This is a genomic window from Enterococcus sp. DIV0691 (assembly GCF_051711145.1).
In the GTDB taxonomy this organism is placed as follows: domain Bacteria; phylum Bacillota; class Bacilli; order Lactobacillales; family Enterococcaceae; genus Enterococcus_B; species Enterococcus_B hirae.
Window position 1 is genome coordinate 173015 of record NZ_JBIOLY010000001.1, and the last position, 115343, is coordinate 288357.

Sequence of the window (115343 nt, forward strand, 5' to 3'; positions counted from 1 at the left end):
GTACTATCGATTAAGTTATTAAAAAATAAGAAGTATGCTATTGAGGAAACTATTGGAAAAATCAACGAATTAAAAAAACAACCACAACAGACATTAAAAAGCATGGAAGAGGTACAACAGGTAAAAAATACAAGACAAAATCCTTTATCTAAAAGGGCAAACTCTTCACCACAAAAAGCAGAACCAGATCCAAAGAAGTCCAAGATAATGCAACAAGTAGGCCAACCGGATCAAAGTCGGTCATGATATCTGAAATGGTTAAGGTAAGATCGTTACACTAAGAGAATAATATTGTAGTACAAGAGTTTACGTACTTGAAACTAATGAAACAAAGAACGGCTTAGCGAGGAAAAGAGTTGCCTGGGCTGAATATATAAGAACATTAAATAATAAATAACTGGTATGATTTATCCATTTACGAATCGTACCAGTTATTTTATTTTTGGGAAAAAGAAGGAAGAAACTAGTTTCATTTTCTAAGTAAAATGGGACAATAGGAAGTTTTGTAGCTGAATTTGTTTTTTGATACTACTTCTTACAGAAGCATTCGTGACATAAATAAAATATAGGAGTTGAAGCGCATGATAGGATGGATCTATCAGTTTGGAAACGTGATTCGCTTTTTGGATGATGAAATTAGCGTAAATTTAAAGCAAGCTAACTTACGAATAGCAACATTCAATGCATGTTCAAATAAAAATCAGACTGAAATAAGCCTCCTAAATAAATCGGAGGATCCTCAATCTAAGCTAATAAAAGAACAATCTCAACGCTTGTCTATGAAAAATTATGTACAGAAAGATATTAGTTATCTATCGAAAGAAAAGCTTGCTGAATATGCAAATATAGCAGAACAGCGAATCATCGAATGAAAGACAAAGAATTCTGGAGATAAAGTACTGGAACAACAAACTAGTTTTTGGAAGGAGTACAATAAAGTTGCTATCTGAATTAAAGAGTATTGAAATGTTGGAAAAGCGGAAAAGAAATATAATAGAATTCCCCTTTTTATACGAACAAAGAACCGTTGAACAAACGATCAGTTGGATCGATGACCACTGGGGATCGTTTTTCGATAGAAGTGAGCGTACAAAGAATCTCTTAAAAAAAAATCTTACCATTTGTCAAGAGGATCTAGAATTTAGAGCACAAGCAGATAAGCTACAATTTGAGATAAATCAACGACCTGTTTCAGAAATAAATGCGTTTTTAAGAGCAGTGGCAGAACGAATAGTTAAAATACAAACAAAACTACAAGAAATCGAATTAAACTCTTCTGAATATGACTGGCGGGACCCATATTCTGCAAAAGAAGAATTAGAGAAGTGGAAAAGTTTCGTGGTGGAAATATACAAGTCGCAGGCTGTTCTGATACAACCTGATCTATATGATAAAAATACAGTTGAGGATAAAATAAAACAATTGCCGAGTAATAATGCCACGCTCTTTAATTTGATGGCTAGAAAAAGATGCGAGAAAGATCTTGCGTTACGATCTGAAGCAGAAACAATAATTGAAAATATAAAATGCAAAAATACTCCAGAAATAGTACATATATTAAAAAAAATAGAAGGTCAAATTGAAAAAATTAAAGTTGGGATCAATAAATTAAAAGTATCAAATTCTGAATTAGAGACAGAAATTACTAAAAATCAATTAATGCAAGAAGATGAGCCAATAGGAGAACGCAAAGATCAATTAAAAATCTTGACTCAGCAACTTCGTGCTCGGCGAGAGAATCAATGCTATACGCAACAGAACGGAGAACAACAGTTAGACAAATGGATGGAAATGATTGGTGAAATAAAACGTTGGGCAAAAACAAACAAGATAGACCTATCGGAGGTAGAAAAGAATCTGACGTTAAGCCCATCTCCAGAGAACCTAGGGCAGAAAAAGATAGTAGAATGCATAACTAGAGAGGGGAGTAAACTTAAACGACAAGAAGAAAAAGTGGGAGAAAATGGACATAGTAAAAACAGAAACCAGTTTAATGAACAACGAACACATCGCTGATTCTTAGTAATATAAAAAAGGAGTGGGGCTCCCCACGTCAAAAAGCAACATCTTCGAAAAAATGAGTAGCGATTTCCGAAGATGTTGCTTTTTAGTTCAATTTCTTACGAGTCATTTAGATTGAAATACAACTTTCAATCATTTTTATTCAATCACCAATACGCCTTCTTTAAGGGCAAATGGATTCTTTTCGTTGATATGGTCGTAGAACATCACGCCGTTGATATGATCAATTTCGTGTTGGACAACGATTGCTTCATAATTTTTCAAGCGGATTTTATGTTTCTCGCCATTCATATCTGTATAAGAAACCGTGATCTTAGCGTGGCGGACTACATAGCCAGGTACTTCTCGGTCAACAGATAAACAGCCTTCTCCTTCGCCAAGGCAAGCATCTTGAACTGAGTGACTAAGGATTTTTGGATTATACATTACCGTACTTAGCGTGGGTTCTGTTACTTCTGGATCAGGGCTTGGCACGTGTACAGCAATGATGCGTTTAGAAATATCTAGTTGAGGAGCAGCTAAACCAACCCCTCCACGTAAGTTTAATTCTTCCGCTTTGATTGGATCTTGGCTATTTTTCAGGAATTCGAGCATTTCTTTTCCTAGGTCGATATTTTCTTTGCTTAATGGGAGAGCAACTTCTTCAGCTACTTCCCGCAAAGTAGGATTTCCTTCACGGATGATATTATCCATTGTGATCATGGAATATGTACCCCTTTCTTTTTAGACAGTTATACGTCTATTTTCGCATTATAGTTTAACATAAAATTTAAAAAGTAGGAGAAAGTTTGTTTAAAAACTAAATTTTCTTAATGATTCTTCACTTGATTTCTCCCGTAGATTCAGGTAAAGTATAGCTGTATGCGTAAGGCATATCGCCTGTTACTTGGTTAAGCGAATCACCAACGTTTTACTCAGTCACAGGGGAATAATCGAAAGAGGTGAAAGAAATGGCAATTTCAAAAGAACGTAAAAATGAAATCATCAAAGACTATGCACGCCATGAAGGGGATACTGGTTCTCCAGAAGTACAAATCGCTGTATTAACGGAAGAAATCAACCACTTGAATGAACATGCACGTATGCATAAAAAAGATCATCATTCATACCGTGGCCTAATGAAAAAAGTTGGTCACCGTCGTAACTTGTTAGCTTACCTACGTAAGACTGATGTACAACGTTACCGCGAATTGATCAAACGCTTAGGTCTACGCCGTTAATTTTGACAAAAAGAGTGGGGTTCAAATGAATCTCACTTTTTTTACTGTAATACCTAATACAACCATTCTCGAAAAAAGCATGATAGACTCCTACTAACCAAATGAAAGCTGGATAAGCGACGTTTGGCGGTTTTCATTTGTTTAGTAGCGTCTTGCTTTCACGAGAAAGAAAAGGAGTAATTATGTCAGAAAAACAAATATTCAAAACGACATGGGGAGGCCGTCCCTTACAAATCGAAGTCGGTCAATTAGCAAAACAAGCGAACGGAGCAGTTTTAGTTCGCTATGGAGATACTGTAGTTTTAAGTGCGGCAGTTGCTTCAAAAGAAGCAAAAGATACTGACTTCTTCCCGTTGACGATCAACTATGAAGAAAAGATGTATGCTGCCGGTAAAATTCCTGGAGGATTTATCAAGCGTGAAGGTCGTCCAAGTACAGAAGCAACTTTAACGGCTCGCTTGATCGACCGTCCGATCCGCCCAATGTTTGCGGATGGCTTCCGTAACGAAGTTCAAGTAACCAACATCGTGATGAGTGTTGAAACAGATTGTTCACCTGCGATGGCTGCAATGCTAGGTTCTTCTTTAGCATTATCAATTTCAGATATTCCATTTGATGGACCAATTGCTGGTGTCGAAGTCGGCCGTGTGAATGGCGAATATGTCTTGAATCCAACAGTTGAACAAGCGGAACAAACAGATATTGAACTAAGTGTTGCAGGTACAAAACAAGCAATCAACATGGTTGAAAGTGGTGCGAAAGAAGTTTCTGAAGAAGATATGCTTGGAGCATTACTATTTGGTTTTGATGCAATCAAAGAATTAGTTGCTTTCCAAGAAGAAATCGTCCAAGCTGTCGGCAAAGAGAAAATGGAAGTTTCTTTGTTACAAGTAGATGCAGATTTGAAAAAAGAAATCTTTGATGCTTCTTATGCTACGATGAAAACGGCTGTTATGACAGAAGAAAAACTAGCTCGTGAAGACAATATCGAACAAGTAAAAATCGATATTCGTGAAGCTTATGCCGAAAAATTTATCGGGCATGAAGAGGAAGATCAATTACTAAAAGAAGTAAAACAAATTACTGAGGACTTAGAAAAAGATGTAGTTCGTGAATTGATCACGATCGACAAGATTCGTCCTGATGGGCGTAAATTGGACGAAATCCGTCCACTAGCTTCAGAAGTAAGCTTGTTGCCACGGGTGCATGGTTCAGGTTTGTTTACTCGAGGACAAACTCAAGCATTATCTGCTTGTACCCTTGCGCCACTAGGTGAACACCAAATTATTGATGGACTGGGAGTAGAAGTTAGCAAACGATTCATCCACCATTACAACTTCCCACAATTTTCTGTTGGTTCAACAGGGCGTGCGGGATCACCTGGTCGTCGTGAAATCGGACATGGTGCTTTAGGTGAACGTGCGCTAGCACAAGTGATTCCTTCAGAAGAAGATTTCCCTTATACAATCCGTTTAGTGGCAGAAGTTTTAGAATCGAATGGTTCTTCTTCACAAGCAAGTATCTGTGCTGGGACATTAGCATTGATGGATGCCGGTGTACCAATCAAAGCACCAGTTGCAGGGATTGCAATGGGACTTGTTTCAGATGGCGAAAACTATACGATTTTAACAGATATCCAAGGATTAGAAGATCATCTGGGAGATATGGACTTTAAAGTGGCTGGAACTAAAGATGGGATAACTGCTCTACAAATGGATATTAAGATCCAAGGAATTACGGAACAAATCCTAAAAGAAGCGCTAGCCCAAGCAAAACAAGCACGTATGGAAATCTTAGAAGAATTGACTTCAACGATTGCAGCACCTCGTGAAGAATTAAGCCCATATGCACCGAAAATCGAAATGATCCAAATCGACCCTGCGAAGATCAAAGATGTGATCGGTAAAGGTGGCGACACAATCAATGGTATCATTGAAGAAACTGGTGTGAAAATCGATATCGATCAAGATGGTAAAGTAAGTATTGCTTCATCTGATAAAGAAATGATCCAAAAAGCAATCAAGATCATTGAAGACTTAACTAAAGAAGTAAAAGTCGGTGAGGTTTATCTAGGAAAAGTAGTTCGTATTGAAAAATTTGGTGCTTTCGTTAACTTGATCAAAGGAAAAGACGGATTGGTTCACATCTCTCAACTTTCAAATGACCGTGTCAATAAAGTAGAAGATGTAGTCAAATTGGGTGATGAAGTCCTTGTCAAAGTAACTGAGATTGACAAACAAGGTCGCGTAAATCTTTCTAGAAAAGCGATGTTAACAGAAGATGGTTCTGAAAAAGAAACAAAATAATCGTTTAAGCGATAAAATAGCAAAAAGAGTAATCTGAGGGTTGAAATGCCTACGTCAGTGAAAAATACTTGTTTTTGCTACATTGAAAAAGAAGGAGTGAGACAATGTCTTACTCCTTCTTTTTATAGCTAAAATCCCTCTGGAAAGTTTACTTGGATAAAATCTATTCATAATCTTTGGTCTAATTTTCAAAATAACGTAAAATAAAGGTGTATTTTTTAAGGAGGGAACGAGATGCTTTATTTTTTTCTGACTTTGATCGTTGGTGGCGTTTTAGGTCTGTTCGCTGGATTAATCTTAAATGAGGATGTACCTGGCGGTGTCACTGGAAATGTAGTGATCGGTTTTTTAGGAAGCTGGTTAGGAGAATTTGTTCTTGGTGAATTAGGTCCCTCGATCAAAGGATTCTACCTCATCCCTTCATTGCTAGGAGCTCTTTTTTGTCTCGGTGTGTATTCATTTTTAGCAGACTATATCCGTCGACATTACTAAATGAAATCTTGTATAATGATTTGACACTTCGTAGGGGTCTCTAGTTAAGTAAATCACATGAAATAAAAGATCAATGATTTGTGAAGAAAATACGATAGTGAACGAAAGTAGAAAAGAGGGGGACAATTGACAACAAAACACAACACTAAAAAAATTTCAATGGCTGGTCTATTAGTTGCGATGGGCGTAGTTTACGGAGATATTGGAACGAGTCCACTATATGTAATGAAGGCCATCGTAGAAGATAACGGAGGACTACGAGGCATCAATCCTGAATTTGTCCTTGGTTCGGTGTCATTGATTTTTTGGACACTAACATTACTTACCACAATCAAGTATGTGGTGATTGCGTTAAATGCCGATAACCACGGTGAGGGTGGGATTTTTTCTTTATATACACTAGTCAGGAAAGGGAGTAAATACTTGATCGTACCAGCAATGATCGGTGGAGCTGCTCTACTTGCTGATGGAGTATTGACCCCAGCGGTGACTGTCACGACAGCAATCGAGGGGTTAAGAGGTATCCCACAATTTTTTGATCGATTCGGTAACAATCAAAATATTATTGTCATTATTACATTAGTCATCATTTTCGTATTATTTATGGTTCAACGATTCGGTACCGAGATAGTAGGAAAAGCGTTTGGTCCGATCATGTTTTTATGGTTTACTTTTTTAGGTGTGATGGGTTTAATAAATTTCAGCCAAGACTGGACGGTGATCCGAGCGTTGAACCCCTACTACGCGATTCGCCTACTTTTTAGTCCAGACAATCGATTAGGTCTCTTTATTTTAGGAAACATCTTTCTGGCTACGACAGGGGCGGAAGCATTGTATTCTGACTTGGGGCATGTGGGGAAATTAAATATCCGTTTAAGTTGGCCTTACGTTAAACTTTGCTTAGTATTGAATTACTTCGGACAAGCGGCTTGGTTACTGAATATTTATCAAAATCAAGAGGTGCAACAAATCAATAATCTCAATCCATTTTTCCAAATGTTACCTAAAGGTTGGTTGATTATTGGCGTTGGGTTTGCTACGATCGCTGCGGTCATTGCTTCACAGGCTTTGATTACTGGATCATTTACATTGGTATCAGAGGCGATTAAGTTAAAACTCTTACCACGCTTGAAAATCATGTATCCAGGAAACAGTATCGGTCAGATGTATATTCCCGCGGTTAATTTGATTTTATGGTTGGCTTGTTCGTTGATCGTGGTTACTTTCCGAACATCACATCATATGGAAGCAGCCTATGGACTTTCAATTACTGTCACGATGTTGATGACGACGGTACTTCTTTATTTCTATTTAATCCAAAGCAACTATTCCAAATGGTTCGCCTGGATTGTGTCTTTCTTTTTTGGTGCGATCGAGATCATCTTTTTCATCTCAAGTATCGTGAAGTTTTTCCACGGAGGGTTTGTTGCGGTGTTGATGGCGATCATTATTTTAGCTGTCATGTTCATTTGGGAACAAGGAAATATCATCCGTGAGTCTGCTGCGGAAGATGTGGCATTAAAAGATTACATTCCACAATTAGCGGAATTAAGAGATGATCACTCATTGCCACTTTATCAAACTAATGTGGTGTTCTTAGTACCAGATATGGCCGAAGGAAAAGTTGGTAGACAATTTGTCTACTCGATTCTGGACAAACGACCAAAAAGAGCACGTGTATATTGGTTCGTACATGTGGAAGTGACGGATGAACCTTATACGAAAGAATACCAAATCGATATGATGGATACTGATTTTGTCGTACAAGTGAATCTCTTCTTAGGATTCAGAGTACAACAAGAAATCAATGTCTATGTTCGTCAAATCATTCATGATTTGATGAAACAAGGAAGATTACCAAAACAACCGCAGACTTACTCGTTAACTCCGGGAAGAGAAGTCGGTGATTTCCAATTTATCTTGATTGATGAAGTGATCTCAAATGTGACGACTCTCAGCAAATGGGAACGACAAATCATGCAAGCAAAACTTGCAATTAAAAAAATTGCGACCACGCCAGAAACTTGGTTTGGCTTGGAGTATAGTGAAGTAAAGCATGAAACAGTACCTTTACTAATTGGTGTAACAAGAAAAACGTGGTTAAAAGAAAGGAAAAATTAAACTTTAGCGAATAAAGTATTTACGTGAGGTTGTGACAGAAGTGTCTAGCTTTGAGAAATAAGCCGAAGAATCCGAAAATAGTTTCTCATATTTTTGGAATTCTTCGGCTTATTTCCGATAGAGCTACTTCTAGAACACCGTTTATTCATTTTTAGAGCGAAGAGTAAACTTTATGTCCCAGTCCCACTATTTTTAGTGATTAACGTTGTGGAGAGGTTTTATCTTTTTCCGTATTACTTGAAGGCTCGTTAGGAATACTATTTATGGCTTTTTCTGTCAAGTTTTTTATGCAAGATTTATTATGTAAGTCATTTTCCACTGTATTTGGTTTTATGTAAGTATTATAGATATAATCTTTCATATTGTTTCGTGTTTGTGGATCATTTTGGGTACTTGATAGTTTGTCTCTATTTTTGTTGGAATTCGCTATAATATTTGTTTGATTTGCTTCAATTATCTTTTTTGTTATAGTTTCTCGATCCTTTATTTCTGGCGAGTCAAGGTTAGCCATGATAAGTTTGATACTTATGGGCGTATAGCTTAATTCAGCTAAACATTCTAAGGTTTTGCTTAATTCACCTGTGTTAAGCATTTCTTTGAAATTGTCAATAGTTTTCAGTAACTCCTTGTTGGATGAAAAATCGGTTGACTTCTTTGATTTAGAAGCGTTAATTATTTTTTCTGTTTCAGCTATTCGATTGATTGATTTTGGTAACTGAAGGTTAGTCGTGATCATTTTGGTGACCGCTTTTCCATAGCCGAATGTAGCTAGAGCAGCTAAAGTTTCTGTTGGTCCATGAACTTTAAGCATCGCATTCCATATGTTGATAGTATCTAGTAACCTATCTTTGGATATGAACACCTCGGCGGTAGTGTTTTTGTTTGAAGGAAGAACTAGCTTTTTCATAGATGTTCGATTGCTTGGTTTTGGTAACCGAAGCTTATCCGCAATCAATTTGATGTCCGAATTTTTATAGTTGAATGCAGTTAAAGTCTCTAAAGTTTCGTTTTTTCCGTAAACTTTAAGCATTGCCTTCCATGCGTTAATTGTGTTTAGTAATTCCTGGTTGGATGAAAAATCGGTCGTTTCATTTGATTTATCCACATTATTTGGCATAAAATGATCTCCCTTAAATTATTTTTTATTAAATTCATTGTAAAGTAATGATTCGGATATAGGAGATTTTTTTTTTCTTTAATAAGAATTTTTTGGTTTTTTAACAAGAGTTTGCAAGATGTTCACTAAAGTCTAGTAAAAGTTGCCTCTTCTTATTTAAGAATGACAAATATTGCGAAAGTAAAAGAAAAAAATGACATTTAATCACTGATTTATCAATCGTATTTATCAGATAGTTATCGCAAAAATGAAAAGAAAAATCAAAAGTAGGAGACCTTATGTGAAGAAAATCGTTCGTTTAAAAAGACGAAGGAGTTGTTTTTTAACCTATTTTCCCAAAAAAAATTCAAAAAGAGGTACAATGGACATGAAAAGAGAGGTGGGAAGTTATGGTTCTTAATTTTGCCATATTATTTTTGATGATTGCGGTGACTTCTTTTTTTGTAGCTAGTGAATTTGCATTAGTTAAAATCAGACGTTCACGTTTAGAACAATTAGAAAGAGAAAATGTAAAGAATGCCAAATTAGCATTACATGTCACGCATCATTTAGATAACTACTTGTCGGCTAGTCAATTAGGAATTACCTTGACTGGGTTGATCATTGGTTGGGTTGGCGAAGGCTCAGTGGCGGCGTTACTAGAGCCTTGGATCGGTCGATTGCCGTTTAGCTCAGCATTGAGCGGAACGATTTCTGTCGCGTTAGGGTTTATCTTAGTGACATATATCGATGTGGTGATCGGAGAACTTTTACCTAAAAGTTATAGTATCGTGAATACAGAGCAAGTGGTCTTATTTGTTGTACGTCCGTTGCATTATTTTTATAAAGCAATGTTTCCTTTTATTTGGGTGTTGAATCATTCTGCTACGGCTTTAGGAAAAGTATTAGGCGTGAAATTAGTTTCAGAAGGAGAAGAGACATTATCTCAAGAAGAATTGACGTTAGTAGCTATGAATTCTTATGAAAAAGGAGAGTTGACGAAAGAAGAGTACTATTATTTAGAAAATGTCTTTGAATTTGATGATACGTTGGCAAAAGATATCCAAGTGGATCGAACCTCTATGCAGGTTTTTGAAGCTGGTGAGACAGTGAAAGATGCAATTCAAGCTTCTATTCAAAGAGGTCATACCCGCTATCCAGTTATTTCTGGGTCAAAGGATCACATCCTTGGCTATGTTACTTTACCAGATTTGATTAAGCAGTCGTTTAAAGACGATCAATTAACAGTGGATGCGTTGGTGGAAGAACCAATCGTTACTTCAGAAACGATCCCCATCAAAAAATTATTGACGATCATGCGTAAAAAAGGAAAGCATATTGCTATTTTAAAAGATGAGTACGGAGGAACGAGTGGTTTAGTGACGATTGAAGATATTTTAGAAGAAATCGTGGGGGAAATTCGGGATGAAACGGATTTGGATGAAGCATTGATAGCGAAACAAGCAGATGGGAGCTATATTGTTTCAGGAAAATTGACGTTAGATGATTTTGGTCGTTATTTCCACGTTACGATCCCTGAATTTGAAGAGTCTACTTTTATCACACTATCTGGATTTATGTCGAACCATGAAAAAAACATCAAGACAGGTACAGTGATCCAAATTGATTCTTTTCAATTTACGGTGTTAGAATATAACCATACGCATGTGGACTATTTTAAAATCAAAAAACAAGAAATAGCAGAAAACAGTATCGATTCGAATAAAACAGAATGAAGAATCTGGGATAAACAAAATCCTACATTTCACGATCAAAAAAAATGAGAGAAGTAAGACAAAACATTCTAACCACTACCAAAAACGAATAAACCGATGTTTATACTTTCTTTTTGTCCCTTAGTCGGAAGCTTCCTACTCATTTTGGTGGACGGATCTCTTGATCATAAGATTTTAAACGATAGAACTGATGCCAATCCATTCGACTTAGCTGAATGGATTGGCATCTTTTTTACTTTGTAAACCATATATTTGTTCTAAAAAAAAATATCCGATAGAATAGACCTGTAAGCGGAATCACTAAATACAGACATACTATTAACAGGAGGGATTCACATGAATGAAAGAAATCTAACAGTTATTGGTAGTTACAGTACGAGGGAAGAAGCTTTATCAGTGATCGAACAATTGCGTGATGAAGGATACGATCGAGACGATATCATTATCTATACGACAAAAGATGCTGCTCAAAATTTTGGTTTTTCTGGTTTATCAGGAATTGATGTAGAAACGAATGTGGATGAGGTTGAAGGCACGCATGAAGAACGCTCGCTATGGGAACGGATCAAAGATACGTTCACTTCTAACACCTATGAGGAAGATTCGTATACAGAAAAAGCGGATGATTCTGTTAACGATGATCCATTGTATTCATACAAAGAGGATATTGCCGCTGGGAAAATAGTGATTACGGTTAAAGATTACAAAGCGCCAAATGAAGCAGTTGTTGAAAACGATCGGACTCAAAATATGCCCGATCCAACGGATACACTAAATACAAATAATGAAAATATTCAACTCAAAGAAGAACAGTTAGATGTCAATACCCATGACGTGACAACTGGGGAAGTTGATATCCATAAACACGTTGTTAATGATACTAAAACAGTGGAAGTCCCTGTGAAGCGTGAAGAAATCGTTATCGAAAGAAAACCAGTAAATGCTGAAGCAAGCGATAATATTTCAGATGATTCTTTGGAAGACGAAACGATTACAATTCCTCTTAAAGAAGAACAAATTGATGTCAATAAACATACTGTAGTACGTGAAGAGGTAGGTATTCACAAAAAAGAGCATGAAGATATGAAACAAGTGACGGAAGAAGTAAGTCGTGAAGAGTTGGATATTGATACAAAAGGAGACGTTCGAGTAGAAGATACGGATGAAAATACTCGTAAAAATGATCATATATAATAATTGATCGCTAAAATCATCTAACCAGACTCCTTCGTTTTTTGAACGGAACATCATGTAAATTGCTAATAAAAAAGACATTTCTGCTTATCTGATCGATGAGAGAAATGTCTTTTTTTCTTTTATTGGATACTATTGTACTGGATTTCAGGATCATCCATAGCGTATTGTTGTTCATTCTCGAAAGATTTAAGTTGTTTCATTGAACGCAAGTAAGAGTATAGTAGAACAGCGACAGATCCTGCCCAAGCAAGTGGTGAAGCAGCTGCAGCACCCGTATAACCAAGTAAACCAGTTAAAATGATTGCTGCAAATGAACGCATGACTAATTCCATCATTCCTGCGAGTGTTGGAATCTTACTTTGACCAAGTCCTTGTAGTGTGTAACGTAAGATAAATAAAATCGCTAAGATCCAATATAAGGAACCATTGATATTGAAGTAAGTTTGAGCTAATTCAAAGACACGAGTCTCTGTCGGTGAAACAAACAACTGCATAAGTGAATGACCGAAGAAAATCACGATCGCACCTGCAACAACACTAAAGCCAATACTCATCATAAGTGTTTGCTTAACACCTTTTAAAATTCGACCATATTCTTTTGCACCATAATTTTGAGCAGTAAATGTTGCAATAGCAATCCCAAAGGACATCATTGGTTGGTTAGCAAATTGGTCAATTCTGCTGGCTGCTGCTTGAGCGGCTACGACATCTGTTCCTAAACTGTTCAACGCAGCTTGAAGGACGATGGCGCCAATGGCGATGATGGATGATTGAAAAGCCATTGGAAGAGCAGCGTTTAAATGAACACGAATCTCTTCTTTATCAAAGTGAAAATCTTTTTTACGTAATTGCAACAAAGGAATTTTTTTCTTGATATAAACTAAACATAGTAGGCTTGAGCAAACTTGGGCAATAACCGTTGCAATTGCTGCGCCTTCGACACCCATTCCAAAAGAAATGATGAAAATCAAATCAAGCACAACGTTGACAACCACTGCAATAATCAAAAAGAAAAGTGGTGTCCGGCTATCTCCAAGCGCGCGAATAACATTTGAAAGCAAGTTAAAACTCATAGATGCGAAAATCCCTAGTAAGATGATTGAAATGAACGTTTGTGCTTGGTCAATAATCTCAACGGGCGTTTGCATCAATTGCAGCATCGGGCGAATAAATACTAAACTAAGGACGGTTAATGCAATAGTGACAACCAAACTGATAACAACACTTGCAGCAAAACTTTTCTTAAGACCACGATAATCTTTTGCACCATAACGCTGAGCTGTAATGATCGCTAATCCAGCAGTAAGACCTTGAGCGAAGCCAAGGATTAAAAAGGTCAAACTTCCGGTTGCACCAACAGCAGCCAGCGCATTTTTCCCTAATGTTTGACCAACGATGATCATGTCGACCATGTTGTAAAATTGCTGAAAGACATTACCAATAAGTAAAGGAACGGTGAACATTAAGATTAGTTTAGCTGGACTTCCTTTTGTTAAATCGCGCATTTTTTAAACTCCTTATTGTCTATAAAATTTAGTTAGTAGTATATAGTGTTTATCCTGAGATTACTAGGTAAAAATGAAATAATTTTGATAACTTTCAATGTATTGCAGATTCATTTTCAAAGATATTTTCAATGATGTGCATTATAAAACAAGCCAAGAATTGAATCGCTGAATAAATTCAAAGAATGAAACTCAAAGAATAAATTCAAAGGATCAACTACTTGGCCTGGGCGTACAAATCAAAAGGGACAACGAATGGTTGTGAACCTTAATACTGTCTTATCTCGCTGGGTAAAAGAATGGTTTCTCTAGTACCATCATCATAAGCATATACTTGGCTTGGAAAACTTGATGAATAGTGAAACGGTAAATCGATTCCCATCTCAACATCACTACCAGCTTGCGAAAAATGCATAGTTACTTTTCCATTATTGTCGATTAAATCAAAGGCTAACATATTATCTAAGGGGATGACTCCCTTAAGGTCTAGGTCAATAATAAACCAGATACTATCAATCAGTTCATCTGGTAAACTTGATACAACACCTACAGAGGCATACCGGTTACGACTACTGTCAAAACTTTCAAACATCTGTTTAACCTCCTTCGTTTTATCGAATAGACATGTTTTATTTCTTCATTTAGGATAAACGATTTACTGTAACGATGGTTCATTCTAATAGACTTTTTTTAAAAATGCAACAAAAATCGTGTACTTTTTTTCAAAGTATAAGTTTTTTTTAAGGAGAGAAAAAAACGTGCCAAAAGCGAAGGTTACCAACGCTTTTGACACGAACAAGTCACTTGTTATTCTTCCGTTGAACCAATAACTTCTGGTTCGCTTTCTTCATCAGTAGTTTCAGCTTCCTCAGTTGGAGCTGCTACTGCAGCAATTTGTTCTTCACCATCAGAAACGACTTTATAATCGTTGTTTTCAGGTAGATCGGCTACTGTGATTGCATCGCCTAGATTTAGGTTTGTTACATCAACTTCGATACGTTCTGGTAAGTTGCTTGGTGTAGCAGAGACGATCACAGTGTAAAGGTTTTGTGCTAAGACACCACCAGCTTTTACACCTGCAGCTTCGCCAACAAGAACGATTTCAGTTTCGACTTCAGTTTCTTCTGACATGTTCACAGATAGAAATTCCACATGTTCAAAATGGTTGGTAAAGGTATTCGTTTGGACTTTATGAACCAACGTGTTGACTTTTTTTCCATCAATCGTCATTGTGATTACTGTATTTGCGCCATTTTCACGTAATAATTTACTGAATATTTGTCCATCAATAGCAATCGGAGTACTTTCAACATTGTACCCATAAACAATAGCTGGAACTTTACCTTCATGACGCAATTTATTTCTCAATGAACGGGGACGTACTTCTCTCTTACTTACTTCTAATGATACTGACATAACCAAAATTCCTCCTTAAAATGTGACTGTCGGCAACGTAGACCAACAGATTTTATTTAAGTGAACTTTCGACGGCTATTCTCGTGCACATTATTGGCTAGGGCGCTTAAAAAACGCAAAAAGGTAGATGCGCGCATCTACCTTTAGAAAGTCAGGATTCAACTTTTCTCCACCAGGTCATTACGCTGTGTATGAGAAATCCAATTCACTTTACTCTTTAACCGTAGCGCGAATCTGAATTTAAGTCAAGGAATAACAATGGCTTTCTTATTTGCATCTACTCTCTTTCGGGTTATAATGCTTGTTAGGCTAAGAAAGGAAAGCACCATGCGTTTAGATAAATTAATTGAAGAAACTTTACAAACGACTCGAAAAGAGATGAAGCGTTTATTTGCATCAAAACAAGTTAAAATTGATGGTTGTGTCGAATTTTGCCAAAACCGAAATGTGGATAGTTTGATCCATGAGATCGAAATCTCAGGTAAGCGTTTAACGACAAACGAAGTCTATTACTTATTGAATAAACCGAGTGGTGCTGTGACTGCAGTTAAAGACCGAACAAAAATGACCGTGTTAGACTTGATTGCTTCAGCGGATCGAACGAAGCCGCTCTATCCCGTCGGACGCTTGGATCGTGATACCACAGGACTACTATTACTGACATCGAATGGTCAGTTAGGATATGAAATGTTGCTGCCTGATAAAAAAGTCTTCAAAACTTATGAGGCGCAGATCAATGAACAAGTGACAGCTTCAGATATCGAAGCTTTTCAAGCAGGAATTGTTTTTGAGGGTGGCTATCGTTGTTTACCTGCACAATTAACAATCATGGAAACATCCAAAAACAGCAGTCGAGTACGAGTAACGATACAAGAAGGAAAATTTCATCAGGTAAAAAAGATGTTCCTTGCACGTGGTAAAAAAGTGACAAAGCTAAAGCGACTAATGATGGGACCTTTGCAGTTAGATGAGCAACTTGCTGAAGGTGCCTATCGTTCACTGACATTAACCGAATTAAAGCAATTGAAAATATATTTTAAATAGGAGAGAAAAAAATGAATTATCATACTTTATTATTCGATGTAGACGATACGTTACTTGATTTTCAGATGACAGAAGCAAAAGCATTAAATGAATTATTTGCAGAGCAAGGAATTGAATTGACACCAGAAGTGAGAACAAGTTATAAGGCATTAAATCATCACTTATGGCGTGAATTTGAAAAAGGGAATATGACGAGAGAAGAGGTTACCGGGAGTCGTTTTGGACTACTATTTCAACAATTTGGTAAAACAGTTGATAGTTTAGCTATGGAGAAAAGATACAGACATTACTTGAATCAGGGGCATGATTTGATTGAGGGAAGTCATGAACTGCTTCAGACGTTATCTTCACAAGCGGATCTTTATATTGTGACAAACGGGGTATCGAAAACGCAATATCAACGTTTGACTGATGCGAAAATGTTGGGCTATTTCAAAAAAATTTTTGTTTCAGAAGATGTGGGCGCCCAAAAACCAATGAAAGAATTTTTTGATCATGTCTTTTCACAGATTCCTCAATTTGAAAAAGAAAAAACAGTTATTATTGGCGATTCATTGACCTCAGATATTAAAGGAGGGAACTTGGCAGGAATTGATACGATTTGGTTTAACAAAAATCGGTTGCCGGAAATTCCAGAAATCGTACCGACTTATCGTATTGATTCGTTAGCAGAACTTTATCCTCTTTTGGAAATCGAGAAGCATTAATTTTCAGAAAAATATAGCATTTTCGTGTATTTTCGCTATAATAGATAAGAATGTAAAAACGGATATGAAAGAGGTTTTAGTCAATGACAAAAAGCAAGCCAATTATCATTGGTGTGACGGGTGGATCAGGAAGCGGTAAAACAAGCGTAAGTCGTGCCATTTTCAATAATTTCCCAGACCATTCCATCATGATGCTTGAACAAGATTCTTATTATAAAGATCAAAGCCATTTGAGCTTTGAAGAACGATTGAATACGAATTATGATCATCCCTTTGCCTTTGATAATGATCTGCTGATTCAGCACGTGAAAGAACTACTGAACTATAACGCCATTGAAAAACCAGTTTATGATTATGTTGCACATACAAGAAGTCAAGCAACAATCATCCAAGAGCCTAAAGAAGTAATTATATTAGAAGGCATTTTGATTCTAGAAGATGAAAATCTACGTGACTTGATGGATATCAAAGTATACGTAGATACAGACGATGATATCCGTATCATCCGCAGAATCAAACGAGATATGGAAGAACGTGGCAGAACGTTGGATTCCGTGATCGAACAATATTTGACTGTGGTTAAACCGATGTATCATCAATTCATCGAACCAACTAAGCGTTACGCCGATATCATCGTGCCAGAAGGTGGCGAAAATCACGTAGCGATCGATTTGATTACGACGAAAGTTGCTAGTTTTTTGGATCATAAATAAAACAAAGAAACCAATAGGATAAGTCGAAGAATCATGAAAATAGGAGAAGCTATTTTCGATTCTTCGACTTATTTATCAAGTGAAACGTTTACTTTTGCAACGATTCTTAATGAAAAGTAGCGCTAAAAGGTGGAGAGACTGAAAATGAACAATCACAATCATTTACATAAATATATCCGAATAATCCCGATTATTGGCTTATTGTTCTTTTTGGTGTTAATCATTTATGCTTATCAACATGGGATCTTTCGATCAACCACTTCTTTGCAACGCTTTATCCAACAATTTGGGGAGTATGCAGTAGTGATTTTTATTCTCCTGCAGATCATTCAAGTGATTATCCCAATACTACCTGGAGGAATTTCTTCAGTGGCAGGCTTGTTGATGTTTGGGAATGGCTGGGGATTACTTTATAGCTGTATTGGATTGATTATCGGTGAAGCCATTGGTTTTTTATTGGTTCGTTATTATGGCGTTAGTTTTGTACAACTTATTTTATCGCCCAAAAAGTACCAAAAATTCGACCAATTACTGACACAGAAAACGAAGGATATCAAAAAAGTACTGTGTTTGACCATGTTGATTCCTTTTGCGCCTGATGACTTGGTTTGTCTGGTCGCAGGGTTAACTAAAATATCTTTTAAGGAATATATCCAAATTGTCCTATTATTGAAACCTTGGTCTGTCGGTGCGTATAGTTTGATTATGTTGTATCTGTTCCAGAAAGCACAAGGAAATTTTTAGCAGTAAGAGAGGAAAGAAAAAGAATGTTAGAAAAAGTCAAGGTAACCTCAACTGAAATTGACGAGTTGGTATCAGTGATCAAGGAAGTTTGGCCAGAAGCATTTGTTCCGATCATTGGGCAAGCACAAGTGGACTATATGTTGGCTACCTATCAATCAAAACAACAGATTGAAAAAGAAGTGGCGGAAGGTGTGCAGTATTTTCTCTTAAAAGAGCAAGGGCAAACGGTCGGATATACCGCCTATGAGGTAATAGCATCCAAAATATATTTGAGTAAGTTATACTTAATGAATCAATTCAGAGGGAAGGGATTGACGTCGGCTCTTTTTCAGTGGTACGAAACTATCGCTAGAGAACAAGGAATCAAAGAGATTTTTCTACGTGTCAATCAAGGCAATGCTCAAGCCATCGCCGTTTACCTTCATCAAGGTTTTGAAATGGCTGGTGAACTGATCTCGGATATTGGTCAAGGATTTCAAATGGTCGATTATCAAATGAAAAAAAGACTCGCATAACTTTGGGATATGTGTTAAAGTAACGACATGCGACGGGTCGAGAAGGCCTCTGGTTTACAGATGCGCCTAATTGATTTTGGAGACACAAGATCATGATGTGATCACTTGCCGGAATGCAAGGGTGTCGGGCAAGACTTTTGTGGAGAAGGGCTTGTCTGCTTGAGTTCACAAAAACTCAAGTACCAGTAAGATAGGACATTAGTCAGAAGAGATTCTGGGTAATGTCCTATTTTTTATGGGCAATCTTTCGTGGTTTGTTTTGGCTTGAGTGTTACTATTACTGACAAGAAGACGTGTCGCAATAGGTTATCGCTCGTTATAAGTCGAAATTCTTAGTTGAGAGTATCGGCTAAAATTGGTTTCTACTTATGATTAATGCTAGAATGAATGAAAAATAAGTTTTGTAATTACTCGCTAAGGAGTTTTTTTATGTTCGAGAAAATCAAACAATTTGGTCGTAATTTTACGCAATCAACACCTTTTATTTTAGCTAATACGGTTATATTTATTCCTTATCTTTTATTTCTGAATTTGAGCGATGGGGCTAACTGGGCTTCGATTTTACCGTTTACCTTATTTTATACTTTCCGTATGACGGGATTGTTTTTGATCCGCAGTATTCGTTTAGGTCTAGATAGTTATACATTACTGATGATTGCTCTTTTGATGGGAGGGGCGGGTTCGTTATTAGGGATCTTTGGTGTGCTCTATTTCCCCTTGTTTTATTTGTCTAGTATTTTATTGGGATTTAGTGCAGCTTGGCTACTTCCAGCAAATGTGACTGTTAATTACCATGAAAAGCGACAGGGTTTTACGAATATGACAGGCAAAAAATATATCTTTGCGCTACTATTATTGGTTTTGCTTTTTCGCTCGATCGAGTTGTCAGGTACGACCCAAATCGTTGTGACGTTAGGGCTGTATACATTGTTTTATATCATGGCTTATCACACCATCAGCCATTATCCTAGGTATGAATTGGATTTTAAAGAGATGAAAACAACGATTTTTGTCACGAAAGAATTTGTGCTGTTTCTTGTGTTTTTTGTCTTATTGTTTTTGCTTCGAAATGCACGCTTGCTCGTTGAGCCAGAACTGTTTGATCTTACAATTTATGTTTTTCTCTTTTTATTTGTTTTAGCCGCTTTTTATTTAGGGCGAGGCAAAAAAAATTGGCAGTTTCCAAGTTGGCTCAATCTCATGAATTTTTTGAGTGGAATGGTGGGGAACTTTCTCTTTTTGTTTAGTACATTTTATGTAGGAGTTTTGTATGGATTTGATCATTTAGCCACTTATATGTATCTACCTTATATTGCTGGAATGGTCGTCGCTAAGCTGATTGGTAATCGTATCTTACGTAGTTTCCCCTATCCTCCGGTGATCGTCCAGTTGATCGGACTATCTCTCTCTTTATTGATTTTATTGATCCCGACTGCGTTTGTGATTGGATTGTTTTTCTTAAGTTTTTGTCATGCTGTGATCAGCGGTTGGTTAAATCGTGTGTGTTATGACACTGATACGGATATTCCCATGGATCAACGAGTCATCATTAAATTTACGACACAAAACAAAGGGAGTGTGGTCCATCAGTTTCTCTTGATGGGGCTATTATTAGTTCTTACCCGTTGGCTAGAACTACCTGTTGCAGTGCTGTTACAGTTGACTGACAAGTTAAGAGTTCCTACGATCAGTGTGCAATTAATGGAATACGCTAAGTGGGGGAACATCAGCTGGTTACTCCTTGGTGTGCTGGGTGTTTATCTATTATGGAAACGAGAGGTGCGGCATCATGCGAATACTGATTGATGGAGATGGTTCGCCGGTTAAGGAAGATGTAATTGAAATTGCTGGTTTGTATCAAGTGGAAGTCATGATCGTGACGAGCGTGGCTCATTACACCCATAAAGAATATCCAGCGTATGTTCATTTTGTGTACGTTGATCAAGGCGCAGATAGCGCAGATTACCGCATTGTGGGCTTGATTCGCAAAGGAGATATTCTAATCACACAAGATTATGGGTTAGCTTCTTTAGTTTTACCAAAGAGGGTACGAGTGTTTCATCAAACGGGTAAAGAATTTAGTGCAACAACGATTGACTCCTTGTTAGAACAACGTTACCAAAGTGGAAGGTTGCGCAAAGCAGGTCTGCGGACTAGAGGACCTAAACCTTTTACCCCTCAAGATCATCAAAACTTTAGACAGGCATTAATTCAAGCACTTGAACAAGTCAAGTTATCTTCAAATAATGAGTAGCGACAATAGTTTTGTATTCCCCTCAATTAGTACGATATCTTTGCTTGTATTGTCTTTAAAATGATAAAATAATTAAAGATATTTTATTATCTAATTTTTTTCTAATCTGAGAGGAGAGAGTGGAAAATGAAACATGTAAAAGCATTAATTGTAAAAGCAATCATGATTTGGGCGATTTTATGGATCGTATTAACAGGATTATACGGAGTTAGCTTCATGGATTCGACAATTGTTGGGGTCATTATCGTTGTGATGATTTATGTATTAGGTGATTTACTCATTTTGCGAAAGGTGGGGAATATTGCGGCGACGATCGCAGATGCCGGTTCTTCCGCAGTCATTTTGTGGGTATATCTTTATTTTATGAATGATATGACGAACATCTGGATGAAAGTTTTGATTCCTGCTTTATTAATTGGCATAGGAGAATGGTTCTTCCATAAATGGTTGTTAAATCAAGGGATTGTCCCTGATGAACGAAAGATGGAATAGATGAAAAACAACAATCGAAAAAGAGGCGCAGGCAGCGATGCCGTGCCTTTTTTCTTGATTTAACAAATAAGTTTATCGACTTTTTGAAAAATAAGCTGTTTGATTCTTTTGATTTTGTGCTAAAATATGAAGTAAAAGTGAAAGATATTGGATACGGGAGGACAATCTTTTGAAGATTACTTTACTATATGGTGGACGCAGTGCAGAACATGATGTTTCAGTTCTTTCAGCGTTTTCAGTCTTAAATGCTATTTATTATACGTACTATCAAGTTCAACTGATATTTATCAGCAAAGAAGGTCAATGGGTGAAAGGCCCTTTGTTAACAGAGAAACCAGCGAGCAAAGAAGACTTACATTTGACATGGGACCCAAGCGGAAAAGTGACAGATGGCTTTACGGGAAGAGTGATCAATCCTGGAGAAATCAAAGAAGAAGGAACGATTGTTTTCCCTGTCTTACACGGACCTAATGGTGAAGATGGAACGATTCAAGGATTTTTGGAAACATTGAACTTGCCATATGTCGGCGCTGGCGTTTTAACAAGTGCTTGTGCAATGGATAAGATCATGACCAAATACATTTTGCAAGCGGCAGGGGTGCCACAAGTTCCTTATGTCCCTGTTTTGAAAAATCAATGGAAAGAAAATCCTAAAAAAATCTTTGATCAATGTGAAGGGTCTTTGCTTTACCCAATGTTTGTCAAACCAGCAAATATGGGTTCAAGTGTAGGGATCTCTAAAGCGGAGAACCGTGAAGAGCTGCAAAATGCGCTTGCATTAGCTTATCAATATGATTCTCGTGCGATCGTTGAGCAAGGGATCGAAGCACGTGAAATTGAAGTAGCTGTTTTAGGGAATGAAGACGTGCGTACCACATTACCTGGTGAAGTAGTCAAAGATGTTGCATTCTATGATTATGATGCGAAATACATCAACAATAAGATTGAAATGCAAATCCCAGCTGAAGTACCGGAAGAGGTCTATCAAAAAGCGCAGGAATATGCAAAAATTGCGTATACAATGCTAGGTGGGAGTGGCTTGAGCCGTTGTGATTTCTTCTTGACGAATAAAAATGAACTATTCCTAAATGAGTTAAATACAATGCCTGGATTCACGCAATTTAGCATGTATCCATTATTGTGGGAAAACATGGGCTTGAAGTATGGCGATTTGATCGAAGAATTGATTCAATTAGGAATCAATCGTTTTAATCAACGACAAGGTTTTTTTGAAGCAAACGAATAGACAATTAAAAATAGAAGCTGGAGCGAATGTCATTCACATTTGTTCCGGCTTCTAAATGCGAAAAGGCGGGTTTTTTATGAAACTAACAGTACAAGAAATCGCTCAAGCTGTAGGAAGCGTAATGAATGATTTAACGGAAATCACAGGTGTGGAGTTCGATAGTCGCAAGATTGAAAAAGGTGGGTTGTTCGTGCCGCTAAAAGGAGCAAGAGATGGACACGAATTTATCCAACAAGCCATGGATAATGGAGCGGTTGCTACTTTTTGGAGTCTGGAACCTACCAAAGCACCTAGTGGGATTCGAGTGATTCTTGTGGATGATCCACTAAAAGCAATGCAAGATCTGGCGAAGTACTACCTAGCGAAAGTTGGGGCTGAAGTGGTGGCAATTACGGGAAGTAATGGGAAAACAACGACAAAAGATTTGACTGCTTCAGTTTTAGCTCAAAAGTACAAAACCTATAAAACACAAGGAAATTACAACAATAATATTGGATTGCCTTATACGATTTTGCACATGCCGATGGATACCGAAAAAATCGTTTTAGAAATGGGGATGGATCATGCCAGAGAGATCACTGAGCTTTCTTTGATTGCCCGACCTAAAGTAGCGGCTATTACGATGATTGGTGAAGCACATATTGAAAACCTTGGCTCACGAGCAGGAATCGCGCAAGCAAAAATGGAGATTGTTGATGGTTTGAGAGAAGATGGGCTGTTGATTATCCCAGAAGAAGAACCATTATTGAAACCTTTGACTGAAAGTTTGACCCAAAAAATTGAAACGTTTGGATTAAATACAGGGGAGCTACAGGCGGAGGTAACGAGTGAAGAGAAAACAGCCACACATTTTATCATCAATGATGAATCGTTCATGATTCCTCTTCCTGGAAGTTATAATGTCACCAATGCGTTGATTGCTTATGCTGTCGGGCAATTTTTTGGTCTGCCAAAGGAAGCCATCCGTCTAGGTTTAGCAAGTGTCACAGTGACGCAAAATCGTACGGAGTGGCTAAGTGCTGGAAATGGTGCGGGGATTCTAAGTGATGTCTATAATGCGAATCCTACAGCAATGGGATTGGTCTTAGATACTTTTGCCAACTTACCAACAAAAGGGAGAAGACTTGCTGTACTTGCGGACATGCTGGAATTAGGACCAGATGCTTTGAAGATGCACGCAAGTATGGCTGAACATCTTGATCCAGCTGATTTTGCGGGAGTCTATTTATATGGGTCCCAAATGAAAGCATTATATGAAAAGTTGAACGAAAAGTATCCAGATTTATACGTACAATATTTTGAAACAGATAAAGAACAACTCATTGCAACGGTGAAAGAAGAAATACGTCCGGAAGATAGCATCGTTTTAAAAGGAAGCAATGGAATGGGATTGATTGATGTCGTTAAACAATTGCAAGGAATGAAATAATAAACTGCAAACTTGCAGAAAATAAGAAATTATGCTAGAATAACCTATTGCCGAAAGATGAAGAGAAATTGGACTGGTTCTTTCGTTTATGTAAATTGCTAGAGCCAGATGTCATAACAATGATAAAGCTGAACGCGACCCGTTTGGCTTTTCTAATGCCTAAACTTCGCAAAGTGATTTTTCGGTGGTGCCACAGGGGCTAAGAATGAGTAAAAACGTACGTGGCCACTGTCAAAAAGAACCAAACACTTTGACCGAACAATCGACGGGGTAGCAAAAATTAAGCTACATCCTCAGTTAACAACCATATAGGAGGATTCATTTGAAATTTAAAGAATTAGAATTATCACCAGAATTATTGAAATCAGTAGAGCGTGCTGGTTTTGAAGAAGCAACACCGATCCAGTCAGAAACAATCCCTTTAGCATTGTCTGGAAAAGATGTGATTGGACAAGCACAAACAGGGACTGGTAAGACGGCTGCTTTTGGTTTGCCGATGTTAGAAAAAATCGACACTAATCGCCACGAATTGCAAGGGTTAGTCATTGCACCGACACGTGAATTAGCGATCCAAACACAAGAAGAGCTTTATCGTCTTGGTCGTGATAAAAGAGTACGTGTACAAGCTGTTTACGGAGGCGCTGATATCGGTCGCCAAATCCGTGGATTGAAAGATCGTCCACATATTGTCGTAGGAACACCTGGACGTATGCTGGATCACATCAACCGCCACACATTGAAATTAGGAACAGTGGAAACATTAGTTCTAGATGAAGCAGATGAAATGTTGAACATGGGCTTTTTGGAAGATATTGAAAGTATTATTTCAAAAGTACCTGAAGAACGCCAAACATTATTATTCTCAGCAACAATGCCACCTGCAATCAAAAATATCGGCGTGAAATTCATGAAATCACCAACACACGTGAAGATCAAAGCGAAAGAAATGACAGCTGACTTAATCGATCAATATTATGTTCGAGCAAAAGAATACGAAAAATTCGATATCATGACACGTTTGTTCGATGTCCAAACACCAGAACTTACGATTGTTTTTGGTCGTACAAAACGACGTGTTGATGAATTGGCACGTGGATTAGAAGCTCGCGGTTATCGTGCAGAAGGAATCCATGGGGACCTTTCACAACAAAAACGAATGAGTGTTTTACGTTCATTTAAAAATGGTCATTTAGATATTTTAGTTGCTACGGATGTAGCTGCACGTGGTTTGGATATTTCAGGCGTGACTCACGTCTACAACTATGACATTCCACAAGATCCAGAAAGTTATGTTCACCGTATCGGACGTACAGGTCGTGCGGGTAAAGGCGGGATGTCAGTGACATTCGTTACGCCAAACGAAATGAGTTACCTACATGTTATTGAGAACTTAACGAAAAAACGGATGGCTACTCTACGTCCGCCAACTGAAAAAGAAGCATTCAAGGGACAACTAGGTGCTGCAGTGGAACAAATCGAAGCTAAGCTTGAAGAAAACGGCTTAGACAAGTATTTGCAAACAGCAGATAAATTGCTTGAAGAGTATTCTGCACAAGATTTAGTAGCTTTGTTACTAAAAACGACTGCGAAGGATCCTTCTGATGCAATACCAGTTAAAATCACTCCAGAACGTCCATTGCCAATGCAGAAAAAAGGCTATAATAAAAATGGCAAACGTGGCGGCGGAAATAACCGTAATCGACGCGATAATAACAACTACCGTGGCAACAAATCAAAAGGTGGCTACAGTAAAAATAATAACCATCAAAAAGATGGCGGTAAGCGTCAAAACGATAAAAAACGTGGATTTGTGATCCGTACAAATAACGATTAATAATAAATGATAAGCTTCTCTTTTTTAAGAGGAGCTTTCTTTTTAGTTATTTATGGACATATTGGTGGTAAAATACCGAGAATTTGGTAGAATGAGAGTGTTCTAAAATTTTTGAAAAGAGTAGAGTCTATGATTAAAGGAATTGGGATTGATGCAGTTGAGTTACCAAGGATTGCAAAGATCATCAAAGAAAAACAAAATTTTATCGACCGAGTGTTGACGCCAAATGAAATCGAGCAATTTCAAATCCTGCCTTTTCACCGACAAGTAGAATTTCTCGGAGGGCGTTACGCTTGCAAAGAAGCTTTTTCAAAAGCGTGGGGAACTGGTATTGGTAAGGTGACGTTTCAAGAAATTGAAATTTTAAAAAATGATGCAGGACAACCTGTAGTCACAAAATCACCTCATTCAGGTACTTGTTTTGTTAGTATCACGCATACGGATGAATTAGCGTTTGCACAAATTATTTTAGAAGATTAGAAAGAAGGAAAAATCATGGTTGTCGCTTGGCACCGACCTACAAGAGTCATTATACATACAAAAGCTATTACTGAAAATGTCAAAAAAGAATTAGCTAGATTACCAAAAGGAAAAGAGCTATTTGCTGTAGTCAAAGCAAATGGTTACGGGCACGGAGCAGTCCAGACAGCAGAAGCTGCACTGGCTGGAGGTGCTACTGGATTTTGTGTGTCTAATCTAGACGAAGGGATTGAATTGCGGGAAGCGGGATTCACACAACCTATTTTAGTGTTGAATATGATTCCCATTGACGCATTGACTTTAGCGGTTGTCCATGATTTATCGATCACTGTAGGAAACAAAGAATGGTTAGAACAGGCTGTTGAATATCTGCAAGAAAGAAAGCTGAAACATGCGTTAGCACTTCATTTGAAAGTTGATACCGGCATGGGACGGATTGGTTTTTTGACACCTGAAGAAGTCGTAGAGGCAGTTTCATTTATTCAAGAAAGTGCTGTATTGGAATGGGAAGGGATTTTCACCCATTTCTCAACGGCTGATCAAGCGGATGAAACGTATTGGCAACAGCAACATCAACGTTTTATAGAGACAATCGATGCATTGCCTGCTTTACCTAAGTATGTTCATGTAAGTAATAGTGCTACTGCTTTATGGCATGATGAAAAAATTGGTAACATGATTCGTTTTGGTGTAGCAATGTATGGGTTAAATCCTTCAGGGCATGCACTGCCAGAACCGTATCCATTGGAACCCGCACTAGAGTTAGTTTCCGAGTTGATCCAAGTGAAACGTTTGGCTAAAGGTGAAGGCATCGGCTACGGGGAAACCTATATTACCGATCAACCAGAGTGGATCGGGACGATCCCGATTGGCTATGCGGATGGCTGGTTACGAAACATGCAAGGCTTTTCCGTCCTAGTGGATGGAAATTTATGTGAAATTGTCGGACGTGTGTGTATGGATCAAATTATGATCCGTTTACCTCAGGAAGTTCCACTGGGAACAAAGGTTACTTTGATTGGTAAAAATCAGGAAAAAGAGATATCGATGCAAGCAGTAGCGGATCAATTAGGTACGATCCACTATGAGGTAGCCTGTGTACTAGGAACGCGCATTCCTAGAGAATATGAAGAGTAAGGAGAATCCTATGGTAAAAAGAGGAGACATTTATTTTGCTGACCTTTCTCCAGTCGTGGGTTCAGAACAAGGCGGGACACGACCTGTCTTAGTTATTCAAAATAATTTAGGAAATCATTTTAGTCCAACGATTATTGTGGCGGCCATTACTGCCAAAATGGCCAAACCTAAATTGCCTACGCATATTGGAATAAAAGCAACTGGTACTGGAATCGAACGTGACTCTGTCATTTTACTTGAACAGATCAGAACAATTGATAAATCAAGATTAAAAGAAAAAGTTTGTCATTTAGATCGAGGAATTATGTCAGAAGTCGATCATGCACTTAAAATCAGTGTAGGTATCGAAGCATTGACCCCTGTCGCTAAATAAGCACATTATGCCTTTACATATAAAAGGAACAAGCTAATTATCTTGAATGTCAATCAACAAAGGTTATAAGAGAAATCGTTGGATCTGAGCGTTAATGATGTCAATCGCTATACGGTCGTTTCTGACTCTTAATAAAAAATGCTGGATAATGATAAGAAAAAAGTTGAGTCAGCATTGTTCAACTTATAAAAAAGCCGTAAGGACCAAAAATAGTTTTCCTATCTTTAGTCCTTACGGCTTTTTTTATATGTGTTTGATTAGTTTATCTTATTCAGAGAGTGACTGCTATTTTGCCAGAATATCTTTCGTCTGTCTAATACTAATTACCAACTAGCTTTTTTGACACCAGGGATCAGTCCTTGATGAGCTAGTTCGCGAAATTTCACACGAGACATGCCGAATTTTCGCATATATCCGCGAGGACGTCCATCGATCAAGTCACGGTTTTTCAAACGCTCAGGGCGTGCATCTAAAGGTAATTGACGTAAGGCTTCATAATCTTTATTCGCTTTTAACTCTTGTCGTAAATCAGCATAGCGGGCAATCATTTCTTGTTGTTTTCTAGCTTTTGCAATTTTTGATTTTTTTGCCATATTTTCCTCCAATAATCTCTTTAATTTTTCAAATCGTAAAAATTACGGTTTAGTGTAGATACCTTAACATAGTGTGAGAAATAAAACAATTATTTTGTTTCTAAAAATGTTTAGTCCTTCTCTTGTTCTCTATGAAAGAGAAAGGCCACCGATGCGATTAAAACAGTTTTTTTGTCAAATAGTGGTGTTACACGTAAACTAGAAGAAAAGGAGGGGGTAGAGATGCTTAGGTTTGCTATTAGTGGTTATGGGCCAGCTGAAAAGGTGTTTCAAGAAATAGTAGACACACCAAGGGAGGTCACGCCCAATCATCTTCGTGTGGAATTGAAAGCGTTTAGTATCAATCCTTATGATGTCGCTTTGCGTTCAGGAAAGATGAAGGAAGTCCGAACCTTAACATTCCCTTACGTATTAGGGAATGATGGTGCTGGAATCGTGACGGAAGTAGCAAGTGACGTCGATTCATTTGCTGTGGGGGACCGTGTAGTCGTTCATCCTGTGTCAGGTGCTTACGGTGAAGAAATCGTCTTACCAGCAAGTAAAGTGGCTAAAATACCAGATGAAATGAGTTGGGGAGAAGCAGCTGCAATGGTAACGACGGGGATCACTGCTTACAATGTGATTAATCATCTGTTAACGATCCAACCAACTGACACGGTAATGGTGACCGGAGCTTCAGGAGGCGTAGGAACTAGTTTGATCCAATTACTTCATCAAAAAGGGATTCGGACGTTAGCTAGTGCATCAAAGACAAATGAAGAATTAGTCCGAAGTTTAGGCGTTACTCATTTTTCTTCTTATGATCAAGAAAATCCTGGAGAAGTATTCAGTAATCAAGCAGATATTGTGATCGATGCGACGAAAGGAAGCATCGCGGGAGACATGGCTATCAAAATTATGAAAGAAGAAGGTCATTATGTTGCGTTGAACGAATTGCCTTCCCTTGCATCTCGTCAGAAAAAAAATGGGTTTTATGAGACTTTTGTTCCTAGAAAAGAATACTCAGATCAAGAAGCTTTGACTCATTTAATTGCCGCATATAAAACAGGAAATTACCAAATTTTTGTAGCAGAAGAATTAGCTGCAACTCTTGATCGTTTAATCTGGGCGCACCATCAACTTGAAGGACACCCCTCTGCAGGTAAAATCGTATTAACTTATGATTAGAGCTGGGTTGGTAAAAGGAGCAAACTTTTTCTGGATGCGTTTTCTTCTTCTGATTTTTAGCATGAAAATTTCTTTCTGCTTTATTTAATGGTAAAGTGGTACATGTAAAATTTAACTATTTCTTCAATTCTATGGTCAGACAATCGGACAGTTTGACTATTATGTCTAAATTATCGAGCTTTTTGAAAAAAGGGAATTGAAAATTACATGATTTACATGGTAAAGTAATGCAGCTGAAAAAAGAAGAAGGGGATATTTATGCGGTCAATCAAAAACACATTAAAATTATATCTACTTGACTGGAAAAGAATTTTTAAAAATCCAATTGCTACACTTTTGATCATTGCAATTATGATTATCCCTTCATTATATGCGTGGTTCAACATCAAAGCGTTATGGGATCCTTACGGAAATACCGGTGAATTGCCTATTGCGGTTTACAGTGCAGATCAACCGGCAGAATTTCGAGGGAAAGAAGTCGCAATTGGGAAAGAAGTGATCAAATCACTTCATGACAATAAACAACTCGGATGGCAATTCGTTGACTCAAAAGCAGAACTGGAACAAGGGGTTCGTTCTGGGAAATATTATGCAGGAATCTACTTACCGAAGGATTTCTCAGAAGACTTGTTAAGTTTTACGAGTGGAGAGATCAGAAAGCCAAAAATCGAATACACGGTGAATGAGAAAATCAATGCGATTGCTCCTAAGATCACCGATAAAGGAGCTTCTGCGATCCAAACACAGATTACAGATGAATTTATCAAGACAGCTAGTTCAACGTTATTGAAGGTCTTTAACGAGATCGGTTATGACATTGATTCGAATCTAGTAAGTATCAATAAGGTCAAATCAATGATACTTTCAACGGATGAGAACCTTGATACGATCGATGGCTATACGCAACAAGTACTCGATTTACAAAAACAACTACCTTCTATTAAAGAAAAGTTAAACAAAGCCAATGAATTTGTGGACTATCTCCCACAAGTCGATGAAATGGGACAAAAAGTGGTTGCACTGAATGATAAAATGCCACAGCTCCAAGAGCAAGCAAAAATCATTTTAGATTTACAACAAAAAATACCGGAAATCCAAAATGCAGGTCGACAAATTGCTGAGATCGATCAGGATTTTTCATCGATCCAAGAAACGATGGATCAAGGAATCACTGAAGCGAAACAAGGGTTGTCGATCATTCAACAAGTCCAAGAAATCTTACCTGACGTGAAGAAATTAGAAACACAAGCAAAAGATCTAGCTACTCAAACAAAATCAGGTGCAGAGCAATTAAAAGACGCATTACCAGGTATCACAACAAGTGTGAATACAACGATACAATCGATTAGTCAGGTAGCAACGTCTATTGATTCATTCACAGCGAGTGTCGATCAGGCAATTGCAGATAATCAATTGACGGAAGAAGAGAAGGGAAACTTACTCAAATTATTGGATAATCTCTACAATAGTTTACCAGCACAGCAACAAGCGATTGATCAGTTGATTACCTTTTTGACACAGTTACAGAATCAAACGGGTAATACCAAACTTCAAAAAATAATTGATACATTAAATAGTATCAAACCAGTTTTAAGCGGCTTACAAAATCGCCTACCAGCGTTGAAACAAGCCATTCAAGAAGGAAATATCGATAACGTAAGAAATATCTTAGGGCAAATTCAAACTGCTGCTAAAAATGTCAATAACTTGATTTCTGGAATCGATGTGAACCAAGTCAGTTCAACCGTTGATTCACTATTAAATCAAGTCATCAGTACGATTGAAACAGCTCAAGGTGCGTTAAGCAAGGCTGACCAAATCGATTTTGATTCGCTGTTAAATTCAACGAAAGCAACAGTGACCAATGCAGTGGCGATATTAGAGAAGTACCAAAAAGAAATGCCAGCGATCGGACAAGAGATCCATGATGCAAACACCATGTTGAATGGTAATATGGAAACGATCGTCAATGGGATCAATAAAGGGGCCGATCTGTATAATAATGATTTGCCAGTGTTAGCCAACAAATTGAGTACAGCTGCTAACTTTATCCAAAATGACTGGCCAACGATCAAAAATGAAATCACAAGTACGATGACAACAGCGAATGAAAAAATGCCACAAGTCGAAACGGCAGTAAATGCAGCAGCTGATTTGATCAATAACGATTGGCCAAACATCAAGACAGGTATCCAAAAAGCAGCAGATGCTATTCGTAAAGGAGAAAAAGAAGTTGATCTAGGAGAAGTGATCAAATTATTGAAGCTGGATGCAACGAAAGAGAGTGACTTCTTTACGCAACCAGTAGAATTAAAAACCAATACGATGTATCCAATTGCAAACAACGGATCGGCAAGTACGCCGTTTTATACAGCACTTTGCTTGTGGGTGGGAGCTGTCTTACTCTCAAGTGTAGCGACAACCGATTATTATCTCGGTAAAAAAGAAAGAAACAATTTTACAAAACGAGAACAATTTGTTGCTCGAATGCTCACGTTCTTAACAATGGCTATCGCACAAAGTTTGATCGTTACTTTAGGAAATATCTTTTTATTAGGTGTAGATGTCCATAATCCAGTTTACAGCGTATCCTTTGCCGTTTTGATCTCGCTAGCCTTTATGATGATCGTGTATGTTTTAGCGGCGCTATTTGATAATGTTGGGAAGGGACTTGCGATCATTATCCTCGTGCTATCGATTTCTGGTGGAGGTGGGAACTATCCTATCCAAGTATCAGGGAAGTTCTTCCAAATGATCAATCCATTCTTGCCATTCACCCATGCGGTTAATCTATTACGAGAATCAGCAGGAGGAATCTATTGGCCAAATGCTGCAAATGCGATTTGGATCATGATTGGTCTATTCGTTAGCTTTGGTGTTATTGGAACGGCTGTTGCGCCTTATGTCCAAGAAAAAATGGTCAAATTCAAAGAAGCAGCACATCAGAGTCATATTTTCCACTAGTAGTTAAAGCAATAACCAGTTTGAAAAAAGAAGACCTTGTTAGACAGAAATAGTCATGTATTTTCGTCTGACAAGGCCTTTATTTTATTAACAGAGCTTAGGTGATCAGAGGAGCTATTTTTTCTTTTTGTAGAAACAACGAGTTTAATTGAAAAAATTGAAAATAGAAAAGTAAAGTTTGTTATGGCTGATTCCACAATGATTGATGATTGCTAGAAAAAATCACAGTCCGTTTACTTATTTTTTGGAAAGTGCTGGTTGTTCAAGTTCTACGAAAAGTAAAAGTTTTTATTGAATAGGAAAGAAAAATCTCGATGAGTGAGATGTTACATTTTTTGACAGAAAAGGAAAAAAGTCGTTGAAATGTAAGGCATTTGCTAATTTAACGTACGATTGAAAAAAATACTGTTTTTTTTCTAATTTTTTTCAATTAATTTTATGAAAGTTTATTGACTTTTATATTATGGGAGCGTACTATAACATCTTGTTTAAGATAAATTTTTTTTAATTTTGACAATAATAATTTTGAAGTAAATATGTGTGTAAAGGAGTAAAAAAATTGGACTACTTAAAAAGGTTGTTAGTAGGTAAGCCGTTGAAATCTGCTGAAAACGACGAGCATAAATTAACTCGTTTTGCCGCGTTAGCATTGCTGTCATCGGATGCCCTATCATCCATTGCTTACGGTACAGAGCAGATTGTGGTTGTTTTAGTTGCCTTGTCAACTGCAGCCATTTGGTATTCACTGCCAATTGCAGCGTTTGTTATTATTCTATTGATTTCATTAACTCTCTCTTACCGTCAAATCATTCACGCGTATCCTCAAGGCGGAGGAGCTTACGTCGTCAGCAGTGAAAACCTTGGGAAAAATGCCGGGTTGATCGCTGGAGGTTCCTTGTTGATCGACTATATGTTGACGGTAGCTGTTTCCGTGTCAGCTGGTGCCGAAGCGATTACCTCGGCAATCCCCGCATTGTATGGTCACCAAGTAGCAATCTCAGTTGCAATCGTATTGCTCTTGATGATGCTGAATTTACGCGGGTTAAGGGAATCGGCTTCTTTCTTGCTATTCCCTGTTTACACGTTCATCATTGTGATTACGTTGCTAATTGCGGTCGGACTGTTTAATATCATTACTGGTGCCGTACCATTACATGCAACAGCCTTACCTGGAGCTGCAATCCCAGGGGTGTCGATCGCATTGATTTTGCGAGCATTCTCTTCTGGTTCTTCTTCTTTAACAGGGGTTGAAGCAATTAGTAATGCCGTACCATTTTTCAAGAAACCTCGAGCAAAAAATGCAGCAGCAACTTTAACAATGATGGCTTTGATCTTAGGCTTCTTCTTTGTCGGTATCACGTTCATCAACTATTGGTATGGGATCGTACCTGAAAAAGAAGTTACTGTATTGTCTCAAATTGGGAAAGCTGTCTTTGGCCATGGCGTATTGTATTATGTATTACAATTTGCTACCGCTTTGATCTTGGCGGTTGCTGCCAATACTGGATTCTCTGCATTCCCAGTATTAGCATACAATTTGGCAAAAGATAAGTTCATGCCACATATGTATCAAGATCGTGGCGATCGTTTAGGGTACTCAAATGGGATCATGACATTAGCTTTTGGTTCGATCATTCTCTTATTTATTTTCCATGGTTCAACGGAACGTTTGATTCCGTTATACTCGATCGGTGTATTTATTCCTTTTGCGCTATCGCAAACAGGAATGGTCGTTAAATGGAAAAAAGAAGGAAAGAACTGGTTAGGAAAATCTATTGCAAATATCACAGGTGCGTTTATCTCTTATGCGATCATTGCGATTTTGTTCGTTTACCGCTTAGGTGATATTTGGCCATTCTTTATCATCATGCCAATTGTGATGTATATTTTCTATCGCATTCATGATCACTACAAAAAGGTAGCAGAACAGCTGAGACTGGAAACGGACGCCAAGTTACATGACTATGATGGAAATACCGTGCTGGTTTTAGTAGGAAATGTCACACGTGTTAATATCGGTGCGATCAATTATGCTCGTTCGATCGGGGATTATGTGGTGGCCATGCACGTGTCATTGGATGAAGATATAGCAAAAGAAAAAGAAATTGAAGCAGACTTTAAGAAACATTTTCCTGATGTCCGTTTTTCAGTTGTCCATTCTTCTTATCGTTCCATTGAAAATCCAATTATCCGCTACGTTGATCTGGTAAGTAAAAATGCCGCAAAACAAAACTATACGACGACAGTATTGATTCCACAGTTTGTACCAAACCGTCGTTGGCAAAATATCTTACACAATCAAACAAGTTTACGATTAAGACTTCGTTTATCTTGGCGAGAAAATATCGTGATAAGTACGTATAGTTATCATTTGAAGAAATAAATGTTAAAGAACAAAAAATGCTTGAGTGAGAAACTCAGGCATTTTTTTATTTATTTATTTTCTAATTACAAAAAAAATAAATAAAAAAGTGTCACTTAATTGATGTATTTTTTTAGTAGAACATGTTTATCCAATTTATTTGAAGGAGCTGAAAAGACAATGGCACAATATTATAGAAATACTGAAAATGGAAAAGTCTTGACGGAAGATCAATATAAAGAAATCAAGGATCAAATGGGCAACTTTCAAAAAGTATCTGACGATCAACTCAATAAGTCAGAAATGTTGATGGCTAAAATTGCTTCAGGTGATTTAAATGATTATTCTTCTTTTTATGAAATGGAAGATCTAGCTCTAGATCCAAACATCGAAGTAGAGCCGGAAAATACACTAATAGTGATCAACATGGCGGAAGATGTTCACTGCTTAGAAGTGTTCAATAAACTTAAAAGAAATGATTTGAAACCAGATGTTGAGGTTCAACAAGTAATGTTAGCTCAACGCGCGTTTGACGAAAGAGGATTCACAGTGATGGATTTTGAGAATCTTTCAGGCGAAAAGAATGAGTGGCGTGATAGTATTTTAGGTATTATCATTGGCTTTATCGGTGGTCCATTAGGGGCGATCTTTGGCTGGGCAATTGGCGATGTCATTGGTTTTGGGCAAGCGCATCATGCAGAGAAAAAATCTAAAAATGTTTTTCATTATATTGCTAACTGTATCCCAGAAGGACAAGAAGGGGTCTTAGCAATTGTCAAAGAAATAGATGCAAAGAAATTGAATGACTTAATCACTACGGAATTTGGAGGCACAATTGAACGTTTTGAACTCAATCATATCAATGATGCAATCAAATCTATAAAAAAATAAAACGATCATTTGCAAGAAATCGGTTTGTTCGTTCGTTTCTCTTTCTTCTTTTTTCGAGTGCGGGTTTTGCCAAGGCAACAGTAAAAATGTTAGAATGACAAGGCAGAAGATAGAAAGTGAGTGACGATATGTTAACAACAGAAGATTTTGACTTTGATTTACCAGAAGAGTTGATCGCTCAAACACCACTAAAAGACCGTGACCATTCTCGGTTACTAGTTTTAGATCGTACAACTGGGGAAATGTCGGATAAACATTTCCATGACATCCTAGAAGAATTGCATCCAGGAGATGCGCTAGTGATGAATAATACACGTGTGTTGCCAGCTCGTTTATATGGTGAAAAAACTGAAACAGGTGCACACCTCGAAGTATTACTTTTGACAAATACAGAAGGAGATACTTGGGAAACGTTGATCAAACCGGCAAAACGTGCGAAGGTAGGTACACGAATTACATTTGGTGATGGTCGCTTACAAGCAGTTGTCAAAGAAGAATTAGAACATGGCGGAAGAATCATTGAATTTGAATACGAAGGTATTTTTCTTGAAACGTTGGAATCATTGGGCGAAATGCCTTTACCTCCTTATATCAAAGAACGTTTAGAGGATCCAGATCGTTACCAAACTGTTTATGCAAAAGAAAACGGGTCAGCAGCAGCTCCTACAGCTGGATTACATTTTACCAAAGAATTGTTAGCAGAAATCGAAGCAAAAGGGGTAGAACTCGTTTATTTGACACTTCACGTAGGGTTAGGAACATTCCGGCCGGTCAGTGTGGACAAGATTGAAGAACACCATATGCACAGTGAATTTTATCGTCTAACAGAAGAAGCAGCAAGTCGCTTAAATCAAGTCCGTCAAAATGGTGGCAAGATCATCGCCGTAGGAACGACTTCGATCCGTACACTTGAAACGATTGGAACTAAATTTGATGGTGAAATCAAAGCAGATAGTGGTTGGACAGATATTTTCATCACACCAGGTTATCAATTTAAAGTAGTAGAGGCCTTTTCAACAAACTTCCATTTACCAAAATCAACGTTAGTCATGTTAGTGAGTGCCTTTGCTGGACGAGAATTAACATTAGCAGCTTACCAACATGCTATTGATGAACGTTATCGCTTCTTTAGTTTCGGCGATGCAATGTTTGTCAAATAAAGATAAAAAAGCTGTTTCAATACGATTAAACAAAATGGCAGCAATTGCCCATTATAAATTATCAGTCAAAGAATCCTCAACTAGAAAAATGGGTTCTTTGACTGATTTTTTTCTATTCTTTGTTTTAGTTGGAATTAAAAAGTGTAGGAGACATGGATTCGTTTCTTGCAGAAGATAAATAAACTCAGGCGACAAAAAAGCTAGGCTCTCGATAAGCCCAGCTCTTCGTATGCGGAAGGAATCAAATAAACAAAATAAGTGTAACTTTCCATGACCCATGCAAAGTACCGTGTTGAATTTCTTCTTGATAAACAAAAAATCTTGTTTTTGTTACATCTTCAACAGTTGAAACATCTCTTGATTCTATTCAGTTTTCAGATATTCATGTTCTTCTTTTTTACGTATCATGTTACTTCTGGTTTAGATACTGCATGATCTAACGCCTCATACGCATTCACTATTTGTAAAAGATTATACTTCACATGACCTCATTGGTGAAACCTGTACCTTTTAACAACTTTGTTTGCTTATACTAATCTATCGAGAAATTCTTTTGTTTATTTGATGGTATCCTCCTTCCTTACACTTATAATATAGCACACTTTGTTAGCGGTTGCAAAAAAGAAGCTCACGAGATATGCTTATTTTAGAGAAGCAACAAGCGGTATAGTTGAATAAGGCAATTTAACAATGGTATAGTAAAATAAGTACCTTTTTTGTGTGCTTAAAATAAAGGAGGAATAGGATGGATGATTTTAAGAAAACAGTGAAAGAAGTGGAGAGTGAAACAAAAACAACAATTGAACAGGGGTTAACGACCCAAGAAGCAGAAAAAAGAAGTCAAGAACAAGGGAAAAACAAATTTGAGGAAGCGCCTAAAGAGTCATTGGCAAAAAAGTTTTTACGAAGTTTATCTGATTTTACTACGATTATTTTACTTGTAGCAGCAGTCATTTCTTTTTATACTGCCTTTGCCACCGAACATGGGGATTTATTTGAAGGACTGTTGATCATTGCGATCGTAATCATTAATTCAGTATTAGCTATCGTACAAGAAGGAAATGCCGAAAAAGCGTTGGAATCTCTTCAGGATATGAACAAGCAAACTGCCACAGTCATCCGAGATGGCAAAGTTGAAAAAGTGGATGCTGAACACCTAGTTGTGGGAGATGTTCTGGTCTTGGAATCTGGCTCAGCCATTGCGGCGGATGCTCGATTAGTTGAAACCTCGCAATTAAGAGTAGAGGAATCGGCACTGACTGGTGAAAGTGAAGCGGTCGAAAAAGATGCAGATTATGTGAGTCAAGAAGATGATGCCTTAGGTGATCAAATCAATATGGTGTTTAAAGGGTGTACAGTCGCAGCTGGTCGTGGGAAAGCGATTGTGACCGCTATCGGGATGAAAACCGAGATGGGTAAGATCGCTGGACTATTAAATGACAACACTGCTCAAAAAACACCATTACAAATTCGATTGAATCAACTAGGTAAACGCATCAGTTTTATCGCATTAGCTGCTGCAGCGTTAGTGTTTATTATTGGTGAACTCCAAGGAGAACCCTTACTGGAAATGTTTATGACATCCATTTCTTTAGCCGTCGCTGCGGTGCCAGAAACATTGACAGTTATCGTTACATTGACTTTAGCATATGGTGTCCAAAAAATGGCGAAGAAACATGCCATTATTCGTCAGCTCCCCGCAGTTGAGACTTTAGGAACAGCCAATGTGATTTGTTCAGATAAAACGGGAACGCTGACACAAAATAAAATGCGTGTCCGCCGAGTTTGGAGCAAAGAAGATGAAGTGACTGATGTAGAGGACTCAATGACCAACAGTGCGATGGAAATCTTGAAGATGGCTGCTCTTTGTACCGATGTGACGGTCGAAAAAGAAAATGATGAATTGATTGTCAAAGGAAACCCTACAGAAGCCGCGATCGTACGAGCGGTTGAAGAAAATTATCACACAAAAGAGGAATTAGAAGAAAAGTACCCGAGAGTGGCAGAACTACCCTTTGATTCAGACCGTAAGATGATGACAACGGTTCATCAAATGGGTGAAAAATATATTTCAATTACAAAAGGCGCTTTTGACGTCCTAGCTTCGCGTTTTACTTCAGGAGACATTGAACAGGCCACGATCGTCAATGACAGTTTTGGGAAAAAAGCTTTAAGGGTCATTGCGGTAGGTTATGCTACCTATGAAGAAGAACCGCAAGAAATCACGTCAGAAGCATTAGAAAAAGATTTACGTTTGATTGGTTTGATCGGCATGATTGATCCGCCTCGTCCTGAAAGTAAAGGAGCAATCAAACGAGCGAAAAAAGCAGGAATCAAAACAGTGATGATCACAGGAGATCATGTTGTTACGGCTAGTGCCATAGCCAAAGAATTAGGGATTTTATCGAATCCAGCCGAAGCACTGTCGGGCTCAGAACTACAAGCACTATCTGATGATGAATTAGACGAACGTGTCAAAGACCTTTCTGTCTATGCTCGTGTTACGCCGGAAGACAAGATCCGGATCGTTAAATCATGGCAACGAACTGGTGCCGTAGTTGCTATGACTGGAGATGGCGTCAACGATGCACCCGCCTTGAAGGCAAGTGACGTAGGGTGTGCAATGGGAATCACTGGAACTGACGTGGCACAGAGTGCATCAGATATGATCTTGACCGATGACAACTTTGCAACGATCGTCGATGCGGTTAGTCAAGGACGTTCCGTCTATCAAAACATTCGTAAAGCAATCAACTTTTTGTTGAGTTGTAATGTCTCAGAAATTTTTATTGTGTTGATTGCGATGCTAGTGGGCTGGGGAGCACCGTTTACAGCAGTTCAATTGTTGTTTGTCAACGTGGTTGCTGATGGGTTGCCTGGATTTGCTTTGGGGCGTGAACCAGCAGAAAAAGGGATCATGGACGAAGCACCGATTCCTAAGAATGAAGGGATTTTTGCTCGAGGATTACTACAAAAAATTGCGATCAATGCGACTATATTTACGATCGTGACTTTGTTTGGTTATTATTTGGGAAGCTATGTCGATACTATTAGCCCTTGGGTCGATGCAGGACAAGAAGTTGGACAGACAGTTGCCTTTTTAGTGTTAGCATACTCGTCAATCCTCCATGTATTCAATGTGCGTAGCAGTCAGTCAATTTTCAAAGTGAACTTAGCAACGAATAAATCATTATTGGAAATGGCAGTACTTTCATTAGTCATCACTACGGTCATTGCCCTATTACCGTTTACCCAAGAACTATTTGGCTTAGTGCATATTAGCTTAAACCATTGGTTGTTAGTAGGCTTTTTATCAGTCGTACCTGTGGCTGTGAATGAGTTGATCAAATTTCATCAATTGCCTGAAGCAGAAGAAGAATAAATCAAAAGAGCTTGGGACAAAAACGAACAGCCCAAGCTCTTTCGCATGTAAAAAATGGCTAAAAGACGTTTAAACAGCTGACTTTCAGTAGGGAAAGTTGATGCGAGAGATTTCTCTTTCCTGCTTCTGCGGTTACTCGTCACATTCTACTTGGCGTGTTTTGTTCTTAATTTGTTTTACTTTCTTTTTGCCTTGATTGATCAAAAACAACGTAAGTAATGACATAGAAAGTAAATAGATAAAATTAAAGAACCAATTGTTTAACAGACTTCCTTCCTTTGGTAAATAAAACTCATAAATATAAATATAGAAAATATGAATAAAATAAAGTTCTTGTGAATGAAGAGAAAGATAATTACTGATAGGGGCGAAGAAATTCCCTTCATATTTAGCTAACATATACCATAAGAAACAGCCACAGAAACAGCCATATAAAATAAAAGGCAACTGTGGTGGGTATTTAAAGTAAGTTAATCCATGGAGTCCGTAGAGATAGAAACTAATGCTTAAGTAACATAAGATAACAATTGATAAGTGTAATAGTTTTTTTCGGTCTAATTGAAAAACAAGTAATCCTAGTAAAGCAATCGGACAATAGCCAAAAGCTAAAGGAACGAGTTGAGTATAAAGGATTTGCCATGAGCTTGGAACATAAGGAATCAAATAAACTAAAAAGATTTGGAGGATTAATAATAAAGTGAAAATACCAAGTATTTCCACAAAGTGCTGATATTTTTTGCTCAATTTATACAGGAAGGGCATGAGTAAAGATACAAGAAAAAACGTTCGCATAATCCAAGCATAACCATAACCTGTATCCATGAAAAAAGCGTGCAAAATATAAAAAATATTAAATTGATAAGGAGTATCGGTAATCTGAGCAATGAAAAAAAGTGATGTAAATAATAACGCCAGAAATATATAAGTTGGAACCATTAAACGAGTGAATCTTTTTTTGACATAGGAAATATAGGAGAGATTCTTGCTGCTATAGTAATAAGAAATAGCTAAACAAAAGGCCATTAATGGCACATCAAAACAACGCAAATTGAACAGGATTCCTTGTAATCCTGTATGAGCAAGAATGATACACAAAATTGCTAATGCTCTCAAGTGATCAATTTTTTGATTGCGTGATCGTTTCATAAAATAATCATCCTTAATAAAGTGGCTGGGGCAATAGTGACTCTATAATTTGAGGTTGAGACAAAATTGTTCAGTATCAAGAAATAAGAAAGAATTTCCGAAAATTGACAAGAAATACAAACACTAGTTTTTGATGTTGATTGTTACCTGCTTGGTGCTCCTCAAATTTTCCGAAGATACTAGTTTTATCTCACCGTTTATTCGTATTTAGAAATACTAGAAGAGACTGAGACAAGTTTTGTCCCAGTCTCTTCATGATTGACAAAGAGCCGCAATCGTTGCTCCAGCTTCAGTTAAATAGTTAGTATAGAATTTTTAATAACATTTTTTACTTTCTTAGAACTAATTGTCCGTTACGTACATCGTAATGGTATGTTCCTCTTGTATTGTGTTTCAAGTTCTCATGATTGATGGCTAAACGAGTTGCATTTGCTTCTCGGTGTGTCACAGTAACTGTGTCGCCCTCCTTCAAATTGATCGTATCCGTTTTAGCATCATAATGACGATCTCCAATGTATTCTTTTTGATAGAGCGTTTCATTATTACGTGAAATAGTGATACTTGCATAGCGATCATTGAAGTAACTATGCGGAGTACCAGCTATTGTACGTACGGTTGCTACGCCATTTGCTACGTCAAAGGAAGCAAAATGGAAGTTTCCTAATCCTTTGAAAGTAAACTCTTGCAATTGATCAAAAGCATTATTTAATCGTGTCAATAAGTTATCTTTTTGGCTACTGTTTGGTAAAGCCGTTACTTTTTTCTTGGCTTGATCAATATCTTTTTGCATCAGATTTGTCTTGATTTTCGAATGATCATTGTCTTGGAATAAGTGGTCAACAGCTTCTGTGGCTTCTTTGAGATAGTTATTTAATGAAATAGTTACTGTACCATTGTCTTTCACAAAAAGATATGGTTTTTGGATATAACCAGTGTCTGTTCCCAATTCAAGAGAGTATACACCATTTGGCATGTTGTTGATCGTAACTGGATCGCTACCTAAAGTAATTTCTTTATAAAGTTTGTTTCCATCTAAAATACGCAATTTCATACCTTCGAACAAGTTGCCATCTTTAAACTTCAATGTAACGTTGCTTGTTAGATTCAATGGTTTTAATTCTTCATTTGTAACTAAAGATAAAACGGAACTTAGACGATTATTTTGTGTCAATTGTTGAATCGCTGCATCTAATCGATTATCAGGAACCACTTGTGCCAAATGAGCCACTTGTTGGTAGCCATTATCTGCGGCTGCTTTTTTCGCTTTTTCTGATACTGATAAGCCCCAAGCGTTTAAGACAGCAGAAAAGTCCACTTTCTTCGGTGCACCCATTTCAGTTGTGATCAAATCTGGTAATGGATAGTTATTGGCATTGAATCCTGACTGACTAGCAAATTTTCGGTAGTTTGTATAGAAATTTGTAAAGCCTTCATTTCCTGCTTTATCAACGATGTTTGAAAGAATGACTAATTTTTTACGTAAATCTTGACTATTGAATTTTGGATCAGCACTATTGATTGTATTCTTTAATGCATTTTCAATGGATTGTTTGTGTCCATAATCATAAAGCCAAGAATTTTTATCGGCAGCAGTTTTACCCATGTGTTTGTAATTATAAATTACACCATATAGATTATTCCAAACTTCACCGACATCCATTCCTTTGTTCATAAAGCTTCCTTGATAGCCGTGACCAGTTTCATGAAGCACTCCCCAACCATCGCCTAACCAAGCGTCGCCAGACGTACTAGTTTGTGCTGCCCAAAGGCCACCATAATAAAGAGCACCCGCACCTGAAGCATCTGCTTTATAGAAATATCTACGTTCTGAAGAACGGTTCAATGGATTTGGGTCATTGTCAGATAAACCTAATAATTCATTATAGGATCCGATAATATCATTATCATATTTATCAATTAGACGGTTGAGGTCCACTTTTAAAGCTTGATTGCGATTTTGTTCAGGTAAGAAAGTTTGAAATCTCTTTCCTTTGATCAATCCATAACCTTTTGTTTGATTCCAAGTATCTTTAAATGCTTCGATATCCCCATTTTTACTAAAGACTGGTAATAGGATTTTTTGTCCTTCTACAGTAAATTCTAATTGTGGTTTTTCCCCATTTTCTTGATTATATGGCGTATAAACAAATGGTACTGCTAAAGCTTTAGCAGTTAGTGTGACATTGTTTGTTGTGAAATCAATAGCAGATTCAGTACTTGAATTATTGGTTAATAAACGCAACGTCATTTTTGAAGTGAATTTTGGATTCGTTTGTCTAATGGTAATTTTTGCACCTTTTGTTAATTGGATACCTAAATCTTGACGATCATGATCTTTCCCCATTAAAATTCCTGCAGCAGCAGTATTTCCTGGATATGCTGTGGTGAACATCGTTTTTTTATAGGTTTTTAATGCAAGATAAGCTTGGTCATATTTTTTTTGTAAAGCTGTTCGTTCAGCTAATCCGTTAGGTAAAGCATTGATTTTTTCTAAAGCTGTGTTTAATTGTTCTTGTGTATTTTCAGCTTTAGGTGTTTCGCCATCGAATAAATCATTGACGGCTTTCGTCGCTTCTGCCAGTTGCGAAGTGAGGTTTTCTAATTTGCCATTTTTAACAAGATAGGTGTAATTGCCGGCAGTATTGCCCTTTAAAGAAGGATCTGTAGCAACAAAACGAGTATCATTCGCTTCACGATGTGTGATCGTTACGATATCCCCATTTTGTAAAGGAATATCTTTTTGTTCGGCTGTCAATTTTTGGTTGCCGACAAAGTTTTTTTGATAAACCACTTGTGTCCCACGTTTAATTTGTAAACTTGCGTAAGTATCTCCATAGAAGCCCCAATGTGGTTGGACAGCGAGGGTTTGTAAGTGGAGGTTACTTCTAGCAACACTGATTTGAGCAAAGGTTGTATTATCATAACCTTTTAAGGTAAATCCTTGTGTTTCAGCTTGAACACTGATGGCATTGTAGGCCTTTTCCAGCTTATTCCATAACTGATCGCGTTGAGTTAGATAATCCGGTAGTGCATTAAGTTTAGCTGCTGCTGCATCTGCTTGCTCTTGGGTAATGCCCAGTTTAGGTGTGTCGCCATTGAACAACTCGTTGACAGCTTTCGTTGCTTCTGCCAGTTGCAAAGTGATGTTTTCTAATTTGCCATTTTTAACAAAATAGGTATAATTGCCTGCAGTATTGCCCTTTAAAGAAGGATCTGTAGCAACAAAACGAGTATCATTCGCTTCACGATGAGTGATCGTTACGATATCTCCATCCTGCAAAGGAATATCTTTTTGTTCAGCTGTCAATTTTTGATTGCCGACAAAGTCCTTTTGATAAACCACTTGTGTTCTACGTTTAACTTGTAAACTTGCGTAAATATCACTATAAAATCTTGAGTGTGGTTCAACGGCCATTGTTTGTAAGTGAAGAGTACTATTCACTACACTAATTTGAGCAAATGTTCGATCATAGTAACCTTTTAGGGTGAAACCTTGTGTCTCAGCATGGACACTGATAGCATTGTAAGCTTTTTCTAGCTTATTCCATAATTGACCAAGTTGGGGCAGGTAATTTGGTAGTGCGTTAAGTTTAGCCGCTGCTGCATCTGCTTGTTCTTGGGTGATGCCCAGTTTAGGTGTGTCGCCATTGAATAAATCATTGACTGCTTTTGTCGCTTCTGCTAGTTGTAAAGTAATATTGCTTAATTTGCCATTTTTAACGACATAAGTGTAATCGCCAGAAGTATTACCTTTTAATGATGGGTCATTGACAGCAAAACGAGTATCATTCGCTTCACGATGAGTGATTGTTACGATATCTCCATCCTGCAAAGGAATATCTTTTTGTTCAGCTGTCAATTTTTGGTTGCCGACAAAGCTTTTTTTGTAGACGTCTTGTGTTCCACGCTTAATTTGTAAACTTGCGTAAGTATCTCCATAGAAGCCCCAATGTGGTTGAACAGCGAAGGTTTGCAAGTGAAGGTTACTGTTAGCAACACTGATTTGAGCAAAAGTTGTATTATCGTAGCCTTTTAATGTAAAACTTTGCGTTGAGGCTTTAGGAATAACTTGAGTATTAGTTGATGAGAGATTTTCTTGGGTAGCTAGTACTTGGGCACTTGGTAAAAGTAAATTTGAAAATAGCATGATACCAGTAGCTGAAGTAACAATTATTTTCTTTTTCATTGTATTTCATCCTTTCTCCTATCCAAATAAAGATTTCTGTTTAGGACCTAAGCATATTATTAGTGGCTCAGATAATTTTTTTTTATATTTCAAAAAAGATAGAAGAAATTTATTTTGCTAGAAATAGGTTAAGACATTGATATAACAATATTTGATGTGGATAACTTTAGGAGAGCAATCATTTTTTATTGGAAAAAGGATAGACGTTTATTCGATTGGAGATTTTTATTTTTTAACATAAGTATTCTTGAAATTGAAAAAACGTGAAAAATTTTTTTTTGGAGGTCGCCTATAATTTGTCTATCAATAAAAATTTATTGACAATTTAATAGGAGGTTTTAATGTAAAATGGGAAAGAAAAATCTATCAAAAAGCAAAAAACTTAGAAAACAACTACTTGCTGCGTCAGCTGCAGGCTTAGTGCTTGTTTCAAGTGCAGCTAGTGCAGGAACCTCATTGGTTTATGCAGCAGAAAAAAATCAAACAGCAACTACTGCTGAAAAAAATACAAAAAATTCGGAGGCTATTTCAAACGAGAACACGTTGACTCAAAAACAAAATCTAACAGCTACAGAAAGAAAAACAGTGAATCCTTCCAATTTTGATTGGAATATTGGAGAAGTATTACCATCAACACCGACGAATAATTATTCTGGGACACTACCAAATACTGTGCGAGGAGCTACTTTTCAAATTACTTTTTCAATCTTCAAACAACCTAGTTCCACATTAACAGCGAATGACATAAAGGTTAATGTTCAAGGGAAAAATGTGAAGTTTTCTACTTCGCAATATTCAAATACAATAAATGTTCAAGTGACATTCCAAGCTGAAGGAACATCAACTAATTTTTCTATTAATGTGGCTACTGGTAAGGGAGATATTGCTCGTTGGAATACAAGTAACTATCGTAAATTCACCGATGTCCCACAAAGTGCAATCACAAGTAGAAACAGAATCAGTACATTGCTTGACTCAATTTATTCAACGAGTGGTGTCTTAGCTCCAGGTGTTACTCAAAGTAGAATTGATAATGTTCGTCAAGAAATGAATAATTATATTCCAAGAGATATTAGTAGTAGCTATATCTCAGCATACTGGGCTAATTTCCTTACACCGTTTCTAGATAAAGCATCCGCTGAAGTAGATCAAATAAATAAAGCTACGGTAGCAGTGAATAACTTATTCAATGATAATCAAGTACCTAAACCTAATAATACAAGTGAACAGGTTAACGCTGCCAAAGCATTAGTAAATGCTCTGCCATATAGTCAAGCAAAAGAAGACTTGCTTGCAAAGGTTGCAAAAGCTCAGAATGCTTTAGACGAAATACAAGTACAAGCAGCCACAGAAGCAGTAAATGCGTTATTCAATGGAGATACACCAAAACCAGAAAATACACAAGAACAAATTGATGCAGCTAAAGCTAAAGTGGATGCATTAGCAAATAGTGATGCAAAAACAGCTTTATTAGCAAAAATTACGACAGCTCAAAATGCTTTAAATGCAGAAGTAGAAAAAGAAAATGCAGCCACAGAAGCAGTAAATGCGTTATTTAATGGTGATACACCAAAACCAGAAAATACACAAGAACAAATTAACGCAGCCAAAGCAAAAGTAGATGCATTAACAAATGAGACAGTAAAAACAGCTTTACTAGCAAAAATCACTGCTGCACAACAAGCATTGGATGAAGCAACTGAAGAAGCTGCGAAAGTACAAGCAGCCACAGAAGCAGTAAATGCGTTATTCAATGGAGATACACCAAAACCAGAAAATACGCAAGAGCAAATCAATGCAGCCAAAGCAAAAGTGGATGCTTTAAAAGCAAGCGAAACAAAAACAGAATTATTAGCCAAAATCCAAAAAGCACAAGAAGCACTTGAAGAAAAATCGAAACAAACATTAACACTTAATCCATATACATTAGGAGATCAATATGTAACGGGTACAATTACTGGGAACATCAAAAAATTCCAATTGATTGTCAATGGACAAACCTATGAACCTGGTTTTAAATTAAAAAATGGAAAACTTGAAGTATATGTAGGAAATCGTGTCCCAGAAGGAACAACTGAGTTTACATTAAAAGCATTTAACCCAGCAGGCACACAAGTTGCTTCTCAAACAGTACAAGTTCAAGCACCATCATTGTCTGTCGATAAATTTGTTTTAGGTAGTGAATACATGACAGGCTCTTACCAAGGCAACAGCATTAATAAATTCCGACTAACTGTTGATGGTAAAGTATATGAACCAGGCTTTAAATTAGAAAATGGTAAATTTGAAGTTTATATCGGAAGTAAAATTACTGGAAGTTCAAAAGTTATTAAGCTTGAAGCATTAGATAAAGCCGGTAAAACAATTGTCGAACAAAATGTAACAGTAGAAGCACCGCAATTGACAATTAATGAGTACATTCGTGGTAATGAATACTTAACAGGTACTGTTGCAGGGGAAGGCGTTAAAAAATTCAAATTGATTATTAATGGACAAGAAAGCTTCCCAGGATTCAAATTAACTGACGGTAAATTTGAGATTTACGTTGGTAATAAAGTACCAGCAAATGTTAATTCTATTAAAGTAGTGGGAATAGATAAAACAGGTCAAGAAATTGTTTCTCAAGATGTGAATGTACAAAATCCTGAGTTACAACCAAATGAATACCTAGCTGGCAATGAGTATGTAACAGGGACGTTCACAGGTCAAGCAATTAAAAAATTCAAATTAGTAGTTAATGGACAAGAAAATTACCCAGGATTTAAAATCACTGAAGGTAATAAATTTGAAGTATATATTGGTAACAAAGTACCAGTAGGAATAACGACATTTACGCTGATTGGATTAGATAAATCAGGACAACAATTGACTTCAAAAGAAATCACTGTGCAATCCCCAACTTTAAGTATCAATGAATATGTCCGTGGCGATGAATATATGAGAGGTACATTCAACGGTGACGGCATTAAGAAATTCAAATTAGTAGTAGATGGACAAGAAAGCAATCCTGGTTTTAAAATCACTGGTGAAAACCAATTTGAAGTTTATATTGGTAATAAAATCACGGCTGATTCAAAATCTATAAAATTAGAAGGTCTAGATAAATCTGGAAATGTCTTAGTAAGTCAAGAAGTTTCAGTTTCCCAACCAGAATTAGTTCCAAATGAATATACACGTAATTCAGAGTATCTAACAGGGACTTACAAAGGAGATATCCGTTCTATCAAATTAACTGTTGATAATAAGGAATACAAACCAGGCTTTAAATTAAAAGAAGGCAACCAATTTGAAGTTTATATTGGTAATAAAATTCCAGCTTCAGCAAATAGTTTTACAATTGAAAGTCTAAGTTTCGATGGAAAACAACTTGTTTCTGTAAATGTACCTGTTAAATAAAAGGTATGAAAGACGCTCAAAGCATAGAGAACGCTTTGAGCGTTTTTTTGTTAAAGTTCGTCTTTTTGATATAAAAGTAAAAAATTCCAACTGACTTTGATTTTTTTTCAATTATTGAGGCTGTTCTAAAAAAAAGGAAGAAATAGTTAAAATTAATACTTTGTGCAACTAAATAGAGTCATTGACCGAAGGAAGCTAAAGAAATGTATTATTTCTATCCTATCTTTCAACTAGATTCATTTAAGTTTTTAGTATGAATATAGCAGTATGTTTAAAAATGAAAAAGAATGGATAGTTAATTTTATTGATAAAAAAATAGGCTGAGGTGAAATAGATAAAAAAATGTTATCTGTATGTTTTGCTAAAATATAAATTAAGAAAAGAGGAAAGCGGCTCTCTTTTTCTGCTAGTTCATTGCAAAAAGTATTCTTTAAGGTCTTTGAACGAATGTTTTTCATTTTTAGTAACTTAGAAGAAATTTTTACCAAAATAATTGTAAAATGAGCAGAAGTAAATTTTTATAATGATAACAGTAAGTAATTTTAGGAAGTTAGGAGAAATGATCATGAAATTAGAACGTGGAATCACTGTTTCGGCCTGTGCTGTCTCTGGGGAATTAGCTACAGGGAAGATTAGTAATATTTTAACGAATGTCGTTATTGTAGAAGCAGGTGTCAAACACTATGTTGTTACTAAGAAAGTGCTGAAGGAACAAGGATATATCATCGAAGAGCCAGAAGAAGAATTAGCAAAAGATTATAAAGATTATATAGTAGCGATTTGAAGAGAAATAATCTTTGTCCCATCCTTGCTCTTAGTTTGTTCAAACTAGTTTACTGAGTGGAAAAAAGAAATATTGCTTATTCGAACAAACAGAGTGAAATCATTGGTACTGAACTAGCTTTTTTATTAGTGATAGAAAAGAAAAAAGAATTAGCAAGCAAATTGGATCTTGCTTGCTAATTCTTTTCAGTATCAAGTGAAGATCAATCAAAGTTCATGATACGTGTCGCAATCTTATTGATATCCTTAGAGATGGAATTCAATGAGATTGGGAAAATATTCTCGGTGTTAAAGGTTTCCTTATTCAAAAGCGTTCGCTCACAAATAATTAGATGACCGGTTTTTTTGATATATTTAGGCACATCGTCCATGGAATAATAAAGGGTAGTGTCAATCAATAAATCACTTGTAGACATTTTCTTTTCTAATGAATTCCGAAATACGATATGCGAAGTTTCACTTTCTGCTACGATGACCACACCTATTTTTGATTGGTTCCCATGGGTCAAGATGAAAAAGGTCAACTGACAAAATTCTTGCAGATGAAAATAAGGAATATGATGAATAGGAGTATCAAGTTCTTCAATCCATTTATTTAAAATAAACTTGACTTTATTTAATAAATCTAGTTGCTCTGCACTTAAGAAAATATGTTTGGTAACTAAGAAATTACCAACGTTCAAAGCACACGTGTATAGCAGGTTAAAGAGGGGGACTTCAAACAAAATATTGCCAAATAAATTCACACCAAATTCTTTTTCAAACATTTCGATCAATAAATCGATTTCTTTAAACTTGGTGATCAAGCGATTTCTTACATAATGATAATCGATCTCGATCATGAAATAATTTGGTGAATTGTAAGGAAGTGTACGGTAAATAAGGGCTAGATAGGCTATCTCTTCATCTGTTAAAGGTTCCTCGATTTGTATGAAAATCTCTCTAAACATATTGAAAATGATACCATCTTTAAAAATGTTCATAGTGTCGTTTGGAAAGACAATTGGATTGCTTTTTCGCCGTTCCAATGAAAGATAGATGGCGGATTTGAAGAAAGTATATTGAGTTTTATTTAAACGATTAGACAGGATATGAAGTAGTTTGTCTGCATATTTTTCAGCTTTTTCCATTGTTATGGGATCAATTTGTGTATCTAAATAGTCACACCGCATCCAAACTGAAAGGATCAAAAAGCGATACTGTAACTCATGCGATTCTTCGGGTTCCTTCGTAAGTGGGGTGAGTGCTTCTGCAAAATAGTTCTCTACATCTTTTTTTATTTTGAATACTTTTGTCACAGATAAAAACTCTTCATCCACAAGTGTTAAATAATCATTTTCTCCCATGATATATCGGGAACAAACTCTTAAAAAATTAGAATCTTGGTAAATTTGTTTGATGAGATCATAGCGCCTAATAGATGGTTTGAAAAATATCAGTAGATGACTACTAGTCATTTTATAATAGTCGATATCATCTTCGAGTCGAATGACTAATTTTTGGAAATCCGCTTTGATTGTGTTGAATGTCACACCCAATCTTTCTGCAGTTTCGCTTACGTTCAGTTCTTTTAATTCAAATAAAAATTCAACTAACTTTACTTTTCTAATAATGTCTTTTTCTATATAATCTTCAATCATTTTAAATTCTCCTAAACAGATTTGATTCTCTTCCATTTGAAGTTTCCTTCGCTTGGTAAATATCACTTTATAACGCAAAACATCCATTTTTTGTTCGTTAAATTTTGGGGGAACCAATATAAATAAAGGTAACTATAGTTATTCTATAAGCAATTTTAAAAGGGATTTTTTTTATTATTAATTTTTTTGTGGGGTTCTATAAAAAAATTAGGAAAGTATTATGAACGAAAATACTATACTAATATAGCAACTAAATTTTTTTGTACTAATTTAGGAAGAATGAGATAAATGATTTTAAGGAGAGATGAACAAATGAAAAAAATAATTTTAGCAAGTATGGTTGTCTTCGCATTGGCAGGCTGCTCGGCAGGTAAATCAACTAAAACTACTAATACAACTAGCACTGATAGTACAGCTTCTTCCAGTCAACCAACGCAGACAAGTAGTGAAATGACATGGGCCGATAAGCAAGATATAGAAGTAAAGCAATTAACAAAAATTGCTGAAAAAACGATTACCCAAAATAATAAATTGGACCCAAAAAAATTGAAGTTTATTAAAGAAACATTATCAACAGCTGATTTAAAGACAGTTAAAGGAAAAGGCCAAGAATATAAAAATGTCAAAGAAATTTATGGGAAATATAGTTATGAAGGTAAAGAGTCTGATTTTGATCTAGTGATTTCATTTGAAAAACCAGATTCATTCAAGCAATATACAGTCATCAAATATGTAACGGATAATGAAAAAACTAATTTCAGTAAGATTGATTAAGTCAATAGTTGACTGTAGTATCCCTTAGATAATTGATAGCAACTAAGAAAGATAAAAAAAGTATTATTTTCTTTCAAAGTGAACATCGTCAATTAATGAGCAAAAATAGTTTATAAATAATTTTATTTAGGAGAATCAGAGATAAGGATGGAGCAAACAGTAAACATAGAGAAATTTTGGCGTATCATAAAAAAAAGAAAATTTGCGATTGTGATTTCTGCTTTATTAGGTTTAATTATGTCCATGCTTTTGATTGCATTTGTCTTAGTCCCAAAGTATGAATCACAAGCCCAATTAATCGTTACTTTACCTAAAAACGAAACGGCAGACATTAATGATGTCAACAGCAACTTGCAAATGATTACCACCTATAAAGACATTATTACTGGAGACTTGATAATGGATGAGGTGTCTCAAGACTTAGCGAAAAATTTTGGTGTCCATTTAACAATTGAGCAATTACGAAACCTTATAAGTATCAAACAAAAGGAAAATTCTCAAATGTTTTCGATTGTCGCAACGGATCCTGATCCAAAACTTGCCCAATACATTGCTAACGTTACAGCCGAAAAATTTCAGAAGAATGCAAAAAAATTACTCAATGTAGATCGCATTTCGATTATTTCAAAAGCTACGCTTAGTGCAACACCAACAGAGCCACATAAAAAAATAGTTTTGGCCAAAGGATTGCTTATTGGTTTATTTATTGGTTTGATGATCATTATGATATTAGAATTCATGGATCGAACAATCAGTGATAGTGAGACGATTCAAAATGAATTTAATATGGTGGTACTGGGAAGTATCCCTTATATGGATGACAATGAGAAAAAAAATCGAAAAAAGAAGTAAGGGTGTAATCAATGAGAAAGACAAGAAGAGGAAGAAATGCCACAGTCAGAAAAAATTTAATTACAATCATGGATAAAACTTCACCGATTACAGAACGCTATCGAACGATTCGGACCAATATCCAATATAGTTTTCCTTATGGTAAAAAAGTGCAAACATTAGTGGTTACTTCGCCAGGTGTAGGTGAAGGTAAATCAACTACAGCAGCTAATTTAGCAGTGGTTTACGCAAATCTAGGGCAAAAAGTATTGATCATAGATGCAGATATGCGGAAGCCAACCCTAGACAAAATTTTTTCTTTAGAGAAACATGTAGGTCTTAGCACATTATTAGGTACAAACATCAAGGCTAAAGAATGTATACAAGAAAGTTTTGAAAAAAATCTTTCTGTTATGACAAGTGGACCGAAACCTCCTAATCCGGCTGAATTGTTAGGTTCTTCTCGCTTAGAAGAAGTGATTGAGGAGTTGGAAGCAACCTATGACATGATCATATTCGATACCCCTCCCTTGACTGCCGTGACAGATGCACAAATACTGTCTTCAAAAGTGGATGGAACGATTATGGTAGTCAGTGAAAAGTTAACAAAAAAAGCGAATTTTCGAATAGCTAAACATCTACTGGAATTAGTAAATGCCAATATTTTAGGAGTAGTTTACAATGCTTCTAAAGAGGATGAAAATCAAGGCTATTACTACTATGGATCGTGACCTGCTATCATGTTCCAAATGAAACTCTTTGCTAAAGAGAAAAGCATCAAAGTACACGAATGACAAAACAAAAGAACTTTTTCAAAGAAGACCCTAAGTTTTGAAAAAAATCATTTGTCGTAAGAGGCTGACACTGAGGTCTCTCATTTATTTCCTTTTATAATTATGAAAGAGTTTGAGACAAAAATTTTTTGTCTCAAACTCTTTTTATGTATACAAATCATTTTTTATTTTTTTAAGTAATTCGTTTGAAGGCTAAAAAAACAAAAAAAATCAAGTGAGGGTTCTCAGTAGAATAAAAGACATAGTTAATCCTAAATTTACAGGATTTATTAATGAAAGGCGGAGAGATCATGAAAAATTTTAAAGGGATATTGTTTACATTGGTGTCAGTTATCTGTTTATTGTTGCCGACAGCAGTTCATGCTGAAACACAAGGGGCAATCACCAACGCAGAAAGAGATATTTTAAATGAGCTTTATACCGGTGTAACGGTGAAAGGGAAAAAATATGATTTTGATATTACAGATATCACAAAAGCAGAAAATTATCTGAAGGTCCATCAGGTGTCAGATGAAAATGCGTTAAAGGTAGCAAATTACTTAAGAGAAGCACGTCAATTGATCTTAGATAATTCACAAAATGTCGATGTTCGTTCGATCCATTCACTAAAAAATCTGATCAAAGCTTTACCACGTCCAGTGATTGAGCAATTAAAAACGATTGTCTTAAAAATTGGAGAAATTTTAAATCTGAGAGTGACTTTTTATCGAGATGGCGTTTCGGTTGTCGATCCTTCAGGTACTCCTATTTATTCTACAGAAGATGAAATCAAACAAACCGGTGCAGATTATACCACGAGCTATGTGGCTTTAGGTGCTGTATTGATGTTGGCTGGAGGCGCATATTGGGTGGCACGTAGAAGTGAGTAAGAGAGGAATCAAGGGAGGGCTAAATCGAATAGTTAACGGATGTCTGTTGGCGTTTCTTTTTTTGGTCATCAATTATTCTTTGATTTATGTGATTGGCAAACCAGTCATTCACTTTGTCACCTCCTCTATCCAGACATTGTTACTTGCAGAGGCACCCACATTTAAAGAGAACAATCATAAAGAAGCTATCAAACAACTTTCTACGAATGGAGAAAGCGAGATTTCTTCTAGTAAAATTCAATTTCCTCATTATGGTCAATTGTATGGAGAGATATCTGTCCCTTCGATCCAATTAAAAACACCATTATATTTTGGCGATTCAGCAACTATTTTAAGAAAAGGCGCGGGACAATATATGGGTTCCACTTTTCCAGGAGAAATAGGAACTACATTGATTGCTGGGCATAATAGTGATTCATTTGGCAAGTTAATTAACATCAAAGCGCAAGAGATTATAACAATCCAAACGAATTACGGTAGCTATCAATATGAGGTAGAAGAAGTAAGAGTAGCCAATAAACATGATACTCAGATAAAGCAGGAGATTCGTCAAAGAAATAATGCCAAATTAATACTATATACCTGTTATCCGATCGACAGCATTGGCTTAACGGATCAACGATTATTTGTAACTGCAAAATTACATGCAGGACCGATGATCAATGAAAATAAATAAACAAAGGATAGTCGGCATGAAGAAAGGTTTAAGAAAGAAAACAGCACGCTTATTTTTGACCTATATTTGCTCGGTTGCATGTCTTTGCTTTTTGTCTTTGCTTTGTATCAGAGTAACCTTAGCAAATCCTAATTTCATGAGCAAGCAAATGGAAAATTCTCGATATACAAAATTAGTTCAACAAGAAATTAACGAGAAAATTCAAGATATTGGAAGAGGTAGCAATGTCCCGGCGAATCAGTTAAAAGAGATTGTCTCGTTATCATTTGTCCAAACTAATGTCAAAAAGTATGTAACTAGCCTTTATATGAGGAAAACATACGATTTATCTGGAGAAGAAGAAATCAAAGAGAAAATCCAACAACATTTAAATCACTATATTCAAACAAAAAACATACAAGTAACGAAAGACAAAGAACAAGTAATCAATAGGCTAGTGGATTCTTCGATCGAAGCAACCGAAAAATCGTTAGAAATTCCATTTTTAGCTAACTATGTGAATAAAGTGAAGCAATTTAAGCCGTTGCTGAATCAATTGATTATTGGAAATGGTGTGATCTTGGTTTGCCTACTTCTGCTATTACTCCACACCATTCATTGGTCACATCAAAAATTCCGATTTGTCGCCTTGATGTTTTTAGGCGCTGGCGGAACACTCCTATTATTACCCACATGGATCTATTTTAGTGGTGTGATTGATCGGATCGGTATTTTAACGGAAAGTGTTTATTACTTTGTACGGGGGTACTTATTGTCTTTCGTCCAAACATTTATATATGCAGGGATACTTGCTGTGGTTATGGCTATTGGAATGTATGTAATCAGTGAGATAAAAAGAAAGGTCGTTATCAATAAAGGTGGGGCTCAAAAATGATCGATTTACATTGTCATATTTTACCAGGAGTTGACGATGGGCCGAAAACCATCGATGAAAGTCTCAAAATGGCGTTGAAAGCCAGAGAACAAGGAATCACACATTTGATGTGTACCCCCCATCATAAGAATGGGCGATTTTTGAATCCCGCTACGAATGTAGCCAATGAAGTAGCAAAATTACAAACTGAATTTGATCGTAACAATATTGAGCTGAAATTGCTCGTAGGTCAAGAAAATCGTATTACTGGTACGTTGATAGAAGATTTAGAAAAAAGAGAAATTATTGGTTTTGGGCAGCAAAAACAGTTTCTACTAATAGAGTTCCCGACGAATGACGTTCCCCTTTATGCAACAAAGCTCTTTTTTGAATTAATTGCTAAAGGCTATATACCAATCATCGTCCACCCAGAAAGAAATAGGATATTCATTAATGATCCGAATAAACTGTTGCCTTTCTTAGATATGGGGGCGCTAGCTCAAGGAACGGCACCAAGTATCGTCGGTTTGTTTGGACGAAAAATCCAAAAGACTGCCAAAACAATGATTCAATTAAATATGGTTCAAATGATTGCTTCCGATGCCCATAGTTTAGAAAAAAGGAATTTTTATTTAAAAGAAGCATATCACATCATTCAAAAAGATTATGGTAATGAAAAAGTTAAATCATTAAAGAAAATGCCGATGGATATCCTATACGAAAACAAAATTGAGCCGTTTACTTATCAAAGAGTGAAACATCGTCGATTTAGTTTCTTTCGTTGATTTGATCCATTCGATAAAGAAAGGTGGCAATGGGATGAGTGAAAATATCGAGGTTACGAAAAAATTTCAAGAGGGCTTTGGCTCGAGAGTCCAATTTTATCGTGTGAAGCTGAAACGCAAAAAATTATATGAACTTTCTAAAAGAATCATTGATATTATTTTTAGCTTTATTGGCCTTGTGGTTTTATCACCTCTCTTACTTTGGATTGCTCTTAGGATATATCTGGAAGAGCCGGGAAAACCAATCATTTTTTCCCAATACCGAGTAGGCAAAAATAAGCAGTTATTCAAAATGTATAAATTTCGTTCGATGTGTGTCGATGCAGAAAAAAAGCTCCCAACGCTACTGAGCAAGAATGAAGTAGAAGGGGCGATGTTCAAGATGAAAGATGACCCACGTGTAACAAAATTTGGACGATTCATTCGTAAAACAAGCTTAGATGAATTACCACAACTATGGAATGTTTTGAAAGGTGAAATGAGTTTAGTTGGTCCTCGTCCATCTTTACAAAGAGAGGTTTCGCAATATACGAAATATGATGAGCAAAGACTATTGGTCAAACCAGGTTGTACCGGTTTATGGCAAATTAACGGGCGTAGCAATATCGGTTTTTCTGAAATGGTGATGCTAGATTTAGAATATATCGAAAAGCGAAGTATTTATATTGATTTCAAAATCATCTATCGTACATTTTTTGTTATTTTGCGTCCTGAAGGAGCGTGTTGATAGGGAAATGAAAAAAAAAGTTTTGCTCTTGAGTGAATCAATGGAAGGCGGCTTAAGAAAACATATCGTTCAATTGATTGAACAATTAGACCAAGAAGAATTTGATCTTTACTTTATTCATGGAACAAAAAAAATGGATCACTGTTTTTCTGATCAATATATGCAGTTAAAAGATCGAGCTACCTTTATTCCCTGTCCTACCTTTACTAGAAATGTCGATGTGAAAAATGATTATGTTACTTACCGCTTCTTGAAACAACAAATGAAAGAAATTCAACCGGATATTGTGCATTGTCATAGTTCGAAAGCCGGTGCGCTAGGGCGAATAGCTGCTAAAAGAAATCGTATTGAGCAAGTTTTTTATACACCACATGCGTATTCTTTCTTATCTTCGGAATTTAAGCAATCTAAGAAGACACTATTTATTTGGATAGAGAAGATGCTAAGTAGGTATGCAACGAAGAAGACGTTTAATGTATCTGAAGAAGAACGAATGGCAGGTATAAAATTACACCTTGATAACCCATCCAAATTTATAGTCATCCGCAATGGATTGCCTGCAATCGACTTTCCTTCTAAAAAAACGATCAAAGAATCTCTAGGGTTGAAGGAATCGAATATTGTTATTGGTAACAACGCACGTCTTTCTTTTCAAAAAGACCCTTTTTTATTTATGGAAGTAGCAAAAGAAGTCATTCAACAAGACCCTAATTATCATTTTGTCTGGGCAGGGGATGGACCACTATTCAAAGAAGTCAAAGCATTTTTAATCAAGCACGATTTGACGGGAAATGTCCATTTATTAGGAGAAAGAACGGATAGTGAACGAATCGTTGCAGGGTATGATCATTATTTGATCACTTCGAGATATGAAGGGTTGCCTTATTCTTTGATCGAAGCGATTCGCGCTGGTGTTCCGATTATTGGCAAAAAGGTGACAGGAGTAGAAGAAATTATTGAACAAACAGGTGGTTGCTTATTAAATACAGATAGTCCTCACTCATTTGCACGAGCAATCCTAAATGCAGAGCATAGCTGTGACAAACAACAAATAATAGCGATCTATCAAAAAAATTATTCATTAAATCAAATGATTCGAGAGATTACAAAACAGTACAACGGAGAAAATTGAGAGAAGGCATAGTATGGACAAACGCTTAAAGGATAAAAAAATATTGTTTATTGCATGGAAATTTTACGATTATCCACAGCTGATCATCGAAGAATTAGAAAGAAAAGGCGCAAAAGTGACGTATTATAATGCGATCCCTTCGGACTCACACCTCAAAATGAAACTTTCTACAAAGTTCAATACCTTAAGAGAGAGTTATCTGAAGCAAATTTTATTAGCGATAGGACAAGAAAATTATGATTACTTTTTCGTTATCAATCCAGTACTGTTTCCTGAAAAGTTCATCAAAGAGGTGACCGATATTGTTGGACCGATCCCTAAATTAGCCTATTTATGGGATTCAATTGCTACATTTTCACAAGTGACTAGATACTTTGATTATTTTAATTATTTATATAGTTTTGATGCGAAAGACTGCAAGAAATACGCAGAATTAAATTTTTTGCCATTATTCTACATAAATTCCGATGAGAAAAACAAAAAAGAGCCAACCTATCTTTTTTCTTTTGTGGGATTCGGTCATAGCATGCGTTACTCATTTATCAATCAAGTAAAAGAACTTTGTGAGAAAAAACAATATAGCTACTATTTCAAACTATATCTTCCTTCTATCTGGCATTTTTATTATTACAAATATGGAACTAAGACACTCGCAACAGCCAAAAAAGAAGAATTCATCTATCAACCACTTCCGCAAACAATCGTTAATGAAGTGGTTAAAGAGAGCAAAATTATTTTGGATCTAGAGCTAGCAAATCAATCAGGTCTCACGATGCGTACGATTGAGACACATGGAATGAGAAGAAAACTGATTACAACAAATCCAGAAGTGAAAAATTATGATTTTTACCATCCTGATAATATTTGCGTAGTTGACCGAAAAAAGCCAGTTATTCCACAACGTTTTATTGAGACAGACTACCATTTACTAAATGATCAACTTTACAAAAACTATCAATTATCCACTTGGCTCGATCGGATCTTCAGTGGAAAGGAGTAAGGAAATTGAAGAGAATTAGCGTGATTGTTCCAATCTATAACGGAAGCTTGTATTTAGAAAATACACTCCAAGCGTTATTGAATCAGCCCTACAAAAACATCGAGTTGATTTTGATTGATGATGGTTCACAAGATGATAGTTATCAAATTTGCCAAAAATTTGCACAACAAGATGAACGTATATTATTGATTCATCAAACAAACGCGGGGATCTGTGCAGCCCGTAATACAGGTTTAGCTTATGCGACAGGCGAATTTGTTAGTTTTATCGATCAAGACGATGCAATTGATCCCAATATCTATGTCTATTTGTCTAACAAAATCGGAGATGCAGATATGATCGTAGGCGGCAAATCGATGCAGTTGATTGATAAGAAACAACTGCTTTTGTCTGAAATAGATTACTCCTATGAAGAAAAGCAATTAAAGGATCAAAAAGAGATTGCTTATGCTTTGTTTAATTTAGATCATCGAATGACGTTTCTCCATTTATGGAATTGTTTGTACCGAAAAAAAATAATAGATGAGTATGATTTGAAATTCGATGAAAGATTTCGTTATGGGCAAGAAGATACTTTATTCAATTTTAACTATGTTTCTAAATGTCAAACGATTCAGCTGGTCCCCGAAGTAGTTTATCAATATAGTCAACGTGAATTGACGAGTACTTCTTTAAAAAATAATCCCTCAGCTGTGAAAGATTTTCAAATATTTATAGAAACAATTGGAGAAATTGAATGGAATGAACGCGTTTATCCCTACTATCAAAAATATCGCTATACTTATTTTTTACGACATGGGTTGAATATCTATACCCAATTCGGCATGAATACAGCGAATCAAAAAAAGATGCTACAAGATATCCAACAACTATTGTCCAAAGAGAAAATACAGAAACCTTTAATCATAGAATCATCACGGTATTATAGAAACTATTTATGTCTGGTGAGTCGTTTAATGGAAAAACGGAGATATCGAACCTTGAATCAGTTGATTTATGGAACCAGTTTTATAAAAAAAATGTTGAATAGGGTGTCTGCTGGATGATCATCGTTGCTTATTTTGCTGTACTGATACTTAATTTTATTGAAGTTTTCAGAAATAAACGCAATAAATATTTACTCTTATTAAGTGTTTTGATCCTCGGATTGATTTTTGCAGGTGGTACTGAAAATACAGACATGGTCTACTATAAAGCAACTTATTTTGATGATGCACGTATCAAATATAAAGCGACAGAATTCGGCTTTTACTATTTTGCACAGTTTTGCCGACAATTAAATTTAGGACTCTTTGGTATGCGTGGGTTGGTCTTTTTATTTGCAACCCTATTAATCGGTGCGACAGTTAAAAAATATTGCGTAAATACTCATCTATTTATAATTATTTATACGTTATTTTTATTTTTTATTGATGCTATTCAACTAAGGAATTTAGTGGCGATATCTCTTGTGATTTATTCATTTCCATATTTAGTAGAAAATAAAAAAATAAAATATTTTTTTGGCATAATTAGCGCTAGCTTATTTCATACGATCAGTTTATTTTATCTACCGTTTTTATTTTTATCTTCAAAAAACAAAAAGTTTTTTATTCAACTAATGGTTGGTGGTGCAATTTTTCTGGAGTTGATCTATGTAATCTATAGTGGAACTCCTCCCTATTTGAATTATTTAATCGAAGAGTTCTCAACAAATTCCGGAAGAATCCAACAATATACTGAAAAAATAACAAATGGTTCGATACAAGTTATTTTTCTTTTCTTGCTGAATGTGGGGTTAGCATACTGGGCACATTTAGGATTTCCTAAAAGTACAATCAGTCAAAAAAATAAACTATTCTCACAATATGTGTTTTATGCTTCGGTGATTTTATTGATGTTTATTCCTTTGCTTTGGTATTCTGTGGAATTTTACCGTTTAGCCAGAGGTATATTGCCTTTGATTTATATTTCTGTGATCAATGCTAGTTATAAATACAAAAAAGTCACCTATTATCAACTCGTTTTGTGGGGGATGTTAGTTATTCACCTTCTGGCTTGGTTTTATGTTTCTTATTTTTCGATCTCTATACCTGAAAGGATTTTTAATCCGCTATTTTATCAGAATGAATGGCTATAAGAAAGGACAAAATACAATGAGCATCTTATTTTTGAGTGGGATTTCTGCAGAAGAAAATAAAGGTATTTTTAAAAAGAACTGTTCCCAAGCAAAGTATATGAGCAATCATAAAAAGCAATGTTGGTTACTTTATTTTAAAAAACAAGAAATAAGAGTACGTGAGTTTTATGACAAGCAGATGATTCACGACAGTCTATTAACAAAGAGTGATGCAACGAATCACCGTCAAAAAATAAAAGATATCCAAATAGCAACAAAAAAATTATTGTTGTCGAGAGAATGGACTCATTTCTATTTTCGGGATCAATATTATACAAAAATAATGAGTGAACTGTTAAGTATCTCTCAGCAAAAAACAATTCAAACGATTATGGAAATTCCTACTTATCCTTATTATAAAGAACAATTGAATGTAGCACCCAATAAGTTAAAGGGTGGATTGAGTCTAGTATGGAATTACTTAGGTGATCGATTGTATGAAAAAAAATGCAATAAGATTGCAGTAATTGAGGCGAAGACAAGTAATAAAAAAAAGGCGAAGATGGTTTCTTTTTACAATGGTGTAGATCCGGATAATTTGCCAGTCAATTTATATCAGAAAAATGAAGAACAGCCTACACATCGGGTAGTTGCTGTTGGAAATTTTTATCCTTATCATGGGCTGGATCGTTTAATTGAAGGACTTGAATATTATTATCGGACAAAAGATGAGATAGCACCAGAGGTCTTCTTTGACATTGTTGGTGGGGGACCAGCAATTGAAGAGTTAAAACAACTGGTAGCATCTTACCGATTACAAGGATACGTTATATTTCATGGGTATAAAGATCGTCAAGAATTAGAACAGCTTTATGGTGAAGCTTCAATGGCTATCGGTACATTAAAGTTACATCTACGAGGTGCCAATATTGAGACAGCTATCAAAGTATCCGAAGCACTTTATCAAGGAATTCCAGTGATTACATCAGGCGAAACACCATTTTTTAGTGCAGTAAAACAAAATATTTATCAAGTAAAGGATGATGATTCACCGATCTCAATCAACGAAATGCTTCAATTTTTGGGAAAAAAACGTATCCCTGTTGGGGATCAGGTGTTACTCGACCTCTTCTCATGGGAAAAAATAATAGAAAAAATAGTAAATTTTGGGAGTGAGAATTGATGAAAATATTAGTAACTGGAGCAAACGGTTATTTAGGAACTGGAATTGTAGACCAACTGATCAATGATGGAAATGAAGTTATTGCGACAGATGTCAGAACGAATCGAATAAATAAAGAAGCCACTATCTATCAAGAAAATCTTTTTGATATTTCTGATCCGTATCATTATTTTGGTGAACCGAACGTATTAGTCCATCTTGCATGGCAAGATGGATTTATCCATAATGCAGAAAGTCATATTAGAAACTTATCCGATCATGCACTATTTTTAAAAAAATTTTTCTTATCAGGAATCGATAAAATCGTAGTGATGGGATCGATGCATGAAGTTGGATTTTATGAAGGCTGCATTAACGAATTCACTAGTACACACCCAATGAGTTACTATGGCATTGCAAAAGATTCATTGAGAAATTTCAGTTCGTTTATGGCTAAAGAAACCAATAAAAAATTTCAATGGTTGCGTGCTTATTACATTGTATCGAATCAACCGGGTGGTAGTTCGGTTTTTTCAAAAATCATTGAGAAAGCCAAGGAAGAAGAGGTAAACTTTCCTTTTACAATGGGGGAAAACCAATACGATTTTTTAGACTATGATGATTTTTGTTTTCAAGTAGCAGCAGCTGTTGAACAAGACGAAATCTCAGGAATCATTAATATTTGCTCAGGTTATCCTGTTAAATTAAAAGAACGTGTCGAACAATTCATTGCAGATAATCACTTGAATATTCATTTGGATTATGGTGCCTATCCCGATAGAAAATATGATTCTAAGGCTGTATGGGGGGATAATAAAAAAATACAAAAAATTTTAAAACAAGCAAAAAATAAAAAAATAAGTAAGGTGTAAGAAATGAGACTATCTGTTTTCGGTATGGGCTATGTAGGGCTAGCAAATGCATTGTTGCTTGCCCAAAATAATGATGTGGTTGCTTATGATATCGATCAGAAAAAAATCGAGAAACTAATAAAAGGTTGTTCCCCAATCGAAGATAAAGAGATCCAAGAATTTTTGAATAATAGAGAATTGGGAATAACTTTTACACAAGACTTCAAAAGTGCAGCATCATGGGGAAAATTTATTTTGATTGCTACTCCAACCGATTATGATGAAGAAAAAAACCTATTCGATACTTCCTCCATAGAAGAAGTAATCGAAAAGGTAAAGGCAGTACGTACGGATGCTGTATTTATCATTAAGTCAACGATTCCTTTAGGTTATATTAAGTATTTAAAAAAGAAATATCAATCAGAGGATTTTATTTTTTCACCAGAATTTTTGCGGGAAGGAAAAGCATTGTATGATAATCTCTATCCTTCTCGTATCGTTGTAGGCGAAAACACGAAAAGAGGACAAAAAATTGCTTCGATGTTTAAAAAAAATACTCGAATAAAAGATGTTCCTGTTATTTTAACTGATTCAACAGAAGCAGAAGCGATCAAACTGTTTTCTAATACCTATTTAGCATTAAGGATTGCTTATTTCAATGAACTTGATACTTATGCTGAAATGAATGGATTAGATACAGCTCAAATTATCTCGGGGGTTTCAATGGACCCAAGAATAGGGGACTATTATAATAATCCTTCTTTTGGTTATGGCGGATATTGTTTACCGAAGGATACGAAACAATTACTAGCGAATTACCAGCACGTGCCAAATGATCTGATCCAAGCCATCGTTCAGTCAAATGATACAAGAAAAACATTTATTGCAGATCGTATCATGGAAAAAAATCCAGATATAGTAGGGATTTATCGTTTAACAATGAAGGCGGGCTCTGATAATTTCAGATATTCATCTATTTTAAGTATCATGCGTCTTTTGAAAGATCAAGGCATTAACGTAGTCATTTATGAACCGACAGTGAAGAAGGAGCATTTTTCGACATTTAAAGTAATAAAGGACATTGATGAGTTCAAGAAGCATTCAGATGTGATATTAGCCAATCGATTTGATCCGTTACTCAAAGATGTAGAAATGAAAGTCTATACGCGAGATATATTTGGAAGGGACTAATAGAATTGAAACATGTGCTTAAAAATTTTGGGTATCAGTCATTATTTCAACTGACAAAGATTATCATGCCAATCATTACAGTCCCAATTGTTTCAAAAGCATTAGGTCCTGGAGGATTAGGGATTTTTAATTACACCAATTCGATTACTCAATATTTTGTGTTAGTCGCTAGTTTAGGGATCTCGATGTATGGGAATCGAGAAATCGCATTAGTTTATAATCGTAAAGAAAATATTTCAAAAACGTTTTGGGAAATCTGTTTATTAAAAGCAGTTTTAACATGTATTACACTTTTAGTTTTTTTGTTATTTACTACTTTTTTAGGTAATAAGATCTATTTCTATATACAAAGTCTCACTATTATAGCTGTTATGTTTGACATTTCGTGGTTTTTTATGGGAATCGAGGATTTCAGAAAAACGAGCATGATCAATCTGGGAATTCAATTTGTTACTTTCATTTTAATTATCTTTTTGATTAAAGATTCTTCTGATACGATTTTATATGTTTTACTACAGTCAGTAGGAACCTTATTATCTCAACTATTGACATGGCTATTTATTCATAAACATATAAATTTTAAAAAGGTAGCATTCTTAGATAGCTTTAGACATATCCGATCATCTTTTGAATTTTTTATCCCACAGGTTGCTATTTTACTTTATACGAATCTAAACAAGACTTTATTGGGTGTTTTTATTGGTAGTACAGCTGTTGGTTATTACACTAATTCATTAACAATCAATACGGTATTTATCACGGTTATTACAACGCTTGATATGGTGCTATTACCGCACATGAGTGGGTTATATGCCAAAGGAAACATTAATAAGATGGTGGACATCATTGATAAGACGATTCATTTACAATTATATTTTAGTGTTCCAGCGATGTTCGGGATGCTTACGGTTTACGATAAATTAGTTCCCTGGTTTTTTGGGAAAGAATTCTTATTCATCAATAAAGTTATTCCACTTTTTTCTATTTTGATCGTTGTGATGCCCTTAGGTATGTCCATTTCTAGACAATATTTGATACCGATTGGCAAAGTAAAAATCTACAATAAATCTGTATTAATTGGTGCGGTTATCAATATTTTATCTAATTTAATCTTGTTACCGTGGATCGGTTTTTTTGGAGTGGTTTTTTCAAACCTTTTAGCAGAAATTTTTGTAACAGTGGTACGTACAAAATCATTCTTGAATCAAACAAATTTTAGCTTTAAGAAAAAAAACTTACTGGTTATTTTTTGTTCATCCATTATTATGTGGTTCGTTACAAGAATAATTACAAATGGCATGTCACCTACCTTTTTGACTAATCTAATCCAAGTTTCTATAGCCGTCCCTATCTATTTTTTACTAACGTCTTTGTTTGGCTATAACCCTATTTTGAGTGGTTTAGGGAAATGGAAAAAAGAAAATTGAACACGAGTAGTTTCCTTGCTCAAAATTTTTAATAATTTCAATAAAGAGTAGATTCGTATTTTTTTTAAGAAAAAATGACGTTGAATAATCCTTTAGAGTAAAGAAGTAAATAGACGCAGTTTGGTTTCAGGTAAAATTTACTATTCTTGTAAACAACCCAATCATTCCTATACACTAACCTTTTATGTGATACCCAATTACCTAGATGCCAACTACTATATTTACAATCAACTTTGGAGGGCGAAATTTATGAGCAAAATTTATGAGGTAGCTACTATTAATACAGGTGGTCGTAGTGGTAAAATTTATTCACAAGAGAAAAAATTTTTGTATGATGTCGCAGCACCTGGAACCCAAAACACGGATGCAACAAATCCCGAAGAGCTCTTTGCAGCAGCTTATAGTGCCTGTTTTAACGGTGCCTTAGAATTAGTTTTATCTAGAAAAAACATCAATCAACCTAGTTCAGTAAAAGCAAACGTTGCCTTGCTGAATCATGGAGAGGCAGATTTTACAATAGAAGTTCTTTTGACAGTCTTTATCAAAGATATGCCGAAAGATGAAGCAATACGTTTTGTTGAAGAAGCAGATCAAGTTTGCCCTTACTCAAAAGCTTTGCGTGGAAATGTAACAGTAAATTTAGAAATCAGTGACACTGACTTCTAAAATCGTTCCTTTCCATCAAAAGTAATGATGAAACATATTAGAAAAGCCATGGGGGAGCTTTTCTAATATGTTTTTTTTTTATTTGTTCATGACTAGATGGTAAAAAAATAAAAAAAATAAGATGAAAGATTTAAGTAGAATAAAGACATAGGGATATATTATTTGCTTTATCTCTTATATTCTCTCAATGAGGCTGGAGGATTCAATTCATCCAGCCTCAAACTCCTAAAAAAAGAACGATTAATCGTTCATTTCAAGAATCTAACAATTGATTGTGAAGGAGCGGAAAAGATGAAGTTGTTTGTATGGTGTTTAACGGTATTAACTAGTTTTAGTTTGGGGATGTTGGTGATGTTTGTTTTTAATTATCCTTATGAAAATTATGGGAATGAAACGAAAGAAATCAAGGTTGCCAATGTTTCTAGTTCGTCCACATCTGCGGATGAAATTGAGGAGCCGGAAAAATTCAATGTATCATTAAAAGAAGCACTTGAAACTTATCAGACTTGTTATCCTAATCAAGCGATTACTTCTGTGAAAGTTAGTCAGACTGTTGGTCCTTACTATTACGAAATTACTGGTAGAGATGCAACTAAAGAATGCAGCGTAAGAATTTCAACTAAAACAGCGAACATCAAAAAAAAAAGTATATCGCAGACGAAACAAACACGAACAAGCCACTACCGAGCAATCCGCAGATCTGTTCAATATCAAAAACTTAAAAAGTTTATCGGAAGTTACTAAAGTAGCTGAAAATGTAGCTGAAAAAACGAATGGGACAGGAAAAGCGGTAAAGTGGTTCCTTGAAAGACAATCAGGGAAATCGTATTGGACAATTACTATTAAAGAAAAAATAAAAAAAGTGACAGTCAAAGTTGATGCGTATACTGGCGAAGTTCTAAAAGCTGAGCAGAAGTGAGCGAAATGAAAAAAGCGACTGCGGCTGAAGCATGTGAAACGACCCTCAAAAGTTAGATTTTTGGTCTAACTTTTGAGGGTCGTTTCATTGGACATTGATTTTTATACGTTTTTTGGCAATTGTTCATAAAAAGCTGCTTTAGTTGCTGTAATATAAGGATTTAACCATAAATAACCAATTCCAGCAGTTAGCATGGCTAAGATATGCCAGCCAATAAAGGATAGATCAAGCCAGAACAATTTACCTTTGTAGCCATCCATTAATTTACGACTAGCAGTGATCGTATTGAGCACTCCTGGTTTTTCCCCTGTTTCAGTGATAACATCATAGTAAATGAAGTAACTTTGGGAATAAGAATAACTTTTGATGATACCAGGAATAACGAATAATAACGCCCATAAAGTAGTAAAGATCGAAATCAAAATAGCTAGTAAAATCACACCACCAAGAAATAATCCTGTAAAACCACGAAAGGCATCTTTAAATGGTTCGATGGTCGATTTGGTTCCACGCAGGATATCTAGATAGGTCCATGAGATCCCACTCATAAATAGTGCGCTGATAATACCAGACACAATACCACCACCGCTAGAAGCAGCACCTCCGTTGGTATTGTTTGCCATATCTTGGACAGCTGCAGGATCATTATAAGAATGAGCAAATAATAAAGCGGTCGGAATAGCTATGATCATAATGAGTGCAATTGTGATTAACGTTGGGACTAAATTCAATAATACAGCTTGTCCCCAGCGTCCTTTTAAACTGTCTTTTGCTTGTTGTTTCAGTTCTTTTGAAGATAGCATGAGTTTCACTCCTTTTTATTTATGCCATAAGTATAACAAAGAAGAAACAATTTGGCTTTCTTTATCTTTTATCTGTTATTATAATTTCTTTAAAAAATGAAGGTTAAATAAACACCTGTTACCCAATGAACCCTTGCAAAAAAGAGTTAGAACGATTATGATGATGGGAGTTGTCAATGCGATTATTATAGAGAAAGTAGGGAATTGAATGACACAACCTGCCATTCGTTATCGTTTAATCAAAAAAGAAAAACATACCGGTGCCCGTCTTGGTGAATTGATCACTCCTCATGGGACATTTCCCACACCAATGTTTATGCCTGTGGGAACACTAGCAACTGTCAAAACCATGTCACCTGAAGAATTAAAAGCAATGGGTGCGGGAGTCATTTTAAGTAATACGTACCATTTATGGTTAAGACCTGGAGAAGACTTGGTAGAAGAAGCAGGCGGCTTACACAAGTTCATGAATTGGGATCAACCGATTTTGACAGATTCAGGTGGTTTTCAAGTGTTCTCGCTAAGCGATATGCGTAACATCGAAGAAGAGGGTGTCCATTTTAAAAATCATTTAAATGGTTCTCGGATGTTTTTATCACCAGAAAAAGCAATTAATATCCAAAATAAATTAGGATCAGACATCATGATGAGCTTCGATGAATGTCCTCCTTTTGATGAAAGCTATGATTATGTCAAAAAATCAGTGGAAAGGACCTCACGTTGGGCTGAGCGAGGCTTAAAAGCCCATCTGAATCCTGATCGTCAAGGATTATTTGGTATCATTCAAGGAGCTGGGTTTGAAGATTTACGTCGCCAAAGTGCAAAAGATTTGATCTCAATGGATTTCCCTGGCTATTCAATCGGTGGTTTGTCTGTTGGCGAACCTAAATCAGAAATGAACCGTGTGTTAGAGTTTACAACACCATTGATCCCTGAGGATAAACCACGTTATTTAATGGGTGTTGGTGCAGCAGATTCATTGATTGACGGCGTGATTAGAGGAGTCGATATGTTTGACTGTGTCTTGCCTACACGTATCGCAAGAAATGGTACTTGTATGACTTCACAAGGACGCTTAGTCGTGAAAAATGCACAATACGCACATGACTTCCGCCCAATCGATGAGAAATGTGACTGCTACACATGTAAAAATTATACACGTGCGTATATTCGTCATTTGATCAAATGTGATGAAACATTTGGGATACGGTTAACGTCTTACCATAACTTGTACTTCTTATTAAACTTGATGAAACAAGTGCGTCAAGCGATCATGGATGACAATTTATTAGAATTTCGAGCAGCCTTTTTTGAGGAATATGGGTTTAATAAAGAGAATGCCAAAAGTTTCTAATCTTTTTCACTAAATTTATGTAAAAAACTAGTGTCTCACGCCTTTTTCTGCTAAAGTTGAGTGTGTAGATACATGTTAGTGAGGTGAAAAAAATGGGATCATTACCAATGTTAGTCATGTTCGTTGCTCTTTTAGCAATGTGGTATTTTATGTCACGTTCACAAAAGAAACAACAACAAGAACGACAAAATTTACTAGACAGTATGAAATCAGGCGATGAAGTAGTTACAATCGGCGGATTACATGGTGTTGTTTCAGAGATCGACAATGAAAAACGCACAGTTGTTATAGATTGTGAAGGGATTTTTCTAGAATACGATCGAGCAGCCATCAAAACGGTTAAACCTGGAACTGTCGTAACCAATGATTCGACAGTAAATACGGTAGAAAAAACAGAACCAAAAGTTGCTGAAACAGTAGAAGTGAAAGAAGAAGCTACTGAAACTGTTGAAACACCTGAAGATAGTAAAGAAAACAAATAGGTAAAGCTTAGTAGTTGAGTCTGAGACGGTGTCTCGGGCTCTTTTTTTATCCTAAAACTCTGACTTTGTTAAGTTTTGAATAAACTGTTTTTTTGATAAAATACTTTGGATAATTAGGATAATAAATAAAAACACTGATAAATAAAGGATTTAATCGAAATTTAAAAAACTGTGAAAAAAATCACAATAAAGGTTTACATCTGAAAAGGTTTGTTGTATGATGAGAATGTGAATTAATTAACAAACAACCATGACCCATTAGGAGGAAGACAATGGCTAAAGTAATGGAGAAAGAACAACCAAAAACTATTGATGTTCAAGGAATGATTGATGAATTAGCAACGAAAGCAAATGTCGCATTAAAAGAGATGGAAAACTTTGATCAAGAAAAAGTAGATCATATTGTGCATGAAATGGCAATGGCAGCATTAGATCAACATATGCCGTTAGCTAAAATGGCAGTTGAAGAAACTGGTCGTGGGATCTATGAAGATAAAGCGATCAAAAATATGTATGCTTCTGAATATATTTGGAATAACATCAAGCACGATAAAACAGTTGGTGTCATCAATGAAGATGTTCAAAAAGGCTTGATTGAAATTGCTGAACCAGTTGGTGTGGTTTGTGGGGTAACTCCAACAACTAACCCAACATCAACGACAATTTTTAAATCAATGATCGCGTTGAAAACAAGAAACCCAATCGTTTTTGCATTCCATCCAAGTGCTCAAAAATCTTCTGCTGAAGCAGCACGTGTCGTTCGTGATGCAGCGATCGCAGCTGGCGCACCTGAAAATTGTATTCAATGGATTGAACATCCATCGATTGAAGCGACTTCAATGTTGATGAATCATCCAGGGATCGCAATTGTTTTAGCTACTGGTGGGGCAGGAATGGTGAAATCTGCTTATTCAACAGGAAAGCCAGCTTTAGGTGTTGGACCAGGTAATGTACCAGCATATATTGAAAAAACAGCAAAAATCAAACGAGCAGTGAATGACTTGATCGTTTCTAAAACGTTCGATAACGGAATGATTTGTGCTTCTGAGCAAGCAGTAATCGTTGACAAAGAAGTCTATGCTGCAGTTAAAGCAGAATTCCAAGCACATCAAGTCTATTTTGTGAAACCTGCTGAACTTTCAAAATTAGAAGATGCAGTGATGAATGAAGGTAAATACGCAGTAAATCCAGCAATCGTTGGACATTCTGCAATGGACATTGCAAAACTAGCTGGCATCAAAGTTCCAGAAGGGACAAAAATGTTAGTAGCTGAATTAGAAGGTGTCGGAGCGGATTACCCTCTTTCACGTGAAAAACTTTCTCCAGTACTTGCAATGGTTAAAGCAAACAATACAGAACATGCCTTTGAATTATGCGAAGGAATGTTGAACTTAGGCGGGTTAGGCCATACTGCAGTGATTCACTCAGAGGATGAAGAGCTACATGTGAAGTTTGGTCTACGGATGAAAGCTTGCCGTATCTTAGTAAATACTCCTTCAGCAGAAGGTGGAATCGGAAATATCTACAACGAAATGATCCCTTCACTAACTTTAGGTTGTGGTTCATATGGTAAAAATTCTGTTTCTAGAAATGTAAGTGCCATCAACTTGATCAATGTCAAAACTGTAGCGAAACGGAGAAATAATATGCAATGGTTCAAATTACCACCAAAAATCTTCTTTGAAAAGAACTCTTTGCTTTATTTAGAAAAAATGGAAAACGTAGAGCGTGTCATGATCGTTTGTGATCCTGGTATGGTGCAGTTTGGTTACTGTGATACGGTTCGTGAAGTACTATCAAGACGTAAAAATGATGTGAAAATCGAAGTCTTCTCAGAAGTTGAGCCAAATCCTTCAACAAACACAGTCTATGCAGGAACGAAATTGATGGCTGATTTCAAACCAGACACAGTGATTGCATTAGGTGGCGGTTCTGCAATGGATGCTGCTAAAGGAATGTGGATGTTCTATGAACACCCAGATACTTCATTCTTTGGAGCAAAACAAAAATTCTTAGATATCCGTAAACGGACATATAAGATCGATAAACCAGAAAAAACACAATTTGTGTGTATTCCGACAACTTCAGGAACGGGTTCTGAAGTAACACCTTTTGCCGTTATCACAGATAGTGATACACATGTGAAATATCCATTGGCAGATTATGCATTAACACCAGATGTAGCAATCGTCGACCCACAATTTGTCATGTCAGTACCAGCTTCTGTCACGGCAGATACAGGGATGGACGTATTAACTCATGCGATTGAGTCTTATGTTTCTGTTATGGCTTCTGATTATACAAGAGGATTGAGCTTACAAGCAATCAAATTAGTCTTCGATTACCTAGAAAAATCAGTGAAAACTCCTGATATGGAATCACGAGAAAAAATGCACAACGCTTCTACAATGGCAGGGATGGCATTTGCGAACGCCTTCTTAGGAATTTGTCACTCAGTTGCGCATAAAATTGGTGGAGAATATGGTATCCCACATGGTCGTACAAATGCCATTTTATTACCACATATCATCCGCTATAATGCAAAAGATCCACAAAAACATGCAATGTTCCCTAAATATGATTACTTCCGTGCAGATACAGACTATGCAGATATTGCTAAGTTCTTAGGGTTAAAAGGACAAACAACAGCGGAATTAGTTGAAGCTTTAGCAACAGCAGTTTATGAATTAGGACAATCAGTTGGAATCAATATGAGCTTGAAGGCGCAAGGTGTGACACAAGAAACCTTAGATTCAACGGTTGACCGTATGGCAGAACTTGCTTATGAAGATCAATGTACAACAGCAAATCCAAAAGAGCCATTGATCAGTGAGCTAAAACAAATCATTCTTGATGCTTATAATGGTTAATTCAATACAATTATAGTTAATCAAGAGGTTGAGACAAAAGTGTTCAGCATCAAGAAATAAGAAGGAATTTCCGAAAATTGCTTCTCAAATTTTTGGTAAATTTCGGCTTATTTCCGAAGATGCTACTTTTGTCTCACCGTGAACAAGAGGTCGTGAAAAGAGTGTTTTGACCTGAGCGTTAAGGATGGAAATCGCGAAACAGCTTCCCATGTTTTGAGATTTTTTGACTTATCGCCGAAGGTCAGCTCTTTGAACACCGTTTATTCGTTTTTAGAGATACTAGAAGAGACTGAGACAACTTTTGTCCCAGTCCCTTTTTTTGTCGGAAAGGGGATCAATATCGTTAGAACTAGCGTAGGAATTTCTTTTGTTAGAAAAAAACGATTAATTCGCTTTTTTAGAAAAAGTAGTTTTATCAAGACCAATGAACCATGTTACTTTAGATAAGTAAAAATGAAAAAAGGAAGGAAGTTGTTAGGATGACAAAACCATTATTTGAGAAAACAAAAAATCAAGAAAATATGGGAAAAGAACAATTGATGTCAACCGTTGATTCATTAGAAGTCAAATTGCGGGAAAACTTAGAACCACTTGAAAACGTACACAAATGCACTGAGCTATACATAGAGTTGAAAAATGAACTAAAGAGAGAAATTGAAGAACGGGCTAAGAAAAGAGAGGATTGGTATAAGAAAAAGCATTCTCAAATTAAAAAAAAGGAAGATTGTGAGCAGGAACTTCAAAACGCAGTGAAAGCAAAAAAAAATGCATTATATAAAAGCACCAAGCGAGTACATGGTGAAACGATCAAGAGCAAAAAAAAAGAGCTTAACGAAATAGCAAAAGAAATCAAAAATTGCAAGTCTGAGATAAAAAAACTGACGAAGGAAATGCAGTATTTAACTGGTAGGAGAGGTGAAAAATGGATCGATCATTCTTTATTAAAGTACGTGGTGAACACTAAAGTTGTCGCAGATGAAAAAAATACACCGGAGGATGACAAACTAAAAGAGGAAGCAGCAACAAAAAATAATGTAGTAACAGAAGAGGAAGCAGCAACCGAAAAAAATATAGCAGCAAAAGAAAAAGTAACAACAAAAGAACTAAAACTGGTTACTAAAGAATTGACTGAAAAACAACGAAAGCAACAATTAAAAAATAATCTCCACAATCTTAAGGAGCTAGATCAAACGTTAAAAAAATTAGGGAATGTAAAGAATCCTTGTTTTAATCAAAATAAAATAGACTATTATGTCATAATACGTTTATATCTTAAAAGATCTATGCAGCTAGAAAAAATTATACGATTCAGGATTAACCCTGGCGGAAAAACGCTCAATCTATTTAGTGGTGGTAAAGTGGATAAAAAACGAAAAAAAATAGAACGAGATCTTCAGATGAGTTGGAGAGATATTTATAGTTACCTACTAACCAATCCAGATAACTTTAAGCGTGAAACAGCAGTTCAGGAAAAACAGCAGGGGAAAAAACAATTGACTGATCTAATAAGCAAAGAACTAGGGAAAGTATGTGAAACGAGTAATCCTGAGATAGGGAAGGGGATGGGTATAATAAAACCTAGCGCTCCGCCAATGATGCCAGGAATGGAATTATAGCCGTTTGTCAAAGATACATAGGTTTTATTTTTGTTTATCAGATGCAAAAGAGTTGGTATCCTATTATTTATCGCATGAAAACTAGAACAAACGTATGAGGCGATTGGTGAAGGATAAAATAGAGTCAACGCCATAAGAAAATCTCATTCTAAGAAAACTTTGTATTTTTGTAGACAAAAAAGGTCGTCATTCATCTTTTCGATGATTGGACAACCTTTTTGAGTTGAATCGATTTGTTTATTTCTTTCGTGTGCCATATTTGGTCAGAGGGATTCCTCGGGCTTCGCACCAATCTTTAGTAGTTCCAGATAAGATCAAGGGTTGGTGATGAAGTTCTTGGATAGTTTTAGCTCCTACCATGGTCAATAGCCGTTGAAGTTCTGCTTGCCATTGTTGGACTAGTTGGATCGTTTCTGCCACGCCGTGTGTCATGAGATGCGTTAAGATCGTTCCAGAAACGCCTACTGCATTGGCACCAAGACAAAGTGCTTTGAAGAGGTCGAAGGCATTGCGAATACCACCAGAAGCAAGAATCTCTACTTGATGTTGGGCTTCGTTTGCCTCTAGCAGAGAAGTAACCGTTGATTGTCCCCAATCGACTAAATAATCTAACTCTCTTTTTTTGCGACGAGCATTTTCGATTTGAGTGAAGCTGGTTCCGCTTCGGCCACTGATATCGATTGTCTGAACCCCCAACTCGGCTAGTTCATCAATCGTTTCTCTGGTCATACCAAAACCGACTTCTTTCACGATCAAAGGAACCGAAATGCCTTCGCTGATTTCTTTGATCAATTCTTTCCAATTGGAAAAATCACGATCCCCTTCAGGCATCACCAATTCTTGTGGTGCATTGAGATGGAGTTGTAAAGCATCGGCTTGAAGTAGTTCAATCGCCTCTTTTGCTCGTGCTAAAGAGGTGCCGGCTCCTACGTTGGCAAGGATCTTTCCTTCTGGATAAACGTCACGCATGATCGTGTAAGAATCGCTTAAAGCAGAATCTTTTAAAGCTGCACTGACTGAACCCGTGGCAATCATTAAATTTGTTTCTTTTGCGATCATCGCTAGATCATGGTTGATTTTTTTAGTTTTTTCACTTCCACCAGTCATAGCATTGATATATAAAGGATAGTCTAAAGTTAAGCCAGCAACAGTCGTATGTAGATCAATCTCTGACATGGAAACTTCAGGTAAGGGGTTATGAACGATTCGAACCGTATCAAATTCATTTTTTTGTTTACTATGAAAAGCTTTAGCTAATGAGACATGTTCATCTTTTCGATTCATCCTTTTTCCTTTCGTTGGTTACTATAGACGTGTAATGGCAAGGGTGTAATTTCTGCTAATTCCCAAGCGCTCATCAAAGGCAAGATACCGGATTTTTGATCCACGATTACGATACCACAATCGCCACCACCTGCTCCAGATGATTTTGCTGCACCCTCGTATTCTTCTGCTAAGCTACATAATTTATTTAAAGCAGGGGTTTCGATCAATACGCCCGTAATTGACGATAGCTCATGGAGTAGTTGTCGGTTTTTCCTGATCATGGCTTGGATCAAATCAATGTTATTCTCTTTGAATCCTTTAATCATTTCATGAACGCATAATGTACTGTCTTGTAAAAATTTTTGATAGGCTACCATTTTTTCCTTACGTGAGCGATGGACTTGATCGACTAAATCAGAAGTTGATGCAGGACTGCCAGTCCAACCAATCAGTAAACGCAGATCTTTCGGTGTCGGAAGAGACTCAATGGATAAACCAGGCCAATCCATTTCGATGAGTTCAACGATTGTATGTTGTTTTTCTTGTTCTTGGAGCCACTGGTGATCAAAGGTTGAAAAAGCAATCCAACCACCATAACAACTAGCTGCAATATCTCCACAAGAGCCATTATCTTGAACCGTTAAATTTGCTAGTGCAGCAATTTTGAAAATTTCAATCTGTGTAAGATTTAACGCATAAAACATATTCAATGCCTTGACTGTTGCGACAGTTACGGCGCCACTTGAGCCTAGACCGTATTTGCGTCCGTTAGAACTATCCAATTCACTTGTCACTTTTAGGTCATAAAAAGAAAGTAAAATATTTTTTTCTCGTGCGTATTTTTCAGTCAAACGAATGGCAGCAAGGATATAATGAAATGGATTTTCACGAATATCCAAGACAAGTTCACCATCACGCCGAGTCCAACGAATCGGCATGCCACTATATTGCTCAGATTGGATGCTGCCGACTTTTCGTGCGGTTTCAACGGTTACAGTAACAAACTGATCAATGGCTACGATGATAGCCGGATGTCCGGTTTCAACAACTGCGTATTCTCCAGCAATATAAAGTTTTCCTGGTGCAGATACTTCAATCATAAAAATCTCCCTTTATTCAATAATCGTCATTCCTGGACCTGCAAAAGCCGAAATGACTTGTTGGCTACTAAATAAGTCACTAAATGCTGTTTTGACCTTATCTAGATGGTCTTTTTGAACTAGCACTTTCACATTTGGCCCAGCATCCATAGTAAAGTAACAAGGAATCCCTTGGTTTCTTAAATCCCGCACCGCTTGCATGGCTTTTAAACTATCAGGAGACCAGTAGGTAAATGGCGGACGTGCAGCTAATGTCGTTCCATGCATTTTTAACCCATTTTGTTCCATAGTTTCACCTAGAAGTTGAAAGTTCTTAGTTTTGATTGCTTGTTTTAATTGATAAAGATCGGCTTCGACAGAATCTAACCATCCTTGATAAAAACTTGAAGTTTCAACCGTTCGGCGCATACCATCACGACTTGAGACATCTTTTTTTTGCTCATTCAACAATAGAAAGACCATCGCTAAGTGATCTTCAAAACCGTCTGAGGAAATTGGATGAGCATACGAACTTTGATCATCGTGTCCTTTTTCCCATTCAACAAATCCACCAAAAATACTCCGACAAGCGGAACCTGATCCTCTACGAGCCAGTCTTGATAAAGCTTGGTCATCTAACCCTAATTCCAATGCCTCGTTGCATGCTCCGGCTAAAGCCGCTAAGCCGCTGGCAGAAGAAGCTAAACCCGCAGCAGTCGGAACGAAATTCTGGCTGATCACTTTTGCTTTTTTCGTGGTACCCGCTTTTTCTCTCACAATATCCAAAAAAGTACTGATTTTTTTGGTTGCTTTTTCATCTTGCAATTGATTATCTAAATAAAATTGGTCTTCTGTGTAAGCTTCTGAAAAGCTGACTTCAGTTTCCGTATAAAATGCATCTAATGTGAGTGATAAGCTGTTATTCATCGGGAGAATCAACGATTCATTTTTTTTACCCCAGTACTTGATAAGGGCGATATTCGTATATGCTCGTGCTTTGCCTTTAAACATAGGTATGTACTCCTAATCCTTGAATCCAAGTTGCAGCTGCTCCCGCTTGTAAGAGGGCTTCGCTGATTTCTTGGGCTTTTGTTTTTGTTTGAGCTAGCGCAATCATGCAGCCACCTCGACCACCACCAGTTAGTTTTGCTCCCAAAGCGCCTGAATCTCTAGCGGTTTCGATCAATACATCAAGAAAATCGTTGCTGATCGTTAAATTTTTTAAAATTAGTTGGGCTTCATTCATCGCTTGGGCTAAATGCTCGGGGTTATTTTTAACAATGGCTTTTTTGGCTTGCCTTGTTAAGTATCCTAGTTGTTGGATTTTTTGTCCAACTTTCTGCTGATCTTTTTCAAATAAATGAGCAACGTCTTTGACCACTGCTCGCGTCTGACCTTTGATTCCGGTATCAGCGACAATCAAAAAAGCGTCGATATTTAAAGAGAAATAATCAAACGGGTGTCCTTTCACAAAGTAGATTGGTTCTAAACTGCTTGTTGCCGCAGCATCGATACCACTAGGATTACCATGGGCAATTTTTTCTGAAATTTGGACATTTGTCAAGAGCTGTTCGCGAGAAAGTGGTTGTTCGAGATAATCGTAAAAGGCACGAGTAACTGCCGTAGCTACTGCAGCGCTTGAGCCCATTCCACGTTCGGCAGGGATAGTGCTGTGAATAGTTAACTCTAATGATTGCTCAATTTGCAGTTCCTTTTTTAAGTTGAATACTAACTGCTTGATGTTTTTTAACGAATGTGGGGCATCACGCAATATTCCTGTATAGTAGGAAGAAACAAGCTGATCTCCTGACGAAGTGATGTGTTCATTCAAGGAAGCAACTACTTTTGCTGCCTGAAAAGGAAAAGCGATTGCCGGTTCGCCGTAGACAACTGCATGTTCGCCCATCAGAATAATTTTACCATTTGATTCCCCTTGGCCATAATTTGCCATAATCTAACTCCTTCTTTTATTCCCATAACTTTTTTGAGCAAAAAATAAAGCGCCTTGGATCCTTTGCGCTAACGAACAGATTGTATAACATAGAAGTTCAAAAAACAATTCATCTTTATTTTACTAAAACCTTCACAGAAGTAAAATAAAGAATACGTTTTCTGTTGAAAAACCTCTTTTTTCTTAAGATTTTATTGAATTTTATGAATGGAAATATCCTGTTATTCCTAATTGACACCACCAGATATTGGGGGTATATTTAAAAAGAATTGGAAAAAGACACAACATTTAGTGATAAAGTGAGTTGGAGGTTAATGAGTGTGATTGTTTTAGCAGGTACCATTGGCGCTGGAAAATCAAGTTTAACAGAAATGATGGCTGAACACTTTGGAAGTCGAGCTTTTTATGAGTCAATCGAGGATAATGAGGTATTGCCTTTATTTTATGCCAATCCTGAGCAGTATGCGTTTTTGTTACAAATCTATTTTTTGAATAAACGTTTTGAAAGTATCAAGCAGGCAATGAAAGAAGACAACAATGTTTTAGATCGTTCGATCTATGAAGATTCTTTGCTTTTTCATTTGAATGCTGATTTGGGTCGGGCAACTGAAACAGAAGTTCGAGTATATGACGAGCTATTAGCAAATATGATGGAAGAGTTGCCGTATGCCGCACATAAAAAACATCCGGATTTATTGGTCCATATTCGTGTTTCATTTGATACGATGCTTGAACGGATCGAAAAAAGAGGACGATCATATGAACAACTTTCCTTCGATCCAAGCTTATATGATTATTACAAAGAATTGAATCGTCGCTATGATCAATGGTATGACGAGTACAATGAAAGTCCCAAAATCCAAATTGATGGCGATCGATTCAATTTTGTGGAAGATCCCCAAGCAAAAGTAGAAGTGCTGAACATGATTGAAGCAAAGTTAGCAGAAATTCGTCAAGAAGTCTTTGTTTCTTGAGTCCAATAAAAAATGATAGTATAAAGAAGACAGGATCTAACTTCGATAGCTAAGCCGAAGAAATTGAAAATAGGAGAGCTATTTTCGCTTTTCATCGGCTTATTTATTTTTAAAAGCGAGACAGCGGTCAGAAGTGCTAACGATTTGTAAATTCGCCAAGAATACTTAGAAGAATCGTCGTGAGATACCTAATGAATCTATCGAAGCAGGAAGAAGGGGAAGGTATGAGAGAAAAACATTTTTTTAATTTTGATCAAAATTTTTGGCTGAATGTGCCTAGAGATGATGTAATGGGAATCAAAAATCTTAAGGAAGAGTATGGCATTAGTGATGAGATGCTTACCTATTCTTTAGACAAAAATGAACGTGCTCGTGTGGAATATGATACTCTTGATGATATTTTACTTTTAGTCACCAATGTTCCTCATCAACAAAAAATCGAAAACCACTATGAAACAAGTCCAGTAGCATTTATTCTAAAAGAAAATGGTCTATTTACATTTACGACTCAAAATACAGAATATGTGATTCGCCTGATTCGTTCAATCTTAGATCGAGATTCCGAGATAAATGTATATAGTTTACTTTTTCGTACGCTCTTTCTAATTTCAGATTCCTTCTTCCCGTTGATTGAAGAAGTGAATAGTGAACGACAACGCTTAAACCAAAAGTTGCGAGAAAAAACTACGAACCGCAATTTACTAGCTTTATCTGACCTCGAAGTTGGTTTAGTTTATCTAGTGACTGGTACAAAACAAAATGTCGTATTATTAGAACAAATCAAAGCATTAGCGATTTATCGAAAGCTCACTGAAAAAGAGAAGGAACAATTGGATGATGCATTGATTGAAGCAAAACAGGCAGTGGAAATGACCAATTTGGCCTCCCAGATCCTTGATCAACTTTCGGGAACGTATAATAATTTGTTGAACAACAACTTAAATGACACGATGAAATTTTTGACAGTCTGGTCATTGATTCTGACCGTTCCTACCATTGTGACAGGCTTTTTCGGTATGAATCTACAATTGCCTTTTACACATTCTGTCTTTGGTTGGGGGATCGCCTTATTCATCAGTCTGATATTGTCAGTTTGGATGCTGATCGCATTGTGGCGTAGGATTCGGTAGTTTCAAGGAAGACGGTCACCAAAAAAGTTGAGTGTCTGATGAAGGGTGTGTTTCGATAGCTAAAAGTTTTTTATTTGGACAAGTATATAACTAAAGTAATTAACTGATTAGGGAATGTTTCGAGAGTCTCTAGTGAAAAAGATTGACAAAAAAATATAGATTTGCTATACTATTGAAGTTGAGAAATAAAAGCAGAAGCACCCGCTTCTCGCCTTAGTTGATTCAGTCACTGGGCTAGATAGTTTTCATCTATTGAATTAGGTGAAGTACGTGCGGGTTCTGGAAGAGAACTCGTTTTTTTTATTGCCGAATATTCGGCACGCTTTTCTTTCTCTCATAATATTTGGAGGTGAATGACCATAGCAAAGGATATGATGGTTAACGACGGCATTCGTGCACGTGAGTTACGATTGATCGGTTCAGATGGTGAGCAATTAGGAGTTAAGACAAAAGCAGAAGCATTGAAAATTGCAGAACAAGCAAATTTAGATCTTGTGTTAGTTGCCCCAAGTGCGAAGCCACCAGTTGCGCGAATCATGGACTACGGAAAATACCGTTTCGAGCAACAAAAGAAAGACCGCGAGGCGCGTAAAAAACAAAAAGTGATCAATGTTAAAGAAGTTCGTTTAAGTCCAACAATTGACGTGAATGACTTCAATACAAAACTTCGTAATGCACGTAAGTTCTTAGAGAAGGGCGATAAAGTGAAAGCTTCTATCCGCTTCAAAGGCCGTGCCATTACCCACAAAGAAATTGGTCAAAAAGTCTTGGATCGCTTAGCTGAAGAAACTGCTGATATTGCGACAGTTGAGCAAAAAGCGAAAATGGACGGACGCAGCATGTTCTTGACGCTGGCACCGAAAAACGACAGTAAGTAATTTGAATGACTCACTGACTGTTGGACAGTCGATAGTCGGATAACGAAAGATTTTGAGGAGGAAATATAGTCATGCCAAAACAAAAAACACACCGCGGATCAGCAAAACGTTTCAAACGTACTGGTAAAGGCGGATTAAAACGTTTCCGCGCGTTTACAAGTCACCGTTTCCACGGTAAAACTAAAAAACAACGCCGTCAATTGCGTAAAGCAAGCATGGTTTCTAGTGGCGACTTCAAACGTATTCGCCAACAACTAGCAAAAATGAAATAAAAAAAACAAAAAGATCGAAATTTGAAGATTTATTTTTATTAGGAGGAATTAAACATGGCACGTGTTAAAGGTGGAACAGTCACTCGTAAACGTCGTAAAAGAATGCTAAAATTAGCAAAAGGTTACTACGGTTCAAAACACACTTTATTTAAAACAGCAAAAGAACAAGTAATGAATTCATACAACTACGCATATCGCGATCGTCGTCAAAAGAAACGCGACTTCCGTAAATTGTGGATTGCTCGTATCAACGCAGCAGCACGTATGAATGGCTTGAGCTACTCAAAATTGATGCACGGTTTGAAATTAGCTGAAATCGACATCAACCGTAAAATGTTAGCCGACTTAGCTGTCCACGATGCAGCAGCATTTACTGCATTAGCTGACCAAGCTAAAGATGCTTTAGCTAAATAATCAAATAAACGTTGTTAAACCAACGTATACCCCGCTTTTATCGAGCGGGGTTTTTCTTTTGTCACAGAATTGACCCAGACTTTTTCAAAAATAGAAGGTCATCTTTTCTTTAGTATCTTTAACGACAGGAGACTGAACCAAAACTCCCCTCAGTCGCTTCTGGTGGCTCTAAAAGTGAATAAACGGCGTTCAAGAAACAACTCCTCAACAATAAGAGAGGAGCTAGTCGTTTCTTTCACAGTCGCTTGCTAAATGGCGTTCAAAGAGCTGACCTTCGGCAATAAGGATGAAACGTAAAAGATAGGGAGCTGTAAGTTTCATCCTTATTACCTAGGTTAAGTTGCTCTTTTCATGACCTCTTGTTCACGGTGAGACAAAAGTAGCATCTTCAAAAAACAAGTCCGAAATTTACTGGAAATATGAGAAGCATCAAGTAGTAACAATCAACAGCAAAAGCTAGTGTTTGTGTTTCTTGTCAATTCTCGGAATCTCCTTCTTATTTCTTGTTGCTAAACACTTTTGTCTCAACCTCATAGAATAAAGAGTTCTAACTAAACCGTAGATTGATAATTTATTCACATTTAAACATAGAAATGAATGCGCTCTTATGATAAAATTTATAGGAACGTTTGTTTGTTTTATTGCTTCTAAAGAGATGTTTAGTATACGAAAAAATTATTAAATAATGGGAGGATTGATGAAAAAATAAAGCAGAGCGTTCCTGTGTGGTCTAATTTTCAAGTGAAGGATGGATGTATAACAAGAATAATCCAATACATACAACTGACGAATCGTTAATAAACATTGTAAATTATGAAATCAATCTATAAAGTTTCAATACAAAGTAAAGAATAAAAGAAATAAGATGGAAATATTGACTGGCGGAAAATCGTGTAAATAATTAGATTCTAAGATAAAAATTGGAGATTCAGGAGTTAAGTGACTGGATTTTACAAGCGATTGAATAAAAAATATACCGTTATTTTTTGAAAATTTCTCGAAAAAGAGTATGCCTATGTAGAGAACAGGCTTGCATATGTGAAACCCAAAATATTAATTAAGATATTAAAAGGTTGTGAATATGTTTATGGATAGACAGTATTATAAACAAGTAGCTTCAAATCAATACCAAGCAGAATTAAAAGTAGGTTCTGATAAAAAATTAATGAGCGATATCTCTTTCAGACATTATAAATTGACCAAGCAAGTAGAAAATATGAAGATGAAAGATGGAATAAAATGGTGTTATGGATATTCAAACTATATTAATCATCAAGGAATACCCGTTTTAAAAGGTATTCAGCGACAAAAATTTCAAAGAGGACAAATAGTTTTTGTTGATTTTTTTGGAGGATTCGGGGAAGAATTAACTTTTGACCATAATGCTGTAGTGTTACAAGCTGGAATTAAAGGATTAGTAGTCGCTCCTATAACCTCATCTCCTAGATATTATCAAGATATAAATAATCCATTGTTAGTACAAATAAAACAAAAAACTAACAATCAAGGTAATTTATTGTATAACTCTACTATTAGAATAGACCAACTAAGATATATAAGTCGTAGTAGAATATTGAAAAGACACGGACTGATATCTGATGGAGCAAAGTTAGACGAAATATCTTTAAAAATATCTCAGTATCTTACTCCTTTTTTATTGAAACAGATGGAAGAGGATATAGCAGAAAGTAAACAAAAAGCTAAAGAAGATGTGGAGAAGTTGAATGAGCAAATCAAACTCTTACAAGAAGAAAATTTTAGATTAAAAGAATTAAATAGAAGAAGCCAAGAAGGTTTATAAGTGGCTTGACAAAAAAGAATTTAGAAAATACAATTAATTTGTAAATAAGAATTAACCGTATACAAATAATACTATTTTTCGGTGTATCAATTTAATTTTGATGGGACCCTTACACGAATGAAGTGTAAAAGATTTTTTATCCCTTGTGCTTTTAGCATAAGGGATTTATTTATGTTCTAAAAATTTGTGCGCTATGAAAAATGATGTGGGTGAAGAGAAATCTTAGAATAATTTGAACAGAAAGAAGAAAAGATTCTTTCACGATTTCTTGTTCTAGAAGGTGTTTATACATAGGCAAATTGAAATAAACCTTAATGTTTCAAAAAATGAGAAAGTATTTCGAAAAGTATTTTCTTATTTTCCTCGGAGTCCAAAACTCCCCTCAGTCTCTTCGGGTGTCTCTAAAAGTGAATAAACGGTGTTTAAAAAGCAACTCCTCAACAATAAGCGATGATTTTCTAAAATATGAGGAGCTATTTAAAAAAATCCTCTCTTATTTGCTCGGAGTTAGTCGTTTCTTTCACAGCCTTTTGCTAAACGGTGTTCAAACATCAGCTCCTTGAAATAAGCCTGAATTTTTCAAAACATGAGAAGCTGTTTCAAAAAATTCTTTCTTATTGTCATCAGAGCTACCCGATGTTTTCACGACCTCTTGCTAAACGGCGTTCAAGAAGCAACTCCTCAACAATAAGCGATGATTTTCTAAAATATGAGTAGCTATTTTAAAAAATCCTCTCTTATTCGCTCGGAGCTGAACGCTTCTTTCACGACCTCTTGCTATTACGATAATCTTGCTTATGATGTCTTTTTTCGAATAACGAACAGGTCAGGTGCTTGGTCTTTATCTCCCTTTTTCAGGGGCGGAGAATAGGGTTAGTCCTTTGATTATTCGTACATAACACGCATTCATGATTACTGATGGTTGTTTCCTTATTTGATCTATGTGGCAGTCGAATACAAAAGTAAGAATGTAAGTTGAATCAAAAAATGCTATAATTTTCTTTGTGAATCACAGGAACCCTTTTTATAGCAAAATTTAAGAAGAAAGTAGGAGCGAAGTGAAACAAATAAAAGAGACTATCCGCAATAATAAAAAAATTTTAGTTCTTATTTCTGCCTATGTTATCATGGCTGTTTTAAATTTTTTAACACCGTTAATTGCGGATGATATTGAGTATATGTATAAAACAAGTAGTTTTTCATCTATTTTACATGATGAATACACACAATATATGACCTGGACGGGAAGATCCGTTGTCCATATCATTGCACGTTTGTTTTTGTTGATGCCTAAAACAGTATTTAATTTGGTCAATCCACTGATCTATGTTTTATTGACATTATTGATTTATAAAATGACTACAAAAGATAATACTACGTTTTATTCCTTCAAATATTTTTTAATTAATGTATTTTTATGGTTATTTGTCCCAGCTTTCGGTCAAACAATTTTATGGGAAACTGGTGCTGCTAACTATTTATGGGGAGGTATCATCGTTGTCAGTTTCCTATTTCTTTACCACCGCTATTATGAGAAAGAGCAAGAATTGTCTTTTAATCCTATAGTAAATAGCATATTGCTACTCATTTTAGGAATCTTAGCTGGCTGGTGTAATGAAAACACTTCTGGTGGGATGATCTTGATCGTTCTTGGCTACCTCTATTTTTATTATCAAAAGAAAAAGCCTTTACGACCATGGATGTTCACAGGATTGTTAGGAGCAATTTTTGGCTTATTCATGATGGTAACAGCCCCTGGAAATGCTGTTCGAGCTACTTATTTTGCTCGTAGCCAGTGGTCTTTACCTCGGAAATTGTATTCGGGCGTTTTTTCAATCACAAAAACGCTATATGAAAATAGTTTAGCTCTTTTTGTGTTGATGGCGATTCTGATCGTGTTGGGAATTTTCTTTAGTAAACACAAAGAATGGTTGAGACTATCCTATATCTATCTCTTTGCAGGGATAGCCACGATCTATGTATTATCTCTTTCACCAGCTGGACTTGATTGGGGAAGATCATTTTTTGGTGGTGTTTTATTTATCATTATGGCGATGGCGTTTGAATGGCCAGATAAAGTGTTGAAATCTACCCAGGGAGCGTTTTATGGGGTGATTAGTGGCGTATTGATTACCCAATTTCTATTTACTTTTGCTTTAGGAGTCAATGACATAGCACTTTCTTATAGAGAGATCAATCAACAATACCATTACGTCAGAGAACAAAAAAAACAAGGGAATTTGAATCCGGTGATTGCCAACTTTACGATTTATAATCAAACTGGTCATACTGCTTACTCGGGAGGACTATCCCACGTAAAAACGGATATAACGAAACAAGTCAATCGAGCGAATGCAAAATATTTTGGTTTAGAGTCCATTCATTCAGTACCAAAAGAGGCTTGGGAAACAATCTATCAACAGGGAGATCCCAAATGGATGACTATTTGGAATGCTAACGCCTATTTTGAAGCATTAAGTCAAACTGATCATTTGATTGTGATGGCAGGTGCAGGAGACAAGACACAAATGAACCAACAGTTAGCTGAAGAGATCCGTAAGCTGTTCCCTGAGTTTAAAAATGGGGATTCAGAAAGTTCTTGGAATTTTTCGGGTATCCGTCTGTTAGGAAAAAATCCTGAATTTTCACAGACAAAGAACTATAATTCTGTTAGCCAAGAAATCAATGGGAAAGAGATCTCAGTATCTTCAAGTTTTACACCGTATGCTGACCAACAGTTTGCTGCGATAAAAGTGGGCGATATAAATGTTGCAAGAAATAAAGCGGGCATAAATATTGCTGTTTTGTCAAAAGAAGGAAAAATAGTAGATGCTGTTAATATTCAATTAACTGGTGACAAACTAACCCTCTCAAGATAGAAGAGAGAAAATAGTAAGAAAAACGAGCCTACCAAAAGGATCACTCTTTTTGGTAAGCTCGTTTTTTAAAGAAATTTTTTGGACAAGCAAAAACCTCAACCATGTTGACTAACTAATGATTGAGGTTTTATTTCAATCAGGGCGTACTTCGTGCAGTTGTTTGACACGCCCTCCGATCGATTTAGCAAAAGCTTCTGATGCTTTTTTTTCTTTGAAAATCAATAAGTTATCTGGATTTTTTTCTCTTGTGCGGCAGCCTGTTTTATCAATGTAACCGTGCAATACTTTCACAACATACATGATGATCACCTGCTTTTTATTTTATTATACGGATGAATCAAGCCAACACAAGAAAAAAGGCAGCTTTTTTGATTTTTTTTAAGAAAATCCGTAATGGAAATCCTAAAAAATACAAGAGTTAAATACTATTCTTCAGCTATCCAACTGTGCATATTCGTGGAATAAGCGATCTAATGCAGGAGTTACCCGTTCAAGTTTGGTTAACTTCTGATTGTCAGCGAGTAAAAAACAATGTTTGCTAGAGCCAGTTGTTCGTAATTTTCCGTCATCTAAACCGTAGATTTCATAACTAAAATTTAATCTTGTGCCACTATATTGTTCGATTTTAGGCAAAATACGAACAGTTTCACCATAACGAATCATTTCTTTGTACTGGCAAGTGACTTCTAAAACAGGGATGATCACCCCTAGTTTTTCAATTTTTGTATAGCTGAAACCTAAATGATCCAATAAAGCAACACGAGATTCTTCCATCCAACGGATATAGTTGCTGTGGTGGATGATCCCCATTTGATCGGTTTCATAGTAAAACGGCTCACGCATGTATCCAGTAAATTTTTCCATCATTAGAACTCCTTGTTTCCATCTTTTTTCTGACTAAAATAGTGCATCCATTGAGGGATTGCTTGACTGATTTGTGTCGGTAAAACAACATATTGTTTTTTTGCCAGTTGATCCCCAATAAAACTATGCAGGTAGACAGCTGCTGCGATCGTTTCATCGTTTTTAGGGAATTGTGCCAAGAATCCAGTGATCATACCAGCTAATGTATCACCAGTACCTCCAGTGGCCATTGCGGCAGAGCCAGTAGTATTTTGATAACATTCTTGTTGCCCGTAGATCGTGGTTCGATGACTTTTTAAAACAATCGTTGCGCCTAATTTGGCTTGCTGCTTGCGGTTGTTCTCAGGTGTTTGTTCCTCGATCTTAAGTGAGCTTACTCTTTGCCATTCCATTTGATGAGGAGTCATAACAGTTTGCTCGGGAAAATGGAGGGTTAGATTTTCTTTAGCGAATAATGTTAATGCTGAACCGTCCATCACTAACCACTGATGGCTTTTTTGATGTGCTAAAGTGAATGCTAATAATTCTAAACTCAATGAGGAGTCCCCTAATCCTGGACCGATCAATAGAACGTCTGCCGTGTCCATCACTGCTAACAGTTGTTCTTTTTCTTGCCAGTCGATGCACATGGCTTCAGGTAAATGCGTGTGAAGTGGTGCTTGATTCCACTGGTCCGTAGCAACAGTCGTTAATCCTGCGCCACTGTGTACAGCCGCTAGTGCACTCATGATGATCGCACCACCAAATTGATGATTACCGCCAATCAAGACAGTACGACCGAATGTTCCTTTATGTGACTTTTCTGGGCGTGGTTGAATTACTTTTTGTAATAAATCGCTATCTATTAACAATTTCTCCGCCTCCTTTCTTGTATTATAACTGAGTATTTTTAAATAAAATACCGTTTGGATAAGGAACCACAAATTTTTTTGCACGTTTTTTTGGCAGGATTTATGGTATGATGGACAGGTAGACTTAATGAGTGGAGGATTGATTTTATGACAATCGATTGGCAAAAAGAAGTAGAAGCACGTAAAGAAGAACTACTTGAAGATTTAAAAAATCTTTTACGTGTGAACAGTGAACGGGATGATTCAAAAGTAACTCCTGATGCACCTTTTGGACCTGGACCTCGAGATGCGCTAAAACATATGTTGGCTTATGGCGAACGTGATGGGTTTGTCGTAAAAAATGTTGATAACTATGCAGGACATATTGATCTTGGTGAAGGCGATGAAACTTTAGGTATTTTTGGTCATATGGACGTAGTACCAGCAGGGGATGGTTGGGACACAGATCCTTATGAACCAGTAATCAAAGATGGAAAAATCTTTGCTCGTGGTTCTAGTGATGATAAAGGACCAAGCATGGCTGCTTACTATGCCATGAAGATCATCAAAGATCTTGACTTGGAATTATCCAAAAAAATTCGTTTTGTAGTTGGTAGTGATGAAGAAAGTGGTTGGGCAGATATGGCTTACTACTTTGAACATGAAGAAGAACCTGACTTTGGCTTTTCTCCAGATGCAGAATTTCCAATCATCAATGGTGAGAAAGGAAATGTTTCTTTCGCACTACGTTTCCAAGGAGACAACGCAGGAGATTATGTCTTGAAGACATTTACTTCAGGTTTACGTGAAAACATGGTGCCTGGAACAGCAACAGCGACTCTTGAAGTACCAAATGTAGAAGCTGCGATCCAAATGGAAGAAGCTTTTTATCGTTTTGTTGAAGCAAACCCAGTAAGTGGTTCGATCGAAGCGGATAATACCTATGTGAAAATCGAATTGATCGGAAAGGGCGCACATGGTGCAAGTCCTCAATCAGGGATCAATGCCGGTTCATTCTTAGCATTATTCTTAGACGATTATGAATTTATCGGTTCTGCTAAACAATTCATCCATGTAGCAGCAGCCTATGTCCATGAAGATTTTTATGGAGAAAAATTAGGGGTTGCCCATGAAGACGAAAAAATGGGTAAATTGACCATGAACGCTGGATTGTTTGCCTTTAAAGAAAATGGGTCAGAAGAAGATAACTATATCAACATGAACTTCCGTTTTCCAAAAGGGGTTACCGTTGACGGCTTAGAAAATGACATTGCAACAACGATGAAAGCAGAAGGAGCAACAGTTACTCGTGGCGCACGTGTCATGGAACCTCACTATGTACCAATGGAAGATCCATTGGTAGCAACTTTATTGCAAGTTTATGAAGACCATACAGGCGAAAAAGGCTATGAACAAATCATTGGCGGCGGAACCTATGGCCGACTATTGAAACGTGGTGTAGCTTACGGCGCAATGTTCCCAGGCTATACAGATACAATGCACCAAGCCAACGAATTTATGAGTCTGGATGACCTTTTCAGAGCAACTGCCATTTATGCAGATGCCATCTACCGTTTGGCGAAGTAATAGTGAACGAAACTCATACTGATTCATCGGCTATCCTTGTTCTAAGAGATAATTTTTGAAAAGGATCGTTGGAAAAGTGAATGAAAAAGATGTTCTAACATGATATGGATGTGATTTTTTGCTTGATGAGGCGAAAAATCACATCCTTTTTACTTGCTAAATATTCAGCATCGAAGATTGTTCCAAAAAACAAACGAGTGATATTTTTTATGAAGGAAAAAATAATATTTGTAGTTAATGATGAGGAGATAAAGACAAAAAACAGTTATTGGTTCAGCGATTCTCATCAATAAAGAAAGTTGCTAGGAATAAATATCATTAGCATAGAACAAAAAATCTGTTATTTAGAAATTTTTGGCTAAAAAAACTCTACATTTGTGTTACATTCAGATTATTAATCAAATAAGAGAAGGGGATCTAATGACAGAAATAGCAGAAGGTAGAGGATTTACAAAAGCAGAGATTGATAAGCAAAAAAAATAGTAGAGAACGCCTATAAAAAAATGGATAGTCACGCTACCTATCCTCACGGAGAAAATTATAAAAAAGCAGCTCGTATTCATGAAAAAGAAGAGGAAAAGTTAGCAACGATGCTAAGATGCCCAATTAAAGCAACAGATATGGAATATAGTCGTGAAGAATTGAAGGCGCAAAAAAAATTGGTAGCACAGCTCTTCTCAACTTATGATGCTTATTCCATCCATCCTCATAATGATAAAGCAAGAAAAGCAGAGAATGACTACTTAAAAGCAAAGTGGGATTTACATATTATGAAAGAAACAAATAGAGAAATTCAAGATAAAAGAGAACGTGCAAAAATAAAACATTCTCCTAATCATGCAGAAGCGAGGATACCAGAAAGTAAGCAAGAAACTCAATCAATAATCCAAGAAGGTAGTTTAGCAGTAGATGAAGAACGAGAATTTTTTAAACAAAAAGATTCTTCTCTTTATGAGACAGTAGAAACTGAAGTTATCGACAAATTAAGCCCGTTAGAAAGTAAAAAGGAAGAAGCACATACAAAGTTATCTAAACTAGACGAAGAAATTAAAAATATCTTAAATAGTATAAGAGAACGTGATGAAGCCAAAGAAAATTTTTTGGATAGCTATTTTGAAAAGTTATCTCTACAATCAGATGCTGAACAAATAGACTCGAAAATTAAAGCGATTGATCAGTCGTTCTTTAGAAAAATCATTAATTTTTTTACTAAGGAACAGGCTGAATTACGAACAGAGTTAGATACAAAAAAAGCTACAATTAATACTATGATTTCTAAAATAGAAGAAGCACAAACAGTTTACACAAGAAATGAGAATATTCTTAATGAAGTTTTCTCTAGTAACGAAATATTTGAGGGGTGGAAAGAAAAGTGTGCAAATATAGGATCCACTTTGAATGATTTAAATCAGAATTATGAAATAGTAAAGGAAAATATACCAAAAAAGGTAAATAGGGAAGCTTTAACGAAAAAAATAGAAAATTTACAGAAGAATTTAGAAGAAGTTAAAGGTACCGTGGGAGGTATAACACAAAATCTGCAAAAAATAGACGAATACCGTAAGCAAGAACAAAGTAAAGATCAACAAGGATTTATTCGTCTGATAAGCAAAGCGATAGATCAAACAGTAATCGAAACAGTAAATCAAACAAATGAAAGAAGGGAACAAAATGCTAAAAGCAAACATTTGAATGAAAGAGAAAATATTTTTACCAATCAACTTTCGGCTGAATTGGGAAATAAAAATGTACGTATTGAAGAATTAAATGCACCTGGTTTGTATCAATATTTAGTCCATAAAAGCACCGAATTAGATATGAAAGTTCAAAATATCTTTTCCAGTGACTTTAAACAATTATATGACTTAACGATACAAGAGCGTGATAAGGCAAGTCATTCTGTGAAAAAAATTATCCAAGAAATTGCGAAGATACATAAGGATTGGGAAAAATCAACGAAAAAAATGACTAATAGCGATCAGCCGAGAGTAAAACGATTTCTTAGTCGATTTACTAAAAAACATATAAAAGCTAGAGAAAAGTACACTGCCAAAAAAAGCGGGTTATCGACAACTTTTGAGAATAAAATAAAGGAACTCATTGAGCGAAAAAGGATTGAAACAGAAAAGAATGAGCAGGCTGAGAGAATTTTTATCAAGGCAAGAAAGGAAGTTGATCATGTTAACAATGGATTGGTAGATTTAAAAAGCCAGTTGAAACAGCTGAAAAATAAGTATCCAACAGGAGAAGAACAACCAAAGATTAATGATGAACTAGCTGCTCAAATAAAGAAAAGTTTAAAATTTATTAAGGAGCAACAACCAAAGATAAAAGAACAATTGGGTTTTTGGGTGATGCTGGAACTTAAAGATAAGGAACCTTCAGAAAAAGTGGATCAGTCACCGAAAAAATCTGTTGATTATCAAAAGTATAGAATATTGGTAACGAATGCTTGGAATAAGGAGTTGTTAAAAAATAACAAAAATCGCAACCAGCAATCTCAACAAGTACATAACCAAACGAATCAATCAATTGGCAGAGAAGTACATACATTATAGAGAATAAAATTTTGTACTCTCTAATATGTGGCGGTATCTTGCTTGATGTTTTACTAAGATATGATATACGTATCAAGTGATACAAGAGATTACTGAAGAAAAAAGTGGTCTGTTATTGAAGGAGCATCTTTTGAATCTGTAAATAAGAAAAATATAGGATTGGCATTAAAATCAAGAATGGAAAAGCAAAAATTGCTTTTGATCTTCTTGATTTTTTTGTTTGCTTTCGGAGGTGAAGTCAACGATTGGTAAATGCTGACGAGTAAGTACAGATAGAGGATCCTAAATGCTACTTGTTTCAAAAAACGTTAGTTTGATCTCTCAGAATTTTTAATGGTGCGATGAAGTGTCTTTTTATTCTAGAAGAATGAAACTATTTTAAAAATTTCCAAACAAAGAAATTATTAAAAAATAAAGTTTTTATTGTCATGTTACGCTTAATTTATCAATATACGAAGGAGTGAAATAAGAATGGGAAGGCCAGTTTTTCAGGAAGGAATAACTCAGCAATCAGCTGCAGAAGTAGCCGCAGAAGCTGAAAAGAAAAAAGCGATGGATAAAGCTATAAAAGAAATTGACCGACAACAAAATAAAGTTAATGGTGCATGGCAGGTATTGGATTATATGGAAACATATCAACCTTTTTCAGATAAGACTGTTGTTGCAAAGGCTGAACATGTAGCCGCAGAAAATAAACACGCTGAAATGGTGGATGAATTTTTAAAAGAATATAAAGTGATGCCTTCCAAACCAAAGAAACAGGAAATAAAACAGGAAATAAAACCAAAAAGTGAAATTGACGATAGTAAGCGAGATCCAGAAGTCGAGGAGTTCGGTCCTAACGCACGGAAGCAAAAGGAGGAAATAGATCAACAAATCAAGGAATCAGAGACTAGAGTAAAAAATATTATAAAAGACTTGTTTCCAAATAGGGATGTTATTAAGGAACTAAAAGAAATAAAAAAAGAAACAGAAGAAGACATAAAAGAAGAAATCGAAGAAGAAGTAGAAGAAGAAATCGAAGAAATAAAAGAAATAAAAGAAGGAATAAAAAAAGAAATAAAAAAAGAAAGAAAGAATCAGCTTAGTAAATTGAAGACATCTTCCTTAGAACCCGTAAATAACAATCTAGTAGATAGCTTAAGTAGTAAAGTTGGTGAGAAACCGTCATTCTTTAAACGCTTGCTTAATTTTTTTACTGGAAAAAAAGAGCAACCAAGGAACCCCATACAGCAAACAACCTTGAAAACTAAGGATTGGGAAGCAGAATTTGAGAAACGCTTTGAGGCAAAACTTGAGGAACGCTTTCAGGAAAAACTTGGGGAACGTTTTCCAGAAGAACTTAAGGCACGCTTTCCGAAAGATCTTAAGGAACGTTTTAAGACAATAGAATCTACAGATGAAATTGCAAAACAAGTAAAAAAAGGCTTAGAAAAAGAAATAAAAATGTTCAAAAAAGAGTTAGATAAAGTAGAAAGGGAAAAAGTAAAAGCAGTTAAACCTTATGCAATGAAAGTATATGCTGAAATCATTAGTAAGGTGACAACGCTAAAGGATGGAATAGAACCTCTACAACTTGAAGCCCGAAAACTAATTAACGACAACTCGAAGAAACCTCAAAAAATCCGTAAAAAGATTAATCAAGCACAACAAAAGACAGCTACTATATACTTGGATCAATCGGACTCACTAAACACGCAAAATGGTCAGAAGCGTAATAGTAAAAAACATTCAAGGGCATAGTAACTTAGCAAGGCATCGTCAAAAATTCTCAAACAAAAAAATTATTAGTAAATAACTTGAATAAACTCATAATACGCTTGTATTACATATGTTAGTACGAAAAACAGAGGAGTGGAATGAAATATGGAAAGTCACGATAAAAAAGTTACTCAAGTACCATCAACCGCACGGTACAGCGATCAGGAGTTAGAAACTCTAAAGGGAAATTTTGAAGAGGCAAAACAAGTTTACAGATGAGAAAACTATACCGTATTAAAAAGCTTTTGAAGGTTCACAAAAACAATACAATAATGCATTAGAGAACAATAAAAGAATTAAAGAAAAAGTTTCTAAAGACATAAAAAAAGTAAACAATATAAAATCAGCATAGCAAAAAACTCTGGAGAGAATGGCTGCAGCATCAGAACAACTCGATAGTCCTCTAATTGATGATTTAGAGAAAAAGGTAAATAATTTTGAATCCCAATTTAAAGATAAGATTAGCCAAATAGAGCAAAAGCTATTGCCTGTTCAAAAAGGCGATCAACAAATAGCTGAAATAGGTGAGGTAGATACATATATTGGGAAAGGCAAATACGAGATTAAAAAAACTCGATACGGATCTCGTTACTAAGAACCAAGCCGTCACTTATTTCAACAATTCTTTTGTACGGAAGTTGTTTAACGTATTTACAGGAGAAAAAACTAAATTAACACAGGATGTAAAAACAGTTACTGAGGATATTAAAAATACGAATAATCAACTGATTAAAGATATTAATCAGAAGGGTAACTTAGAAAAAATGGTCACTGGGAATTTAGATAAGAATATAGCTGTCTGTGATCAGGTGAAAAGTGAAATTAACGTTCCTAAAGCGAAACTTAGTGAACTGTCAGCAGAGTACGATGTTGTTGAAGTGAAGACAAAGGGACTACGAGATGTTAGTAAACACAGAAGAGAACAACTTGAAAAAATTAGTGGAAAATTAAACATCATGGAGCAAAAGGTTGAGGACCTGGAAAGAAATGTACAAGGTTGAATAGGAAAACATGAAAAATTTAAAGAAGAGCTTCCAGTGAGAAAGCAAGAGATACACCAACTGAAAGAGAATGCTAAACAGCTGGCAGAAAAGTTCAACAACCGAGGTGATAAACAAGATCAAATGCAAAATAGCAATAAAACGAATCGAAATTCAAGAGGATAATCGGATGGTGAAATGCCAGCAATCATAGATAGTAGAATAGAAAATAATCCATTGATGAAAAGAGCAACGTACATAAATAATTAGATAGCAGTATCTTACTTGGATAATCAATTAAATTTAGGAAAAAATCGCATAGGTGTTCCCTAAAATTTAACGTTTTTACGTATATTTTTTAGGAAACATCTTATTTTATATCAATCTGTTTTTTGAATCGGTGTATTGGTAGAACAGGTTCGGAATATTTTTTAAGTGAGAGTTCTATCTCAGTCTCTTCTAGTATCTCTAAAAACGAATAAACGGTGTTCAAAGAGCTGACCTTCGGCGATAAGTCAAAAAATCTCAAAACATGAGGAGCTGTTTCGAGATTTTCATCCTTAATGCTCCTGCGATTACTCGTCGCAGTTTTTACTTGGTGAGCGCTCAGGTCAAGACACTCTTTTCACAACCTCATGTCTGAACTAGTTTATTGTCACCGCTGTCCCACTACAGGTGACCATTAGCATTCCGTTATCGCTCCCCAATACTTCATAATCCATTTTCATCCCAATGACTGCATCTGCACCTAATGATCGAGCACGCTCTTGCATTTCTGCTAAGGCCTCTTCACGTGCAGCAAGCAATTCATCCTCGTAGCTTTTTGAACGTCCGCCAAAAACATTGCGAAATCCTGCCCCGATATCTTTTAATACGTTGATTCCAGTAATGACTTCACCAAAAACAATGCCTTTATATGCTGTTACTTCTTTATTTTCCACGTTGTTTGTTGTTGTAATGATCATTCGATCACTCCTTTCTTTAAAAATAGTATATCAAAATTTATTTCTTAAGTCGCAATTGGAATTAGCTAGTCAATTACAGCGCATCATTTCCAAAAAATGGACATTCTATTATATACTGGAACTATGCAAAAGAATATAGTTGATGATCAAAAGAATGAAAGCGCAAACTTGGTGTGACCACAAAAGGAAGAAGGAGAAATGGCATGAAAAAAAGTATCTTACTTGTTTCCCATAGTCAACAGTTAACGGATGGACTCAAAGAAATGATTGAACAGATGCAACAATCAGAAGATGTGTTACTTTTTTCCTTAGGAGGAGTAGAGGGAAGAATTGGTTCTGATCCGATGAAAATCATCGATGCGATCAACCAATCAGCTGATTCCGCCATGTATTTTGTGTTTGCGGATATCGGGAGTGCGGTTTTGAACGCTGAAATGGCCAAGGAAATGTTGGATGAAGACCAACAAAAGAAATACTACCTTGTGGATGCGCCACTTGTTGAAGGAGCTTTTGCTGGAGCGATCACAGCAGGTATCACGGATGATCCTCAACAAATACTAACGGAAGCACAGAATGCGGGAAAGAAAGGGTGGACGTGAAATGAAAAAAATCATGAATAATCCTAGTACGATCGTAGAAGAAATGTTGTCTGGTTTAGTGATAAGTTATCCAGAAATGATTCACCAAGTAGCTGATTCTCGAGTAGTAGCAAAAAATGATCAAGTAGAACAAGTTGGCTTGGTTTCTGGGGGAGGAAGTGGTCATGAACCAGCGCATGCAGGTTTTGTTGGTGCTGGGATGTTGAGTGCTGCAGTTTTAGGAGATGTTTTTACTTCGCCGACACCTGATCAGATTCAGATAGCTATCAAAGAAGCGGATCAAGGAAAAGGCGTTTTATTGATCATCAAGAATTATACAGGAGATGTACTCAATTTTGACATGGCTAAAGAAATGGCGGCTATGGAAGGGATTGAAGTAGAAAGTGTTGTAGTGGATGATGACATTGCGGTGGAAAATAGCACATATACTGCTGGCAAACGTGGAGTAGCTGGAACAGTTCTTGTGCATAAAATCTTAGGGGATGCCGCTAGGAAAGGTGCATCCTTGCAAGAATTGAAGGAACTAGGAGATAGACTAGTTCCAGCGATCAAGACGATTGGAGTGGCATTGCGTGCGGCCACGGTTCCTGAAGTAGGAAAGCCAGGATTTGAATTAGCCGAAGATGAGATCGAATACGGAGTAGGGATCCATGGCGAGCCTGGTTATCGTAGAGAAAAGTTGCAACCTGCTAAAGTATTAGCTGAAGAATTAGTAACAAAAATTTTAGCTGACTACCCAGAGAAACCAAAAGAAGTTGGAGTGCTAGTTAATGGGATGGGTGGCACGCCATTGATGGAACTCTTTGTTTTTATGAATGATGTCCAATCATTACTCGATCAAGAAGCAGTCAAAGTGACATTTCATAAAGTCGGTGATTTTATGACTTCTTTAGACATGCAAGGATTATCTCTGACGATGATTGACCTAACAACTAAGAAATGGCAGGAAGCATTGGAAAGTGAAGTTCACACAATTTCGTGGTAGAAGGTGGGAGAATAATGGAACTAACGGTCAAAGAAATTCAAGCGTGGTTAACGGATTTTACAGAGAAAATCGATGAAAATAAAAGTTATCTGAGTGAGCTCGACACGCCGATCGGTGATGGCGATCATGGCAATAATATGTGGCGAGGGATGACGGCTTATCAAGAAGCGTTTCAAAAAGAACAACCGAAAACGATCAGTGACACGTTCAAGGTTCTTTCGATGGCAATGATCTCAAAAGTTGGAGGTGCTTCTGGACCATTATATGGTTCTGCCTTTATGAATATGATGAAGGCTACAAAAGACATTGATGTGATTACATCACAAGAACAATTAGGGAAAATCATTGAAGAAGGAAAAAATGGGATTCAAGCTAGGGGGAAAGCAGAAGCAGAAGAGAAAACGATGCTAGATGTCTGGTTACCTGTTACTGAAGCCTTGAAGAATAATCGATTAACAGAAGAAGTGATTGAAGAAGCGAAGGAACATACAAAAGATTTAGTAGCCAAAAAAGGACGTGCCTCTTATCTAGGGGAAAGAGCCATTGGCCATATCGATCCCGGAGCAGCTTCTAGTGCTATTTTCTTTGGAACTTTATTAACTAATATAGAATCATAAATAACAAAATATTTATATAGCTGACTTTTTAACCAGTAAAAATGGGAACAAAAGTCAGTTTTTTTCTATTCCAGAACACTTATTAGAATCTGCTTTCAAATCAAAAAAACAAAGGATAAACAATTTTAAAACAAAAATTTCCAAACTGAGAAAATGTCGGAGAAATAACAGTTGTCGCGCGTGTTATCCTTAACACACTAAAGTAATAAAGGAGATAAGTAGATATGGGGGATTTAAATAACAAAAATAAAAATGCGACAGTATCTAGTTTAGAAATGGAACAGGAAGAGAAATTTAAGAAATATAAAAAGGAAAGTATAGCAGCGTATGTCACTAACGACAAAGCTAAAATTGCGTCAATTGAACAAAACAAACAAAACCTGTTGAAAAAACACGGAAAATCAGATCTACGTCTAATGAGCGAATATTCTTTTGGTTCATATAAGGAATCATTAGTTGTTCCTAAAAAAGAAGTACAAAAGTGTTTTGAACTAAATAAAGACATGAGTTCAGTAATTAGTATGCAAAACAAGTTAGAGCGTGATGAAGACAAAATGAAAATAAAAATTCAGTCGTTGGAAGAAGAGATAGGCGTAGAATTGACTAGCTACACTAGTGAAAAAAACAACATTGATAACAAATTGAATCGGTTAAATGCAATACCAGTACTAATCAAGGAGAAGACTGATGAAATCGATAAGATCAAAGCTTCACCGTTTAGAAGATTTTTAAGTTATTTTACAGGTGAAATAGGAGCATTGGAAAAAGAAAAGCGTTCATTGGAAGATGAACAAAAGCTTATAAAAGGTAAACTGGAGTCTGATCTAACATCACTTTATGGGAAAGGCTATAATTTGAGTGGAGAGGTTGATAGTGAAAAGATAAAGAAGAAATGGATAAATAAAATAACGAAAAAATATTCTGATTTGAATATGAATGAACAATTTAGTATGGTGAAGAAAGGTTTTATAGATTTAAATAATAAAGTATCAGCCAGTCTATTTCCGTACGTGGCACCGCTATTAGGCGAACTTGCTCGCTCAATTTATACGACCGAAAAAAATTTCTTAGAGACACAGCAGAGATTTGAAAATATCAAGAATTATCGCCCACAAGTACTAAATGCGGAGTTACATGAATATCAGAATAAAGTACAAGCCGAAATGAAAAGAAATGATGAACAAAAAACAAATGGTCCACGTGAATTATATACTCTGATAGAAGGAGTTACGCAGCCACAAAGCCAACCAGGGAAACAACAAAGCCAACCAGAGAAACAACAAAGATCAACGCCTGAACACGATTCACGTAATTAGTAATATGTTTGGAAAGTTTCGTTTGTCCAAATGCGTTTCGTCTAAACGCATTCGTTTTCGAAATATCTCGATTACTAAATGATAAGGAGTAAAAAAATGTCAATACTACCAAAAGCAAAAGAGGTTAAAACAAAAGAAAAAATTTATCAGCTTGTTGAACAAGAAGTAGTATCTAAAAAAAATGCCAAGATTTACCAATTAACTGAGGTAAATGGAAATAAAAAAAAGAGTATAAAGATGGAAATTCCCATGCTATTGGATAAGGAATTTTTACATACATATAAAACGATCCTAGAGTTAGATAAGCAAAGACAAAAGCAGTATGCTCGAGTTTCTTATTTGAAAAAAGAACGGATGAATCGATTAAATTATTTAAATCATGCAAAAAAATTAGACGTAGAACCACGAGATCAGGAAAATATGAAGGTTCATTTGACTCAACGAATCGATAAATTGCAGGATAGTATGAACAAAAACGAAGAAAAATTAGCAAAAGGTGTGAATTGGTTACAAAAATATATGTTGAAAAAAGAAATTGACGCTCAAAAAGCTGAGTTAGCATTAGGGAAAAAACTTCTAGGAACAAAAAGTCTTGAAAAGTTAAAGAAAGATGCGAGCAAGGAAAGAAAGCAGTTTGGAAAGTTGAATGTTCAACTGGAAAACACTACTCAGAGTCAATCACCACTTCTGGTTGCCAAAATGATGCCTTTGATTAATAGTTTTAAAGGATTGGTAAAACAAGATATAGAATATACAGATAAGCTGATCGCCTCTCTGGAAAAGCATATGGAATTAGAACAAGGGAATGGACAGCGACAAAAAGCTCAATTAAAAGACAAAGTACAGGAAACTACAACAAAGCAGAATCCAGTTAATAGACAACCAATTACACAAGCAAAACAAGATCTAAATGATAAAGGAAGATGATTATCGAGTATTTTCACCGAAATAATTCCATGCTCACTCTTTTCTTGCTATTTTTATTGTTTCTCTCATTGATAGTCTTTACAATGTAGGATAGGGAAATCGTTAAGAAAGAAGTGGCGGAATGGATTTATTAACTAGTGATTATGAATTATTTGATCGTTCGATGTATACCTTTAAGCAGCTAAAAGAAAGTTATACTACTGAAGAATTAGTACAGCTTAAGGTGAGGTATCAAACACACTGGCAAAAGTGGAAAAAAATGAATGAACAAGTGGCAAAAGCAACCCCCTTGCAATGGCAGATGAGAAAACCAAAAATCGAAAGTTGGACGAATGGTTGGAATCTCAGAAGCCATTTTTGGTGTGCGTACCGTAGTGAAGGACGCCAACAGGAAAATGCTTGTTTAGCTACTTTACTAAATAAAAAACAATTCCAAATCTATTTGATGTTTCAACATTATAAAAGTGAAGAACGCCAAGGAAGTATTTCGTCCTTCAATCATCTACTAACGGTTTTAAAGGAATGGAGTAAGCACATCCCAGTTGAAGAGTATTATATTTGGCCGCAACCAGAACATGAACTGGTGGATCACCTGCCGTTAGCCACCTATTTGACGGATAAGCAAAAACAAATCGAATTAAAAAAAGCAATGGAGGATAAAACCTTCCAACTTGGTAAGCTTTATTTTTATCCGAATGAATTAAAAGATGCTGAAAAGTTGATTCTAGATGGTATGCAGGAATTGATGCCTTTATACCTTCGATTGAATGGGAAATAATAACATTCAGTAGGGTGAGAGAAAGGGGTATCTGATCGCTTAGATGATCGAAAACGTTAAAATAATAAAGTAAAAGAAGTAAATTTGTCGTTGATAAATACTAGTTTATAAAATTTTCTTAAGCTTCAAAAAGTTTTAAAATTTTCATTTTATGGTCAAATGAGCGCCATTGAATGGATCATTCATCTTAGAAAAAACGGATGAAATAAAGGGATCAATGAGTTATTTTAGGTAATTGGATGCAAATAATTTTAAAAAAAGAATGTTCGGATTTTACTGTTTTATTCCATTGTTGAAGAAGTATAGAAAGAAATTTTTATCTTTTTTATTGACAAAGAAAAAATAGCGTTCTATGATAGACACATATTAACTTGATAACAGGCAATGATCAAAACGCAGTAGTTATTAAAGCCAATGTTTCAGAGAGCTAGTGGTTGCTGAGAACTAGTACAAGCTTTAAGACGAATTACATTTTAGGAGCCTTTGGCATTGATTTGTCACGTGACAGCGTTAAATGTTTGAGTGATATGTTTTGAATGAAACATATAAAATGGGTGGTACCGCGAGATTTCGTCCCTTGGTTAGTTAACCAAGGGATTTTTTTTATTGATTTTAATTAGTATGAATGATAGCAGGTTCCTGCTTTCACAATAAAATGATACGGAGGGATTTAACATGAATATTATCGACGAATTAACTTGGCGTGATGCCATTAACCAACAAACGAATGAAGAAAGACTTCGTGAACTTGTTGACGAAAAGAGTATTTCACTATATTGCGGAGTTGACCCAACTGGGGATTCTATGCACATCGGACATTTGATTCCATTTATGATGATGAAAAGATTTCAATTGGCAGGACATCATCCATACATTCTGATTGGTGGCGGAACAGGTACAATTGGAGACCCAAGTGGTCGTAAGACAGAACGTGTCTTACAAACAATGGAACAAGTCCAACATAATGTTGATGCTTTATCTAACCAAATGAGAAAATTATTTGGGAAAGATGCAAACATCACGTTTGTGAATAACTATGATTGGTTATCAAAAATCTCATTACTTGAATTTTTACGTGATTACGGTAAAAACTTCAATATTAACACGATGTTAGCGAAAGATATCGTAGCAAGTCGTTTGGAAGTCGGTATCTCATTTACAGAATTTACTTACCAAATCTTGCAATCAATTGACTTCTTACACTTACACAAAACATATGATGTTCAACTACAAATCGGTGGTGCTGATCAATGGGGGAACATCACAGCTGGATTAGACTTAATCCGTAAATTAGAAGGACCAGAAGCAGAAGCATTCGGTTTAACGATCCCATTGATGTTAAAAGCGGATGGGACAAAATTTGGTAAAACTGCCGGTGGCGCTATCTGGTTAGATCCTGAGAAAACATCACCATTTGAGTTCTACCAATTCTGGTTGAACCAAGATGACCGAGATGTTGTGAAATACTTGAAATTCTTTACTTTCTTATCACAAGAAGAAATTGAAGATTTGGCGAAAAAAGTTGAAACTGAACCTGAAAAACGTGAAGCACAACGACGTTTAGCAGAAGAAGTGACGAGATTCGTTCATAGTGAAGAAGACTTGAAAGAAGCACAAAAAATAACAGAAGCATTGTTCTCTGGAAACATCAAAGAATTAAATGCAGCTGAGATCGCTCAAGGATTTGGTAAAATGCCAAACGTTGAAATTTCAAGTAAACCTGAAAATATCGTGGAATTATTGGTTTCCACAAAAATTGAACCATCAAAACGTCAAGCGCGTGAAGATGTTTCAAACGGAGCTATAAGTATTAACGGTGACCGTGTTACCGATTTAAATTTTGTCATAGATCCATCGAAGGAATTTGATGGTAAGTTTGTGGTTATTCGAAAGGGTAAGAAAAATTACTTTTTGGCCAAAGTAGTTGATTAGAATTTAGTAATTTTTTGGCTTGAAAATGGTCAACTCTATTACAAGATTCCAATTTTGAAACCCAACCTAAAAGGGTGACGTGGGATCTCGTTAATACAATCTTTACGAGGGAATTTACTTTTGTAAATTCCCTCGTTTTTTTTAATTTTTTTAAATGTGTAAACAATTTACACAATTGACAATTATTATAAAATGATTAAAAAACCACTTGTGATTTAGTTTACAGAAATAAAAAACAGGTGTAATGTAGGGCTCGACAAAATTTAAATATTTTTTAGGAGGGTTTCACATGGAATCATTGTCAAATGAATTAAACCTAAATGCACTATTTATCGGAGACAAAGCGGAGAACGGCCAACTCTATAAAGATTTGTTGAACGATTTAGTAGATGAACATTTAGGCTGGCGACAAAACTACATGCCACAAGACATGCCAGTTATTACACCAGAAGAACAAAGTAGTGCAAGTTTTGAGCACACAGTCAATAAAACAAAAGATGTTTTATCTGAAATCTCAGCTCGTATGCGTACTCACTCAGTACCATGGCATACAGCTGGACGTTATTGGGGTCATATGAACTCTGAAACATTAATGCCATCTTTACTAGCATATAATTTCGCAATGCTATGGAATGGTAACAACGTTGCTTACGAATCTTCTCCAGCAACAAGTCAAATGGAAGAAGAAGTAGGACTAGAGTTTGCGAAATTAATGGGCTATAAAGATGGCTGGGGACACATCGTTGCTGATGGTTCTTTAGCTAACTTAGAAGGTCTTTGGTATGCACGTAACATCAAATCACTTCCACTTGCAATGAAAGAAGTTGCACCTGAATTAGTCTCAGGAAAAAGTGACTGGGAATTGATGAACATGTCTACAAAAGAAATCATGGACTTGTTAGATAGTGTTCCAGAAAAAATTGATGACATCAAAGCACATTCTGCACGTAGCGGAAAACATTTACAACAATTAGGAAAATGGTTAGTACCACAAACGAAACATTACTCATGGCTAAAAGCAGCTGATATCATCGGTATCGGGTTAGATCAAGTAATCCCTGTACCAGTTGATCACAACTATCGAATGGATATCAACGAACTTGAAAAAATCGTTCGTCAACTAGCAGCTGAAAAAACACCAATCTTGGGTGTAGTCGGTGTTGTTGGTTCGACAGAAGAAGGAGCCATTGACGGTATCGATAAAATCGTTGCATTACGTCGAGTATTAGAAAAAGATGGTATTTACTTCTACTTGCATGTTGATGCTGCTTACGGCGGTTATGGTCGTTCCATTTTCTTAGACGAAGAAAATAACTTTATTCCATTTGAAGAATTAAAAGATGTTCATGCAAAACATCATGTATTTACAGAAAACAAAGATTATATCTTAGAAGATGTACACCGTGCCTTCAAAGCAATTGAAGAAGCAGAATCTGTAACAATTGATCCACATAAAATGGGTTATGTTCCTTACTCAGCTGGTGGGATCGTCATCAAAGACGTACGTATGCGCGACGTTATTTCTTACTTTGCTACTTACGTGTTTGAAAAAGGCGCAGATATCCCAGCATTACTTGGTGCATACATTTTAGAAGGTTCAAAAGCAGGGGCAACTGCTGCTAGTGTTTGGGCTGCACATCATGTCTTACCACTTAATGTAACTGGTTATGGTAAATTGATGGGAGCTTCAATCGAAGGAGCACATCGTTTCTATAACTTCTTACAAGATTTATCATTTAAAGTTGGCGATAAAGAAATCGAAGTACATCCATTAACTTACCCAGATTTCAATATGGTTGACTATGTATTTAAAGAAAAAGGCAACGACGATCTAGTTGCAATGAACAAATTGAATCATGACGTTTATGACTACTCTTCATACGTTAAAGGTAGCATCTATGGTAATGAATTCTTGACATCACACACTGACTTTGCTATTCCAGATTATGGCAACAGCCCATTACAATTTGTGAACCAATTAGGTTTCTCAGATGAAGAATGGAACCGTGCAGGAAAAGTAACTGTTTTACGTGCAAGTGTAATGACACCATACATGAATAAAGCAGAAAACTTCGAAGAATATGCTGGAAAAATCAAAGCAGCTCTTCAAGAAAAATTAGAAAAAATCTACGCAAATCAATTACTAGCAAGCGAAGAAAAATAATAAAATAAAAAACATTCTGAGTATAAGAAGTAGAAGTCACTTTTATTGTATGCTATAAAACCGAATAAACGGTGGTAGCTCAATCGAAAAATACAGTTGAAGGATCTTTAAAATACAAAAAGTTATTTTTTAGATTCTTCTGCTGGTTTTTCTGAGCTCAGCACTTCTGTTATCTGCTCAGGTGTTTTTTGTTTTACAGGTTGTCTTTGAAGCGATACAAGTAATCCGTTCAAAACAGCCGAGGTTGTAATGAAATAGCTTGCGCTCTTTTAGGTATTTGGTATGAATGAAGAGAAAGATCGAAAAGCTTCAATACAAATACAGCGAATGGAACACAAGACTATTTCAGATTTTTCTTTTTTAGCAAATAATAACTAATAAAATCCAGTCACTAAGCATCGTTTTTTTACTAAAAAAGTTGTGGGAAACAACCTCTTGGCTTTTGTCTTGCGACTTGGGATTACTTTGAAGACAACGTTTTTTTATTCAAAAAAAACAAGGAGCGTGTCAACAGTGAGTAAATCACAAGTAAGTAAAATGGGTCTTGGGACCTTTGTCGGTCTGACGATGGCTTTGTGTGCGACAGTTCGGAGTATTCCGACTTTAGCAGCCGTTGGTTGGACATTGATTTTTTATTCAATTTTTGCCGTACTGTTTTTTGCCGGTCCTATTTCGATGGTTTCTGGTGAGCTTTCTACGATGCTTCCACAAGAAGGTGGACCACAATTATGGGTCAAAACTGCCTTAGGAAGTAAATGGGGATTTGTTGTTGCCTGGTTGCTTTGGGTTCAAATGTTCCCAGGGATGGTTATGGTTGCATCAACATTAGGTCCATTATTAGGAAATACATTCGGGAACGTAGAATTAGGCAATAATCATTTATTTGTATTAGGTTGTATTTTAGTTATTTATTGGATCATTACAATTTTGAACTTGAAATTTGATATGGCCAAAGTTGGTGGGAACATCGGCGTTTGGTTAGGTGTGTATATCCCAGTGGTTATCATGTTTGTCCTTGGTTTATTCGCCGCATTCAAAGTGGGTCTAGTATCTAATGGTTACTTAGGAGATTTTTCTTGGTCAAAAGCTTTCCCAGATTTACAACATAGTGAATCATTGAAATATCTTGCAGGTATCACATTTATTTTTGTTGGTATCGAAATGAGTTCTGTTTACATGCCTCGTTTAAAAGATGCAACGAAAAACTACACTAAAGGGGTCTTTATTGCGTTGATTGGTCTTGTTTTATTGAACGTGATCAATGCAATGTTAGTTGCCAATGTTGTACCAAATGGAAAAATGGAATTAGCAAACATTACGCAACCAATCTTGATTTATTGCCAAATCCTTGGCTTACCAACAATTATTGGGAACATCTTCAGCTTTATGGTGTTTATCGGTGTGTTACTTCAATTATCTGCATGGGTAACTGGACCATCTAAAACGATTATCCAAGTAGCACGTGAAGGTTTCTTACCACCTAAATTTGGATTCCATAAAGAAAATGAATATGGTGTTTCTCGTAATGTCGTATTAACTCAATCAATCGTTATTTCATTATTCGCTTTACTTTACGGCGTAATGGATGACGTCAGTGCTGTATTCTTAACATTAACAAATGCTACAACTGTTATTTATTGTATCGTCTATATTTTGATTGCTGTTTCATTGATCAAAATGAGAAAAAGCCATCCAGATTTAGAACGTCCTTATCGAATTGGTAAAAAAGGAAATGGAATGGCTTGGGTAGTTAGCTGCATGTTGATTTTCTCTATCATTGCAGTAGTTGTATCCACTTTAGGAACATCTACCTTGACGGATGCATTATTGGTAGCAGTTATTGCAATCGTTATGTTTGTCATTCCTTTGATCATCAATCGTTTTAAAAATGATTCTTGGGGAAGCGAAGTAGAAAAGAGTTTAAAAGAATAGAATAAATAAGAAGCAAGTAAAAAATGTAAATAGGGAAGGGGGCTATGACAAAAATCTTGTCACAGTCCCTTATTCCTAACAAACGGTGTTCCAGAAGTAGCTCATGTCTGTTACAGCATGGTTTGCCAAATGTATGCTTTTTAATCAGGGAACCTTTGCGAAAATAACGCTAATCATAAGGTTCAGCGGATTTGAGAAAATAATCGTCATTAGCATCGTCTATCCGCTAAAACAAAAAAATGATGCTATGACCAGTTGTCCTACCAAAAGAACGCTTTTTTTAGGTAGGGCTTTTTTTGTAAAAAAAATAGGAGAAGATACGATGAATAAAAAAATATCTGTGAAAGAAAGTATGGCAGTTTTATTCATATTGTTGGCGATATTAGGAATACTGATTATTGGATTTCAATTGTCTCCGCATATTCCTATACTAATCGCTTTCATGTGTTTGTTATTTTATGGACGATTTAGAGGTTTTTCATGGGATGAGATTCATGATGGGATTGTCAAAGGAATTACTCCAGGGATCATCCCGATTTTGATTTTTCTATTGATTGGTGTTTTGGTAGCTTCGTGGATTTTATCTGGAACGATTCCAACGATCATGGTTTATGGTTTCCAATTGATCTCGGTTCGCTTTTTCTTACCGACTGCTTTTCTTGTTTGTGCAATCGTCGGGATTACGGTGGGAAGCTCATTTACAACGATTTCAACGATCGGTATTGCTTTTTTAGGAATCGGTCATATTTTAGGTTTTAGTGATGCGATGACGACAGGAGCAGTTGTTTCGGGGGCTTTTTTAGGAAATAATTGTTCGCCGTTATCTGATACTACGAACCTGGCGGCAGGGATCGGAGAAGTAAATTTATTTGAGCATATCGCTCAAATGCGTTACACTGATTTGCCGGCATTTTTAATTGCTATGTTATTTTATGTTTTTCTTGGGAATGGAAGTCACACAGCGGATCTACATGCGATCACGGATATGATCCAAAACATGAAAGCAGGTTTCTGGATCTCTCCATGGACGTTGATCCCATTAGTGATCTTATTTGGTGGAGCGATTAAAAAAATTCCAGCGATTCCAACACTACTAGTTGGTTCAACTGCTGCGATTGTTCTTTCCTTCATCAATCAACCACATTTAACGATGTCAAAAGTAGCTAATATTTTAATGAACGGCTATGTTGCCCATGCAGCAGACCCTAAAATCAATGAATTGCTTTCAAGAGGGGGAATTGTTAGTATGCTTGGTTCAGCAAGCTTGATTCTTCTAGCTTTAGCTTTGGGTGGCTTATTGATCAAATATACGATTGTGGAAACGATTGTTCAGGAATTGCGAGAAAAAATGGATCGGCCTTCTCGCTTGGTTGGCTTTACAGCATTAAGCTGTATCGGGATCAATTTGATCGTAGGCGAACAGTACTTGTCGATCATTTTACCAGGCGAAACCTTTAAGCGATCGTTCGATCGTGCGGGCGTTAATAAAAAGTATCTTACCAGAACTTTGGCAGATGCTGGAGCAACCGTTAATTCACTCGTTCCGTGGGGAGTTAGTGGTACCTTTATTATGGGCACGATGAAAGTCAGCGCATTACAATATCTACCATTTACTTTCTTCTCGATCTTAGCACCGATTTTTACGATTTTGAGTGGTTTCTGGCTTAATCAAAAGATGAAAAAACGTACCAGTGAATAGTCTAGGCACCATCGAGGTTTGAGAACGAGAAGCGAAATAGCTTTTTATACTCAGTTTCTTTTTCATGAAAACGTTATTTGAAGAGTGTAGATTCTTAAAAAATGAACCTGTATAGTAAAAAAAAACAACTGAAGACACTACAAATAGTTTATTTGTGTGTTCAACAGTTGTTTTATTTTTTTTCTTGTAAGCGAGGTACGACGGTTTCTCGTTTGACGAGTTGATGAGGAATGACTAAACGAACACCGCTGCTGATTTCATCATGGATCAATTCGTATAATTTTTGCATCGCAACCCTTCCTAATTCAGAAATATCGATATCGATACTGGTTAAATAAGGGTGAGTCAATGTAGCGAAAATAGAGTTATTGAAGCTGATGATCGATAGGGTATCAGGAATTCGATAGCCATACATCTGTGCTAGTTGCATCGTTCGTAAGGCAAAAATATCGTCAATGACTACCAGCGCTGTTGATTGTGACTTTTTCAAAGTGGCATCAAAAGCTAAATAATCTTCGGGTTGTTCGATCACTACACTAGGATGAACTGTAAGTCCAGCTAGCATCAAGGCTTTTTGGTAGCCAAAATAACGTTCGAAGTAAAGGCTCTCGTGGGTTGTATTGGTTACGAAAAGAATGTTTTCATGACCGTTTTGAATCAAGAAATCCGTGGCTTGTTTACCTAATAATTGGTTATCATTATCGACATAAATGATTTCATTCTCATGTCGGTAAGGCTGACCAATTAAAGTGAAAGGAATCTCATTCGTATAGAGATAATCTATGACAGGATCTTCACTGTCGGAATAAACTAAAATAAACCCATCGACTTGTTTTTGCAGATGCATCCGTTGCACGTTTTCTAATAAAGTATCAAAATTTTTGGCTGTTGCTATAGCAGTTGTCAGATCATAACGGCGTGCTTCTTCATTGATCGCTTCCATGATCTCAAGATAAAAAGGATTCCCAATCCGTTCTTTTGAATCAAGGGGTGGGAGAATGACGCCAATTGCGCTAGAAATTCTTTTCCCTAGATTTCTAGCAGTGATATTTGGTACATAGCCTAGTTCATCCATGACTTTTCGTACTTTCTTTTTGGTTGCCTCTGAGATGCTTGGATGGTCATTGATGACCCGTGAAACAGTCGAGGTCGCAACACCAGCTTTTTTGGCTACATCCTTCACTGTGATCGCCATAAACGATACACCTCTTTTCTAGACTTGCTTTTCATTTAAACGATGAAATTGATAAGTGGTAGAGCAAATTTTTTCTTGTCCCGGATATAATGCGATTGACCCAAATTCAGGGAAATGAACGGCATCAGGAAGTTCTTGTGGTTCAATTGCCAACCCATAATTTGAGTGCATTTTTTGGCCATTGATTAAAAAATCTGCTTCAAATCCAGTCGTAGAAAATAATACCATACTTTTGCTCGTCGTTGCTATAGACAACTGGCGACCAGCTTGCTTTTCGGTCAAGGTAAGTATTTTCTTCGTTCGTTTAGGCGTACTTAAAACAAAAGCATCATCTAGTCCGTTTGGATCATTCGTTAAAATTTCCATTAGCGAATGTGAGTGTTTAAAATTAAGCGGTAAGTCGCTGAGAGCGATCACTTCACCAGTTGGTATTTTTTCGTGATCTAAGGCTAATATTCCATCTGTTTGGATCGTTAGTTCATGATCGTAGATATCTCGTTTGCCATTGCCAGAAAGATTGAAATACGCATGATTCGTTGGGTTGCAGATGGTTTCAGTCGAGCTGCTTGTCTTGGTGATCATTTCTAATTTATTTTGGGTTATCTGATACGTAACGGTTGCGGTGATCGGACCGGGATAACCGGAAAAAGTATCCTGCAAATAAAAAACAACACCGATCGCTGTAGGAGTCTCAAAAACTTCTACCTCCCAATACTGAAATGCCCAACCGTTTGAACCACCATGGATATGGTGATTTCCTTCGTTTTTTTCTAGCTGATGATCAGCCCAAGAGCCATTTTTAATTCTGCCAGCGACTGGTCCAATCGTTGCCCCAAAATAGCTTTGATCTTTTAAAACGTCTTCTAAGGAATCATAAGATAATAAGACATTTTCTAAGTGACCATTTTTATCTGGAGCTAGAATTTGATGAAGCCTTGCCCCGTAGTTGAGAAGAACGACTGTGAGTTCGTCGTTCTTCAATGTGATTTGCTTCAAGTTGGTGTTGGGAATGGGGATCACAGTGATGGAAGGTTTAGACATACTGTGTCCACTCATTTTTTAAATAGTCTAGTGTAAGGCAAGTCGTATCAGGTACGACTGGGATATCTTTTCCAAGATCTTCTATTCGTCCAACACCAATTGGAAATGCCCCGCTAGCACGGATTGCTTTGATCCCAGATTGTGCATCTTCGATCCCGATGCATTCTTGTGGGGATAAGCCAATTTCTTTTGCGGCCAATAAGAAAATATCGGGAGCCGGCTTACCCAGTTTGATCGTTGCAGGATCGGCAATTGCATCGAAAAATGGCATTAATGCCATTTTAGCAAGGAGGAAAGGTCCGTTTTTACTAGCTGAAGCAAGGGCAATCTTGATCTTGTTTGCTCTCAATTCTTCAAGTAATGGCAATATCCCTGGAAAAACATCTGTAGGCGTGATCGCTTGAATCATTTCAAGATAGTACTCATTTTTTCTGTGCGCTAATTCTTGAAATTCTTGTGGGGAAAACTCACTTTCTTTTTGTCCGTAGGAAAGCAATAAGCGAAGTGAATCTTCTCGACTAACCCCTTTCAATTGTTCGTTGAATGTTCGATCAATGGGAACACCGATTTCCTGACCTAATTTTTTCCAAGCGCGATAATGAAACTCCGCAGTATCTGTAATCACCCCATCTAAGTCAAACAAAACTCCTTTAAACATCTAATTCCTCCTTACGCAAAGGTACCTTTAACTGGTCTTCTAAAAGATACGTTTTTTCGTACACCTTTAATGGGCAACTTTCGCCTGATACTAAGGTCAATTGCACCTGTTCACTAGACACCGAAACAAATAATAAACGACCACGATAATTCACATGGAAGGAGTAGGCTGTCCACGTGTTTGGTAAGAAAGGAGCAAAGCGTAACTGTTCGTGATCTGTTTTCATTTGAGCGAATCCTTGGACGATTGCGAGCCAACTACCAGTCATCGACGTGATGTGTAAGCCGTCTTCGGTATCGTTATTATAATTATCTAAATCAAGGCGGGCTGTCCGTTGATACATTTCCACTGCCTTATCCTCCATACCTAATTCAGCAGCTAAAATGGCATGGATGCTTGGTGAAAGGGAAGACTCATGAACGGTCATTGGTTCGTAAAAATCAAAGTTTCGTTGTTTTTCTTCTTTACTAAACGAGTCGTTGAAGAAATAGATTCCTTGTAGCACATCCGCCTGCTTAATGAAACAAGAACGTAAAATTTTGTCCCAAGACCAATGTTGGTTTAATGGAAGCTCGCTAGGAGATAGCTCTGATACCGGCAATAATTCTTTATCCAAAAATGTATCATGTTGGACAAAAATACCTAATTCTTCATCTTTAGGAAAATACATATTTTCTGCAATGGTTTGCCAATTCGTTAGTTCTTCATCAGTGACCGTTACAGCAGTTTCTGTTTGGAATTTTAAATAGTTTTCCCGGGTATACGTTAATACCCAGCAAGCTATCGTATTGGTATACCAGTTGTTATTGATGTTGTTTTCATATTCATTCGGACCAGTCACGCCATGGATCATATATTTGTTATGACGTTTTGAAAAATGAACCCGATCTGCCCAAAAACGAGCAATCTCAACTAATACTTCTAACCCTTCTTTTTTCAAATAATCGGTGTCACCTGTATAGTTCGTATAGTTGTAAATCGCATAAGCGATCGCACCGTTACGATGGATCTCTTCAAAGGTGATTTCCCATTCGTTGTGGCATTCGACTCCTGTAAAAGTAACCATTGGGTACAAAGCGCCTTTTAATCCTTGTTGTTGGGCATTATGAATAGCTTGAGGCAATTGATTATGGCGATATTTAAGGAGATTTTTTGTCACTTCAGGTTTTGCTAAAGCAAGATATAAGGGGACAGCGTAAGCTTCCGTATCCCAATAAGTAGCACCTCCGTATTTTTCTCCTGTAAAACCTTTGGGTCCAATATTCAAACGTTCATCTTCGCCGTAATAAGTAGAAAATAGTTGGAAAAGATTGAAACGAATCCCTTGCTGTGCTTCCTCGTCACCTTCGATCACCACATCAGCCAGTGCCCAGCGTTTGCTCCAAGCAGTGGTTTGTTCTGCTTTTGCTTGCAGATAATGACTTTGTAAGTCACTAAATTCTTGGAGGATCTGTTGGACTTGCTGTGCTTCGGGGATGTCACGGCTCGTCAATACAAGCACTTCTTTATCAAGTGTCACGGATTGATTCGTTGTTAAGTCGAAAGAAAATTCCCCAAGGACTGCTAATGTATCTTCGTGGTAAATTGGTTGCGCTAATTCTTCATTCACGAAATGTCTCATGGCAGCTGTTACGGTAAATTGTTCGATCGCAAAATTATTTGGAATCGTTTTGGTCATTAAG

At 36.3% G+C, this 115343-nt stretch carries 98 protein-coding genes and 2 other annotated features (2 of these 100 running past the window's edge); of the genes, 76 read left to right on the top strand and 22 right to left on the bottom strand.

Features of this window, described 5'->3' with window-relative positions; translation table 11 throughout:
• The 3 genes from IGJ11_RS00865 to IGJ11_RS00875 all read left to right on the top strand — a co-directional run.
• Window positions 1-246 carry the final stretch of a hypothetical protein gene (locus tag IGJ11_RS00865; RefSeq protein ID WP_094940928.1) on the top strand. It extends 705 nt beyond the left edge of the window, so 246 of the gene's 951 nt are visible here — the last part of the coding sequence; its start codon lies off the left edge, out of view; the stop codon is at window positions 244-246.
• Window positions 247-581: 335 nt separating this feature from the next.
• Window positions 582-872 carry a hypothetical protein gene (locus IGJ11_RS00870; RefSeq protein ID WP_231105526.1) on the top strand — a complete coding sequence of 97 codons (291 nt, stop codon included), beginning with the start codon at window positions 582-584 and terminating at the stop codon, window positions 870-872.
• Window positions 873-939: 67 nt separating this feature from the next.
• Window positions 940-2016, top strand: a complete 1077-nt coding sequence (locus IGJ11_RS00875; protein ID WP_242697139.1) for a hypothetical protein — start codon at window positions 940-942, stop codon at window positions 2014-2016.
• A gap of 144 nt (window positions 2017-2160) precedes the next feature.
• Here the strand turns inward: IGJ11_RS00875 and def are convergent, their stop codons facing one another.
• Window positions 2161-2724, bottom strand: coding sequence for a peptide deformylase (def, locus tag IGJ11_RS00880; protein ID WP_010720354.1), 564 nt, complete (start codon window positions 2722-2724; stop codon window positions 2161-2163).
• Between the two features lie 248 nt (window positions 2725-2972).
• Between def and rpsO the strand changes: the two genes are divergently transcribed.
• From rpsO to IGJ11_RS00900, 4 genes are all read left to right on the top strand, one after another.
• A complete protein-coding gene (gene rpsO, locus IGJ11_RS00885; protein WP_010720353.1) occupies window positions 2973-3242 on the top strand; it encodes a 30S ribosomal protein S15 in 270 nt (89 codons plus the stop codon).
• A 182-nt stretch (window positions 3243-3424) separates the two neighbouring features.
• The gene (gene pnp / locus IGJ11_RS00890) at window positions 3425-5548 is read left to right on the top strand and encodes a polyribonucleotide nucleotidyltransferase (RefSeq protein ID WP_063626433.1); all 2124 of its coding nucleotides are present in this window, start codon (window positions 3425-3427) and stop codon (window positions 5546-5548) included.
• Window positions 5549-5782: 234 nt separating this feature from the next.
• Complete coding sequence (locus IGJ11_RS00895) at window positions 5783-6040, top strand: GlsB/YeaQ/YmgE family stress response membrane protein (protein ID WP_010720351.1); 258 nt, start codon at window positions 5783-5785, stop codon at window positions 6038-6040.
• Between the two features lie 126 nt (window positions 6041-6166).
• A complete protein-coding gene (locus IGJ11_RS00900) occupies window positions 6167-8161 on the top strand; it encodes a KUP/HAK/KT family potassium transporter (protein ID WP_010736848.1) in 1995 nt (664 codons plus the stop codon).
• Between the two features lie 199 nt (window positions 8162-8360).
• Here the strand turns inward: IGJ11_RS00900 and IGJ11_RS00905 are convergent, their stop codons facing one another.
• On the bottom strand, window positions 8361-9278 hold the full coding sequence (locus tag IGJ11_RS00905) for a hypothetical protein (protein WP_207431821.1): 918 nt from the start codon (window positions 9276-9278) through the stop codon (window positions 8361-8363).
• Window positions 9279-9667: 389 nt separating this feature from the next.
• Between IGJ11_RS00905 and IGJ11_RS00910 the strand changes: the two genes are divergently transcribed.
• Entirely contained in the window at window positions 9668-10993 is a 1326-nt protein-coding gene (locus IGJ11_RS00910) for a hemolysin family protein (protein WP_207431822.1), read from the top strand.
• 336 nt (window positions 10994-11329) lie between these two features.
• Complete coding sequence (locus tag IGJ11_RS00915) at window positions 11330-12187, top strand: DUF2382 domain-containing protein (RefSeq protein ID WP_063626436.1); 858 nt, start codon at window positions 11330-11332, stop codon at window positions 12185-12187.
• A gap of 122 nt (window positions 12188-12309) precedes the next feature.
• Here IGJ11_RS00915 and IGJ11_RS00920 read toward each other — a convergent pair whose 3' ends face one another.
• The 3 genes from IGJ11_RS00920 to IGJ11_RS00930 form a co-directional block, all read right to left on the bottom strand.
• Window positions 12310-13695, bottom strand: coding sequence for an MATE family efflux transporter (locus tag IGJ11_RS00920; RefSeq protein ID WP_063626437.1), 1386 nt, complete (start codon window positions 13693-13695; stop codon window positions 12310-12312).
• A 268-nt stretch (window positions 13696-13963) separates the two neighbouring features.
• Window positions 13964-14287, bottom strand: a complete 324-nt coding sequence (locus IGJ11_RS00925; protein ID WP_010720345.1) for a DUF960 domain-containing protein — start codon at window positions 14285-14287, stop codon at window positions 13964-13966.
• A gap of 215 nt (window positions 14288-14502) precedes the next feature.
• A complete protein-coding gene (locus IGJ11_RS00930) occupies window positions 14503-15111 on the bottom strand; it encodes a 50S ribosomal protein L25/general stress protein Ctc (RefSeq protein WP_010736853.1) in 609 nt (202 codons plus the stop codon).
• Between the two features lie 327 nt (window positions 15112-15438).
• On the opposite strand from IGJ11_RS00930, the gene IGJ11_RS00935 reads away from it, so the two are divergent.
• The 14 genes from IGJ11_RS00935 to IGJ11_RS01000 all read left to right on the top strand — a co-directional run bounded on the left by IGJ11_RS00935 (window position 15439) and on the right by IGJ11_RS01000 (window position 28079).
• On the top strand, window positions 15439-16155 hold the full coding sequence (locus IGJ11_RS00935; RefSeq protein WP_063626438.1) for a 16S rRNA pseudouridine(516) synthase: 717 nt from the start codon (window positions 15439-15441) through the stop codon (window positions 16153-16155).
• Between the two features lie 11 nt (window positions 16156-16166).
• Window positions 16167-16862, top strand: a complete 696-nt coding sequence (locus IGJ11_RS00940) for a YjjG family noncanonical pyrimidine nucleotidase (RefSeq protein WP_063626439.1) — start codon at window positions 16167-16169, stop codon at window positions 16860-16862.
• Window positions 16863-16945: 83 nt separating this feature from the next.
• Window positions 16946-17575, top strand: a complete 630-nt coding sequence (gene udk / locus IGJ11_RS00945) for a uridine kinase (protein WP_010720341.1) — start codon at window positions 16946-16948, stop codon at window positions 17573-17575.
• A 144-nt stretch (window positions 17576-17719) separates the two neighbouring features.
• Window positions 17720-18319 carry a TVP38/TMEM64 family protein gene (locus IGJ11_RS00950; protein ID WP_010736855.1) on the top strand — a complete coding sequence of 200 codons (600 nt, stop codon included), beginning with the start codon at window positions 17720-17722 and terminating at the stop codon, window positions 18317-18319.
• Window positions 18320-18342: 23 nt separating this feature from the next.
• Complete coding sequence (locus IGJ11_RS00955; RefSeq protein ID WP_010736856.1) at window positions 18343-18834, top strand: GNAT family N-acetyltransferase; 492 nt, start codon at window positions 18343-18345, stop codon at window positions 18832-18834.
• A 429-nt stretch (window positions 18835-19263) separates the two neighbouring features.
• Window positions 19264-20640, top strand: coding sequence for a hypothetical protein (locus IGJ11_RS00960; RefSeq protein ID WP_207431823.1), 1377 nt, complete (start codon window positions 19264-19266; stop codon window positions 20638-20640).
• Window positions 20624-21088 (top strand): YaiI/YqxD family protein, encoded by a 465-nt coding sequence (locus tag IGJ11_RS00965; RefSeq protein ID WP_063627683.1) that lies wholly within the window; start codon window positions 20624-20626, stop codon window positions 21086-21088. Before IGJ11_RS00960 ends, IGJ11_RS00965 begins: the two co-directional genes overlap by 17 nt.
• Window positions 21089-21214: 126 nt before the next feature.
• Window positions 21215-21580, top strand: a complete 366-nt coding sequence (locus IGJ11_RS00970; RefSeq protein ID WP_034698720.1) for a DUF2512 family protein — start codon at window positions 21215-21217, stop codon at window positions 21578-21580.
• Between the two features lie 169 nt (window positions 21581-21749).
• Window positions 21750-22826: a D-alanine--D-alanine ligase gene (locus IGJ11_RS00975; protein ID WP_010720335.1), complete on the top strand. Its 1077-nt coding sequence runs from the start codon at window positions 21750-21752 to the stop codon at window positions 22824-22826.
• 76 nt (window positions 22827-22902) lie between these two features.
• Window positions 22903-24255, top strand: coding sequence for a UDP-N-acetylmuramoyl-tripeptide--D-alanyl-D-alanine ligase (locus tag IGJ11_RS00980; RefSeq protein WP_063626441.1), 1353 nt, complete (start codon window positions 22903-22905; stop codon window positions 24253-24255).
• Window positions 24256-24577: 322 nt separating this feature from the next.
• The gene (gene cshA / locus IGJ11_RS00985; protein WP_010720333.1) at window positions 24578-26089 is read left to right on the top strand and encodes a degradosome RNA helicase CshA; all 1512 of its coding nucleotides are present in this window, start codon (window positions 24578-24580) and stop codon (window positions 26087-26089) included.
• Window positions 26090-26218: 129 nt separating this feature from the next.
• Window positions 26219-26569 carry a holo-ACP synthase gene (gene acpS / locus IGJ11_RS00990; protein WP_010720332.1) on the top strand — a complete coding sequence of 117 codons (351 nt, stop codon included), beginning with the start codon at window positions 26219-26221 and terminating at the stop codon, window positions 26567-26569.
• 15 nt (window positions 26570-26584) lie between these two features.
• Window positions 26585-27706: an alanine racemase gene (alr, locus tag IGJ11_RS00995; RefSeq protein ID WP_010720331.1), complete on the top strand. Its 1122-nt coding sequence runs from the start codon at window positions 26585-26587 to the stop codon at window positions 27704-27706.
• Window positions 27707-27716: 10 nt separating this feature from the next.
• The gene (locus IGJ11_RS01000) at window positions 27717-28079 is read left to right on the top strand and encodes a type II toxin-antitoxin system PemK/MazF family toxin (RefSeq protein ID WP_010720330.1); all 363 of its coding nucleotides are present in this window, start codon (window positions 27717-27719) and stop codon (window positions 28077-28079) included.
• Window positions 28080-28402: 323 nt separating this feature from the next.
• Here the strand turns inward: IGJ11_RS01000 and rpsN are convergent, their stop codons facing one another.
• Window positions 28403-28672, bottom strand: coding sequence for a 30S ribosomal protein S14 (gene rpsN, locus IGJ11_RS01005; RefSeq protein WP_010736862.1), 270 nt, complete (start codon window positions 28670-28672; stop codon window positions 28403-28405).
• A 222-nt stretch (window positions 28673-28894) separates the two neighbouring features.
• On the opposite strand from rpsN, the gene IGJ11_RS01010 reads away from it, so the two are divergent.
• The 6 genes from IGJ11_RS01010 (at window position 28895) to IGJ11_RS01035 (ending at window position 40598) form a co-directional block, all read left to right on the top strand.
• Window positions 28895-29839 carry an NADP-dependent oxidoreductase gene (locus IGJ11_RS01010; RefSeq protein ID WP_207431824.1) on the top strand — a complete coding sequence of 315 codons (945 nt, stop codon included), beginning with the start codon at window positions 28895-28897 and terminating at the stop codon, window positions 29837-29839.
• 258 nt (window positions 29840-30097) lie between these two features.
• Entirely contained in the window at window positions 30098-32803 is a 2706-nt protein-coding gene (locus IGJ11_RS01015) for a YhgE/Pip domain-containing protein (RefSeq protein WP_034866037.1), read from the top strand.
• Between the two features lie 559 nt (window positions 32804-33362).
• Window positions 33363-35186 carry an amino acid permease gene (locus tag IGJ11_RS01020; protein WP_010720326.1) on the top strand — a complete coding sequence of 608 codons (1824 nt, stop codon included), beginning with the start codon at window positions 33363-33365 and terminating at the stop codon, window positions 35184-35186.
• A gap of 159 nt (window positions 35187-35345) precedes the next feature.
• Window positions 35346-36056 (top strand): hypothetical protein, encoded by a 711-nt coding sequence (locus IGJ11_RS01025; RefSeq protein WP_207431826.1) that lies wholly within the window; start codon window positions 35346-35348, stop codon window positions 36054-36056.
• Window positions 36057-36184: 128 nt separating this feature from the next.
• A complete protein-coding gene (queA, locus tag IGJ11_RS01030) occupies window positions 36185-37216 on the top strand; it encodes a tRNA preQ1(34) S-adenosylmethionine ribosyltransferase-isomerase QueA (protein ID WP_010736867.1) in 1032 nt (343 codons plus the stop codon).
• A 745-nt stretch (window positions 37217-37961) separates the two neighbouring features.
• A complete protein-coding gene (locus IGJ11_RS01035; protein WP_207431827.1) occupies window positions 37962-40598 on the top strand; it encodes a cation-translocating P-type ATPase in 2637 nt (878 codons plus the stop codon).
• 132 nt (window positions 40599-40730) lie between these two features.
• On the opposite strand, the gene IGJ11_RS01040 is transcribed toward IGJ11_RS01035, so the two are convergent.
• The gene (locus IGJ11_RS01040) at window positions 40731-41744 is read right to left on the bottom strand and encodes an acyltransferase family protein (protein WP_010736869.1); all 1014 of its coding nucleotides are present in this window, start codon (window positions 41742-41744) and stop codon (window positions 40731-40733) included.
• A gap of 328 nt (window positions 41745-42072) precedes the next feature.
• A complete protein-coding gene (locus IGJ11_RS01045; RefSeq protein WP_016249923.1) occupies window positions 42073-45930 on the bottom strand; it encodes a putative mucin/carbohydrate-binding domain-containing protein in 3858 nt (1285 codons plus the stop codon).
• A 348-nt stretch (window positions 45931-46278) separates the two neighbouring features.
• Between IGJ11_RS01045 and IGJ11_RS01050 the strand changes: the two genes are divergently transcribed.
• Window positions 46279-49326 carry an immunoglobulin-like domain-containing protein gene (locus tag IGJ11_RS01050; protein ID WP_438772243.1) on the top strand — a complete coding sequence of 1016 codons (3048 nt, stop codon included), beginning with the start codon at window positions 46279-46281 and terminating at the stop codon, window positions 49324-49326.
• Between the two features lie 565 nt (window positions 49327-49891).
• Complete coding sequence (locus IGJ11_RS01055; RefSeq protein WP_010720317.1) at window positions 49892-50110, top strand: hypothetical protein; 219 nt, start codon at window positions 49892-49894, stop codon at window positions 50108-50110.
• 202 nt (window positions 50111-50312) lie between these two features.
• On the opposite strand, the gene IGJ11_RS01060 is transcribed toward IGJ11_RS01055, so the two are convergent.
• Entirely contained in the window at window positions 50313-51749 is a 1437-nt protein-coding gene (locus IGJ11_RS01060; protein WP_223603461.1) for a helix-turn-helix domain-containing protein, read from the bottom strand.
• A 312-nt stretch (window positions 51750-52061) separates the two neighbouring features.
• On the opposite strand from IGJ11_RS01060, the gene IGJ11_RS01065 reads away from it, so the two are divergent.
• From IGJ11_RS01065 to IGJ11_RS01155, 19 genes are all read left to right on the top strand, one after another.
• Entirely contained in the window at window positions 52062-52523 is a 462-nt protein-coding gene (locus IGJ11_RS01065; RefSeq protein WP_010720315.1) for a hypothetical protein, read from the top strand.
• A gap of 147 nt (window positions 52524-52670) precedes the next feature.
• Entirely contained in the window at window positions 52671-53375 is a 705-nt protein-coding gene (locus tag IGJ11_RS01070; RefSeq protein WP_010720314.1) for a YveK family protein, read from the top strand.
• A gap of 11 nt (window positions 53376-53386) precedes the next feature.
• A complete protein-coding gene (locus tag IGJ11_RS01075) occupies window positions 53387-54085 on the top strand; it encodes a CpsD/CapB family tyrosine-protein kinase (protein ID WP_010720313.1) in 699 nt (232 codons plus the stop codon).
• A gap of 353 nt (window positions 54086-54438) precedes the next feature.
• The gene (locus tag IGJ11_RS01080) at window positions 54439-55017 is read left to right on the top strand and encodes an LPXTG cell wall anchor domain-containing protein (protein ID WP_223603460.1); all 579 of its coding nucleotides are present in this window, start codon (window positions 54439-54441) and stop codon (window positions 55015-55017) included.
• A complete protein-coding gene (locus tag IGJ11_RS01085) occupies window positions 55010-55693 on the top strand; it encodes a class D sortase (protein WP_010736874.1) in 684 nt (227 codons plus the stop codon). Before IGJ11_RS01080 ends, IGJ11_RS01085 begins: the two co-directional genes overlap by 8 nt.
• 148 nt (window positions 55694-55841) lie before the next feature.
• Window positions 55842-56567, top strand: a complete 726-nt coding sequence (locus IGJ11_RS01090) for a hypothetical protein (RefSeq protein ID WP_228197237.1) — start codon at window positions 55842-55844, stop codon at window positions 56565-56567.
• Window positions 56564-57331 (top strand): tyrosine-protein phosphatase, encoded by a 768-nt coding sequence (locus IGJ11_RS01095; protein WP_010720309.1) that lies wholly within the window; start codon window positions 56564-56566, stop codon window positions 57329-57331. Before IGJ11_RS01090 ends, IGJ11_RS01095 begins: the two co-directional genes overlap by 4 nt.
• A 34-nt stretch (window positions 57332-57365) precedes the next feature.
• Window positions 57366-58058, top strand: coding sequence for a sugar transferase (locus tag IGJ11_RS01100; protein ID WP_096709714.1), 693 nt, complete (start codon window positions 57366-57368; stop codon window positions 58056-58058).
• Window positions 58059-58065: 7 nt separating this feature from the next.
• Window positions 58066-59190: a glycosyltransferase gene (locus tag IGJ11_RS01105; protein WP_010720307.1), complete on the top strand. Its 1125-nt coding sequence runs from the start codon at window positions 58066-58068 to the stop codon at window positions 59188-59190.
• A 13-nt stretch (window positions 59191-59203) separates the two neighbouring features.
• Window positions 59204-60190, top strand: a complete 987-nt coding sequence (locus IGJ11_RS01110) for a hypothetical protein (protein WP_010720306.1) — start codon at window positions 59204-59206, stop codon at window positions 60188-60190.
• 5 nt (window positions 60191-60195) lie between these two features.
• Entirely contained in the window at window positions 60196-61236 is a 1041-nt protein-coding gene (locus IGJ11_RS01115; RefSeq protein WP_010720305.1) for a glycosyltransferase family 2 protein, read from the top strand.
• Window positions 61233-62309, top strand: a complete 1077-nt coding sequence (locus IGJ11_RS01120) for an EpsG family protein (RefSeq protein WP_010720304.1) — start codon at window positions 61233-61235, stop codon at window positions 62307-62309. The genes IGJ11_RS01115 and IGJ11_RS01120 overlap by 4 nt, the downstream gene beginning before the upstream one ends.
• 16 nt (window positions 62310-62325) lie before the next feature.
• Window positions 62326-63471, top strand: coding sequence for a glycosyltransferase family 4 protein (locus tag IGJ11_RS01125; protein ID WP_161652308.1), 1146 nt, complete (start codon window positions 62326-62328; stop codon window positions 63469-63471).
• On the top strand, window positions 63471-64322 hold the full coding sequence (locus IGJ11_RS01130) for an NAD-dependent epimerase/dehydratase family protein (protein WP_010736877.1): 852 nt from the start codon (window positions 63471-63473) through the stop codon (window positions 64320-64322). Before IGJ11_RS01125 ends, IGJ11_RS01130 begins: the two co-directional genes overlap by 1 nt.
• 3 nt (window positions 64323-64325) lie before the next feature.
• Window positions 64326-65492, top strand: a complete 1167-nt coding sequence (locus tag IGJ11_RS01135; RefSeq protein ID WP_207431832.1) for a nucleotide sugar dehydrogenase — start codon at window positions 64326-64328, stop codon at window positions 65490-65492.
• A 5-nt stretch (window positions 65493-65497) separates the two neighbouring features.
• Window positions 65498-66919 (top strand): flippase, encoded by a 1422-nt coding sequence (locus tag IGJ11_RS01140; protein ID WP_010720300.1) that lies wholly within the window; start codon window positions 65498-65500, stop codon window positions 66917-66919.
• 249 nt (window positions 66920-67168) lie between these two features.
• A complete protein-coding gene (locus IGJ11_RS01145) occupies window positions 67169-67585 on the top strand; it encodes an Ohr family peroxiredoxin (RefSeq protein WP_010736880.1) in 417 nt (138 codons plus the stop codon).
• 291 nt (window positions 67586-67876) lie between these two features.
• Entirely contained in the window at window positions 67877-68329 is a 453-nt protein-coding gene (locus IGJ11_RS01150; protein WP_207431834.1) for a hypothetical protein, read from the top strand.
• Window positions 68295-68504: a PepSY domain-containing protein gene (locus tag IGJ11_RS01155; protein ID WP_368014327.1), complete on the top strand. Its 210-nt coding sequence runs from the start codon at window positions 68295-68297 to the stop codon at window positions 68502-68504. Before IGJ11_RS01150 ends, IGJ11_RS01155 begins: the two co-directional genes overlap by 35 nt.
• A gap of 101 nt (window positions 68505-68605) precedes the next feature.
• Here IGJ11_RS01155 and IGJ11_RS01160 read toward each other — a convergent pair whose 3' ends face one another.
• A complete protein-coding gene (locus IGJ11_RS01160; RefSeq protein WP_207431835.1) occupies window positions 68606-69307 on the bottom strand; it encodes a DUF975 family protein in 702 nt (233 codons plus the stop codon).
• A 208-nt stretch (window positions 69308-69515) separates the two neighbouring features.
• Between IGJ11_RS01160 and tgt the strand changes: the two genes are divergently transcribed.
• From tgt to IGJ11_RS01180, 4 genes are all read left to right on the top strand, one after another.
• Entirely contained in the window at window positions 69516-70661 is a 1146-nt protein-coding gene (gene tgt, locus IGJ11_RS01165) for a tRNA guanosine(34) transglycosylase Tgt (RefSeq protein WP_010720296.1), read from the top strand.
• Window positions 70662-70753: 92 nt separating this feature from the next.
• Window positions 70754-71143 carry a preprotein translocase subunit YajC gene (gene yajC, locus IGJ11_RS01170; RefSeq protein WP_010720295.1) on the top strand — a complete coding sequence of 130 codons (390 nt, stop codon included), beginning with the start codon at window positions 70754-70756 and terminating at the stop codon, window positions 71141-71143.
• 272 nt (window positions 71144-71415) lie between these two features.
• On the top strand, window positions 71416-74013 hold the full coding sequence (gene adhE, locus IGJ11_RS01175) for a bifunctional acetaldehyde-CoA/alcohol dehydrogenase (RefSeq protein ID WP_207431836.1): 2598 nt from the start codon (window positions 71416-71418) through the stop codon (window positions 74011-74013).
• A 479-nt stretch (window positions 74014-74492) separates the two neighbouring features.
• Complete coding sequence (locus IGJ11_RS01180) at window positions 74493-75629, top strand: hypothetical protein (RefSeq protein ID WP_207431837.1); 1137 nt, start codon at window positions 74493-74495, stop codon at window positions 75627-75629.
• Between the two features lie 237 nt (window positions 75630-75866).
• Here IGJ11_RS01180 and fni read toward each other — a convergent pair whose 3' ends face one another.
• From fni to mvk, 4 genes are read right to left on the bottom strand one after another with little or no spacing between them, the layout of a single operon-like run.
• Window positions 75867-76913, bottom strand: coding sequence for a type 2 isopentenyl-diphosphate Delta-isomerase (fni, locus tag IGJ11_RS01185; RefSeq protein ID WP_207431838.1), 1047 nt, complete (start codon window positions 76911-76913; stop codon window positions 75867-75869).
• Window positions 76910-77995, bottom strand: a complete 1086-nt coding sequence (locus IGJ11_RS01190) for a phosphomevalonate kinase (RefSeq protein ID WP_010720289.1) — start codon at window positions 77993-77995, stop codon at window positions 76910-76912. Before IGJ11_RS01190 ends, fni begins: the two co-directional genes overlap by 4 nt.
• A gap of 12 nt (window positions 77996-78007) precedes the next feature.
• Window positions 78008-78985 (bottom strand): diphosphomevalonate decarboxylase, encoded by a 978-nt coding sequence (gene mvaD / locus IGJ11_RS01195; protein WP_207431839.1) that lies wholly within the window; start codon window positions 78983-78985, stop codon window positions 78008-78010.
• Window positions 78978-79925 (bottom strand): mevalonate kinase, encoded by a 948-nt coding sequence (gene mvk / locus IGJ11_RS01200; protein WP_010720287.1) that lies wholly within the window; start codon window positions 79923-79925, stop codon window positions 78978-78980. The genes mvaD and mvk overlap by 8 nt, the downstream gene beginning before the upstream one ends.
• A gap of 314 nt (window positions 79926-80239) precedes the next feature.
• Here mvk and IGJ11_RS01205 point away from each other — a divergent pair, with 314 nt between their 5' ends.
• The 7 genes from IGJ11_RS01205 to IGJ11_RS01235 all read left to right on the top strand — a co-directional run bounded on the left by IGJ11_RS01205 (window position 80240) and on the right by IGJ11_RS01235 (window position 88273).
• The gene (locus IGJ11_RS01205) at window positions 80240-80899 is read left to right on the top strand and encodes a deoxynucleoside kinase (protein WP_025480266.1); all 660 of its coding nucleotides are present in this window, start codon (window positions 80240-80242) and stop codon (window positions 80897-80899) included.
• A gap of 224 nt (window positions 80900-81123) precedes the next feature.
• A complete protein-coding gene (locus tag IGJ11_RS01210; RefSeq protein ID WP_010736889.1) occupies window positions 81124-82029 on the top strand; it encodes a magnesium transporter CorA family protein in 906 nt (301 codons plus the stop codon).
• A gap of 183 nt (window positions 82030-82212) precedes the next feature.
• Window positions 82213-82338, top strand: a sequence feature (ribosomal protein L20 leader region).
• 44 nt (window positions 82339-82382) lie between these two features.
• Window positions 82383-82907, top strand: a complete 525-nt coding sequence (infC, locus tag IGJ11_RS01215; protein WP_010720284.1) for a translation initiation factor IF-3 — start codon at window positions 82383-82385, stop codon at window positions 82905-82907.
• A 71-nt stretch (window positions 82908-82978) separates the two neighbouring features.
• A complete protein-coding gene (gene rpmI, locus IGJ11_RS01220; RefSeq protein ID WP_002289309.1) occupies window positions 82979-83179 on the top strand; it encodes a 50S ribosomal protein L35 in 201 nt (66 codons plus the stop codon).
• A gap of 54 nt (window positions 83180-83233) precedes the next feature.
• Entirely contained in the window at window positions 83234-83593 is a 360-nt protein-coding gene (gene rplT, locus IGJ11_RS01225; protein ID WP_010720283.1) for a 50S ribosomal protein L20, read from the top strand.
• Between the two features lie 1087 nt (window positions 83594-84680).
• Window positions 84681-85394 (top strand): type II toxin-antitoxin system PemK/MazF family toxin, encoded by a 714-nt coding sequence (locus tag IGJ11_RS01230; protein WP_178286916.1) that lies wholly within the window; start codon window positions 84681-84683, stop codon window positions 85392-85394.
• 1058 nt (window positions 85395-86452) lie between these two features.
• Window positions 86453-88273, top strand: a complete 1821-nt coding sequence (locus tag IGJ11_RS01235) for a DUF3329 domain-containing protein (RefSeq protein ID WP_207431840.1) — start codon at window positions 86453-86455, stop codon at window positions 88271-88273.
• A 132-nt stretch (window positions 88274-88405) separates the two neighbouring features.
• On the opposite strand, the gene IGJ11_RS01240 is transcribed toward IGJ11_RS01235, so the two are convergent.
• From IGJ11_RS01240 to IGJ11_RS01250, 3 genes are all read right to left on the bottom strand, one after another.
• On the bottom strand, window positions 88406-88573 hold the full coding sequence (locus tag IGJ11_RS01240; protein WP_010720280.1) for a hypothetical protein: 168 nt from the start codon (window positions 88571-88573) through the stop codon (window positions 88406-88408).
• A gap of 132 nt (window positions 88574-88705) precedes the next feature.
• Entirely contained in the window at window positions 88706-89137 is a 432-nt protein-coding gene (locus tag IGJ11_RS01245) for an acyl-CoA thioesterase (protein WP_207431841.1), read from the bottom strand.
• 2 nt (window positions 89138-89139) lie between these two features.
• A complete protein-coding gene (locus IGJ11_RS01250) occupies window positions 89140-89988 on the bottom strand; it encodes an NAD(P)H-hydrate dehydratase (RefSeq protein ID WP_010736906.1) in 849 nt (282 codons plus the stop codon).
• A 147-nt stretch (window positions 89989-90135) separates the two neighbouring features.
• Between IGJ11_RS01250 and pepV the strand changes: the two genes are divergently transcribed.
• The 5 genes from pepV (at window position 90136) to IGJ11_RS01275 (ending at window position 96874) form a co-directional block, all read left to right on the top strand.
• Window positions 90136-91554 (top strand): dipeptidase PepV, encoded by a 1419-nt coding sequence (gene pepV, locus IGJ11_RS01255; protein ID WP_207431842.1) that lies wholly within the window; start codon window positions 90136-90138, stop codon window positions 91552-91554.
• Window positions 91555-92057: 503 nt separating this feature from the next.
• A complete protein-coding gene (locus tag IGJ11_RS01260) occupies window positions 92058-94112 on the top strand; it encodes a hypothetical protein (RefSeq protein WP_251849478.1) in 2055 nt (684 codons plus the stop codon).
• A 471-nt stretch (window positions 94113-94583) separates the two neighbouring features.
• A complete protein-coding gene (locus IGJ11_RS01265) occupies window positions 94584-95855 on the top strand; it encodes a hypothetical protein (protein ID WP_207431844.1) in 1272 nt (423 codons plus the stop codon).
• 388 nt (window positions 95856-96243) lie between these two features.
• On the top strand, window positions 96244-96468 hold the full coding sequence (locus IGJ11_RS01270) for a hypothetical protein (RefSeq protein ID WP_207431846.1): 225 nt from the start codon (window positions 96244-96246) through the stop codon (window positions 96466-96468).
• A 43-nt stretch (window positions 96469-96511) separates the two neighbouring features.
• Window positions 96512-96874 carry a hypothetical protein gene (locus tag IGJ11_RS01275; RefSeq protein ID WP_438772247.1) on the top strand — a complete coding sequence of 121 codons (363 nt, stop codon included), beginning with the start codon at window positions 96512-96514 and terminating at the stop codon, window positions 96872-96874.
• A gap of 623 nt (window positions 96875-97497) precedes the next feature.
• Here the strand turns inward: IGJ11_RS01275 and IGJ11_RS01280 are convergent.
• On the bottom strand, window positions 97498-97818 hold the full coding sequence (locus IGJ11_RS01280) for a putative heavy metal-binding protein (protein WP_010720273.1): 321 nt from the start codon (window positions 97816-97818) through the stop codon (window positions 97498-97500).
• A 203-nt stretch (window positions 97819-98021) separates the two neighbouring features.
• Between IGJ11_RS01280 and dhaM the strand changes: the two genes are divergently transcribed.
• From dhaM to nhaC, 10 genes are all read left to right on the top strand, one after another.
• Complete coding sequence (gene dhaM / locus IGJ11_RS01285; RefSeq protein WP_010736909.1) at window positions 98022-98417, top strand: dihydroxyacetone kinase phosphoryl donor subunit DhaM; 396 nt, start codon at window positions 98022-98024, stop codon at window positions 98415-98417.
• 1 nt (window position 98418) lies between these two features.
• A complete protein-coding gene (gene dhaK, locus IGJ11_RS01290) occupies window positions 98419-99402 on the top strand; it encodes a dihydroxyacetone kinase subunit DhaK (protein ID WP_010720271.1) in 984 nt (327 codons plus the stop codon).
• A gap of 14 nt (window positions 99403-99416) precedes the next feature.
• Window positions 99417-100019, top strand: a complete 603-nt coding sequence (dhaL, locus tag IGJ11_RS01295; protein ID WP_207431847.1) for a dihydroxyacetone kinase subunit DhaL — start codon at window positions 99417-99419, stop codon at window positions 100017-100019.
• Window positions 100020-100243: 224 nt separating this feature from the next.
• On the top strand, window positions 100244-101335 hold the full coding sequence (locus tag IGJ11_RS01300; protein ID WP_207431848.1) for a hypothetical protein: 1092 nt from the start codon (window positions 100244-100246) through the stop codon (window positions 101333-101335).
• Window positions 101336-101431: 96 nt separating this feature from the next.
• The gene (locus IGJ11_RS01305; RefSeq protein WP_207431849.1) at window positions 101432-102262 is read left to right on the top strand and encodes a hypothetical protein; all 831 of its coding nucleotides are present in this window, start codon (window positions 101432-101434) and stop codon (window positions 102260-102262) included.
• A 121-nt stretch (window positions 102263-102383) separates the two neighbouring features.
• Window positions 102384-103040 carry an HI_0552 family protein gene (locus IGJ11_RS01310; protein WP_010720266.1) on the top strand — a complete coding sequence of 219 codons (657 nt, stop codon included), beginning with the start codon at window positions 102384-102386 and terminating at the stop codon, window positions 103038-103040.
• 375 nt (window positions 103041-103415) lie between these two features.
• Window positions 103416-103621 (top strand) — a binding site (T-box leader).
• Window positions 103622-103715: 94 nt separating this feature from the next.
• Window positions 103716-104972, top strand: a complete 1257-nt coding sequence (gene tyrS, locus IGJ11_RS01315) for a tyrosine--tRNA ligase (protein WP_010736915.1) — start codon at window positions 103716-103718, stop codon at window positions 104970-104972.
• Window positions 104973-105261: 289 nt separating this feature from the next.
• On the top strand, window positions 105262-107136 hold the full coding sequence (gene tdc, locus IGJ11_RS01320; protein WP_010736916.1) for a tyrosine decarboxylase: 1875 nt from the start codon (window positions 105262-105264) through the stop codon (window positions 107134-107136).
• A 513-nt stretch (window positions 107137-107649) separates the two neighbouring features.
• Window positions 107650-109068, top strand: a complete 1419-nt coding sequence (gene tyrP / locus IGJ11_RS01325) for a tyrosine-tyramine antiporter (RefSeq protein ID WP_010720263.1) — start codon at window positions 107650-107652, stop codon at window positions 109066-109068.
• A gap of 322 nt (window positions 109069-109390) precedes the next feature.
• Window positions 109391-110767: a Na+/H+ antiporter NhaC gene (gene nhaC / locus IGJ11_RS01330; RefSeq protein ID WP_207431850.1), complete on the top strand. Its 1377-nt coding sequence runs from the start codon at window positions 109391-109393 to the stop codon at window positions 110765-110767.
• Window positions 110768-110939: 172 nt separating this feature from the next.
• On the opposite strand, the gene IGJ11_RS01335 is transcribed toward nhaC, so the two are convergent.
• The 4 genes in view from IGJ11_RS01335 to IGJ11_RS01350 are tightly spaced (at most 18 nt apart) and all read right to left on the bottom strand, a layout consistent with a single transcriptional unit that may run on beyond the window.
• Window positions 110940-111962, bottom strand: a complete 1023-nt coding sequence (locus tag IGJ11_RS01335; RefSeq protein ID WP_096709689.1) for a LacI family DNA-binding transcriptional regulator — start codon at window positions 111960-111962, stop codon at window positions 110940-110942.
• A gap of 18 nt (window positions 111963-111980) precedes the next feature.
• A complete protein-coding gene (locus IGJ11_RS01340) occupies window positions 111981-113003 on the bottom strand; it encodes an aldose epimerase family protein (RefSeq protein ID WP_161645472.1) in 1023 nt (340 codons plus the stop codon).
• Window positions 112996-113661, bottom strand: a complete 666-nt coding sequence (gene pgmB, locus IGJ11_RS01345; RefSeq protein ID WP_104325225.1) for a beta-phosphoglucomutase — start codon at window positions 113659-113661, stop codon at window positions 112996-112998. Before pgmB ends, IGJ11_RS01340 begins: the two co-directional genes overlap by 8 nt.
• Window positions 113654-115343, bottom strand: the 3' portion of a protein-coding gene (locus tag IGJ11_RS01350; RefSeq protein ID WP_081128223.1) for a glycoside hydrolase family 65 protein. The gene runs 605 nt beyond the window's last position; the window shows 1690 of its 2295 coding nt (coding positions 606-2295); its start codon lies beyond the right edge, outside the window; its stop codon occupies window positions 113654-113656. Before IGJ11_RS01350 ends, pgmB begins: the two co-directional genes overlap by 8 nt.

What these genes read in the sequence shown, in the direction of transcription:
- IGJ11_RS01035 (WP_207431827.1), top strand. Translation starts at nt 37,962, where the DNA reads ATGGATGATTTTAAGAAAACAGTGAAAGAAGTGGAGAGTGAAACAAAA.
- def (WP_010720354.1), bottom strand. Translation starts at nt 2,724, where the DNA reads ATGATCACAATGGATAATATCATCCGTGAAGGAAATCCTACTTTGCGG.
- IGJ11_RS01245 (WP_207431841.1), bottom strand. Translation starts at nt 89,137, where the DNA reads ATGGAAAAATTTACTGGATACATGCGTGAGCCGTTTTACTATGAAACC.
- IGJ11_RS01160 (WP_207431835.1), bottom strand. Translation starts at nt 69,307, where the DNA reads ATGCTATCTTCAAAAGAACTGAAACAACAAGCAAAAGACAGTTTAAAA.
- IGJ11_RS01335 (WP_096709689.1), bottom strand. Translation starts at nt 111,962, where the DNA reads ATGGCGATCACAGTGAAGGATGTAGCCAAAAAAGCTGGTGTTGCGACC.
- IGJ11_RS00935 (WP_063626438.1), top strand. Translation starts at nt 15,439, where the DNA reads ATGCGTTTAGATAAATTAATTGAAGAAACTTTACAAACGACTCGAAAA.
- infC (WP_010720284.1), top strand. Translation starts at nt 82,383, where the DNA reads ATGACCATAGCAAAGGATATGATGGTTAACGACGGCATTCGTGCACGT.
- IGJ11_RS01080 (WP_223603460.1), top strand. Translation starts at nt 54,439, where the DNA reads ATGAAAAATTTTAAAGGGATATTGTTTACATTGGTGTCAGTTATCTGT.
- IGJ11_RS00870 (WP_231105526.1), top strand. Translation starts at nt 582, where the DNA reads ATGATAGGATGGATCTATCAGTTTGGAAACGTGATTCGCTTTTTGGAT.
- IGJ11_RS01025 (WP_207431826.1), top strand. Translation starts at nt 35,346, where the DNA reads ATGGCACAATATTATAGAAATACTGAAAATGGAAAAGTCTTGACGGAA.
- IGJ11_RS01260 (WP_251849478.1), top strand. Translation starts at nt 92,058, where the DNA reads ATGGATAGTCACGCTACCTATCCTCACGGAGAAAATTATAAAAAAGCA.
- acpS (WP_010720332.1), top strand. Translation starts at nt 26,219, where the DNA reads ATGATTAAAGGAATTGGGATTGATGCAGTTGAGTTACCAAGGATTGCA.
- fni (WP_207431838.1), bottom strand. Translation starts at nt 76,913, where the DNA reads ATGAATCGAAAAGATGAACATGTCTCATTAGCTAAAGCTTTTCATAGT.
- pgmB (WP_104325225.1), bottom strand. Translation starts at nt 113,661, where the DNA reads ATGTTTAAAGGAGTTTTGTTTGACTTAGATGGGGTGATTACAGATACT.
- IGJ11_RS01210 (WP_010736889.1), top strand. Translation starts at nt 81,124, where the DNA reads ATGAGAGAAAAACATTTTTTTAATTTTGATCAAAATTTTTGGCTGAAT.
- rpmI (WP_002289309.1), top strand. Translation starts at nt 82,979, where the DNA reads ATGCCAAAACAAAAAACACACCGCGGATCAGCAAAACGTTTCAAACGT.
- IGJ11_RS01280 (WP_010720273.1), bottom strand. Translation starts at nt 97,818, where the DNA reads ATGATCATTACAACAACAAACAACGTGGAAAATAAAGAAGTAACAGCA.
- IGJ11_RS01050 (WP_438772243.1), top strand. Translation starts at nt 46,279, where the DNA reads ATGGGAAAGAAAAATCTATCAAAAAGCAAAAAACTTAGAAAACAACTA.
- IGJ11_RS00955 (WP_010736856.1), top strand. Translation starts at nt 18,343, where the DNA reads ATGTTAGAAAAAGTCAAGGTAACCTCAACTGAAATTGACGAGTTGGTA.
- IGJ11_RS01340 (WP_161645472.1), bottom strand. Translation starts at nt 113,003, where the DNA reads ATGTCTAAACCTTCCATCACTGTGATCCCCATTCCCAACACCAACTTG.
- pnp (WP_063626433.1), top strand. Translation starts at nt 3,425, where the DNA reads ATGTCAGAAAAACAAATATTCAAAACGACATGGGGAGGCCGTCCCTTA.
- IGJ11_RS01045 (WP_016249923.1), bottom strand. Translation starts at nt 45,930, where the DNA reads ATGAAAAAGAAAATAATTGTTACTTCAGCTACTGGTATCATGCTATTT.
- tdc (WP_010736916.1), top strand. Translation starts at nt 105,262, where the DNA reads ATGGAATCATTGTCAAATGAATTAAACCTAAATGCACTATTTATCGGA.
- IGJ11_RS01305 (WP_207431849.1), top strand. Translation starts at nt 101,432, where the DNA reads ATGTCAATACTACCAAAAGCAAAAGAGGTTAAAACAAAAGAAAAAATT.
- nhaC (WP_207431850.1), top strand. Translation starts at nt 109,391, where the DNA reads ATGAATAAAAAAATATCTGTGAAAGAAAGTATGGCAGTTTTATTCATA.
- IGJ11_RS01000 (WP_010720330.1), top strand. Translation starts at nt 27,717, where the DNA reads ATGGTAAAAAGAGGAGACATTTATTTTGCTGACCTTTCTCCAGTCGTG.
- alr (WP_010720331.1), top strand. Translation starts at nt 26,585, where the DNA reads ATGGTTGTCGCTTGGCACCGACCTACAAGAGTCATTATACATACAAAA.
- IGJ11_RS01205 (WP_025480266.1), top strand. Translation starts at nt 80,240, where the DNA reads ATGAGTGTGATTGTTTTAGCAGGTACCATTGGCGCTGGAAAATCAAGT.
- dhaL (WP_207431847.1), top strand. Translation starts at nt 99,417, where the DNA reads ATGGAACTAACGGTCAAAGAAATTCAAGCGTGGTTAACGGATTTTACA.
- IGJ11_RS01100 (WP_096709714.1), top strand. Translation starts at nt 57,366, where the DNA reads ATGAGTGAAAATATCGAGGTTACGAAAAAATTTCAAGAGGGCTTTGGC.
- IGJ11_RS01040 (WP_010736869.1), bottom strand. Translation starts at nt 41,744, where the DNA reads ATGAAACGATCACGCAATCAAAAAATTGATCACTTGAGAGCATTAGCA.
- IGJ11_RS00940 (WP_063626439.1), top strand. Translation starts at nt 16,167, where the DNA reads ATGAATTATCATACTTTATTATTCGATGTAGACGATACGTTACTTGAT.
- mvaD (WP_207431839.1), bottom strand. Translation starts at nt 78,985, where the DNA reads ATGTTTAAAGGCAAAGCACGAGCATATACGAATATCGCCCTTATCAAG.
- IGJ11_RS00905 (WP_207431821.1), bottom strand. Translation starts at nt 9,278, where the DNA reads ATGCCAAATAATGTGGATAAATCAAATGAAACGACCGATTTTTCATCC.
- rpsN (WP_010736862.1), bottom strand. Translation starts at nt 28,672, where the DNA reads ATGGCAAAAAAATCAAAAATTGCAAAAGCTAGAAAACAACAAGAAATG.
- IGJ11_RS01180 (WP_207431837.1), top strand. Translation starts at nt 74,493, where the DNA reads ATGACAAAACCATTATTTGAGAAAACAAAAAATCAAGAAAATATGGGA.
- tyrS (WP_010736915.1), top strand. Translation starts at nt 103,716, where the DNA reads ATGAATATTATCGACGAATTAACTTGGCGTGATGCCATTAACCAACAA.
- queA (WP_010736867.1), top strand. Translation starts at nt 36,185, where the DNA reads ATGTTAACAACAGAAGATTTTGACTTTGATTTACCAGAAGAGTTGATC.
- IGJ11_RS01010 (WP_207431824.1), top strand. Translation starts at nt 28,895, where the DNA reads ATGCTTAGGTTTGCTATTAGTGGTTATGGGCCAGCTGAAAAGGTGTTT.
- IGJ11_RS01265 (WP_207431844.1), top strand. Translation starts at nt 94,584, where the DNA reads ATGGGAAGGCCAGTTTTTCAGGAAGGAATAACTCAGCAATCAGCTGCA.
- pepV (WP_207431842.1), top strand. Translation starts at nt 90,136, where the DNA reads ATGACAATCGATTGGCAAAAAGAAGTAGAAGCACGTAAAGAAGAACTA.
- IGJ11_RS01150 (WP_207431834.1), top strand. Translation starts at nt 67,877, where the DNA reads ATGAAGTTGTTTGTATGGTGTTTAACGGTATTAACTAGTTTTAGTTTG.
- adhE (WP_207431836.1), top strand. Translation starts at nt 71,416, where the DNA reads ATGGCTAAAGTAATGGAGAAAGAACAACCAAAAACTATTGATGTTCAA.
- IGJ11_RS01075 (WP_010720313.1), top strand. Translation starts at nt 53,387, where the DNA reads ATGAGAAAGACAAGAAGAGGAAGAAATGCCACAGTCAGAAAAAATTTA.
- IGJ11_RS00915 (WP_063626436.1), top strand. Translation starts at nt 11,330, where the DNA reads ATGAATGAAAGAAATCTAACAGTTATTGGTAGTTACAGTACGAGGGAA.
- mvk (WP_010720287.1), bottom strand. Translation starts at nt 79,925, where the DNA reads ATGGCAAATTATGGCCAAGGGGAATCAAATGGTAAAATTATTCTGATG.
- IGJ11_RS00930 (WP_010736853.1), bottom strand. Translation starts at nt 15,111, where the DNA reads ATGTCAGTATCATTAGAAGTAAGTAAGAGAGAAGTACGTCCCCGTTCA.
- tgt (WP_010720296.1), top strand. Translation starts at nt 69,516, where the DNA reads ATGACACAACCTGCCATTCGTTATCGTTTAATCAAAAAAGAAAAACAT.
- IGJ11_RS00925 (WP_010720345.1), bottom strand. Translation starts at nt 14,287, where the DNA reads ATGTTTGAAAGTTTTGACAGTAGTCGTAACCGGTATGCCTCTGTAGGT.
- IGJ11_RS01090 (WP_228197237.1), top strand. Translation starts at nt 55,842, where the DNA reads ATGGAAAATTCTCGATATACAAAATTAGTTCAACAAGAAATTAACGAG.
- IGJ11_RS01055 (WP_010720317.1), top strand. Translation starts at nt 49,892, where the DNA reads ATGAAATTAGAACGTGGAATCACTGTTTCGGCCTGTGCTGTCTCTGGG.
- IGJ11_RS01120 (WP_010720304.1), top strand. Translation starts at nt 61,233, where the DNA reads ATGATCATCGTTGCTTATTTTGCTGTACTGATACTTAATTTTATTGAA.
- IGJ11_RS01135 (WP_207431832.1), top strand. Translation starts at nt 64,326, where the DNA reads ATGAGACTATCTGTTTTCGGTATGGGCTATGTAGGGCTAGCAAATGCA.
- IGJ11_RS00960 (WP_207431823.1), top strand. Translation starts at nt 19,264, where the DNA reads ATGTTCGAGAAAATCAAACAATTTGGTCGTAATTTTACGCAATCAACA.
- rpsO (WP_010720353.1), top strand. Translation starts at nt 2,973, where the DNA reads ATGGCAATTTCAAAAGAACGTAAAAATGAAATCATCAAAGACTATGCA.
- IGJ11_RS01125 (WP_161652308.1), top strand. Translation starts at nt 62,326, where the DNA reads ATGAGCATCTTATTTTTGAGTGGGATTTCTGCAGAAGAAAATAAAGGT.
- IGJ11_RS01130 (WP_010736877.1), top strand. Translation starts at nt 63,471, where the DNA reads ATGAAAATATTAGTAACTGGAGCAAACGGTTATTTAGGAACTGGAATT.
- IGJ11_RS01300 (WP_207431848.1), top strand. Translation starts at nt 100,244, where the DNA reads ATGGGGGATTTAAATAACAAAAATAAAAATGCGACAGTATCTAGTTTA.
- IGJ11_RS00950 (WP_010736855.1), top strand. Translation starts at nt 17,720, where the DNA reads ATGAACAATCACAATCATTTACATAAATATATCCGAATAATCCCGATT.
- IGJ11_RS01110 (WP_010720306.1), top strand. Translation starts at nt 59,204, where the DNA reads ATGGACAAACGCTTAAAGGATAAAAAAATATTGTTTATTGCATGGAAA.
- IGJ11_RS01230 (WP_178286916.1), top strand. Translation starts at nt 84,681, where the DNA reads ATGGATAGACAGTATTATAAACAAGTAGCTTCAAATCAATACCAAGCA.
- IGJ11_RS01240 (WP_010720280.1), bottom strand. Translation starts at nt 88,573, where the DNA reads ATGTATGTTGTGAAAGTATTGCACGGTTACATTGATAAAACAGGCTGC.
- IGJ11_RS00970 (WP_034698720.1), top strand. Translation starts at nt 21,215, where the DNA reads ATGAAACATGTAAAAGCATTAATTGTAAAAGCAATCATGATTTGGGCG.
- IGJ11_RS00895 (WP_010720351.1), top strand. Translation starts at nt 5,783, where the DNA reads ATGCTTTATTTTTTTCTGACTTTGATCGTTGGTGGCGTTTTAGGTCTG.
- IGJ11_RS00920 (WP_063626437.1), bottom strand. Translation starts at nt 13,695, where the DNA reads ATGCGCGATTTAACAAAAGGAAGTCCAGCTAAACTAATCTTAATGTTC.
- udk (WP_010720341.1), top strand. Translation starts at nt 16,946, where the DNA reads ATGACAAAAAGCAAGCCAATTATCATTGGTGTGACGGGTGGATCAGGA.
- IGJ11_RS00980 (WP_063626441.1), top strand. Translation starts at nt 22,903, where the DNA reads ATGAAACTAACAGTACAAGAAATCGCTCAAGCTGTAGGAAGCGTAATG.
- dhaK (WP_010720271.1), top strand. Translation starts at nt 98,419, where the DNA reads ATGAAAAAAATCATGAATAATCCTAGTACGATCGTAGAAGAAATGTTG.
- IGJ11_RS00910 (WP_207431822.1), top strand. Translation starts at nt 9,668, where the DNA reads ATGGTTCTTAATTTTGCCATATTATTTTTGATGATTGCGGTGACTTCT.
- IGJ11_RS00965 (WP_063627683.1), top strand. Translation starts at nt 20,624, where the DNA reads ATGCGAATACTGATTGATGGAGATGGTTCGCCGGTTAAGGAAGATGTA.
- IGJ11_RS01095 (WP_010720309.1), top strand. Translation starts at nt 56,564, where the DNA reads ATGATCGATTTACATTGTCATATTTTACCAGGAGTTGACGATGGGCCG.
- IGJ11_RS01015 (WP_034866037.1), top strand. Translation starts at nt 30,098, where the DNA reads ATGCGGTCAATCAAAAACACATTAAAATTATATCTACTTGACTGGAAA.
- IGJ11_RS01105 (WP_010720307.1), top strand. Translation starts at nt 58,066, where the DNA reads ATGAAAAAAAAAGTTTTGCTCTTGAGTGAATCAATGGAAGGCGGCTTA.
- IGJ11_RS01065 (WP_010720315.1), top strand. Translation starts at nt 52,062, where the DNA reads ATGAAAAAAATAATTTTAGCAAGTATGGTTGTCTTCGCATTGGCAGGC.
- IGJ11_RS01145 (WP_010736880.1), top strand. Translation starts at nt 67,169, where the DNA reads ATGAGCAAAATTTATGAGGTAGCTACTATTAATACAGGTGGTCGTAGT.
- IGJ11_RS01070 (WP_010720314.1), top strand. Translation starts at nt 52,671, where the DNA reads ATGGAGCAAACAGTAAACATAGAGAAATTTTGGCGTATCATAAAAAAA.
- dhaM (WP_010736909.1), top strand. Translation starts at nt 98,022, where the DNA reads ATGAAAAAAAGTATCTTACTTGTTTCCCATAGTCAACAGTTAACGGAT.
- IGJ11_RS01060 (WP_223603461.1), bottom strand. Translation starts at nt 51,749, where the DNA reads ATGATTGAAGATTATATAGAAAAAGACATTATTAGAAAAGTAAAGTTA.
- rplT (WP_010720283.1), top strand. Translation starts at nt 83,234, where the DNA reads ATGGCACGTGTTAAAGGTGGAACAGTCACTCGTAAACGTCGTAAAAGA.
- yajC (WP_010720295.1), top strand. Translation starts at nt 70,754, where the DNA reads ATGGGATCATTACCAATGTTAGTCATGTTCGTTGCTCTTTTAGCAATG.
- IGJ11_RS01190 (WP_010720289.1), bottom strand. Translation starts at nt 77,995, where the DNA reads ATGATTGAAGTATCTGCACCAGGAAAACTTTATATTGCTGGAGAATAC.
- IGJ11_RS01310 (WP_010720266.1), top strand. Translation starts at nt 102,384, where the DNA reads ATGGATTTATTAACTAGTGATTATGAATTATTTGATCGTTCGATGTAT.
- IGJ11_RS01270 (WP_207431846.1), top strand. Translation starts at nt 96,244, where the DNA reads ATGGCTGCAGCATCAGAACAACTCGATAGTCCTCTAATTGATGATTTA.